General features: G+C 63.4%; 103 protein-coding genes and 2 pseudogenes (2 of these 105 cut by a window edge). 44 read left to right on the plus strand and 61 right to left on the minus strand.

What is annotated here, in order from left to right; genetic code table 11:
• The 5 genes in view from A9K68_RS02975 to A9K68_RS02995 are tightly spaced (at most 35 nt apart) and all read right to left on the minus strand, a layout consistent with a single transcriptional unit that may run on beyond the window.
• On the minus strand, positions 1-572 hold the 5' portion of the coding sequence (locus A9K68_RS02975) for an AIPR family protein (RefSeq protein WP_065009982.1). Its footprint begins 1,474 nt before the window's first position; 572 of the gene's 2,046 nt are visible here — the first part of the coding sequence; its start codon is at positions 570-572; its stop codon lies off the left edge, out of view.
• Positions 565-1,578 carry a PD-(D/E)XK motif protein gene (locus tag A9K68_RS02980; protein ID WP_065009981.1) on the minus strand — a complete coding sequence of 338 codons (1,014 nt, stop codon included), beginning with the start codon at positions 1,576-1,578 and terminating at the stop codon, positions 565-567. Before A9K68_RS02980 ends, A9K68_RS02975 begins: the two co-directional genes overlap by 8 nt.
• Positions 1,575-4,286 carry a Z1 domain-containing protein gene (locus A9K68_RS02985; protein WP_065009980.1) on the minus strand — a complete coding sequence of 904 codons (2,712 nt, stop codon included), beginning with the start codon at positions 4,284-4,286 and terminating at the stop codon, positions 1,575-1,577. Before A9K68_RS02985 ends, A9K68_RS02980 begins: the two co-directional genes overlap by 4 nt.
• Before the next feature lie 35 nt (positions 4,287-4,321).
• Positions 4,322-5,833 carry an ATP-binding protein gene (locus tag A9K68_RS02990; protein ID WP_065009979.1) on the minus strand — a complete coding sequence of 504 codons (1,512 nt, stop codon included), beginning with the start codon at positions 5,831-5,833 and terminating at the stop codon, positions 4,322-4,324.
• The gene (locus A9K68_RS02995; protein ID WP_246811286.1) at positions 5,823-7,418 is read right to left on the minus strand and encodes a DNA cytosine methyltransferase; all 1,596 of its coding nucleotides are present in this window, start codon (positions 7,416-7,418) and stop codon (positions 5,823-5,825) included. Before A9K68_RS02995 ends, A9K68_RS02990 begins: the two co-directional genes overlap by 11 nt.
• A gap of 132 nt (positions 7,419-7,550) precedes the next feature.
• On the opposite strand from A9K68_RS02995, the gene A9K68_RS03000 reads away from it, so the two are divergent.
• Positions 7,551-8,021, plus strand: a complete 471-nt coding sequence (locus tag A9K68_RS03000; protein ID WP_348640722.1) for a very short patch repair endonuclease — start codon at positions 7,551-7,553, stop codon at positions 8,019-8,021.
• Positions 8,022-8,101: 80 nt separating this feature from the next.
• Here A9K68_RS03000 and A9K68_RS03005 read toward each other — a convergent pair whose 3' ends face one another.
• Complete coding sequence (locus A9K68_RS03005) at positions 8,102-8,620, minus strand: DUF4405 domain-containing protein (RefSeq protein ID WP_246811287.1); 519 nt, start codon at positions 8,618-8,620, stop codon at positions 8,102-8,104.
• Positions 8,621-9,609: 989 nt separating this feature from the next.
• Positions 9,610-9,906: pseudogene (locus A9K68_RS03010) on the minus strand (MBL fold metallo-hydrolase); the annotation flags it as partial.
• A gap of 66 nt (positions 9,907-9,972) precedes the next feature.
• On the opposite strand from A9K68_RS03010, the gene A9K68_RS03015 reads away from it, so the two are divergent.
• Positions 9,973-10,206 (plus strand): hypothetical protein, encoded by a 234-nt coding sequence (locus A9K68_RS03015; protein WP_065009975.1) that lies wholly within the window; start codon positions 9,973-9,975, stop codon positions 10,204-10,206.
• A 73-nt stretch (positions 10,207-10,279) separates the two neighbouring features.
• On the opposite strand, the gene A9K68_RS03020 is transcribed toward A9K68_RS03015, so the two are convergent.
• The gene (locus A9K68_RS03020; protein ID WP_065009974.1) at positions 10,280-10,585 is read right to left on the minus strand and encodes a hypothetical protein; all 306 of its coding nucleotides are present in this window, start codon (positions 10,583-10,585) and stop codon (positions 10,280-10,282) included.
• A gap of 204 nt (positions 10,586-10,789) precedes the next feature.
• Complete coding sequence (locus tag A9K68_RS03025; RefSeq protein WP_082982544.1) at positions 10,790-11,293, minus strand: MarR family transcriptional regulator; 504 nt, start codon at positions 11,291-11,293, stop codon at positions 10,790-10,792.
• Positions 11,294-11,430: 137 nt separating this feature from the next.
• Between A9K68_RS03025 and A9K68_RS03030 the strand changes: the two genes are divergently transcribed.
• The 7 genes from A9K68_RS03030 to A9K68_RS03060 all read left to right on the plus strand — a co-directional run bounded on the left by A9K68_RS03030 (position 11,431) and on the right by A9K68_RS03060 (position 17,498).
• Positions 11,431-11,907, plus strand: a complete 477-nt coding sequence (locus tag A9K68_RS03030; RefSeq protein ID WP_065009991.1) for an isoprenylcysteine carboxylmethyltransferase family protein — start codon at positions 11,431-11,433, stop codon at positions 11,905-11,907.
• A 104-nt stretch (positions 11,908-12,011) separates the two neighbouring features.
• Positions 12,012-12,809, plus strand: coding sequence for a pyrroline-5-carboxylate reductase (locus tag A9K68_RS03035; protein ID WP_065009973.1), 798 nt, complete (start codon positions 12,012-12,014; stop codon positions 12,807-12,809).
• A gap of 2 nt (positions 12,810-12,811) precedes the next feature.
• Positions 12,812-13,780 (plus strand): D-2-hydroxyacid dehydrogenase, encoded by a 969-nt coding sequence (locus tag A9K68_RS03040; protein ID WP_065009972.1) that lies wholly within the window; start codon positions 12,812-12,814, stop codon positions 13,778-13,780.
• 634 nt (positions 13,781-14,414) lie between these two features.
• Positions 14,415-15,593: an FAD-binding oxidoreductase gene (locus tag A9K68_RS03045; protein WP_065009990.1), complete on the plus strand. Its 1,179-nt coding sequence runs from the start codon at positions 14,415-14,417 to the stop codon at positions 15,591-15,593.
• Positions 15,594-15,608: 15 nt separating this feature from the next.
• Positions 15,609-15,956 (plus strand): RidA family protein, encoded by a 348-nt coding sequence (locus A9K68_RS03050; RefSeq protein ID WP_065009971.1) that lies wholly within the window; start codon positions 15,609-15,611, stop codon positions 15,954-15,956.
• Positions 15,957-15,984: 28 nt separating this feature from the next.
• Positions 15,985-16,893, plus strand: a complete 909-nt coding sequence (locus A9K68_RS03055; RefSeq protein WP_065009970.1) for a nitrilase-related carbon-nitrogen hydrolase — start codon at positions 15,985-15,987, stop codon at positions 16,891-16,893.
• A gap of 317 nt (positions 16,894-17,210) precedes the next feature.
• The gene (locus A9K68_RS03060) at positions 17,211-17,498 is read left to right on the plus strand and encodes a GIY-YIG nuclease family protein (protein ID WP_065009969.1); all 288 of its coding nucleotides are present in this window, start codon (positions 17,211-17,213) and stop codon (positions 17,496-17,498) included.
• A gap of 195 nt (positions 17,499-17,693) precedes the next feature.
• Here the strand turns inward: A9K68_RS03060 and A9K68_RS03065 are convergent, their stop codons facing one another.
• The 8 genes from A9K68_RS03065 to A9K68_RS03100 form a co-directional block, all read right to left on the minus strand.
• A complete protein-coding gene (locus tag A9K68_RS03065; protein ID WP_246811288.1) occupies positions 17,694-18,338 on the minus strand; it encodes a hypothetical protein in 645 nt (214 codons plus the stop codon).
• 55 nt (positions 18,339-18,393) lie between these two features.
• Entirely contained in the window at positions 18,394-20,211 is a 1,818-nt protein-coding gene (locus tag A9K68_RS03070; RefSeq protein ID WP_082982541.1) for an ABC transporter ATP-binding protein, read from the minus strand.
• A complete protein-coding gene (locus A9K68_RS03075; protein WP_065009968.1) occupies positions 20,208-21,152 on the minus strand; it encodes an acetamidase/formamidase family protein in 945 nt (314 codons plus the stop codon). The genes A9K68_RS03070 and A9K68_RS03075 overlap by 4 nt, the downstream gene beginning before the upstream one ends.
• The gene (locus A9K68_RS03080) at positions 21,142-22,737 is read right to left on the minus strand and encodes an ABC transporter substrate-binding protein (RefSeq protein ID WP_246811391.1); all 1,596 of its coding nucleotides are present in this window, start codon (positions 22,735-22,737) and stop codon (positions 21,142-21,144) included. The genes A9K68_RS03075 and A9K68_RS03080 overlap by 11 nt, the downstream gene beginning before the upstream one ends.
• Positions 22,738-22,827: 90 nt before the next feature.
• A complete protein-coding gene (locus A9K68_RS03085) occupies positions 22,828-23,748 on the minus strand; it encodes an ABC transporter permease (protein ID WP_065009966.1) in 921 nt (306 codons plus the stop codon).
• Positions 23,745-24,611 (minus strand): ABC transporter permease, encoded by an 867-nt coding sequence (locus A9K68_RS03090; RefSeq protein WP_203546917.1) that lies wholly within the window; start codon positions 24,609-24,611, stop codon positions 23,745-23,747. The genes A9K68_RS03085 and A9K68_RS03090 overlap by 4 nt, the downstream gene beginning before the upstream one ends.
• A 19-nt stretch (positions 24,612-24,630) precedes the next feature.
• Entirely contained in the window at positions 24,631-25,230 is a 600-nt protein-coding gene (locus tag A9K68_RS03095) for a transcriptional antiterminator (RefSeq protein ID WP_065009964.1), read from the minus strand.
• Positions 25,227-26,354, minus strand: a complete 1,128-nt coding sequence (locus tag A9K68_RS03100; protein ID WP_065009963.1) for a transporter substrate-binding protein — start codon at positions 26,352-26,354, stop codon at positions 25,227-25,229. Before A9K68_RS03100 ends, A9K68_RS03095 begins: the two co-directional genes overlap by 4 nt.
• Positions 26,355-26,844: 490 nt before the next feature.
• On the opposite strand from A9K68_RS03100, the gene A9K68_RS03105 reads away from it, so the two are divergent.
• Entirely contained in the window at positions 26,845-27,132 is a 288-nt protein-coding gene (locus A9K68_RS03105; protein ID WP_065009988.1) for a GIY-YIG nuclease family protein, read from the plus strand.
• A 259-nt stretch (positions 27,133-27,391) separates the two neighbouring features.
• Here the strand turns inward: A9K68_RS03105 and A9K68_RS03110 are convergent, their stop codons facing one another.
• The 4 genes from A9K68_RS03110 to A9K68_RS03125 form a co-directional block, all read right to left on the minus strand.
• Complete coding sequence (locus A9K68_RS03110; RefSeq protein WP_065009987.1) at positions 27,392-28,168, minus strand: ABC transporter substrate-binding protein; 777 nt, start codon at positions 28,166-28,168, stop codon at positions 27,392-27,394.
• Positions 28,169-28,272: 104 nt separating this feature from the next.
• A complete protein-coding gene (locus A9K68_RS03115) occupies positions 28,273-29,016 on the minus strand; it encodes a hypothetical protein (protein WP_156768433.1) in 744 nt (247 codons plus the stop codon).
• Positions 28,988-30,703 carry a hydantoinase B/oxoprolinase family protein gene (locus tag A9K68_RS03120; protein ID WP_065009961.1) on the minus strand — a complete coding sequence of 572 codons (1,716 nt, stop codon included), beginning with the start codon at positions 30,701-30,703 and terminating at the stop codon, positions 28,988-28,990. Before A9K68_RS03120 ends, A9K68_RS03115 begins: the two co-directional genes overlap by 29 nt.
• Before the next feature lies 1 nt (position 30,704).
• Positions 30,705-32,789 carry a hydantoinase/oxoprolinase family protein gene (locus A9K68_RS03125; RefSeq protein WP_065009960.1) on the minus strand — a complete coding sequence of 695 codons (2,085 nt, stop codon included), beginning with the start codon at positions 32,787-32,789 and terminating at the stop codon, positions 30,705-30,707.
• Positions 32,790-33,000: 211 nt separating this feature from the next.
• On the opposite strand from A9K68_RS03125, the gene A9K68_RS03130 reads away from it, so the two are divergent.
• The 5 genes from A9K68_RS03130 to A9K68_RS03150 all read left to right on the plus strand — a co-directional run bounded on the left by A9K68_RS03130 (position 33,001) and on the right by A9K68_RS03150 (position 39,433).
• Entirely contained in the window at positions 33,001-33,828 is an 828-nt protein-coding gene (locus tag A9K68_RS03130) for a ferredoxin--NADP reductase (RefSeq protein WP_065009959.1), read from the plus strand.
• A 160-nt stretch (positions 33,829-33,988) separates the two neighbouring features.
• Positions 33,989-35,053 carry a deoxyribose-phosphate aldolase gene (deoC, locus tag A9K68_RS03135; RefSeq protein ID WP_065009958.1) on the plus strand — a complete coding sequence of 355 codons (1,065 nt, stop codon included), beginning with the start codon at positions 33,989-33,991 and terminating at the stop codon, positions 35,051-35,053.
• A gap of 216 nt (positions 35,054-35,269) precedes the next feature.
• Entirely contained in the window at positions 35,270-37,642 is a 2,373-nt protein-coding gene (locus tag A9K68_RS03140) for an aldehyde dehydrogenase family protein (protein WP_065009957.1), read from the plus strand.
• 186 nt (positions 37,643-37,828) lie between these two features.
• Positions 37,829-38,560, plus strand: a complete 732-nt coding sequence (locus tag A9K68_RS03145; RefSeq protein ID WP_065009956.1) for an SDR family oxidoreductase — start codon at positions 37,829-37,831, stop codon at positions 38,558-38,560.
• A 27-nt stretch (positions 38,561-38,587) separates the two neighbouring features.
• The gene (locus A9K68_RS03150) at positions 38,588-39,433 is read left to right on the plus strand and encodes a fumarylacetoacetate hydrolase family protein (protein ID WP_065009955.1); all 846 of its coding nucleotides are present in this window, start codon (positions 38,588-38,590) and stop codon (positions 39,431-39,433) included.
• Positions 39,434-39,476: 43 nt separating this feature from the next.
• On the opposite strand, the gene A9K68_RS03155 is transcribed toward A9K68_RS03150, so the two are convergent.
• The 7 genes from A9K68_RS03155 to A9K68_RS03185 form a co-directional block, all read right to left on the minus strand.
• Entirely contained in the window at positions 39,477-40,475 is a 999-nt protein-coding gene (locus A9K68_RS03155) for an ABC transporter ATP-binding protein (protein ID WP_065009954.1), read from the minus strand.
• Between the two features lie 31 nt (positions 40,476-40,506).
• Entirely contained in the window at positions 40,507-41,562 is a 1,056-nt protein-coding gene (locus A9K68_RS03160) for a Gfo/Idh/MocA family oxidoreductase (RefSeq protein ID WP_065009953.1), read from the minus strand.
• A gap of 2 nt (positions 41,563-41,564) precedes the next feature.
• Positions 41,565-42,032: a DUF4304 domain-containing protein gene (locus A9K68_RS03165; protein ID WP_065009952.1), complete on the minus strand. Its 468-nt coding sequence runs from the start codon at positions 42,030-42,032 to the stop codon at positions 41,565-41,567.
• Positions 42,029-42,868, minus strand: a complete 840-nt coding sequence (locus tag A9K68_RS03170) for a carbohydrate ABC transporter permease (protein ID WP_065009951.1) — start codon at positions 42,866-42,868, stop codon at positions 42,029-42,031. Before A9K68_RS03170 ends, A9K68_RS03165 begins: the two co-directional genes overlap by 4 nt.
• A 10-nt stretch (positions 42,869-42,878) precedes the next feature.
• Positions 42,879-43,802, minus strand: a complete 924-nt coding sequence (locus tag A9K68_RS03175; protein ID WP_065009950.1) for a sugar ABC transporter permease — start codon at positions 43,800-43,802, stop codon at positions 42,879-42,881.
• Positions 43,803-44,046: 244 nt separating this feature from the next.
• Positions 44,047-45,306 carry an ABC transporter substrate-binding protein gene (locus A9K68_RS03180; RefSeq protein WP_065009949.1) on the minus strand — a complete coding sequence of 420 codons (1,260 nt, stop codon included), beginning with the start codon at positions 45,304-45,306 and terminating at the stop codon, positions 44,047-44,049.
• A 2-nt stretch (positions 45,307-45,308) separates the two neighbouring features.
• Positions 45,309-46,265 (minus strand): N-acetylmuramic acid 6-phosphate etherase, encoded by a 957-nt coding sequence (locus tag A9K68_RS03185; RefSeq protein WP_065009986.1) that lies wholly within the window; start codon positions 46,263-46,265, stop codon positions 45,309-45,311.
• 198 nt (positions 46,266-46,463) lie between these two features.
• Between A9K68_RS03185 and A9K68_RS03190 the strand changes: the two genes are divergently transcribed.
• From A9K68_RS03190 to nagA, 4 genes are read left to right on the plus strand one after another with little or no spacing between them, the layout of a single operon-like run.
• Positions 46,464-47,345: an N-acetylglucosamine kinase gene (locus A9K68_RS03190; protein ID WP_065009948.1), complete on the plus strand. Its 882-nt coding sequence runs from the start codon at positions 46,464-46,466 to the stop codon at positions 47,343-47,345.
• Complete coding sequence (locus A9K68_RS03195; RefSeq protein WP_065009947.1) at positions 47,342-48,124, plus strand: GntR family transcriptional regulator; 783 nt, start codon at positions 47,342-47,344, stop codon at positions 48,122-48,124. Before A9K68_RS03190 ends, A9K68_RS03195 begins: the two co-directional genes overlap by 4 nt.
• Positions 48,121-49,167 (plus strand): SIS domain-containing protein, encoded by a 1,047-nt coding sequence (locus tag A9K68_RS03200; RefSeq protein WP_065009946.1) that lies wholly within the window; start codon positions 48,121-48,123, stop codon positions 49,165-49,167. The genes A9K68_RS03195 and A9K68_RS03200 overlap by 4 nt, the downstream gene beginning before the upstream one ends.
• On the plus strand, positions 49,164-50,339 hold the full coding sequence (gene nagA, locus A9K68_RS03205; protein ID WP_065009945.1) for an N-acetylglucosamine-6-phosphate deacetylase: 1,176 nt from the start codon (positions 49,164-49,166) through the stop codon (positions 50,337-50,339). Before A9K68_RS03200 ends, nagA begins: the two co-directional genes overlap by 4 nt.
• Positions 50,340-50,347: 8 nt before the next feature.
• On the opposite strand, the gene A9K68_RS03210 is transcribed toward nagA, so the two are convergent.
• The 4 genes and pseudogenes from A9K68_RS03210 to A9K68_RS03225 all read right to left on the minus strand — a co-directional run.
• Complete coding sequence (locus tag A9K68_RS03210) at positions 50,348-51,874, minus strand: malonyl-CoA synthase (RefSeq protein WP_065009944.1); 1,527 nt, start codon at positions 51,872-51,874, stop codon at positions 50,348-50,350.
• Positions 51,871-53,241: a malonyl-CoA decarboxylase gene (locus A9K68_RS03215; protein ID WP_065009985.1), complete on the minus strand. Its 1,371-nt coding sequence runs from the start codon at positions 53,239-53,241 to the stop codon at positions 51,871-51,873. Before A9K68_RS03215 ends, A9K68_RS03210 begins: the two co-directional genes overlap by 4 nt.
• Positions 53,242-53,466: 225 nt before the next feature.
• Positions 53,467-54,144 (minus strand): ribulose-phosphate 3-epimerase, encoded by a 678-nt coding sequence (gene rpe / locus A9K68_RS03220; protein ID WP_065009943.1) that lies wholly within the window; start codon positions 54,142-54,144, stop codon positions 53,467-53,469.
• 239 nt (positions 54,145-54,383) lie between these two features.
• Positions 54,384-54,649 (minus strand): annotated as a pseudogene (locus A9K68_RS03225) (hypothetical protein); the annotation flags it as partial.
• Positions 54,650-55,167: 518 nt separating this feature from the next.
• Here A9K68_RS03225 and dnaK point away from each other — a divergent pair.
• The 6 genes from dnaK (at position 55,168) to A9K68_RS03255 (ending at position 60,839) form a co-directional block, all read left to right on the plus strand.
• A complete protein-coding gene (gene dnaK / locus A9K68_RS03230; RefSeq protein WP_065006542.1) occupies positions 55,168-57,084 on the plus strand; it encodes a molecular chaperone DnaK in 1,917 nt (638 codons plus the stop codon).
• 210 nt (positions 57,085-57,294) lie between these two features.
• A complete protein-coding gene (gene dnaJ / locus A9K68_RS03235) occupies positions 57,295-58,425 on the plus strand; it encodes a molecular chaperone DnaJ (protein WP_065006409.1) in 1,131 nt (376 codons plus the stop codon).
• 143 nt (positions 58,426-58,568) lie between these two features.
• Entirely contained in the window at positions 58,569-59,174 is a 606-nt protein-coding gene (pmtA, locus tag A9K68_RS03240; RefSeq protein ID WP_029347837.1) for a phospholipid N-methyltransferase PmtA, read from the plus strand.
• Between the two features lie 59 nt (positions 59,175-59,233).
• On the plus strand, positions 59,234-59,830 hold the full coding sequence (locus A9K68_RS03245) for an NADPH-dependent FMN reductase (protein WP_065006410.1): 597 nt from the start codon (positions 59,234-59,236) through the stop codon (positions 59,828-59,830).
• Between the two features lie 20 nt (positions 59,831-59,850).
• Entirely contained in the window at positions 59,851-60,534 is a 684-nt protein-coding gene (pyrF, locus tag A9K68_RS03250; RefSeq protein ID WP_082982158.1) for an orotidine-5'-phosphate decarboxylase, read from the plus strand.
• 17 nt (positions 60,535-60,551) lie between these two features.
• Entirely contained in the window at positions 60,552-60,839 is a 288-nt protein-coding gene (locus A9K68_RS03255; protein WP_029347841.1) for a DUF1330 domain-containing protein, read from the plus strand.
• Positions 60,840-60,901: 62 nt separating this feature from the next.
• On the opposite strand, the gene A9K68_RS03260 is transcribed toward A9K68_RS03255, so the two are convergent.
• From A9K68_RS03260 to A9K68_RS03315, 12 genes are all read right to left on the minus strand, one after another.
• Entirely contained in the window at positions 60,902-61,255 is a 354-nt protein-coding gene (locus A9K68_RS03260; RefSeq protein WP_065006411.1) for a cupin domain-containing protein, read from the minus strand.
• Positions 61,256-61,281: 26 nt separating this feature from the next.
• Entirely contained in the window at positions 61,282-62,667 is a 1,386-nt protein-coding gene (locus A9K68_RS03265; RefSeq protein ID WP_065006412.1) for an FAD-binding oxidoreductase, read from the minus strand.
• Positions 62,668-62,690: 23 nt separating this feature from the next.
• Complete coding sequence (locus A9K68_RS03270) at positions 62,691-63,800, minus strand: ABC transporter ATP-binding protein (protein WP_065006413.1); 1,110 nt, start codon at positions 63,798-63,800, stop codon at positions 62,691-62,693.
• Between the two features lies 1 nt (position 63,801).
• Positions 63,802-64,587, minus strand: a complete 786-nt coding sequence (locus tag A9K68_RS03275) for an ABC transporter permease (RefSeq protein WP_029347847.1) — start codon at positions 64,585-64,587, stop codon at positions 63,802-63,804.
• Complete coding sequence (locus tag A9K68_RS03280; RefSeq protein ID WP_065006414.1) at positions 64,587-65,477, minus strand: ABC transporter permease; 891 nt, start codon at positions 65,475-65,477, stop codon at positions 64,587-64,589. Before A9K68_RS03280 ends, A9K68_RS03275 begins: the two co-directional genes overlap by 1 nt.
• A gap of 10 nt (positions 65,478-65,487) precedes the next feature.
• Complete coding sequence (locus tag A9K68_RS03285; RefSeq protein WP_029347850.1) at positions 65,488-66,558, minus strand: extracellular solute-binding protein; 1,071 nt, start codon at positions 66,556-66,558, stop codon at positions 65,488-65,490.
• Positions 66,559-66,588: 30 nt separating this feature from the next.
• A complete protein-coding gene (locus A9K68_RS03290; protein ID WP_065006415.1) occupies positions 66,589-67,257 on the minus strand; it encodes an XRE family transcriptional regulator in 669 nt (222 codons plus the stop codon).
• A 114-nt stretch (positions 67,258-67,371) separates the two neighbouring features.
• Positions 67,372-68,442: a D-alanine:D-lactate ligase-like protein gene (locus A9K68_RS03295; protein WP_065006416.1), complete on the minus strand. Its 1,071-nt coding sequence runs from the start codon at positions 68,440-68,442 to the stop codon at positions 67,372-67,374.
• Positions 68,443-68,617: 175 nt separating this feature from the next.
• On the minus strand, positions 68,618-69,499 hold the full coding sequence (locus A9K68_RS03300) for an SMP-30/gluconolactonase/LRE family protein (protein WP_065006417.1): 882 nt from the start codon (positions 69,497-69,499) through the stop codon (positions 68,618-68,620).
• Positions 69,496-70,137, minus strand: a complete 642-nt coding sequence (locus A9K68_RS03305; RefSeq protein ID WP_065006418.1) for a 2-dehydro-3-deoxy-6-phosphogalactonate aldolase — start codon at positions 70,135-70,137, stop codon at positions 69,496-69,498. Before A9K68_RS03305 ends, A9K68_RS03300 begins: the two co-directional genes overlap by 4 nt.
• A complete protein-coding gene (locus tag A9K68_RS03310; protein WP_065006419.1) occupies positions 70,134-71,090 on the minus strand; it encodes a 2-dehydro-3-deoxygalactonokinase in 957 nt (318 codons plus the stop codon). The genes A9K68_RS03305 and A9K68_RS03310 overlap by 4 nt, the downstream gene beginning before the upstream one ends.
• Positions 71,087-71,854, minus strand: coding sequence for an SDR family oxidoreductase (locus tag A9K68_RS03315; protein WP_065006544.1), 768 nt, complete (start codon positions 71,852-71,854; stop codon positions 71,087-71,089). Before A9K68_RS03315 ends, A9K68_RS03310 begins: the two co-directional genes overlap by 4 nt.
• 400 nt (positions 71,855-72,254) lie before the next feature.
• Here A9K68_RS03315 and gshB point away from each other — a divergent pair, with 400 nt between their 5' ends.
• A complete protein-coding gene (gene gshB / locus A9K68_RS03320; RefSeq protein WP_065006421.1) occupies positions 72,255-73,196 on the plus strand; it encodes a glutathione synthase in 942 nt (313 codons plus the stop codon).
• A 180-nt stretch (positions 73,197-73,376) separates the two neighbouring features.
• Positions 73,377-74,909 carry a YifB family Mg chelatase-like AAA ATPase gene (locus A9K68_RS03325; RefSeq protein ID WP_065006422.1) on the plus strand — a complete coding sequence of 511 codons (1,533 nt, stop codon included), beginning with the start codon at positions 73,377-73,379 and terminating at the stop codon, positions 74,907-74,909.
• A gap of 360 nt (positions 74,910-75,269) precedes the next feature.
• On the opposite strand, the gene A9K68_RS03330 is transcribed toward A9K68_RS03325, so the two are convergent.
• The 8 genes from A9K68_RS03330 to lepA form a co-directional block, all read right to left on the minus strand.
• Positions 75,270-75,812 (minus strand): hypothetical protein, encoded by a 543-nt coding sequence (locus tag A9K68_RS03330; protein WP_082982159.1) that lies wholly within the window; start codon positions 75,810-75,812, stop codon positions 75,270-75,272.
• A gap of 304 nt (positions 75,813-76,116) precedes the next feature.
• A complete protein-coding gene (locus A9K68_RS03335) occupies positions 76,117-78,291 on the minus strand; it encodes a malate synthase G (RefSeq protein WP_065006424.1) in 2,175 nt (724 codons plus the stop codon).
• Between the two features lie 289 nt (positions 78,292-78,580).
• Positions 78,581-80,602, minus strand: a complete 2,022-nt coding sequence (locus A9K68_RS03340; RefSeq protein WP_065006425.1) for a hydantoinase/oxoprolinase family protein — start codon at positions 80,600-80,602, stop codon at positions 78,581-78,583.
• Positions 80,603-80,791: 189 nt separating this feature from the next.
• A complete protein-coding gene (locus A9K68_RS03345; protein ID WP_065006426.1) occupies positions 80,792-81,109 on the minus strand; it encodes an endonuclease domain-containing protein in 318 nt (105 codons plus the stop codon).
• A 256-nt stretch (positions 81,110-81,365) separates the two neighbouring features.
• Entirely contained in the window at positions 81,366-81,989 is a 624-nt protein-coding gene (locus A9K68_RS03350; RefSeq protein WP_065006427.1) for a CDGSH iron-sulfur domain-containing protein, read from the minus strand.
• Between the two features lie 240 nt (positions 81,990-82,229).
• Positions 82,230-82,742, minus strand: a complete 513-nt coding sequence (locus A9K68_RS03355; protein ID WP_065006428.1) for a hypothetical protein — start codon at positions 82,740-82,742, stop codon at positions 82,230-82,232.
• A 10-nt stretch (positions 82,743-82,752) separates the two neighbouring features.
• A complete protein-coding gene (locus A9K68_RS03360) occupies positions 82,753-83,247 on the minus strand; it encodes a hypothetical protein (RefSeq protein ID WP_065006429.1) in 495 nt (164 codons plus the stop codon).
• Between the two features lie 351 nt (positions 83,248-83,598).
• Positions 83,599-85,404, minus strand: a complete 1,806-nt coding sequence (lepA, locus tag A9K68_RS03365; RefSeq protein WP_065006430.1) for a translation elongation factor 4 — start codon at positions 85,402-85,404, stop codon at positions 83,599-83,601.
• A 183-nt stretch (positions 85,405-85,587) separates the two neighbouring features.
• Between lepA and A9K68_RS03370 the strand changes: the two genes are divergently transcribed.
• From A9K68_RS03370 to msrA, 3 genes are all read left to right on the plus strand, one after another.
• Positions 85,588-86,637: a TadE/TadG family type IV pilus assembly protein gene (locus A9K68_RS03370; protein ID WP_065006431.1), complete on the plus strand. Its 1,050-nt coding sequence runs from the start codon at positions 85,588-85,590 to the stop codon at positions 86,635-86,637.
• A gap of 254 nt (positions 86,638-86,891) precedes the next feature.
• A complete protein-coding gene (locus A9K68_RS03375; RefSeq protein WP_065006545.1) occupies positions 86,892-87,164 on the plus strand; it encodes a hypothetical protein in 273 nt (90 codons plus the stop codon).
• 107 nt (positions 87,165-87,271) lie between these two features.
• Positions 87,272-88,012 carry a peptide-methionine (S)-S-oxide reductase MsrA gene (gene msrA, locus A9K68_RS03380; protein WP_065006432.1) on the plus strand — a complete coding sequence of 247 codons (741 nt, stop codon included), beginning with the start codon at positions 87,272-87,274 and terminating at the stop codon, positions 88,010-88,012.
• A 169-nt stretch (positions 88,013-88,181) separates the two neighbouring features.
• Here msrA and A9K68_RS03385 read toward each other — a convergent pair whose 3' ends face one another.
• Together A9K68_RS03385 and A9K68_RS03390 are read right to left on the minus strand one after the other, a co-directional pair.
• Positions 88,182-89,186 carry a cytochrome d ubiquinol oxidase subunit II gene (locus A9K68_RS03385; RefSeq protein WP_065006433.1) on the minus strand — a complete coding sequence of 335 codons (1,005 nt, stop codon included), beginning with the start codon at positions 89,184-89,186 and terminating at the stop codon, positions 88,182-88,184.
• Positions 89,187-89,197: 11 nt separating this feature from the next.
• A complete protein-coding gene (locus A9K68_RS03390) occupies positions 89,198-90,556 on the minus strand; it encodes a cytochrome ubiquinol oxidase subunit I (RefSeq protein WP_065006546.1) in 1,359 nt (452 codons plus the stop codon).
• Between the two features lie 232 nt (positions 90,557-90,788).
• Here A9K68_RS03390 and A9K68_RS03395 point away from each other — a divergent pair, with 232 nt between their 5' ends.
• Positions 90,789-91,715: an ABC transporter ATP-binding protein gene (locus A9K68_RS03395; protein ID WP_065006434.1), complete on the plus strand. Its 927-nt coding sequence runs from the start codon at positions 90,789-90,791 to the stop codon at positions 91,713-91,715.
• Positions 91,712-92,473: an ABC transporter permease gene (locus A9K68_RS03400; protein WP_065006435.1), complete on the plus strand. Its 762-nt coding sequence runs from the start codon at positions 91,712-91,714 to the stop codon at positions 92,471-92,473. Before A9K68_RS03395 ends, A9K68_RS03400 begins: the two co-directional genes overlap by 4 nt.
• Here A9K68_RS03400 and A9K68_RS03405 read toward each other — a convergent pair.
• Both A9K68_RS03405 and A9K68_RS03410 read right to left on the minus strand, forming a co-directional pair.
• Complete coding sequence (locus tag A9K68_RS03405; protein ID WP_065006436.1) at positions 92,445-92,672, minus strand: hypothetical protein; 228 nt, start codon at positions 92,670-92,672, stop codon at positions 92,445-92,447. The genes A9K68_RS03400 and A9K68_RS03405 overlap by 29 nt on opposite strands.
• Positions 92,673-92,871: 199 nt before the next feature.
• Complete coding sequence (locus A9K68_RS03410; RefSeq protein WP_065006437.1) at positions 92,872-94,863, minus strand: PhoX family phosphatase; 1,992 nt, start codon at positions 94,861-94,863, stop codon at positions 92,872-92,874.
• Positions 94,864-95,067: 204 nt separating this feature from the next.
• Here A9K68_RS03410 and A9K68_RS03415 point away from each other — a divergent pair, with 204 nt between their 5' ends.
• The 5 genes from A9K68_RS03415 to A9K68_RS03435 all read left to right on the plus strand — a co-directional run bounded on the left by A9K68_RS03415 (position 95,068) and on the right by A9K68_RS03435 (position 100,676).
• Positions 95,068-95,406 (plus strand): hypothetical protein, encoded by a 339-nt coding sequence (locus tag A9K68_RS03415; protein WP_029347892.1) that lies wholly within the window; start codon positions 95,068-95,070, stop codon positions 95,404-95,406.
• A 12-nt stretch (positions 95,407-95,418) separates the two neighbouring features.
• On the plus strand, positions 95,419-96,120 hold the full coding sequence (locus A9K68_RS03420) for a phosphatase PAP2 family protein (protein WP_065006438.1): 702 nt from the start codon (positions 95,419-95,421) through the stop codon (positions 96,118-96,120).
• Between the two features lie 195 nt (positions 96,121-96,315).
• Entirely contained in the window at positions 96,316-96,585 is a 270-nt protein-coding gene (locus A9K68_RS03425; protein WP_029347895.1) for a helix-turn-helix transcriptional regulator, read from the plus strand.
• Between the two features lie 134 nt (positions 96,586-96,719).
• The gene (locus tag A9K68_RS03430) at positions 96,720-98,429 is read left to right on the plus strand and encodes a SulP family inorganic anion transporter (protein ID WP_065006439.1); all 1,710 of its coding nucleotides are present in this window, start codon (positions 96,720-96,722) and stop codon (positions 98,427-98,429) included.
• A gap of 228 nt (positions 98,430-98,657) precedes the next feature.
• Entirely contained in the window at positions 98,658-100,676 is a 2,019-nt protein-coding gene (locus A9K68_RS03435; protein WP_065006547.1) for an ABC transporter ATP-binding protein/permease, read from the plus strand.
• A gap of 307 nt (positions 100,677-100,983) precedes the next feature.
• Here A9K68_RS03435 and A9K68_RS03440 read toward each other — a convergent pair whose 3' ends face one another.
• Positions 100,984-101,952, minus strand: a complete 969-nt coding sequence (locus A9K68_RS03440; RefSeq protein ID WP_163602983.1) for a CHAD domain-containing protein — start codon at positions 101,950-101,952, stop codon at positions 100,984-100,986.
• The gene (locus tag A9K68_RS03445) at positions 101,949-102,422 is read right to left on the minus strand and encodes a CYTH domain-containing protein (protein WP_065006441.1); all 474 of its coding nucleotides are present in this window, start codon (positions 102,420-102,422) and stop codon (positions 101,949-101,951) included. Before A9K68_RS03445 ends, A9K68_RS03440 begins: the two co-directional genes overlap by 4 nt.
• A gap of 91 nt (positions 102,423-102,513) precedes the next feature.
• On the opposite strand from A9K68_RS03445, the gene A9K68_RS03450 reads away from it, so the two are divergent.
• From A9K68_RS03450 to A9K68_RS03465, 4 genes are read left to right on the plus strand one after another with little or no spacing between them, the layout of a single operon-like run.
• Positions 102,514-103,212 carry a CerR family C-terminal domain-containing protein gene (locus tag A9K68_RS03450; protein WP_065006549.1) on the plus strand — a complete coding sequence of 233 codons (699 nt, stop codon included), beginning with the start codon at positions 102,514-102,516 and terminating at the stop codon, positions 103,210-103,212.
• The gene (locus A9K68_RS03455; protein WP_065006442.1) at positions 103,209-104,162 is read left to right on the plus strand and encodes an HlyD family efflux transporter periplasmic adaptor subunit; all 954 of its coding nucleotides are present in this window, start codon (positions 103,209-103,211) and stop codon (positions 104,160-104,162) included. The genes A9K68_RS03450 and A9K68_RS03455 overlap by 4 nt, the downstream gene beginning before the upstream one ends.
• Positions 104,159-105,079: an ABC transporter ATP-binding protein gene (locus A9K68_RS03460; RefSeq protein ID WP_065006443.1), complete on the plus strand. Its 921-nt coding sequence runs from the start codon at positions 104,159-104,161 to the stop codon at positions 105,077-105,079. Before A9K68_RS03455 ends, A9K68_RS03460 begins: the two co-directional genes overlap by 4 nt.
• Positions 105,080-105,087: 8 nt before the next feature.
• Positions 105,088-106,224 carry an ABC transporter permease gene (locus A9K68_RS03465; protein WP_065006548.1) on the plus strand — a complete coding sequence of 379 codons (1,137 nt, stop codon included), beginning with the start codon at positions 105,088-105,090 and terminating at the stop codon, positions 106,222-106,224.
• 121 nt (positions 106,225-106,345) lie between these two features.
• Here A9K68_RS03465 and A9K68_RS03470 read toward each other — a convergent pair whose 3' ends face one another.
• Positions 106,346-106,984, minus strand: coding sequence for a glutathione S-transferase family protein (locus A9K68_RS03470; protein WP_065006444.1), 639 nt, complete (start codon positions 106,982-106,984; stop codon positions 106,346-106,348).
• Between the two features lie 87 nt (positions 106,985-107,071).
• Positions 107,072-108,049: a threonine/serine dehydratase gene (locus A9K68_RS03475; protein WP_065006550.1), complete on the minus strand. Its 978-nt coding sequence runs from the start codon at positions 108,047-108,049 to the stop codon at positions 107,072-107,074.
• A 490-nt stretch (positions 108,050-108,539) separates the two neighbouring features.
• Here A9K68_RS03475 and A9K68_RS03480 point away from each other — a divergent pair, with 490 nt between their 5' ends.
• Both A9K68_RS03480 and A9K68_RS03485 read left to right on the plus strand, forming a co-directional pair.
• Complete coding sequence (locus A9K68_RS03480) at positions 108,540-110,645, plus strand: S8 family serine peptidase (RefSeq protein ID WP_065006445.1); 2,106 nt, start codon at positions 108,540-108,542, stop codon at positions 110,643-110,645.
• Complete coding sequence (locus A9K68_RS03485) at positions 110,645-111,994, plus strand: MBL fold metallo-hydrolase (RefSeq protein ID WP_065006446.1); 1,350 nt, start codon at positions 110,645-110,647, stop codon at positions 111,992-111,994. Before A9K68_RS03480 ends, A9K68_RS03485 begins: the two co-directional genes overlap by 1 nt.
• A gap of 303 nt (positions 111,995-112,297) precedes the next feature.
• Here A9K68_RS03485 and A9K68_RS03490 read toward each other — a convergent pair whose 3' ends face one another.
• Complete coding sequence (locus tag A9K68_RS03490) at positions 112,298-112,621, minus strand: hypothetical protein (protein ID WP_065006447.1); 324 nt, start codon at positions 112,619-112,621, stop codon at positions 112,298-112,300.
• Between the two features lie 177 nt (positions 112,622-112,798).
• Here A9K68_RS03490 and mbfA point away from each other — a divergent pair, with 177 nt between their 5' ends.
• Positions 112,799-113,307: the 5' portion of an iron exporter MbfA gene (gene mbfA / locus A9K68_RS03495; RefSeq protein WP_065006448.1), read on the plus strand. Its footprint extends 475 nt past the window's final position; 509 of the gene's 984 nt are visible here — the first part of the coding sequence; the start codon lies at positions 112,799-112,801; the stop codon falls past the right edge of the window.

Consider the following 113,307-nt stretch of genomic DNA (forward strand, 5'->3'; position numbering starts at 1 on the left):
TGAATGGGCTCTCGATTTACCCCCGAGGACACGGCCCGATGCAGCCGACGCAGATCCCACAGATGGCTGGAAACCTCGATCGAGCCGAACATCGTGCTCTCGATCTGCTCCACGGTGGCGAGCCCGTCGGTCACGAGGAACAGCCGGACATGACTGATGTCATCCCGTGCTTCCCAGATGGCTCGTGACATGTCGTATCCCGTCAGCGCCTCTTCTCGCTCCCTGTGGAGACCCGCCAACGCCTTCTCAAGATAGGCGCTCAGTCGGCGAAGTCCCGTGTCAACGTCCGCCTTCGGCACGCTGGAGGCAGCTCCGTCGAGGCGCGGGATCACGAGGAACAGATCCAGGCTATCGTTGTCCTCCGAAAGAAAGTATCCCGAGCAGCGGATGCCGCGACCCTCGACCGCACAGGGAATACCATCGTCGATCTCGCCGGCATCGACCAGGTGCTCGAACATAAGTTCGGCGAAGGCCTCGGCTCGAAGTGCCCCGTCCTCTGCCGCGTCGGCGCGCGCGATTACATCCTGCAGGATGTTGAGTGCGAACGCCTGGAGTTCCTCTGCTTCAGACATGATTGATCTCCAGAAGCGCGGCGGCCTGCTCGAACGTGATTTCATGCTGACCGAGATCGTCAGCAATGATCGAGTAGTGGATATCTCCCACCCCGGTCGGAAGGTTGGCTTCTGTCAGACGCGGAAACTCCCCCTCTACCCGATAGTAGTGCGACGATGAAAGACGCCACCGATTTGAAGTGTAGAGGGGAGAGTGAACGTCTAGATAGCCGCCGAGCATCAATCGGTCGTCGAACTCCAGAGCGGCAGCCGGATCACCGGATAGCGTCTGCCGCAGCCGGGCAATGACCATCGGAAGAGACTGGCCGAGACCGGCGCTTTCGTCCATTCGCAGGTGCGCAAGCACAAGCGCATCGTGCGGTCTCTCATCAAGCTGCTTCTCGTTGGCGATGACGATGCGCGTGTGGCGCTTCGCCAGGCTCGTCTTCACCTCTATCGCCGTTCCGAGATGGATGAAATCCTGGTGGGCTGGATCCGGCCCAACCCACGCTTTCACAGCAATGAGGGGATCGAGCCTCTCGAGCAGCAGCGTTTCGAGCACGAGCAGTTCGCCAAGCAGACCGCGCTGACTCTCTTCCGAAAGTCCCTCCGCGGGAACGCGCTCGAAGAGCCCCTGCCACATGCAGAGTCTGTCAATGCACCGTTTGAGTGCTCCGGATGCAGTCGGCTGAGCAATGGCGGTTCCAATAAGGTCTGCCGACAGAACAGCGAAGATGGCGAGAAGCCGGTCATCTTCCAGCACGATCCGCAGGATCGTTCGCTGTTCAGGCATTGCAACGACTTCATGGACCGTACGCACGCCGCGACAGCTCGGGATCCTGCCACCAGTCGGCCGCTGTTCTCCTGCTCCTTCAATCAAGATGCCGGGTCGGCGGCTCGGCCAGAAAATGCACGCGAAGACGTCGATGGCCGAGTCCGTGTCGAGTCGGACGCGCTGCATCCCGGTCGGACTGGGGGGTTCTTCCCCAAGCCCCCGCCAGATCTCGAGCAGGCGGTCCGGCGTCATTCGAAGATGCTCTCGAGCTGTTTGACGCTGTTTTCCGCATAGTCGATCAACGGCGCCTCTTCGTCGAACGGGAAGCTGATGGCAAATCCCATGAGCGGCAGGGCATCCGGCAGATTTGCAGCGAGCGGATAGATCAGCAGCAGTCCGCGATCAGGACTGCGCTGCCTTCTGATGAACGGTCCACTTGCCGTCTTCGGCCTGTCTTGCTTCGGCTCGGGCTTCTTTTCCCAAGCAGCGAGAGTCTGCGTCATTGCCAGATCGTGCTGCGTCTTGTCGAGGTCACTGACCTCATCGGCCGGACTGACCAGACGACCGATTGTGATGCGGGCGCCTCCATCATGTATTTGAGGGGCTCGCTCGGTCAGCGTGACATCATAGGGTCCGATCGACCTGGAAATGCCCGATGCGCCCTGTCCTGCCAGCACAACCGTCCATTCGCGAAGTCGACCGTTCGCGACCCGGTTGGAAACGTAGTCGGCAAGCGCTTTGGAGTTGGCTTTCCAGGATTCCCGCGACGTTTCGAGCCGCTGCAGGAGACTCACAATCTGAGTTCCACCGATTTCGTCCCACCGTTGCCTGCCCTTGCCTGGTCTCAGCGGCAGGCCCGCCAGAAACTCGGCGAATGCGTCGAAATTCTTCCTCGCGCTTGCGAAGTCGAACGCGACAGTTTCCGAGATTGTGCCGGAGAAGCCCGCCCGCACCTGTGTGCCCGCGCGCATCTTGTTGGCGGCAGTGATGAGCATGCCGTCGGGATGCGTGCGCACCCGATGGCCGAACTGGAGTGGTGTTTCACCGTTGTCGAAGGTGAGATCGAATTCTTCGCGCAGCTCGGCAGTCGCGGTTGCGATGTGGCGATACCAGCGGACAAGGATCGGCGACGTGTAGAGGCGACAGAGATCCGCGTAGCGAGGACGATACCCGAACCACCTGCCCATCTGCATCAGAGTGTCGTACATCCGCGACGTGCGGATGAAGTAGCTGACCGACAGTCCCTCCAAGGTCAGGCCTCGGGACAGCTTGTCTCCGCCGACGGCGATGACTGACATTCCTTCGGGATGATCGACGTAGTCGAGCGCATCCTTCGCAGACCCGTTGATCCGGCGAACACCGATACGCTTCGCGGCATCAAAGAGCTGGGACCTGACCTGATCCCACGTGACGGGTGGAAGATCGTAGTCGGCAAGTCGCTGCCGCAGGTCGTCGGCCTTCGCCTCGAACTCCTTCGTCCAGAGAGCCTCAAGGTCGGCCATTGCGGAGCCGCCCGTTCCCGGGAACTCGAGCTGGCGAACGATATCGACGAGATGGTCGTCAATCAGCGCTGCAACCTTCTCCTGGACGGCTGTAAACCGCGTGACGTGGACCAGCATCGAGTTGTCCACGTCGACGTCTCCGCGCACGCGGCGCGCTGCGCAAACAAGGATGAAGGCGAGCATGGCTTCCTTCAGGCTGGCCGGAAGGTCTGTAACCGGAAGCTCCTTCTTGTGGCGTGGAGGGAAGATCACTTCAGCGTCTCGAACGTCGCAGATGATCGGTAGGCCCTTGGCCTCACCATCCGCGCCTGGTCGGTTCAGGCCAAAGACCTTTTCGGGACCGATGTAGTTCGAGGGCGCAGGCAGGTTGATTATGAAGCTGCGGGGAAAGAGATCCTCGCCGGCTATCTTGTGTTTCGCCTCATGGTGCATGAAGACGTTGGCGAAGGGCGTTGCCGTGTATCCGACATACGCGCTCTTTTCGAACGAAGTGAGCAACCGCCTGATCAGGAAGTTCGTCTTTGTCGGATCTGCGTCCTCGTCAATGTTGCCATCCTCGTCACGATACTCGTTGGTGTTTGCCGAGGCGTTGTCCGCCTCGTCGTCTATCACCAGTATCGGCACATCGCGGACGATCTTCCCGCCGGGCGTCGCTGCGTCGTCGACAGCTCGAACGGACAGCACCCATGCCAGCAGGTTCTTCAGAATGCTGACACGCTTCTTCACGACCAGAATTATCGGGTCCCGGCCGCCGGGGACCAGTCGGGTGCCGTTGGCGGTAGCTGCCTTGAAGTCGCCACCGTCGGAACTGCTCGTCAGCGAGTGCGCCACGAGGAACGGCGCACTTGGCATCTTTCCAGCGCCAACACGCTGATTTTCCTGCTCGTCGGCCAACAGGCTGAGGCGTGTGTCAAAGCCGAGAAAGCCTTCGTCCAATCGGAGCTGAGTCTGGCTCCTGAGGCTGTTGTGGACGCCGGCAAGGACAATCACGAGTGGGAATCCCGCGTCGACCGCCTTGCAGATCAGCGCGGTATAGTTCGAGGTCTTGCCTGACTGGACGTCACCCACGATAAGACCGCGCCGATCCCAGGCTCCGGTCGTCTCCGGATTGCGGAGACGGTCCAGAATGTCGTCGGTCAGGCGATCCATCTGCCTGAGCGGTCCGTCCGCCCACCGCTTTCCTCGATCCATCCAGTGTCGATAGCGCTCCCAGAACGCGAATTTGCGCTGCTCGCGAGCCTTCGCCACCCAGGCGCTGAAATCCTTGTCGTCGATGACCGAATAGCCGCCGACCAGGGTGTTGTTCCTCGCCTCCAGTTCGCGCAGCAACCTTGTGCGGTCGACCTCCTTGTAGGTGGGCATCGCGACTACCGTGTCCACCGCCCGTTCAAGCGCCTCCTGAGTCGTCCGGGGCTCGAGTTCGAGCAGTGAATTCGCGACGCCATATGCGCTTCGCATAAGTGCCTCTGACAATCCAATCGCCATGTTTCCCCCTACTGTTTTTGAGCCGCTACCTTGCGGGCGATTTCGTCCAGAAACGCCGAGACGAGCTCCGGATGATTGTTGAACGGCTCCATCAGGAGCAGCGCGCGTGCGGCCTCGGCACGGTCGCGACCGTCCTCGACCATTGCGTGGAACACTGCCTCCATCGCCTTCCGAAGCTCGGCTGGAGAGTCCTCGAATGGCTGACCGAAGGTGTCCGGCTTCTCGGCATTGTTGATCACGATCAACGGCGCCGGGATCGTCTGCTCGATCAGATTGAACAGCGCGCGCACCGGCGCGCGATCATCCGCCGTCGCCAGCACCTTCCGGACGAGCGGGTGATCGCGATTGATCCGGTAGAAGGACTTCCCGTGCTTCATGAGATGCGTCCACAGGAATGTCTCCTTGTCACTCAGCTGTCGCTGAATGACCTTCCCGCGATGCCTGTAGATGCTGGATGCGCGATTTCGCGTTGCCCGCGCGATGCGCAACAGATCCTGCCGGAGGGCGGCCGGGGGTCGCGCGCGGGATTTCTTGACGTCGATCTGCCAGAGGAGGTCGGCCGAGTTCGCGAGATCGATGCGGATGCGGGCGAGCTTGAAATGCTCCTCCTTCTGCATTCCGAGACCCAGCCAGTCGCCTGCTACCAGCAGGCGGCGATTGCGGTAGATGTAAAATCCCTGGTGGGCGTTCCATCCCTTCGGACCGGCTGCGGCACTGTGCTGCTCGGCACTGATCCGACTGTGGTGTGGCAGGATGAACGCCTTGATCTCCGCCTGCTCGCCATCACAGGCCAGATTCTCGGTGACCAGGGGCTCCGTAAAGTCGCAGTCCTCCAGGAAAGGGTCCCATGGTTCGATCTTCCTCCCATTGATATGCAGGTTGATCGCGTTCCTCCCTTTCAGGAACCGGTGAAACACCATGGAAAGATGCTGTTTGACTGCATCTGCTCGCTCCCTGAAATGCTTCTGCGCGACGTCGTCATCATGGTCCACGTCGCCGACAAGCGCATCAAGCCGATCCCAGAAGAGGATGGTTCCGCTCTTCTGATGCTCGAGCAGCGAGTGGTCGGCTGCCGAGAGCAGATCCATTCGCTTGAGCAGCCGCCACTCGCCCGTCTTTGTTGACGCGATGTAGTCGAGATCCCAGCGCCGGAGAGCGGGAGCTGACCGTGTTGTCTTCGACAGAACCGTCAAGCACCGACACTGCGAGATCGAGGCAGTCTTCATGCCAAGGCCGAAGCGCCCGAGATCGTTGGCCGCGCGATCCGCGAGGGGACTGAGGCTCCCCGGTTTCATCGCCTGCCGCAGGTCGTCTTCGGCCATGCCTCTGCCATCGTCGCGGACGAGAATTCGGGAGTCGCGCCCCGCCCACTGCAGGTCGATCCATACGTTTCGAGCTCCCGCGGTGATGCTGTTGTCAATGACATCCGCGAGGGCGGTTGGAAGGTCGTAACCAAACGCCCGAAGGGACTCGAAAAGCTCGCCGGCTCCAGGACTGGCGATGTCGTAGTCAGGCGACATGCGGCAGCCTGACGTGTTCGGCCGTTTTGTCCGACTGCCTTTCGCGTGCAGTCAGAATGGTGAAAAGGGCCTCGCCGATCCAATGCGCAAGCAGGGGCGGCACGGCATTGCCTACCTGAATGTACTGCTCGGTGCGATTGCCCTCGAAGACGTAGTTGTCGGGGAAGGTCTGGAGGCGAGCGGCCTCCCGTACCGAGAGACTCCGGCACTGCATGGGATCAGGATGGATGAAATAGTGCCCATCCTTCGAGATGTGGCTCGTTACAGTCGTCGATGGTCCGTCGGCAAGCTGTACCCGAAAGCGGTCAGCAAACTTGCCCGAGTCCCAGTTCTTGTGGTCGGGCGCAAGCTCCTTGGGAAAGTCCGATGCCTTCGGGGACCGGCCCACCACTTCTGCGAACACAGCGGCGAAGAAATAGCGCGCCAAGTCGCTTGCCATGTGAGCCCGCGTTGCGTGGTTCGGCAGAGTGTCAAGGCGTGGATCGGTCAGCCAGCTGGAGAGATCGTCGGGACAATCGGACGCGATACCGACGCCGTCCGCCTCACGGCCGAGGATTTCCCTATGGCGACGGAAACGCGCCTGGTATCGGCTCACCTTCTCTGTGAAGGCCGTCCGCACATCTTCCGGCAGACCCGTATCGACGCCAGCAACGAATGCCATGGCATCGCTCACGACGCGCTTCCAGTCCTCGTATGTATCGGGGCCGCGGCTCAGCCCGCTACGGAGCGGCGGCATGCCGCCAAGCACGTTGCCGACCGTCGCCTTCAGATTGTGCCGCACCATCAGATCGGCGAGTGCCCGGTCCGGCAGATCGGCGGCCAGGTCTGATCGCAACCCAACCACGATCACGCGATGTCGCGCCTGCGGGACGCCAAAATCCTCGGCGCGTACGATGAAGTCTCCGGCACGCGGGTCGATCTTGCCCAGTTCGAGCTGTCGCCTGCGGCGCGGATCGAGTGCAATGAGCCGGTAGCCTTCGCCACCGCTCCGTTGGCCACGCAAGTCTCTGAGCACCTGGTCAAAGATGCGATTCTCGCCGTCGACCGACGAAGAGAGCATGCCCTTGACATTCTCCATCACGAATGCCGCCGGACGAAGTCTGTCGAGGATGCGGATGTACTCCTCATAGAGAAAGTGGCGATGATCGTTCTTCGCCACATAGCCTTCCTTGCCTTGGTTGCGGGCACGGCCGACAAGGGAGTAGGCTTGACAGGGTGGCCCACCGATCAGAATGACGTTGCCATAACTCTCGTCGCGAATCTGATCGAGGCGTCGGTTCAGGCGCCTTTCAGGCGGTTCCTTGCCCAGCTCGAGTTGCCAGGCCTCCTGTTCCGCCATCGACCACTGCGCCGGGTACAGGTTTGACCAATCGGGCTCAGTGATCGCACAATTGATGAAGTCATAGTAGCTGTCGGGCAGGGTATCGCCGAACTGACGCAGGAAACTCCGCAGCCGAAGGGTTGAATGGGCGGCCGGCTCCTTCTCGACAGAGAGAGCAATGCGGAACGCACGCTCGCCGTGACTGTCCCGAACGCTTGAGAACCCCTCCGCGAGCCCCCCTGGGCCTGCAAAAATGTCGACCACGGAATATATTGGCAAGAATCACGTTTCCCCGAACCCACCCGACAAGCGACGCATGAATATCAAGTATTCCCTCGAGATGGTAGGCCGGTGTCCATGGCCGACGTAGTTGATCCGGCGACACGCTCGCGAATGATGTCGGGCATTCGCGGAAAGAATACGAAGCCGGAAATCGCGCTCCGACGATCACTTCACCGGTCCGGTCTGCGATATCGCCTGCATTCGACACATCTTCCGGGGCGACCGGACATCGTATTCCCGTCTCGGAAAATCGCCATCTTCGTTCACGGCTGCTTCTGGCATCGCCACCACGGCTGTTATTGGTGCAGCACTCCGTCATCGAACTCGGAATTCTGGAATGCCAAGTTCGAGGGCAATGTCCAGCGGGACCGGGAGGCGGCCGAGGCGCTTCGAGGAGCGGGCTGGCGTGTCGCTGTTGTCTGGGAGTGCGGTCTGCGCGCGTCAAGCACGGATGACACGGTCGCTCGTCTGCTCGCCTGGATCAGGTCAGGTACAGGCGATTTCGAAAGTCCGCTGGTTCGGCGTCTCAGCTCTGACTGTTACGGGAATTCTGACAGCACGTCAGGCCGCACACGGGGGCATTAGATGGATTCCGTCAGCGACGAGGACTATCAGAAGCACATGGCGTCCATCGTCGCGGAAGGATTCGCGCTCGACCCTTCCGGCTACGAGCGGCTGAGCCAGTGGACACACATACTGCTCCACATCGTCAGCGCCCTGAAACCAGCCAGCAGAACGGCAGCGACACGAAGCACCAGCGTCCTGCTCGTGCCTTTAGCCGAAACCCCTGGGATCGAACGGGTCAACGCCATCACACGCGCCCAGTGCAGGCCGAGATGGATGCCGACGATCATCATCACCCAATAGGCCGAGAACCAATGGACTTCCCGCAGATAGATGCTGTCGGGGATCGGGAGCGCGCCGAACAGCGATTTCGAGATCACGATGCTGGAAAACAGCAGAATGACCATGTTGACGATCAGCAGCAGATGAACGGCGGCGACAAAGGCGCGGCGCCCATCATATCGGCCCCTGAGGAGATTTTTGAACCAGAGCCGGTTCACGACGTTGTGCCGCGCCAGCAACGCGAACATCGCCGTCCCGACTATCTCGTGCGGCACGTTTTCGAGCCACCAATAGGCCAGCGAAAGCAGAAGGAAGATCGCCATGGCGCCGGGCAGCAAAGCGACCGCCGGTGATTTCTGTCAGCCGCCCGATGGCAAATCGCAACTTTGGTGATTGGCCATCCTGGGATTCATGCCGTGACATCAGCGGAAGTATGCCACGGCTTAGGATAACAACCGATCTGTGGCGATCCTTCGCGCCCCCCTCTGTCCTGCCGGACATCTCCCCCACTTGGGGGGAGATCGGCAGCTTCGCGGACAGCGGCCTTTTTGCACGGTTGGTGGTTGGCGAAATCAGTGATGAAGGCCAATCTCCCCCACACGGAGGGAGATTGGCAGCTTCAGCGCTCCGCTCGCGCCTGCGACGGTGGGCGATTGGCGAAAGCGGTGGTGACGGCCGATCTCCCCCCAAAGTGGGGGAGATGTCCGGCAGGACAGAGGGGGGCGCGAAGGATCGCTACGGAGTGCTTTTTTCTGCACCGTGGCAGCGCTCTCACGTCACGGCATGGATCCCAGGGTCTGCGCGCGTCGCTTCGCTCCTTGCTTCGCCCTGGAATGACGAAGGCGCAGGGGCTTGCGCTAATCACAAATCTTGGAGATTGCCGGCTGGAGGCCGGTCATAGCCGGTCATGACGAAGGGTAGCTGGCACATCGCGGATGCAAGCGCCGTTCTGAACCGCTGCATTCTTCGGCTGAGGTCACGGAATGGATCCCAGGGTCTGCGCCGCGTCGCTTCGCTCCTTGCTTCGCCCTGGGATGACGAAGGCGCAGGGGCTAGCGCGTGGTTTTCCTGTGACGCTGGTGCAGCTCCGTGCTAGATGCACCAAAAAGCCAACGGCTGGCGCGGCAAACCGGGCGCGGTTTGAAAATATGTCAGTTGGCGTCGCTGTGGTTGGTAAACTTGCTGCCATTCAAACTGAGCGCTTCCTGCTCTGGTCGCGCCGGCGCGAGGATCGGACACCCTGGCGACTAAGCCAACGGGCATCAGCCGTCAGCTGTGCGAAGGTGCTTAGGGCCGCCATCGCCGGCAGCCCTCATGCGTTTGCGCGTCAGACGTCGAACTGATAGGTCGCCGGAAGGTAGGTGTAGCCACTTCCTGTCCTTTCCAGGAACCCGACGGACGGATGGGGCACCCGTTCTGTCGCGATCATGTCCAGAACGCGCTTGCGGCTGACAGAAGCAGCGGCCTTGTCCATATCGAACCTCATCTCCCAATCGGGCCTTTGGAGATTTACGGCGTAATGAACCGCCGTATCGGCCATTGCGATCGCCCGCTTTCCATCAGATTCGATGTTGAGGACAGTATGGCCCGGAGAATGCCCCGGCGCGGCGATGGCCGTTATGCCCGAGGTGGCGGGAACCCATCCGCCTCAAATGGCTTGTCCATGGGTAGATCTTGAAGGGAGAGGCCATTGTCCGCACCTGAGGAAATGGATGTCGTCCTCGAAAAGCTGCCTTTGAGGATCGGCGCCTACGTGCCCGACGACTTGCTGGAGGACTGGTTCGCGCCGGGAACGGGCATGAACCCGGTCAGCAAGGAAGCGCTGGCGGCCGCCAAGACGTACGGATGGCGCTTCGAATGCGAGTTCAAGCATTATCCCGAACGGATGGAGGGCGTGTTCTGGAAATGGGTGCCGGCGATCTGATCCGCACAATTTGCATCGGCCCCTTGGCGCTTCAGGGATCGAAATTGCCGGGGGATCGCTCCTCCTGATCGCCTTAGCCGCCGCCTATCGGCGTCGTCACCTTTCCGGTTCCGCCGCATTCGGGGCAGGTGCGGCCGTCGATCATGCCTGTCCCGGCGCAGCGGTGACACATATGCTCGCCGGCGCCAGCAAAGCCTGCCGCGTCGGCATTGACTTGGTCTTCCGCAGGTTGCGCAGGTTTGCCTTGCAGCTTGCCTCGCAACCGGGCGGCGGTCTCGTCCACTTCAAGCGACGTGCTGCTGTCGTCCGGTTCGCCGGATTGGCCTATGGTTTGGTTGCGCGGCCGGTCGTTGGTGCGTGTCGTTATCTTCTGAGCCATTGCAGTTCTCTTTTGCGGTGGCGCAGCTCTCAGCTCCTGCGGTTCGAACGCGTCAGCTCCGCAGAGGTTCCGGCTGGCAAATGTTCGCCGGCGGGCCGGACGGAAGCGGCGACAGCCAAGCGCATCCAGGCTGAAACGGCACGCGATCGGGAAGTCGCTCAAGCAGGATTCCCATCAATGGCGCGGCGCCGCTTTGCATCAGCGCTACGACAGCCGCTCGGAGCGCACTTTCACGTCATCGCTCAGCTGCCGCACGATCTCGGTGGTCTTGCGGATATCGGCTTCGTCGAGAGCGACGCCCATGGTCGAGGCGATTGCCAGGAGCTGGGCGTTCAGCTCACTGTGGCGCGCGGCGCCTGTGCGCGTCAGCTGCACAAGCTTCGAGCGCCGGTGTTTTGGATTGTCGATGAATTCGACCAGCCCCTCGGCCGCAAGCTCATCCGCCAGCCGCTGCATGCGCTGACGGCTGGTGGGTCGCATCTGGGCGATCTGCGGCACGGTGAGCGGGCCAAGCAGGGCCAGGCTTCGCATGAAGCCGAACGCACCGCCGCCCCAACTGGTGATGAGCCCGGTCTTCTGGCCGAGAGCCCGTATTCTGAAGAAGCACCGGGCCACTTCGAGCATCAGCTCGGTGATCGCCCCGGCCTTGCCGTCAGCGATGGGGTCAGCTCCTTTCGTTCGGTCGGTCCCGTGTCGTGCCGACGCCATCGCTTCCGTTCCTCCTGTCTGTGCCAACTTCTGCGATTGACACCGCTGTTGTCAACTTCTAGAATGACAACTTGATTGTCATCTCTAGGGGCTATGGGCTTCATAGCCCTCCAGCATCTGCGGGAGCAGACATGGAAATGGCTGGGCAAACCGACAGCGGAACGGCGGGCGTCATCGCGAGACCGCCGCTGCTCTTTCTCGCTGCTTTCCTGATTGGCTTCGTCCTCGATCGCCTGCTGCGCTTGCCGTTCCCGGTTCCCGGGCTGGTCACCTGGATCACCGGCGGCTCGCTGATCCTGTTCGGTTTTGCGCTTTTCGCCGCGGGCATTCGCAACTTCTCCCGCGCTGCGACGCCGGTGCCGACGAATGAGCCGACGCGCGTGCTGGTGACGACCGGCATCCATGGCTGGACGCGCAATCCGATCTACCTCGGCATGTTCCTCGTCTATGGCGGCATCGGCCTCGCCGCGCAGAATATTTGGATCCTTGTCCTCACGCTGCCGCTTGCGATCCTGATCCGCTACGGCGTCGTCGCCCGCGAGGAGGCCTACCTCGAGCGGCGTTTCGGCGACGCGTATCTCGACTACAGGCAAAGCGTGCGGCGGTGGCTCTGAGAGTCGCAGGAATCCTGATGTGTGACGCCTGATCCCAAAGTCCTGCCGAGCTGGTACTATTTTGTCGGCTGACGACGATCCAGAACCAACGCTTAGGGATTCAAATGAAACTCGGCTTCATCGGCACAGGCGCGCTCACGTCAGCGATTGTCACCGGGCTTAAATCCGCCGCGGACAATTCCGTATCGGTTGTCCTGTCGCCCCGTAATGAAGAAATCGCTGCCGGCCTGGCGCTTCGCTACCCCGATGTACGCGTGGCAGCCGATAATCAGGCCGTCCTCGACAGTTGCGATACGATCATGCTGGCGGTTCGGCCGCAGATTGCGCGTGACGTGCTTGCAGGATTGCAGTTTCGTCGGGACCATCACGTCGTCAGCCTGATCGCCACCCTGTCGCGCGAGGAGATAGCCGGGTTGGTCGCCCCCGTGGAGCAGGTGACAAAAGCACTTCCCATGCCGATGATCGCTCACAGGCAGGGAGCGACAATCATCTGCCCGCCCGATCGGCGCATGGCGGCATTATTCGGCAGGCTGGGAAAGGTGATCGAGGTCGATGATCCGAGCGAGTTCGACGCGCTGAGCGTCGTTACCGCGACATTTGCCAGCTATTTCAAATATCTCGACACCATCCATGGCTGGCTGAAACAGCATGGCGTCGCGGACGCGCGGGCGCATGACTATATCGCCACCATTTTCAAAGCGCTGGCCAACGCACCGGAAACAGCGCCGGATATGGGCTTCATGGATCTGGCGCAAGACTATGCAACACGCGGCGGAATCAACGAACAGGTTGTGCGCGAGCTCACGGCAGGGAATGTCTTCGATGCCTTCGCAGAAAGCCTGGATGGCGTGCATCGGCGTATCTCGGCAGGAGCAGCGCCGCGCACCGGCCCTCGATCGTGACGATGACAGTCGACCCTGCCGTAATCCTCCACACCAACGCGCCGGCGGTGGCGATGAAGGTGTTGCGGGACAGGCATCCGGGGCTTTCGGTTTACCCTTGTGACAGCTATGCCGGTCTGGCCGCCCTGATCGAAGAGACAAAGGCCGAGATCGTCTATTCGGTGCGCTTCGACGGCACAGCGCGCTTTCCGCGCTCCGCTCTCCTGGAAAGCCCGACGGTGAAATGGGTGTCGGTCGGCGGGTCGGGGACGGATCATCTGGGTCGCTGGAACCCCGAAGAGGTGACGGTGACGAACGCCGCCGGTGTCGCGGCCGACATGATGGCCGAGTACGCGCTGGGGGCGATGCTGTCCTTCTCGCTGGGCCTTCGAAATTTCGCCTGGCATCAGCGCGCCCGGACATGGATCACCGGCACGGTCGAGCCGATCCAGGGCAAGACCTTGCTGCTGCTCGGCCTCGGCAGGACCGGGCAGGCATTGGCCCGGCGCGCCAAGGCCCTGGGGCTGACGACGCTCGGCGTGCGTGCGCATCCGAGGCCAACCGCCGAGGTCGACGAGGTTCACGGCATCGAGTCCTTGCCGGGGCTTTGGGGCCGGGCCGACTTCATCGCCTGTTGCGTGCCGCTGCTGGAGGCGACGCGCGGGCTGATCGGCGCTGCGGCGTTTGCCGCGATGAAGCCGTCGGCGGTGCTCATCGACGTTTCGCGTGGCGGCGTCGTCGACGAGGCAGCACTGCTGTCGGCGCTCGACGGCGGCCGCATCAAAGGCGCCGCGCTCGATGTGTTTTCGACCGAGCCGCTGCCGGCGGATCATCCACTTTGGAGCTATGAGAATGTGATCGTCACGCCGCATTGCTCGTCGGTTTATGAAGGCTGGGAGGAGAAAGCCCTCGATATGTTCGCAGACAATCTCAGCCGCTATCGGCGCGGCGAAAAGCTGCTCGGCGTTGTCGATCCAATGCGCGGTTACTAGTTCCTCTGCACAGAGGATTTGGTTCTTTGACTGAGCCTGAAGGAGGCTGTGATGGTTGCCGCCGACCGATCTCCTCCTGCCAATCTCGAGGGTTTGCGATTAGCCATAAGCCACCACACCTTCGTCATCCCAGGGCGGAGCAAGGAGCGCAGCGATGCGGCGCAGACCCTGGGATCATGCCTTTCCTCGGAGCGCTGCTGCGGTGGAGAACCTTTGATCGCGGCGGGACAGCGCCCCCCTCTGTCCTGCCGGACATCTCCCCCACAAGGAGGGAGATTGGCCTTCATCACTGATTTCGCCAACCACCAACCTTGCAAAAAGGGCGCTGTCGGCGAAGCTGCCGATCTCCCCCCAAGTGGGGGAGATGTCCGGCAGGACAGAGGGGGGCGCGAAGGATCGCTACAGGTCAGCATTTATCCGGAGCCGCTGCATTCTTCGGCTGAGGGAACGGCATGGATCCCAGGGTCTGCGCCGCGTCGCTTCGCTCCTTGCTCCGCCCTGGGATGACGAAGGGAGGGATGTTTCAGCCAATCCTAGAGGTTTGCGATTTGCCACTGAAATTGGCTGAGAGGAATTGTCGACGGTCGCTGCCGATCGGCCCAACCTGTCAAATGACTGTGCAGAGGAACTAGCGATGAAGTCTCCCGACGGCGCCTCGATACAAGAAGCCGATATCGCGATCATCGGCGGCGGCATTGCCGGAGCGAGTGCGGCCTATGAACTAGCGGCCATCTCGTCGGTCATCCTGCTCGAGCGCGAAAGCCATTGCGGTTACCATTCCACCGGCCGGTCGGCCGCGAGTTTTACGGAGAATTACGGCAACGCCATCATCCGACGGCTGGCGATCGCCAGCCGGTCTTTTCTCGAAGCGCCGCCCGAGGGCTTTTGCGACCATCCCTTGATGCTTCCGCGTGGGATGCTGACCATCGCGCACCAGGATCAGCTGGGCCGGCTTGAAGAGCAGCTCGAAAGGGCCCGGCAATTCGTGCCGTCGATCCATCGGGTCAGCCCCGGAGAGGCGTTGGCGCGCGTGCCGGTGCTGCGATCCGATTATGTCGCCGGTGCGATCGTCGAACCGGGTTGTCGCGAGATCGACGTCAACGAGCTTCATCAGGGTTTCCTGCGCACTGCGCGCAAGCGCGGCGGCCGGATCGTCACCAATGCAGGCGTCGACGCGATAGAGCGGCACAAGGATCGCTGGATCCTGCAGACGAGCCAGGGACTGTTCGCCGCGTCGATCCTCGTCAACGCTGCCGGCGCCTGGGCGGACAGGATCGCTGCGTTGGCTGGCGTTGCCCCGATCGGCCTGGTGCCGAAGCGACGCACCGCATTCCATGTCGCGGCACCGGATGGCGTCTCCATTGCCGGCTGGCCGCTGGTCAACGATGTCGGCGAGGAATTCTACTTCAAGCCGGACGCCGGCCGGATTTTCGTCTCGCCGGCGGATGCGACCCCGAGCGAGCCGATGGACGTCTATCCCGACGATTTCGACGTCGCCGTCGGCGTCGATCGCCTGCAGCGCGCGACGACGATCGACGTGCGCCGGATAGAGCATCAGTGGGCGGGGCTGCGCAGCTTTGTCAGCGACGCCTCGCCGGTGGTCGGCTTCGACGCCAAGGCCGAGGGCTTTTTCTGGCTGGCGGGCCAGGGCGGCTACGGCATCAAGACATCGCCGGGGCTGGCCAGGGCATGTCGCGATCTAATCGGCACCGGACGCTTGCCGGATGATCTGTTGCGTCAAGGCATCGAGCCGGGCGATCTTGCGCCTGGCCGGATCGGGGCGACACCCGCGCCTAGGGAAAAAGCATCGTGAGCAAGGGATGACCGCATGACAATCGAACGCTTCGAGAATGGCCCACGCTTCTGCCGCGTGCTCAGCCACAATGGTATTGTCTATCTGGCCGGCATGACGGCCGACGATCTGTCCGGCGACACCACAAAGCAGACGCGCGACGTGCTCGCCAAGATCGATGCCTATCTGGCGAAGGCCGGCAGCGACAAGTCCAGGATCCTGAGCGCCACGGTATGGCTGCGCGACATTGCCGATTTCGACAAGATGAACGCCGCCTGGGACGCCTGGATCGACAAAAGCGCCATGCCGGTGCGGGCAACGGTCGAGGCCCGGCTCGCCGGCGACGGCTATCGCGTCGAGATCATGGTCACCGCTGCCGCATGAACTGCGATCTATTGGGGGAGACGACGCCATGGCGCGAGACCTGACCATCGCGGTCTGCCAGACCGGCCCGATACAGAAAAGCGCGCAACGGGCCGAAACGGTGGACCGGCTGGTCGCGCTTCTGGAAAGAGCGGCGGCCGCCGGGGCTGAAATCGCAGTGTTTCCCGAACTGGCGCTGACAACCTTCTTTCCGCGCTGGCGGATCGACGACCAGGCCGAGATCGAGGCGTTCTTCGAGCCTGCCATGCCGGGCCCGCAGACGCAGCGCCTTTACGACGCCGCGGCGCGGCTCAAGATAGGCTTCGCGCTCGGCTATGCCGAGCTGACGCGCGTCGACGGGGGCCGCTTCAACACGATGGATCTGGTCGGGCAGGACGGCAAGCTTGTCGGGCGCTATCGCAAGATCCATGTGCCGGGATCAAGCGAGCCGGAACCGGGCACGACCGTCCATCTCGAGCGACGTTATTTCGAGCCGGGCAATCTCGGCTTTCCGGTCTTCGTCTATCGCGGCGTGCGCGTCGGCATGGCCATCTGCAACGACCGGCGCTGGCCGGAGACCTACCGCATGCTCTGCCTCAACGGCGCCGAAATTGTCCTGATCGGCTACAACACGCCGCTGCTGCTCGATGAGGCGCCGGCGCTGGCGCATCTGCGCATGTTCCACAATCACCTGCCGATGCAGGCCGGCGCCTATCAGAACACGGTCTGGGTCGCGGCAGCGGCCAAGGCCGGCCTCGAGGACGGCCAGGCCTTGATCGGCGGCTCCTGCATCATCGCTCCGACCGGCGAAATCGCGGCGCAGGCGATGTCGCTCGATGACGAGGTGATCGTCCATCGCGCTGATCTCGACCTGATCGCCGTCTGCCGCAAGGTGAATTTCGACTTCGCCAGATATCGCCGGCCCGACCAGTATCGACTGATCGCGGATCAGGTTTGAGGTGACTCGCTGGCGTTGCGGCTCGCGTTCCGTTATTGCGTTACGATCACAGGCTTCGAAACTAGGCCCTCTGCACAGAGGACTTGGTTCTTTGGCTGAGCTTGAAAGCGGCTGTGGATGGTCGTCGGCCGGCCTCCAGCCGCCATCTCTGACGCTGGCGATTGGCAAAATCCCATCACACCTTCGTCATCCTAGGGCAAAGCAAGGAGCGAAGCGACGCGGCGCAGACCCTAGGATCCATGCCGTTACCCAAGCCGAAGAATGCTGCGGCTCAGAACGGCACTTGTATCCGCAACGGTGCCAGCTACCCTTCTACCATGACCGGCTATGCCTATATGACCGCGAGCCAGAAGCGCGGCACGATCTACATCGGCGTCACCAACGACCTCGGCCGCCGCATGCCGGAGCACAAATCCGGCCAGGGATCGCGCTTCACCAGCCGCTACGGCGTGCAGCGTCTGGTCTGGTACGAGGAACATTTCGACATTCGAGACGCCATCCAGCGTGAGAAGTCGCTGAAGCGTTGGCCGCGCCAATGGAAGATCGAGCTGATCGAGAAGACCAATCCGGAGTGGTTCGAGCTTTTTCGCGGAACGGGCTGGTAGCGTCCGGTTCTGGTCCGCTGCATTCTTCGGCTGATGTCACGAAATGGATCCCAGGGTCTGCGCCGCGTCGCTTCGCTCCTTGCTCCGCCCTGGGATGACGAAGTGGAGGGATGCTTCGGCTAATCCTAGATGGTTGCGACCTGCCACTGACAGGAATCATCGACGTTCGCTGCCGATCGGCTCGACCTGCCAAAACTACTGTGTCGAGGATGCCCTCAGCCTCACCCCGTCAGGATCGAAGAACGGCATCGCCGACACCACCGCGCGTGTCGGCGCGCCATCGATGTCGATGCTGAGCACCGTCCCGATCTGCGTGAACGGCAGCCGCAGATGCGCGGTCGCCAGCACCTTGCCCGAGGAATAGCCGTGGTCGCTATAGTGACGACGCCGGCATCCTCGCCGTCGGCCAGAACCCGCGCATTCGCCGCGGCCGGCATGCCGCCTTCGACGATCAGCCCGGTCCAGCGGCTCGTCGACGCCTGTGTCGCGGATCTTGAGCAGCGCCTCGCGGCCGACGAAATCGCCCTTGTCGGAGCTGATCCAGCGATCGAGGCCGACATGAAACGGCGTGCGGGTCTCGTCCATGTCGATGCCGTGCGCCGGATAGGCCTTCTCCAGTCCAAGCGTGAATATCGCCAGCACGCCATAGGGTTTCAGGCCGAAATCCTGGCCGGCCCGCATCAACGCGTCCCAGACGGTGGCGGCCTCGTCGGCCGGCACGAAAAGCTCGAAGCCGAGCTCGCCGGTCACGCCGGTGCGCGAGATCAGCAGCTTCGTCTCGCCGATGCGCGCTGTGGTGAACCACCAGCGTTTCAGCCCATCCAGATCAGCGTCCTGCACCAGCACCTTCAAAAACTCGCGCGAGCGCGGCCCGCCAACCTAAATTCATCCCGCTCTAGGAAACAGCAACGAGATGACCGTTGCCAAGATCCTTCAGGGCCAGTTTCGGCGGGTTCTCGCCGATTTTTCGAGTCGGGCTCGGGATCTCCTGATCGAGACGCGCGAAACGCGGCCGGCGCTTTGCCGGATCGGGCACCGGCACGGCCTCGATCAAGCGCTTCGTGTAGGGATGGCGCGGGTTCGAAAAGACCTGGTCGCGGGTGCCCATTTCGACGATCTGGCCGAGATACATGACGGCGACACGATCGGAAATGTTCTCGACCACCGCCATGTCGTGCGAGATGAACAGATAGGCGATGGCGAATTCGCGCTGCAGTTCCTTCAGCAGGTCGAGCACGCGGGCCTGCACCGACACGTCGAGCGCCGAAACGCTTTCGTCGGCGATGATGAGCTTGGGCCTCAGCGCCAGCGCGCGGGCGATGCAGATGCGCTGGCGCTGGCCACCCGAGAATTCGTGCGGATAAAGCTCCATCTGGTCGGCCGACAGGCCGACGCGTTCGAACAATGCCGCCACAAGCTGGCTGCGCTCTTCCTTCGAGGCGATGTCATGGATCAACAGCGGCTCGGCAACGAGGTCGCCGACGCGCATGCGCGGGTCGAGCGAGGCGTAGGGATCCTGGAAAATCATCTGCACGTCGCGGCGAACCGCCTTGCGCTGGTCACGGCCAAGGCCTGCCAGATTGCGCCCGCCGATCACGATGTCGCCGTGGTAGGGCACAAGCCCGGCCAGCGCCTTGGCGGTGGTCGACTTGCCGCAGCCGGATTCGCCGACCAGCGCCAGCGTCTCGTGCGGCGCGATCGAAAAGCTGACGCCTTCGACGGCGTGGACACGGCGGTTCACTTGGCCGAAGAAGCCACCGCGCAGGTCGAAATGGACATGCAGATCGTTGACCACCGCCACGCTTCCGGGCATTTCCGCTTCGACGGATTTTCGGCGGCCGACGCCGGTACCAATGCGCGGCACGGCCGCGAGCAGTTCACGCGTATAGTCGGCTTGCGGGCGGGAAAAGATATCGGCGGCTGTTCCCTGCTCGACCATGCGGCCGTGCCGCATGATGACGACGCGATCGGCCATTTCGGCGACCACGCCCATGTCGTGGGTGATGAGGATGACGCTGGTGCCGTGTTCGCGCTGCAGATCGCGCAGCAGTTCCAGCACCTCGCCTTGCACGGTGACGTCGAGCGCCGTCGTCGGCTCGTCGGCGATCAGCACATCCGGTTTCAGCGCCAGCGCCATGGCGATCATCACGCGCTGGCGCATACCGCCGGACAGTTCGTGCGGAAACTGTTTTAGCCGGCTTTCGGCTTCCGGGATGCGGACAGCCTTCAGCGCCTCGATGGCGCGCCGGCGCGCCTCGGCGCGGGACAGGCCGGTATGGGCCTCGATGGACTCGACCAACTGCCGGCCGATCGACAGCACCGGATTGAGCGATGTCATCGGCTCCTGGAAGATCATCGCGATGCGGTCGCCGCGAATGCGGCGCATCCGACGCTCATCGAGCCCAGCCAGATCGATGTCGCCCCGATCGATATCGCGAAGCCGGATCGTGCCGGATTCTATCCGGGCGGCCGGCTGCGGCAGCAACTGCATGATCGCCAGCGCCGTCATCGATTTGCCGGAGCCGGATTCACCGGCAATGCAAAGCGTCTCGCCGCGCGCAAGCGTCAGCGACAAATTGGAGACAACTTCCCGCTCGCCATCTTCGCCACGCACGCTGACGGTCAGGCCGGAGATTTCCAGCACCGGTCCGGCCGCGACCGAAACAGCCGGGGCAAAAGCCCCGGTCCGCTTGCTGGTTGCGCCTTTGCTCATTCGAAGACGCAGCGCGGGAAGTAGAACGACACCACCCAGTTCGGCATGTCGACGATCTCGCTGATCCGGAGATCGCCACAGACCGAAACCAGCATGTAGGCCTCGACCGGGTCCATTCCGTAGCGGCCGGCAAGCAGGTCGATCATCTGGGAGACCGCTTCCCTGGCGCCCGTCATCAGGTCCGGTCCGATGCCGGTCGTCACCTCATAGCCCTTGGCATCGAGATGGCGCGTCACCGGGCCAGGCGTGGTGAAGCGCGGTGTCTTCAGCCGCGCATCCTTAATCAGGTCGAGCTTGAGCACGACATCCATCGGGCTTTCGATCGCCGTGCCGCACACTTCGCCGTCGCCCTGCGCGGCATGCGTGTCGCCAACCGAAAACAGCGCACCGGCCACCTCCACCGGCAGATAGAGCGTGGTGCCGGCCGCGAGATCGCGGATGTCGAGATTGCCGCCGACGCGCCTTGGCGGCACCACCGAGTGAAGGCCCATTTCAGCCGGCGCGTTGCCGATGGTGCCGGCAAACGGTTTTAGCGGCACGCGGGCTTGCCTGCCGAACAGCGCCGGCTCGAGCGAGACGGCGTCGTATGTCCAGATGTTCAGCGCCGGTTCCGGGAAGTCGTCGGCGAGCAGGCCGAACCCCGGAATGTTCCCCGTCCAGCCGAAGCCGGACGGCTTGAACATCTCGATCGTCACCTTCAGCGCATCGCCCGACTCGGCACCTTCGACATAGATGGGCCCGGTGACGGGGTTCACCTTGGCGAAGTCGAGCAAAGCGACGTCGGCAACGGTGCTGTCGGCCTGAAGCTGGCCACCCGACGAATCGAGGCACTGGAACTCGATCGTTGAACCGGGCGCCACCCGCTCAGTCGGGACAAAGGAATTGTCCCAGCCGAAATGGTGATGGCGCCCATGGATGGTGTAGTCGCAGTTATTGCACATCGGTCACATACACATTGTCATAGTTGATCGGGATATGGACGGGATCGACATAGAGATTGTCGGCGCCGCCCATCCGGGCCGATTTCATGGTGAAACGCTGCTCGTTGAAGACCGGCGCCCAGGGTGCGTCTTCCATGATCTTGCCGTAGATCGCGCTCCACATCTTGGCACGTTCGCCTGATTTGGCCGGATCGACGATCGAGTCGGCCTCCGCCGCCTTGGCGTCGAGATCCTTGTTGCAGTACCACGACCAGTTCCAGCCGCCCGGAACCGCGCCGGCGCAGCCCAGGATCGGCCCGTAGAAGTTCGACGGATCGGGGAAATCGGCGATCCAGGCCATGCCGCCGGACCAGATCATCGGCGCGCCGGCCTTGTCGCCGCCGGCGGCGATGACATTGGCCTGCGCGAGCGACTGGATGCTGGCCTTGATGCCGATCGCCGCCAGATCCTGCTGGATCGCCTGGGCGATGCGCGGGTTGGGATCGGTGTTCATGGCGAACAGCTGCGTGTCGAAACCATCGGGATGACCGGCCTCGGCAAGCAATGCCTTGGCCTTGGCCACGTCATAGGGATAGCCCTTGAATTCCTTGTCGTAGCCGGGCATCGACGGCGGCAGCGGCTGGTTGGCCGGCACCGCACGGTTGTTGATCAGCTGGACGATACGGTCCTTGTTGATCGCCATGTTGACCGCTTGCCGTACCTTCACATTGTCGAAGGGCGCCATGGTGGTATTCATGGTGATGTAGCCGGTGTGCAGCTGGCCGCCCTCGACGACACGGGCCTTCTGCTCGGGATCGGCCATCACCTCCTGGAACTTGGCCGGCGGAATGCCGTCGCCGGGAATGTCGATCTCGCCCTTCTGCAGCCGCAGCAGCGCCACGATCGGCTCCTGCCCGATCTCGAAGCTGACCTTGTCGAGATGCGGCAGGCCCTTGTGCCAGTAATCCGGGTTGCGCTCGAAGACGACGCGCTGGCCGAGCGTCCATTCGGCGAGCTTGAACGCCCCGGTGCCGACCGGATGCTTGCCGAAGTCCGCGCCGTATTTCTCGACCTCCTCCTTCGGCACGACATGCGAGAAGTTGATGGCCATGACATGCAGGAAGGTGGCGTCGGGCCGGGTCAGTTCGAACTTGACCGTGTAGGGATCGACGACGGTGACGCCCGCCAGGCTTTCCGCCTTGCCTGCAGCGACATCCTCATGACCCTTGATCGAGCCGAAGAAGCCGGCGCCCGGGCTCTGCGTCTTCGGATTGGCGACGCGATCGAGCGAATATTTCACGTCGTCGGCGGTCATCTCGCGGCCATTGTGGAACTTCACCCCTTGGCGCAGCTTGAAGGTGAAGCTCTTGCCGTCGGGCGCTATCTCATAGCTTTCGGCGAGGTCGGGCCGCAGGTTGGTGGTGCCCGGCTCGTAGTCCATCAGCCCGTCGAACAGGCTCTTGATCATCGACCAGTTCTGCCAGTCATAGCCGATGGCCGGATCGAGCGTGGCGACGTCGTCCTTGTAGGTGATGGTGATCGCGCCGCCCGGCTTGGCGTTCGGATCGACGGCGTCCTCGGCGCGGGCGCTTGCCATGCCGAGCATCAGCGCGAGCGCCGATACCGCAAGGGTGGATGTCAAGAATTTCTTCATCTCATGTTCCCTTTCTCTGGTTGTTACCGGTCTTTTTGGTTTTCATCTGAGCTTGATGCGCGGATCGATGAACGGTGCGACGGTGTCGGCCAGGAGATTGCCGAGCACGATGGCGAAGGCCGAAACCAGGGTGACACCCATGATGATCGGAATGTCGACGCGCTGGATGGCCTGCCAGGCAAGCTGGCCGATGCCGGGCCAGCCGAACACGCTTTCGACCACCACGATCCCGCCCATGAAGATGCCGATGTCGATGCCGATCATGGCGATGACCGGCAGGATGGCGTTGGGCAGTGCGTGGCGGAAGATGATGGCGCCGCGCGCAAGGCCCTTGGCGCGGGCGGTCCGCATATAGTCCTGGCGCAGCACGTCGATCATCGACGAGCGCATCATGCGGGCGTACCAGCCGGCGCCGAGGATGCCCATGGTCAGCGAGGGCAACACCAGATGGCGCCAGGTGCCGTAGCCGCCGATCGGAAACCAGCCGAGCCGCACGGCGAATACATAAAGGAGCAGCAGGCCGACGACGAATTGCGGCGCCGAGACGCCGACGAAGGACGCGACCATCAGCGTCTGGTCGGTGGCGGTGCCGCGCCTGACGGCGGCAAGCAGACCCATCGTCAGGCCGATCACCAGCTCGCAAAGGATGGCGCCGACCATCAAAAGCAGGCTTGCCGGCAGCCGCGAGACGATGAGCTCAGTGACCTCGGAACGTTGGATGTAGGAGCGGCCGAGATCGCCGCTGAGCAGGCTGGTCAGATAGTGCCAGTACTGGATGAAGAAGGGCTGATCGAGGCCGAGCTGCCGGCGGATGTTCTCGACCGTCGCGGGCGTGGCGCTTCGGCCGGCGATCTGGCGGACGGGGTCGGCGGGCAGCAGGTAGAGCAGCGCAAAGGTGATCAGCGAGACGCCGAGCAGGATGAGCACGGACTGGATGACGCGGCGGCCGAGATAGGCGATCATGCCCGGCCCCTTTGCGTCGGATCGAGGATGTCGCGCAGCGCATCGCCGATGAGGTTGAAGGCCAGCGCCAGCGCCAGGATCGCCGCACCAGGAAAGAAGACCAGCCAGGGCGCTGCCTGGAAATAGGTCTGGTTCTCGAAAATGATGTTGCCCCAGGATGCGGTCGGCGGCTGCACGCCGATGCCGAGATAGCTGAGCGTTGCCTCGAGCAGCACCGTGGTCGAGATGCCGAGCGTGCCCCAGACGATGATCGTCGGCAGCAGATGCGGCAGGATATGGCGAAACAGGATGCGTGGTGCGCTTGCACCGATCGTACGCTCGGCGTCGATGAACTCGCGCTCGGCGAGCGAGCTGGTCTCAGTGTAGATGACCCGCGCGGTCTGCACCCAGTTCACCAGTGCGATCACCATGGCAACGATCCACAGGCTCGGCTGGAGCACCGCCGCCAGGCAGATGGCGAGCAGCAGCGCCGGAAACGCCATCATCAGATCGGTGAAGCGCATCAGCGCGCTGCCGATCCAGCCGCGGAAATAACCCGCGGTGACGCCGACCAGCGTGCCGATCAAAAGCGCCACGCCGTTGGCGACGATGCCGATGATCAGCGAGGTGCGCGCGCCGAAAAGGATGCGGGTCAGCAGATCGCGGCCGAGCAGATCCGTGCCCAGCCAGAAGCTGGCGTTCGGCGGCAAGGGCGCACCTTCAAGCGTCAGCCCGTCAAACATCTGCTCGTTCGGATCGTAGCCCGTCAGCCACGGCGCCAGGATGGCGCCAGCCACGACGATGGCAACGATCACCAGGCCGAGCAGCGCCAGAGGGCGTTTTATCAGCCGCCGCCAGACGCCGGCGCGTGGCTTGACCGGCATTCGCCCGGTTGCCGGAAGATCAGGCGCGATGGGACTGGTCATCGCCGCCTTCTTCGGTCATCGCCACGATCCGGCGCGCGGCCTCCTCGACGCTGATCTGCCAGCTCATCGCCAGCGACCGCAGCTGCGCATAGGCGCGGCCGTCCTCGGCGCCTTTTGACAAGGCCTCCACCGCGCGCACGATTGTCTGGCGCTCCGCGACGCGCAGGCGAAGCGACGATATCTCGCTTGCCAAAAGCTTGCGCGCCTCGAAACTCTGCCGGGCGATCAACAGGGCGCTGTAGACGCCGGCATTGCCGACCGGCTTCAGCAACTGGGCGTCGGCCTTGTGCGACAGCGCCCACTCGATGCGGCCCGGCGCTTCGGAGCCGATCAGCGCCACCAGCGGCATCGGCGCCTCACCCGGCGCCCATGGGAATTGTTCGTCGAAGCCGAGATCGGCATCGAAGAAGACGAAGTCCGCCGCCAGCGCCTCGGCCGGCAGTTCCGGCCAGCAGCCGACCGTCTCGAGGCCGATGGCCGACAATTGCCGCGTGATCGCCTGCACCGTCGGATGCGGACGATGCAGGACAAAGGCCCTGGCGCCGCCGAGATTCGGGATGCGCGGGACCTTGCTCACGACACCACCCTCAGGCGTGGGCGGCCGAACGTCTCGGTCCGGTCATAGCGGGACAGATAGGGATCGGGCGCGACACCCTTGGTCAGCGTGACGGTCTTGAATGCGGTGCCCTCGATGCGCCCGATCTGCACCGGCAAGGTGGCGTGCTGGGTTTGCGGATCGATGGAGATGTCGCCGAGCGGGGTTCGAAACGAGGTTCCGGCAAAGGCCTTGGGAAGATCCGGCCATTGTGCGCCGGGATTGCGGGCGAGGATTTCGGCAAGCGTCCGCACCGAGGCATAGGCCGCCGCCTCGAAGGACGAGGCAGGCATGATGGAGGGCGCCGAACCGCCCTGGCGATCCGCTGCCGAGATATCGTGAAAATACGGCCCGACGGAAAGATGGCCATTGCCTGCATCATTGAGCGCCGGCAACTCGCATTCGGTCAGATTGCAGGACAGGATCGGGCAGCGCTCCGGCCTGAAATGCGGGTCGCGTTCGGCGAGCTCGGCATAGGCCGCGATGAAGGCATAGGACGACGAGCCGATCAGGTTGTTCAGGATGAAATCCGGCCGGGTCGCCTGGATCTCGGCGATCAGCCTGGAGACATCGACCTCGCCGAGCGGCAGATAGCGCTCGCCCAAAACCTTGCCGCCGGCGTCGGCGATCAGGTCGCGGGCGACACGGTTGGTCTCCCAGCCCCAGATGTAGTTCGAGCCGAGCAGGAAACCGTTGGCGCCGAAGCGCGGCACGACATGGGCCAGCAGCGGGACGAGATGCTGGTTTGGGCAAGCGTGCATGTAGACGACATGCTCGTTCGCTTCGAACCCCTCATAGGGACAGGCATACCAGAGCGTGCCGCCGGCGCGCTCGAGGATCGGGATGACCTCCTTGCGGCTCCATGACGTGATGCAGCCAATGATGTGGCGCGCACCGCTGTTGGCGAGAATGTCGGCGCAGCCCGTCGCGTAGCCATCGATGTTGCCTTGCGGGTCGCGCTCCACCGGAACGAATTCGATCGGGATGGCCGGATCGGCGTTGATGTCGGCGATGGCCGTCATCGCACCCGAACGGCAGGATTCGGACAGCAGGCGGTAGTTGCCCGACCGCGAGTAAAGGATGCCGATTTCGATACGCCGTCCCAAGCAAATCCCCAAAAATAACAAATGCCCCGCAGCCGCCGCCGCGGAAGGCGAGGCATACGAGGCATTTTTGCCGCCCGGCGGTCGGAGCCGGTATTTTCCCCATTAGCGTATTCGGTACGGCGGGTCAGTCAAGCGGGAAAATGGCGGCGCGAGGCTAAAGCGCGTCGCGTTTGACCGGCCTCACGCGACGCGCTTTAAGTTGTTGTTTTTGCGCATGTCGTTATCGCGTCACGATCGCAGGGCTTCGAACCTAGGCCCTCTGCACAGAGGATTTAGGCTGAGCCTGAAAGCGGCGGTGGACGGTCGTCATGCCTGCAGCCGTCATCTCTGACGTTAGCCACCGGCCACCATGCCTTCGTCATCCCAGGGCGGAGCAAGGAGCGAAGCGACGCGGCGTAGACCCTGGGATCCATTCCGTGAAATCAGCCGAAGAATGCAGCGGACCAGAACGGCGCTTGCATCCGCGACGGTGCTCGTTACTTTTTCCACCATGACCGGCTATGCCTATATGACCGCCAGCCAGAAGCGCGGCACGATCTACATCGGCGTCACCAACGACCTCGGTCGCCGCATGCCGGAGCATAAATCCGGTCAAGGCTCGCGCTTCACCAGCCGCTACGGCGTGCAGCGTCTGGTCTGGTACGAGGAATATTTTGACATTCGTGATGCCATCCAGCGCGAGAAGTCGCTGAAGCGCTGGCCGCGCCAGTGGAAAATCGAGCTGATCGAGAGGACCAATCCAGAGTGGTTCGAGCTTTTTCGCGGAACCGGGTGTTAGCGTTCGGTTCTGGGCCGCTGCACGCTTTGGCTGGCGTAACGGAATGGATCCCAGGGTCTGCGCCGCGTCGCTTCGCTCCTTGCTCCGCCCTGGGATGACGGAGCGAGGCGTGTGGGGCGAAGCTCCGTCGCGGCGGCCCTGGGATCGACGAAGTAGGCTTCGGTCAATCGCGAATGTCCGTGGCCAGCGCAAACCTGAAGCGATTGGCCCTGTCGTTTGACCAAGGTACGCCGCTCGGAGCGCCTCGCTACGTCCCCGCCTACTTGCCGTAGACGTCGAAGGCAAAATACTTGTCGTTGATTTCCTTGTATTTGCCGTTGGCGCGCAGCGCGTCGATCGCCGTGTCGAGCTTGTCGGCCAGTTCCTTGTTGCCCTTCTGCAGCGCGATGCCGACGCCTGGACCATGAATGGCCGGGTCGGGGGCCAGGGTGCCGAGCAGTTTGCAGCAGGCGCCTTCGGGCTTCTTCAGCCATTCGGTCAGCAGGATCGAGCCGTCCATCACCGCGTCGAGGCGACCGTTGACCATGTCGGTGCGGGCATCGTCGCCGGTCGGATAGGGCTTGATGGTCGAGCCTGCGTATTTCTGCTCGGCGAAATTCTGGTGGATCGTCGCGCTCTGCACGCCAAGCGCCTTGCCTTTCAGGTCCTCGGGCGAGGTGCCCGTTACAGTCGAATCCTTCAGCACCGCGATAGCCGGCGGCGTCTGGTAGTATTTGTGGGTGAAGTCGACCTTCTCGGCCCGCTCCGGCGTGATGGTGATGTTGATGATGGCATCGAACTTGCCGGCCTGCAGTGCCGGGATCGAGCCGTCGAAATCCTGTACGACGAACTCGCATTCGGTCTTCATCTCGGTGCACAGCGCTCTGCCGAGGTCGATGTCGAAACCGCCCAGCGTGCCGTCGGCATTGGCATAATTGAAAGGCGGATAGGCGCCCTCGGTGCCGAGCCTGAGTTTCTTGTCCTGGGCAGAGGCGGCGCCGGTGGCGACAGTTATGGCGATGGACGCAGCAAGCACGAAACGACCGAAAGGACGCATGATCCAGATCTCCATTGACGGGAGAAGTCTACGGAGTTTTGTGTGCGCGGCGGAGACGGAAACGACATGCCCCGCGGCGATCACGGCGTGGCCGAGCATAGCCGTTAGTTTCCGGGGAGCTTCAGATTGTTCTCGATGGTCTCGCTCGCCCAAGCGAGCCTTTCGCGATCGTCTGGGCGCAACGGAGCCTCAACCGCGACGGTGAACAAATGCAGGGCGAGGCTTTCGGACAAAAGCCATGCGGTGACCTGTTCGCTGACGATCATGCGCCCCTTGTCGAGTTTCTTGAGGTTTCCGGTGATCAGGTCCGCACAGTGCAGCATGGCCTCGGGATAAGCGCTTTCACGCCAGGCGGCCAGTGCAGCTGCCACATCCATTCCGGCAAGCACCATGCCCTCCAGCCAGGGAACTGCATTCCCTTTATCGGGGTGCTTGGTCAATGTTTTTCGCCAGGCAGCCTGAAACAGGGCTTCGACGGCCTGCTGTTCTTCCGATGGCCAATCGCGCCAAGAGGTCCTTTCAAGTTTTGCGGCAATCACGTTCGGCTCAAACCCCATACAAGGTTCGCCTTGGATAGCAAGTTCAAGCACCCTCGGCAGAAAGTGCCGGTAGTCATCGACGTCGCCGACTGTCCATATGGCCGATCCGGCATAGGTGCCGAGTTTTTCTCCGCTGAGTTGCCGTAGCTTATCACTGGATACGGCCCGAAAGATTGCCTCCGCATCTTCGATCGGCGAGCTATGGAGGAGACGGGGCAGCGGATAAGACGCGAAGACGTCATAGACGCGCTCGACCGCGCCGGCCAGATCAGATTCAGGCTCAGCCCCCAAGGGATTTGGACTGGTCATCCAACACAACCCCGAACATTTCCTTGGCTTGTTCAGTCGTATAATATCCAAGCCTGACATCCTCAGCGACCAATTCCGGGTCGCGCTGCAACGGATCGCCATAGCCGCCGCCGCCCGGCGTGCCGACGCGCACGCGGTCGCCGGCCTTCAGCGCTATGTCCTGCTCCTTCGAGAGGTGCGGCGGCACATGTTCCTTGCCGTCGCGGAACACGGTCACCGTGTTGACCGCGCCGTCCTTGCCGCCGAGCGCGCCTTGCGGGCCGAAGCGGCCGTGGTCCATGACGAAGGAGGCGCGGGCGTCGCCGCGCAGGATCTCGACCTCATAGGCGAGGCCGAAACCGCCGCGATGCTTGCCGGCGCCGCCCGAGCCTTCGCGCAGGGCATAATGGCGGTAGAGCACCGGAAAAGCCTGCTCCATGATTTCGACCGGCGGCGATTTTGAAATGCCGATGGTCGAGCAGCCATTGGTCAGGCCATCATGGCCGGCATTGCCGCCATAGCCGCCGCCGGAGATCTGGTACATGACGTAATCGCGGCCGCGGGCCGGATCGTTGCCGCCGAGCGCGAAATTGCCGCTGGAGCCGGCCGGGGCCGCCGTCACCTTGTCCGGCAGCGCCTGCACCATCGCCGCGAACACCGCCTCGGCGATGCGCTGCGAAACCTCGGCCGCACAGCCCGATACCGGGCGCGGATATTTTGCGTCGAGGAAGGTGCCTTCCGGCCGCTTGACGATCAGCGGCTCGAAGGCGCCGGCGCTGATCGGCACGTCGGGGAAAATATGGCGCATGGCGAGATAGACCGAGGACAAGGTCGTCGCCAGCACGCTGTTCATCGGCCCGGCGCAAGGCTTTGATGAGCCTGAGAAATCGAAGCTCAGCGTGTCGCCGTGTTTCTCCACGGCAAGCGCGATGGTCAGCGGCTCGTTCACCACCCCGTCGGAATCGACGAAGGCTTTCGAGCGATAAATGCCATTGGGAATGGCTGATATGTTGGCGCGCATCTGTTCGGCGGCGCGGCGGCGCAGTTCGGCGATCGCCTCGACCACTGTTTCGCTGCCGTAACGATCTAGGATTTCATTTAGTCGATCCTGACCGATCAGCAGTGCCGCCGCCTGCGCACGGATGTCGCCGATGCGCTGGTCGGCAACCCTGATGTTAGAGCAGATGATGGCGTAGATCTCGCGATCGAGCACGCCCTTCTTGAACAGTTTGACCGGCGGCAGCCGCAGACCTTCCTGCTCGACCGCCGTTGCCGAGGCGGAAAAGCCGCCCGGCACCGAACCGCCAATGTCGGGCCAGTGGCCGGTGTTCGACAGCCAGCAGAAAATCGTTCCGTCCCGGTAAACCGGCATGGCGAAGCGCACGTCCATCAGGTGGGTGCCACCGAGATAGGGGTCGTTGACGATGTAGATGTCGCCGGGCTCGGGCTGCAGGCAGCTTCCGTCGGCGATCATTTCGATCACGGTTTTGGTCGAATACTGCATCACGCCGACGAACACCGGCAGGCCTTGGCTGCCCTGCGCGATCAGCGACCCATCGACGGCCGAATAGATGCCGTCGGAGCGGTCGTTGGCCTCGGCGATAACGGGCGAAAAAGCGGCGCGCGAAAAGGTCAGGTCCATCTCGTCGCAGACCTGCTGCAGCGCCGCCTGGATGACCGAAAGCGTAATGGTGTCGAGTTTTGCCATCTCAGGCCTCACCGATGTCGATGATGATGTTGCCGTCGGCGTCCGAGCGCGCCCGGTCGCCGGGCTCGAGCACGGTGGTCGCGTCCATCTGTTCGAGGATCGCTGGCCCCTCGATGACCGCGTCGAGCGGCAGCTTCTCCCTGCTGTAGACAGGCGTGTCGTGCCAGCGCCCGCCATACCAGACCGGCCGGATTTCGCGCCGCGCTTCGGCCAACGTTTCGGCGCGCTCTGCCGGGTCGATCAATCGCGACAGATCGATCGCCGGCCGCACGCCGGTCACCGAGGTGTTGAGGTTGACCAGATTAGCGCGGATTTCCGGCAGCTCGACCTTGAAGCGGGCGAAATAGGCCTTTTCAAACAGTTGCTGCAATGTCTCACGTGTCACCGCGGACGAAGGCAGCGGCACGTTGATGATGTGGGTCTGGCCGACGAACTGCATGTCGGCGGAATGCGTGACGCGGATCGTCTCCGGCTTTACCGCTTCCTTGCCGATCAGCTCTTCGCCTTCGTTTCGGTGCCGTTCCAATATAGTGTGAAGCTGGGTTTCATCAAGACCGGCCACCGGCTGGTTGACCGTGTTGACGAAATCGTGCCTGAGATCGGCGACGACGCAGCCGAGCGCATTGGTGATGCCCGGCCGCGCCGGCACCAGCACTTTGGGCAGACCGAGCTCGCGCGCCAGCGCCGTCGCATGCAGGGGCCCGGCGCCGCCGAAGGCGAACAGCGCGAAATCGCGAGGGTCGTGGCCGCGCGACACCGAGACCATGCGGATGGCGCCGGCCATCTTGATGTTGCCGAGCCGCAGCACGGCGCCCGCCGCCTCGACGCCGGACAGGCCGGTGGGTCGGCCGATCCTGTCCTCGAATATGCCGGTGACGTGTTCGACGGTGACCGGATTTTCGACGGCGAGCAGCTTTTTCGGCGCCAGCCGGCCGAGCACCAGATTGGCGTCGGTGATGGTCGGCTCGCTGCCGCCGCGCCCGTAGCAGATCGGGCCGGGATTGGCGCCGGCGCTTTCCGGGCCGATCTGGATCAGGCCGGCCGCATCGACGCGGGCGATCGAGCCGCCGCCGGCGCCGACCGTATGCACCGCCACCATCGGCACATGGATCGGCATCGCATATTCGATCTCGATCTCGTTCGACACCGCCGGTTCGGCATTGCGGATCAGCGCCACGTCGGTCGAGGTGCCGCCCATGTCGTAGGTGACCAGGTTTTTGAAGCCGGCGCGTTTTCCCGTATAGGCGGCGGCGATGACACCGGAGGCCGGGCCGGACATGACGGTCTTGGCTGACTCGCGTGTGACAAAGCGGGCCGAGATCATGCCGCCATTGCCGTTCATGATCAGGAAGTCGCGGGCGTAGCCTTTTGATCCCAATTCCTTGCGCAGCCGTTCGACATAGCGTTCGAGGATCGGCTGCACCGAGGCGTTGACCGAAGCGGTGACACCGCGCTCGAATTCGCGCGCTTCCGACAGCAGCGCATGGCCTGTCGTGATGTAGCTATTCGGCCAAAGCTCGGCGGCGACCTCGGCGGCGCGCCGCTCATGCGCCGGGTTGGCGTAGGAATGCAGGAAATGGATGACGAGGGATTCGCAGCCGGCCTCGATCAACTGGGAAATCGCCGCGCGCATCTCGGCTTCGTCGAGCGGGATGCGCACTGCGCCCGAGGCTTCAACGCGCTCCGACACTTCAAGCCGCAGATTGCGCGGAATGATCGGGACGAAGCTGCCTGTCATGCCATAGGGCTGCGGCCGCGTTCGCCGGCCAAGCTCGATGACGTCACGAAAACCACGCGTGGTGATCATGCCGGTCTTGGCCAGGCGGCGTTCGAGCACCGCGTTGGTGGTGGTGGTCGTGCCGTGCACGATGAGGTCGATGCCGCGGATGGGGAAACCGGTGGCGCCGAGCGCCGAAACGACGCCGAAGGCCTGGTTGTCGGTAGTGGTCGGGGTCTTGGCGATATGCACCTTGCCGCCGCCCCGGCCGTCGATCAGAAGCAGGTCGGTAAAGGTTCCGCCGACATCGATGCCGGCGACGACGCTGCCGAGGGAATCCAGCGTCTGCGCCGAAAAATTCTCTTTCATTGTCGAAACCCGAAATATCAGGACTACCGATATGTGTCAGTTTGGAAAGGTGTTTCACGCTGGCGTCTTGACGCAAATATCATTTGTATACTAATAAATTCGCGACACAAGAGCTTACCGTGCAAACGGGCACGCCGGGACCTGATCGGTTCGGACGCGCAGGAGAAGGTTTGGCGTCAGCGTCCTCGGGTTGGCCAGAAGGTTAGGTTTGATGAACACCATATCAACGCTCAACACCGCCGGCGCCCGGCCACTGCAGTTTCCTATACCGGCCAATGTCTATGCCGAAACCGTCGTCTCGGTGAAGCACTACACCGACCGACTGTTTTCGTTCCGCATCACCCGGCCGCAGTCGCTGCGTTTCCGCTCCGGCGAGTTCGTCATGATCGGCCTGCCCAACGCCGAGAAGCCGGTGTTCCGCGCCTATTCGATCGCCAGCCCTGCCTGGGACGACGAGCTGGAATTTTTTTCGATCAAGGTGCCGGACGGCCCGCTGACCTCGCAGCTGCAAAAAATCGCGGCCGGCGACACCGTCATCATGCGGCAAAAATCGACCGGCACGCTGGTGGTCGACGCGCTGACCCCGGCCAAGCGCCTGTTCATGATCTCGACCGGCACCGGCATCGCGCCCTTCGCCAGCCTGCTGCGCGATCCCGACACCTATGAAAAATTCGAGCAGGTGATCCTGACCCACACCTGCCGCGACAATGCCGAACTCACCTACGGCCAGGAGCTGGTTGCAGAGCTGGAGAACGATCCGCTGATCGGCGAGCTGACCGGCGGCCGCGTCACGCTCTACAATTCGACGACGCGTGAAAGCTCCGAGCGCATGGGCCGCATCACCGCGCTGATCGGCTCGGGAAAGTTCTATGCCGATCTCGGCATCGACAAGCTCGATCCGGAGACCGACCGCATCATGATCTGCGGCTCGATGCATATGCTGAGGGATGTCAAGGAGCTGGCCGAAAGCCTCGGCTTCGAGGAAGGCTCGCTGCATCATCCGGCAAGCTTCGTCGTCGAGCGCGCCTTTGTCGGCTGAGACGGCGCGGCGCTTCGGCGCCCGCCTCAAGCGGGTTTGACCATACGGTCAAAAATCTGCTGCTTTCGCGGCCTTTTTCAACTATGACCGCTTGAAGGACTCGTGAAGCGCTGCTTCGCGGGCTATTCTCGGTGGACGTCGCTGAACAAAGGGGCAGGAGATGAGCAGCACAATCCGCGAGGCCGGTCTCGGTGCCGACAGGTTGGGCGCGCCCAAGGTCACGCCGCTGCCGGCGCGCACTGCCGCCAACGCGCCGGTGTCGCAAGCGCACGGCATTGCCCGCAACCCCGGCATGAAGCTCGATCTCGGCTTCATGGAATCGATGCGCAGCGTCAACCGCTCGGCGCTGGAACGGCGTGTCGCCAGTCTGACCAAACGACGCTCGATCAAGGCCGACAACCAGGCCGCCTGGCTGCTGCGCGCCGTCGCCTGCATGGACCTGACCACGCTGAACTCGAACGACACCGAGGAGCGCGTGCGCCGGCTCTGCGCCAAGGCGGTCAATCCGTTCCGCCGCGACATCGTCGAAGGCCTCGGCATTACAGGTGAAAAGATCCGCCCGGCGGCGGTCTGCGTCTATCATCCCTTCGTCGCCACCGCCGTCGATGCGCTGCGCGGCAGCGGTATCCATGTCGCCGCCGTATCTACCGCTTTCCCGCACGGCCTCACCCCGCTGTCGACGCGTCTTCAGGAGATCGAAGCTTCGGTGAGCGATGGCGCCGACGAGATCGACGTCGTCATTCCGCGCGGCCTGGTCTTCGGAGCGAAATGGCAGGAACTCTATAACGAGATCGTCTCGATGCGCGCCGCCTGCGGCGAGGCGCATCTCAAGGTCATTCTCGGCACCGGCGACCTCGCCACGCTGCGCAACGTCATGCTCGCCTCGATGGTGGCGATGATGGCGGGCGCCGATTTCATCAAAACCTCGACCGGCAAGGAAAGCGTCAACGCGACATTGCCCGTCGGCCTTGCCATGGTGCGCGCCATCCGCGCCTATTTCGAGGAGACCGGCTATCTCATCGGCTTCAAGCCGGCCGGCGGCATCTCCACGGCAAAGGCGTCGCTCGATTGGCTGGTGCTGATGAAGGAAGAACTGGGACGGCGATGGCTGGAGCCGGACCTGTTCCGCTTCGGCGCGTCGAGCCTTTTGACCGACATCGAGCGCCAGCTCGAACACCATCTGACCGGTCACTATTCGGCCAATCATCGCCACGCGATGGCGTAGGGCGGACGTAGCTTTGAACGTAGAGTTCCGTCGCGCCCAGCTCTGTCCTCCCCACTCGTGGGGAGATTGGCTGTCATCGGCGATTTCGCCAACTGCTGACGTTGCAGAATGGCCGCAGCCGAACATGAAGTCCGATCTCCCCCCTTGTGGGGGAGATGTCCGGCAGGACAGAGGGGGGCGCGAAGGATCGCCTGCCTCGCTGAAGAGGAGCGCTCCGTGAACATTCTCGAACGCTATCACGCCATGGACTACGGCCCGGCGCCAGAAGCCCGCAACGAGGCCGACGCGTGGCTTGCTGCGCGCGATTTCTCCAAAGCGCTGTTCATAGGCGGCGACTGGAAAGCAGCCAGCGGCGGCAAGACCTTCGACACCAGCGATCCCGCCTCCGGCAAACTGCTGGCCAAGGTCTCGGATGCCGGTGCTGCCGATATCGATGCGGCGGTTTCGGCCGCCACAAAAGCGCTGCCTAGATGGAGTGCCAGTTCCGGCTACAGCCGAGCCAAAGCGCTCTACGCCATCGGTCGCGCCATGCAGCGCCACCAGCGGCTGTTCGCGGTGCTGGAATCGATCGACAACGGCAAACCGATCCGCGAAAGCCGCGACATCGACGTGCCGCTGGCCATCCGCCATTTCATCCACCATGCCGGCTGGGCGCAGGCTCTGGACAAGGATTTTCCGGATCAGAAGGGCGTCGGCGTCGTCGGCCAGATCATCCCGTGGAATTTCCCGCTCTTGATGCTGGCCTGGAAGATCGCGCCGGCGCTGGCCGCCGGCTGCACCGTGGTGCTCAAGCCGGCCGAGTTCACGCCGCTCACCGCCATCCTGTTCGCCGAGATCTGCGAACGATCAGGCGTGCCGAAGGGCGTCGTCAACATCGTCCACGGCGGGCCGGAGGCGGGTGCGGCAATCGTCAATCATCCCGGCATCCAGAAGATCGCCTTCACCGGCTCGTCCGAGGTCGGCAAGATCATCCGCAAAGCCTCTGCCGGATCGGGCAAGAAATTGTCGCTGGAACTTGGCGGCAAGTCGGCCTTCGTCGTCTTCGAGGACGCCGATCTCGACAGCGCCGTCGAGGGACTGGTCGACGGCATCTGGTTCAACCAGGGCCAGGTCTGCTGTGCCGGCTCGCGCCTTTTGGTGCAGGAAGGCGTCGCCGAAGCCTTCATCGCCAAGGTCAAGACGCGGATGAGCCGGCTGCGCGTCGGCAGCCCGCTCGACAAGAACACGGATATCGGGCCGCTGGTCGACTTGACCCAGCTCGACCGCGTCAAGGGGCTGGTCGCCGCAGGGGCCAAGCAGGGCGCCGTCTGCTGGCAGCCGGATGTGGCGCTGCCGGCTTCCGGCTATTACCATCTGCCGACGTTGGCGACAGGCGTTTCGCCGGCTAACATCCTGGCGCAGGAGGAGGTGTTCGGGCCGGTGCTGGCGACCATGACCTTCCGCAACACAGAGGAAGCGATCGAGCTCGCCAACAACACGCGCTACGGCCTGGCCGCCTCGGTGTGGAGCGAGAATGTCAACCTTGCGCTGCACGTCGCGCCGCAATTGAAGGCCGGCGTCATCTGGGTCAACGGCACCAACATGTTCGACGCCGCCTGCGGCTTCGGCGGCTACCGCGAGAGCGGTTTTGGCCGCGAAGGCGGGCGCGAGGGCATGTTCGAATATCTCTCGGCAAAACTGCCGCTCGGCCCGGCCATCAAGCCGGCAATGGCTACGACACAGCCTGTCGAGCAGGCGGAAGGCGACACTATCGATCGCACGGCAAAGCTGTTCATCGGCGGCAAGCAGGTCAGGCCGGACGGCAATTATTCGCTTGCCGTCGCCAGCGCCAAGGGCAAGCTTGCCGGCGAGGTCGGTCTCGGCAGCCGCAAGGATGTCCGTGATGCCGTCGCGGCTGCACGTGGCTGCAAGGGCTGGCCGGAGGCGACCGCCTACAACCGCAGCCAGGTGCTTTACTATCTGGCCGAAAACCTGTCCGGCCGTGCCGACGAGTTTGCGGCGCGTCTCACCGAGCTGACCGGCGCCACCGCGAAGGCGGCGCGCGAAGAAGTCGAGCTGTCGATCGAGCGGCTGTTCCTCTATGCCGGCTTGGCCGACAAGTTCGAGGGCCGCGTCCACCAGCCGCCGGCCCGCGCCGTCACGTTGGCACTGCATGAGCCGGTCGGCGTCGTCGGCATGGTGGCACCCGACAATGCGCCCCTGCTCGGCCTGATCTCGCTGGCGGCGCCGGCGCTCGCCATGGGCAACACCGTCGTCGCGGTGCCATCGGAAAAGTATCCGCTGCTTGCCACCGATCTCTATCAGATCATCGAATATTCCGACGTTCCGGCCGGCGCCATCAACATCGTCACCGGCCGCACCGCCGAGCTCACCGGCGTGCTGGCCAGGCACGACGATGTCGACGGACTCTGGGTGTTCGCCGATGCCGAGACCTGCGCCAAGGCCGAAGCCGAGTCCATCGGCAATCTCAAGCGCGTCTGGACCGGCAACGGCCGCAGCCTCGACTGGGCGTCGACCGAGGCCGCCGGCGATGCCTTCCTGCGCCGTGCCGTCGAGGTTAAAAACGTCTGGGTGCCTTACGGCGACTGAACGGTCGCCATTCGCGCGGCGTCGGACGAGAAGCGTTCGGGCTTGACGGCAGAAAAGATGTTCTTTACCGAGAAAAAACATTTGCCCCTAAGCGAACAGCAATACAGGCGGCATGATAGTGCCTATCTGGCACATTGCGCCTTGGCCGCGTGCCGGTAAGAACCGGCGGCCACAGAGGAGAAAAGCATGGCGGGTCTGGCCGGCAAGATCGTTGTCGTCACAGCGGCGGCACAAGGCATCGGCCGTGCGAGCGCGCTGGCTTTCGCCAGGGCGGGCGCTGTCGTCCATGCCACCGACATCAATGAGGTGATGCTAGCCGAACTTGGCAAGACGGCTGGCATCAAGACCCGCAAGCTCGACGTGCTGAACGACGAGGCCGTGACGTCGGCCTTCGCCGAGATCGGCGCCGTCGATGTGCTGTTCAACTGCGCCGGCTTCGTCCATTCGGGCTCGATCCTCGAGATGAAGGACGCCGATCTCGACTTTGCTTTGGATCTCAATGTCCGCTCGATGATCCGCACCATCCGCGCCGTGCTGCCCGGCATGCTGGAGCGCGGCGACGGCTCGATCATCAACATGGCGTCGTTGGCGGGCTCGACCAAGGGCGTGCCCAACCGCTTCGTCTACGGCCTGACCAAGGCGGCCGTCATCGGCCTGACCAAATCGATTGCCGCCGATTATGTCGGCAAGGGCATACGCTGCAACGCCATCTGCCCGGGCACGGTCGAAAGCCCGTCGCTGCAGGACCGCATGCACGCGCAGGGCGACTACGAGGCGGCCCGCGCTGCCTTCATCGCCCGCCAGCCCATGGGCCGCCTCGGCACGCCCGAGGAAATCGCCGATCTCGCCGTCTATCTGGCGGGCGCCACCTATACGTCGGGGCAGGCTTATAATATCGACGGTGGCTGGTCGATTTAAGCTCACCTCAATCAAGGAGAGAATTCTATGAAACTGCTGCGCTATGGCGAGGCGGGGAGCGAACGCCCCGGCCTGCTCGATGCGGATGGGACGATCCGTGACCTCTCCGCCCATGTCACCGACATTGCCGGCAAGGCGCTCGACCCGGCATCGCTTGAGACATTGTCGAAGCTCGATCCGAAATCGCTGCCGGCGGTTCCCGGCAAGCCGCGCATCGGCGCCTGCGTCGCCGGGACCGGCAAGTTCATCTGCATCGGCCTGAACTATTCCGACCATGCCGCCGAGACCGGCGCCACGGTGCCGCCGGAGCCGATCATCTTCATGAAGGCGAGCTCGGCCATCGTTGGACCGGACGACGACGTGCTGATCCCGCGCGGCTCTGTGAAGACCGATTGGGAAGTCGAGCTAGGCGTGGTTATCGGCAAGACCGCGAAATATGTCACCGAGGCCGAGGCGCTGGACTATGTCGCCGGCTACTGCGTCGCGCACGACGTTTCCGAACGCGCCTTCCAGGCCGAGCGTCAGGGCCAATGGACTAAGGGCAAGTCCTGCGACACCTTCGGGCCGATCGGCCCGTGGCTGGTGACCAAGGACGAAGTGAAAGACCCGCAGAACATCCCGATGTGGCTGAAGGTCAACGGCAAGACGATGCAGAACGGCTCGACCAAGACCATGGTCTATGGCGTCGCCTACCTGGTTTCCTATCTCAGCCAGTTCATGTCGCTGCATCCGGGCGACATCATCTCGACCGGCACGCCGCCCGGCGTCGGCCTCGGCATGAAGCCACCGGTCTTCCTGAAGGCCGGCGACGTTGTCGAGCTCGGCATCGAAGGGCTGGGCATGCAGAGGCAGACGTTCAAGGCGGATTTATAGGGGCTCTTCCTTCTCCCCTTGGGAGAAGGGGAGTCGGCACCAGCTACTTCAACACCTTCCCATCCGCCCCGAACCGGTAGGTCTTTGCCGGATCCGGCGTCGCATAAAGCGTGGCTCCCGGTTCGGCGTTGTAGACGCCGAAGATGCGCACGGTGATCAGCCCGGCCTTCTCGCAGTCGAGATAGAGGTTGGTGTCGGCGCCAAGATGCTCGGCATGGACGACCGTACCTTTCCAGGCGCCGGATCTCGCATCGACGGTCAAATGCTCGGGACGGACGCCGATGGTCTTGGCCGTTTCGGCAAGCCTAGCGCCGTCGACGAAATTCATCTTCGGTGAGCCGATGAAGCCGGCGACAAACTCATTCGCCGGCGAATTATAAAGCTCCATCGGTCCGCCGATCTGCTCGATCTTTCCGGCGTTGAGCACGACGATCTTGTCGGCCAGCGTCATCGCCTCGACCTGGTCGTGGGTGACATAGATCATCGTCGCCTTCAGCCGGCGGTGCAGTTGCGCGATCTCCAGCCTGGTGTTGACGCGCAGTGCTGCATCGAGGTTCGACAAAGGCTCGTCGAACAGGAAAAGCTTGGGCTCGCGCACCACGGCGCGGCCGATGGCGACGCGCTGGCGCTGGCCGCCTGACAGCTCGGCCGGCCGCCTTGCGAGATAGGGCTCCAGCGACAGCATCGAGGAAGCGATGCCGATGCGGCGGTCGATCTCGGCCGCCGGCGTGCCCGCCTGCTTGAGGCCAAGTCCCATATTGTTCTTCACCGTCAGATGCGGGTAGAGCGCGTAGGTCTGGAACACCATGGCGATGCCGCGTTTGGCCGGCGGGGTTGCGGAGACGTCCGCCCCGTCGATGACCACGCGGCCCGAGGTCGAATCCTCCAGCCCGGCGATGACCCTGAGCAGAGTCGACTTGCCACAGCCGGAGGGCCCGACGAAGACGACGAATTCGCCATCGGTCACTTCGAGGTTGACGCCCTTCAGCACCTCGACCGGCCCAAAAGCCTTCTTCACATTCTCGATGTTCAGCGAGCCCACGGCTTCGTTCCTGTTCTAGAGTTTGACTGGTCTAGAGTCTGATTGGGGCGCCGCTGCGAACGCTCTCGTCGGCGGCAAGGCAGACGGCGAGCGACTTCACCGCGTCGTCCATGTGGCGGGTGAGGTCCAGATCCTCGCGGACCGCTCTGAGCAGAAAAGCCTGTTCGAGGTCGCAGAGATCCTGATGGCCGGGTTCGCCTTCCATCGACAGTATCTCATCCGGCTTGGCGAACTTGCCGCCCGCGCCGGTCGCCGCACTGTGCAGGCGGATGGTCGAGGTCTTGGTATGGGTGTCGATGTCGTCGGATTTGACGCCCTCCTTCATGACGATCGACACGCAGCCATTTGGCGAGATCACGTCCTTCACGAAGAAGGCTGTCTCCGAGATCATCGGCCCCCAGCCGGCCTCGTACCAGCCGACCGAGCCGTCGTCGAACAGCACCTGCAGGTGACCGTAATTGTACATCGTGGGCCCTATCTCGTCGGTCAGCCTCAGCCCCATGCCGCGCACCTCGACCGGCCGGGCGTCGGTGATCTGCAGCATCACGTCGAGATAATGCACGCCGCAATCGACGATCGGCGACGTCGTGCGCATCAACTGCTTGTGCGTCTCCCAGCTATGGCTTGAGGATTGCTGGTTGAGGTTCATGCGGAACACGTAAGGGCCGCCGAGCTTCCGCGCCTCGGCGATCAGCCTGATCCAGGAAGGGTGATGGCGCAGGATGTAGCCGATCACCAGTTTTTTGCCGTTGGCCCTGGCTGCCGCAACGACACGTTTGGCATCCGCCACCGTCGTCGCCAGCGGCTTTTCGACAAAGACATGGCAGCCGGCCTCGAACGCCTTGACCGCATAGTCGGCATGGCTGTCGGAATAGGTGGCGATGCAGGCGACATCGGGCCTTTCGTCGCGCAGCGCCTCGTCGAAGGAGCGCCTGATGCCATAGAAGGAAAGCCCGGCCGGCAGCGGCACATCCGAACGGTTGACCAGTGCGGCGATCTCGAAGCCGGGATTGGTGTGATAGGCCAGCGCATGGCTGCGGCCCATGTTGCCAAGCCCGGCGACGACGACGCGAAGGGGTTGATCCATTTTCAATTTGCCTGTTCTTGCCTGCGCGCTACGAGAGCCACCATCACGTGTGGCTCGCATTCATGTGCGACCCGCAAAGCCGCTTCTTCGCTGTCACAGCGAGACAAAAGTCGGAAGCCATAGGCATCGACCCCATCCTTGATCAGTGAAAGCCTCTGATCGTCAGGCAAGGGATGCTCAAGATTGAGCGCCAGGGTGAACGCCTTCGACTGCTCGTCTTCCATCTGGGAATTGACGCGCCAACGAATGTGACAGTTGTATTCTTTCGGCCGGCGTTCCTTCCCAAGCCGCGTAAACCAGACTGCGGCGTTCATATAGAACTGCGGCCCCCAGGAAGACTTCTGAAGGTTTAGCAAGCAGATGGTCTCCGGCCATTCGCGGTAGAAATTCGTGGCGCGAACGCCTCGAAATCCATAGCGGCTCGCTGTCTCGACAAGGGCCTGTACGATAATCTCTCGACCATCACTCATTTGACCGCTCCCGAGGTGATGCCGCGGATCAGTTGCCGCGAGAAGATGACGTAGAGGATCAGCACCGGCATGATCGCCAGCGACAACGCGGCCAGGATAGCGTTCCAGTTGGTGACGAACTGGCCGAGGAACAGCTGGGCGCCGAGCGTCACCGTCTTGGTCTCCTCCGACGGCGCCAGGATCAGCGGGAACCACAGATCGTTCCAGATCGGGATCATGGTGAAGACCGCGACCGTTGCCATCGATGGCCTCACCAGCGGCAGCACCAGCCGGAAGAAGATGGTGTATTCGGAAAGGCCGTCGATGCGCCCGGCATTCTTCAGATCGTCGGACACCTGCTTCATGAATTCCGACAGGATGAAGACGGCGAGCGGCAGGCCTTGCGCCGTATAAACCAGGATCAGCGCCGTCAGCGTGTTGACCAGCCCGCTCGCCACCATCAGCTGCAGGATGGCGACCGTGCCGAGGCGGATCGGGATCATGATGCCGAGCGCCAGGTAGAGTCCCATCAGCGAATTGCCGCGGAAGCGGTATTCCGACAGCGCGAACGCGGCCATCGCGCCGAACAGCAGCACGAAGAACAGCGAAGCGACGGTGACGACAAGGCTGTTCTGGAAATAGTGAATGAAATCGCCCTGGCCGATCACGGTGGTGTAGCCGATGAGGTCGAAGGTTTTCGGGGTCGGCGGCGCCAGCGGCGCGCCGAAGATCGCCGCGCGCGACTTGAACGAATTGACGATGACGATGATCACCGGAAACAGCGCGATTACCGTGTAGGTCAACAGCACCGCATGGGCGCCGATGGTGCGGGGCAGGGAGCTGGTTGCCGTGCTCATGTCTGGCGCCTCAGAACTGGTAGCGACGCAGGCGCGTCTGGACGAGGAACAGGTAGACGCAGACGCCGCCAAGGATGATCAGGAACATCATCGTGGCGATCGCCGCGCCCATATTGGGATCGCCGATCTGCAGCTGGAAACCGAAGAAGGCGCGGTAGAGGAAGGTGCCGAGGATATCGGTCGAATAGTTCGGCCCGGCCAGCGCGCCCTGCGCGGTGTAGATCAGGTCGAAGGCGTTGAAATTGCCGACGAAGGTCAGGATCGAGATGATGCCGATCGACGGCAGGATCAGCGGCAGCTTGATCTTCCAGAACTGAGACATGCCGGTGACCCCGTCGCATTCGGCCGCTTCGATCACCTCGTCGGGAATGGACAGCAATGCTGCATAGATCAGCATCATCGGGATGCCGACGAACTGCCACACGGAGATCAGGCTGAGCGTGGTCAGCGCAAATTGCTCCTTGCCCAGCCACGGCGTGAACAGGCTTTTCAGGCCGACAAGATCCATCAGATTCGGCGCCACGCCCCAGAGCGGCGACAGGATCAGCTTCCAGGCGAAGCCAACGATGACGAAGGACAGGATCGTGGGGACGAAGATCGCCGTACGGTAGAACGCCGAGAATCTCAGCCTCGGGCTGGACAGCAGCGCCGCCAGAAGCACACCGATCGGGTTCTGCACCACCATGTGGATGATGAAGAACCAGACATTGTTCCTCAGCGCATTCCAGAAGCCCACGGACCAGTTAGGGTCGCCGAACAGCGTGCGGAAGTTGTCCAGCCCCACGAAAACCTGGGACTGGTTGATGTTGCGGAACAGCGCGAGCTGCAGCGTGCCGGCCAGCGGCAGGATCATGATCGCCGTATAGACCAGCACCGCCGGCGCCAGGAAGACGACGATATGCCAGCGGAACGGTCGTTTCGGTGCTGCGGCCATGCGTTCGGTCCCCGCCGATCAGGTTCTTGCAATTGCCGCCAAGGGGCGCGGCGCATCCCCCCTTGAGGGGAGGGTGCCTCGCGGAGCGAGGCGGGTGAGGTCGGCCAAGGCAGTGCGCCATCGTGGTATCGACCGTGCTTTCCAGCAACGATCAGGTCGCAGCCTGCCTCCACCAATCCCCTCCTGTCGCCTTCGGCGACATCTCCCCCTCAAGGGGGGAGATCGCAGCGCTCTGCCTTGGCTCTTACTTCGCCGGCTTGTACCAGCTGTCGAGGCCGTCCTGCAGCTTCTTGGCGGCAGCTTCCGGCGTGACCGTGCCGTTGATGACGTTGGCCGATTCAACCCACGTCTCGTTCTCGAGGTTCGGCGTGCCGCGCCCCAGGATCTGGTAGGTCGAACGGATCGTCGGCTTGCACTTGTCGCGCCAGGAAACGAATTCCTGGGCCAGTGGGTCTTCCATCTTCACCGGGGTGTTGTTCAGGCTGAAGAAGCCCGGCAGCGCGTTGGCGTAGATGGTGGCGAAATCCGGCGAGGCGACCCATGTCAGGAAGGTCTTGGCCGCATCCGCGTTCTTCGAGGCCGCATTGAGGCCCATGCCGATGTCGGTATGGTCGGAGATGTAGCAGGTGTCGCCGGCCTTCTGCACCGGCGGCGGGAATGCGCCCATCTTGAACTGAGCCTGGGTGTTGAACAGCGCGATCTCCCAAGAGCCGGCCGGGTAGATGGCGGCACGGCCGAGCGTGAATAGGTTCTGGCTGTCAGGATAGGTCTGCGCCTCGAAGCCGTCGCCGAGATAGGGCTTCCACTTGGCGAGTTCGGCAAACGGCGCTACCCACTGCGGGTCGGTCAGCTTCTGCTCGCCCTTGATCAAGGCCAAACGGCCTTCTTCGCCCTTCCAGTAGTTCGGGCCGATGTTCTGGTAGCCCATGGTCGCGGCTTCCCAGAGATCCTTGGTGCCCATCGCCATCGGGATGTAGGTGCCGTCGGCCTTGATCTTGTCGAGCGCGGCGTAGAACTCCTCGTTCGTCGTCGGCACCTTGATGCCGAGCTGGTCGAAGGCGTCCTTGTTGTAGATGAAGCCGTGGATGACGGAAGCCATCGGCACGCAGAAGCTGGCCTTGCCGTCGTCGGTCTGCCAGGCGGCCTTGGCGACGTCGGAAAAATTTTCCATGCCGGGCAGCGTCGAAATATCGGCGAGGTTGCCCTTCTTGAAGAGTTCCAGCGACTTGTCGAACGGTCGGCAGGTGATCAGGTCGCCCGCCGAGCCGGCGGCGAGCTTGGCGCCGAGCGCGGCGTCATATTCGGTCGGCGCCGACGGCGCGAACACCACCTTGATGCCGGGGTTCTTGGCCTCAAAAGCCGGGATCAACTTGTCCTTCCAGATGGCGAGGTCATCGCCGCGCCAGCTCTCGATGTTGAGCGTTACATCCTGGGCATAAGCCATTCCGGCGGAGCCGAGAATGCTGGTGCCAAGAAGAAGTGCCGTCAGTAGTTTCTTTGTCATGCTCAGTCTCCCTGTTGACCTTTTTCAGGTTCGGTTTTGAGAACAGAGGCTTTCTGCCCCATGCTCCCCTCGATCGCGGAAAGCGCCGGGCGCAGCTTCTGGCCGGTCCCTTCCAGTATCTTCTCGGCCGCATCGGCGCTGGCGGCGCCGGCGGCGAGCAAAATGGCGGTCTTGACGCCGCCGCCGCTCTTCTCGAGCAGGCGCGCCGCATCCTCCCTGTCGCGCCCGCTGATGGCGGCGACGATGCGTGCGGCGCGGTCGCGCAGCTTGATGTTGTCGGCCATGAGGTTGACCATGTAGCCGTCATGCACATGGCCAAGATGGATGGCGGCCAGCGTCGACAGCATGTTGAGCGCGATCTTCTGGGCGGTGCCGGCGCCCATGCGCGTCGAGCCGGCGATCAGCTCCGGCGGAGTCTCGAGCAATATGGCGATATCGGCCAGCCGAAGCAGCGGCGCATCCTTGTTATTGGCGATGGCGATGGTTGCCGCGCCGCGGCGCCTGGCATCCTCGATCGCTCTGACCGCATAAGGTGTCGAGCCGCTGGCCGAGACCGCGATCAGGCAGTCGCCCTCGCCGATGCCGGCAGCGGCAACCGCTGCCGAGGCGTCGTCGGTGTCGTCCTCCGGTCCGCCGGCCAGTGTCTTGAAGGCATCGTCGCCACCGGCAATCAGGATGGCGATACGGTCGCGCTGAATGCCGAAGGTACCCGGCAGCTCCAGCGCATCGGCCAGCGCCATCAGGCCCGAGCTGCCGGCTGCCGCGTAAGCGAGCTTGCCGCCGTTGTTCAGCCGGCTGGCGATGATTTCGGCTGCTTTGGCGATGGCAGAAATGGCGCCGTGCACCGCCTTGGCGGCCTCGATCTGCGCATTGGCCAAAGAGGAAAGGATGGCGTCCGGGGCCTGGATGTCCAGCCCCTCGGCATTCTGGTGAAGCGCTTCGGTGCGCGTTTCGGCCATCCGCTTTCCTCCAATCCAGAAAACCATACCAAAAAAATACCACTTGTCCACACGCATTAGCGATTTCCCTGCTCGGAATTGGCTTTCGGGCAAAATACGCACGTTTTTCAAGCAGATGCGGCTTAATCTTTTTGAAACGGAAATTAATCCTTGGCTATTGGTATTTTATTGGTATTATCCGCCCGGAGGAGAAATCGCGTGAATTTCGTGCTTGGCATCGATGGCGGCGGCACCAGCTGCAGGGCGGCCCTTGCAACAGTGGACGGCACCGTCGTCGGCCGCGCCAAGAGTGGCGCGGCCAACATCCGCACCGATCTAACCGGCGCCAGGGCCAACATCGTCGAGGCGGCAAAACAGGCCTTTGTCGCCGCCGGACAAGACCCCGAAATGATCCCGCAAACCCCGGCCATCCTCGGCCTCGCCGGCGCCAATGTCGGCACCTACAGGCAGCAGCTCGAAGCAATCCTGCCGTTCAGCATCAGCCGTGTCGAGACCGACGCCGAGATCGCCCTGGAAGGCGCGGTCGGCTCCGGTGACGGCGCCATGGCCATCCTCGGCACCGGCACCGCCTACATGGCGCGCAGACAAGGCAAGTCGCGCGCCATCGGCGGGTGGGGATTCCAGGTCGGCGACCAGGGCAGCGGCGCCCGCATCGGCCGCGACCTGCTCGAACAGACGCTGCTCGCCTATGACGGCATTCGCCAGGGATCGCGGCTGACACAGGCCATGCTCGCCATCTTCCGCAACAATCCCGAGGATTTGGTCGAGTTCACCACCAACGCCAAGCCGGGTGATTTCGGCGGCTTCGCGCCCAAGGTCTTCGAGCATGCCGAAAAGGGCGATGTCGTCGCCAACTGGATCCTCGACAAGGCGGTCGCCGATGTCGAGGCCGCACTTGGCGTGCTCGATCTCGGCAGCAACGATCCGCTCTGCTTGCTCGGCGGACTGGCGCCGCTCTATGCACCACGCCTGTCGGCGCGCTACCGGGCGCTGCTGAAGCCGCCGCTCGACGATGCGCTGGGCGGCGCGGTGCAGATGGCGGTTCGTGTCTTCTCGATGACTGCGGAGGGGGCACGATGAGCGAAGCCGCCGACCAGATCTTCGCGACCCTGAAACACTCGGCGCAAAGCGGCGCACCGCTTTATCTGCAGCTCAGGAAGAGCATCGAGGACGCGGTCAATCGCGGCCTGATCGGACCGGGCGACGCGCTGCCTTCCGAGCGCGACATCGCCAGCATGGCGGACATTTCGCGCGTCACCGTGCGCAAGGCGGTTCAGGACCTAGTCAAGGGCGGCATCCTCGTCCAGCGCCACGGCTCCGGCACCTTCGTCGCGCCGCGTATGGAGCGCGTCGAGCAGTCGCTGTCGCGGCTGACGTCCTTCACCGAGGACATGGCGCGGCGCGGCATGGCTGTCAGTTCAGCCTGGCTCGATCGCGGCCTCTATGCGCCCTCGCCGGACGAGATGATGGTGCTTGGCCTGTCGTCGAACGAGCTGGTGGCACGCGTAGCGCGCCTGCGCATCGCCAACGATACGCCGTTGGCGATCGAACGAGCCGCACTGTCGGCCAGCGTGCTGCCGGACCCGGCAGCAATTGGGTCGTCGCTCTATGCGGCGCTGGAAACGACCGGCTTCCGGCCGGTGCGGGCGGTGCAGCGCATCTCCGCGGCCAATCTCGGCGACGACGACGCGCGCCTGCTCGAAGTGCCGCCAGGCATTGCCGGGCTGCACATCGAGCGTATTTCCTATCTGGCGAGCGGCAAGGTTATCGAATTCACCCGCTCCATCTACAGAGGCGACGCCTATGATTTCGTCGCCGAACTCCGGCTGAGCGGGCCGGGCGAAGAGGGCCGGCCATGAGCGCGACGAGCAGCCAAAAGGGTGACACCCATATGCGGCGCGAGATCGAGGAGATCCCGGAGGCCACCGCGCGCCTGCTCGACGGCTCGGCAGCGGTGCTGACGGAGGCCGGGCGCGGCATTCGCGAGCGCGATCCGCAGTTCGTCGTCACCGTGGCGCGCGGCTCCTCCGACCATGCCGCCACCTTCATGAAGTATGCGGTGGAGCTGACCGCCAGCCTCGCCGTCGCTTCGGTCGGCCCATCGATCGCCTCGATCTATGGCGCCGAGCTCAAGCTCGGCGGCTCGGCTTGCCTGGCGATCTCGCAGTCGGGCAAGAGCCCGGACATCGTCGCCATGGCGCAGGCCGCGAGAGCCGGCGGTTCGCTGACCGTCGCAATCACCAACACCGCCGATTCGCCGCTGGCGCGGGCCTCCGATTATGCGATCGACATTCTGGCCGGCCCGGAACGCAGCGTCGCCGCGACGAAGACTTTCGTCAATTCGGCCGTCGCCGGCCTCGCTTTGATGGCGCATAGCACCGGCGACGACAAGTTGCTGGCGGCGCTCGCCCATTTGCCGGAACATTTCCGCAAGGCGATCGCCTGCGACTGGATGGCGCTGGCCAGTGCCCTTGAGACGCCGAAATCGCTGTTCATCCTAGGTCGCGGTCCGTCCGCTGCGATCGCCAATGAAGCAGCGCTTAAGTTCAAGGAAACCTGTGCCATGCACGCCGAGGCCTATAGTGCTGCCGAAGTGATGCATGGCCCGCTGGCACTGGTCGGGCCTGATTTCCCGGTGCTGGCGCTCGCCGCCCGCGACGCTTCCGAGCCGTCGGTTGCCGAGGCCGCCGACAGCATGGCGGCCAAGGGCGCGGCCGTCTTTGTGACCTCGGGCAAGGCGAAAAGCGCTCAGCACCTGCCGCATGTCGCCACCGGCCATCCGCTGACCGACCCGCTGGCGCTGATCGTGTCCTTCTATGGATTCGTCGAGGCCTTTGCCCGACATCGCGGCCTCGATCCGGACACGCCGCCCAATCTGCGCAAGGTGACGGAAACCATATGAGCGACCGTTTTGCCCTGACGGGGGCCCGGATCTTCGACGGCGACGACTGGCACGACGATGCCGCGCTTGTCGTGCGTGACGGCCTCGTGGAAGCCATCGTTGCCGTCGGCGCCGTTCCATCCGGTGTCGAGCGTATCGAAACCGGCGGCGGCATGCTTGCGCCGGGCTTCGTCGACCTGCAGGTTAATGGCGGCGGCGGGGTCATGCTCAACGACCATCCTGATGTCGCGTCGATCGAAACCATCTGCCGGGCGCACGCGCCGTTCGGTACGACCGCGCTGTTGCCGACGCTGATCACCGACACGCCTGAGATCACCGCCGCGGCGGTTGCCGCCGGAGCGGAGGCCGCAAAGCAAAAGGTGGCTGGCTTTTTGGGCCTGCATCTCGAAGGCCCGCATCTGTCGATCGCCCGCAAGGGCGCGCATGACCCAGCGCTGATCCGACCGATGCTGGATGCCGACCAGGCGATGCTGATTGCGACGCGAAAAACCCTGCCGGTGCTGCTGACCACGATCGCGCCGGAATCCGTCGAAACCGTGCGCGTTTCGGCGCTCGCCGAGGCCGGCATCGTCGTCAGCCTCGGCCATTCCGACACCGGCTATGCCAAGGCGCGCGCGTTCGCCGATGCCGGCGCAACAATGGTCACCCATCTGTTCAACGCCATGAGCCAGATCGGCAATCGTGAGCCGGGGTTGGCGGGTGCCGCCATCGATACGGACACGTTGTTCGCCGGCATCATCGCCGACGGCATCCATGTCGATCCCGCCACCATGGCCATCGCGCTGCGCGCCAAGCAGGGTCCGGCAAAAATTTTCCTGGTCACCGACGCCATGGCGACGATCGGCACCGACATGACCTCGTTCACGCTGAACGGCCGCACCATCTACCGCAAGGACGGTAGCCTGCGGCTAGCCGACGGGACCCTGGCCGGCGCCGATCTCGACATGATCTCCGCCGTGCGCTTCGTCCACCGCGTCGTCGGACTGAACCTTTCGGAAGCGCTGCGCATGGCTTCGTTCTATCCGGCGCAGGCTATCGGCCAGTCGCACCGGCTCGGACGTTTTGCCAAAGGCACCGCCGCCGATATCGTTGCGCTGTCGGGCGAATTGGACGTCAGGGGCGTCTGGATAGAAGGCGACAGGGTTTTCGGGGTCGGCGCCAACTGGGTGTAACCTTAAAGTCAGCCGGCTTTGGCCGGAGCGTAGAGGTCCTTGTAGGTTTCGCGTAGCAGGTTCTTCTGCACCTTGCCCATCGTGTTGCGCGGCAGTTCGTCGACGAAGATCACCTGCTTCGGATGCTTGTATTTCGCCAGCCGCCCGGCGATGGCGCCGACGATCTCGGCAGCGGTGATGGTCGAGGCCGGCGTCCGCACCACGATCGCGGTGACGCCCTCGCCGAAATCCGGATGGGCAACGCCGATGACAGCGCTTTCGGCGACGCCGGGCAGCGCGTCGAGCTCGCTCTCGACCTCCTTCGGATAGATGTTGTAGCCGCCGGAAATGATCAGATCCTTGCCGCGCCCGACGATGTGGACATAGCCGCCGGCGTCGATCAGGCCGAGATCCCCGGTGATGAAGAAGCCGTCATCACGGAATTCCGCCTTGGTCTTTTCCGGCATGCGCCAATAGCCGGAAAAGACATTGGGACCCTTCACCTCGATCATGCCGACCTCGCCCTGCGCAAGTGTTTCGCCGCTCTCGGGGTCGGCGATGCGCAGCGCGACGCCGGGCAGGGGAAAACCGACCGTGCCGGCGCGCCGCTCGCCATGATAGGGGTTCGACGTGTTCATGTTGGTCTCGGTCATGCCGTAGCGCTCGATGATCGAATGGCCGGTGCGCTCGCGCCAGGCCTTGTGCGTCTCGGCCAGCAGCGGCGCCGATCCGGAAACGAACAGGCGGATGTTTTTCGCCGCTTGCCGGTTCAAGCCGTCCTGCTGCAACAGGCGCACATAAAAGGTCGGCACGCCCATCAGCGCCGTGGCCCGCGGCAGCAGCGAGACGATGCGGGCCGGGTCGAACCTGGTTTCGAACAGCATCGAGGCGCCGGCCATCAGGATGACGTTGGTGGCGACGAAGAGGCCATGCGTGTGGAAGATCGGCAGCGCGTGGATCAAGACGTCTGCGGCAGTGAAGCGCCACTGGTCGACCAGAACCCGCGCATTTGAGGCGAGGTTCTCATGGCTGAGCATGGCGCCTTTCGAGCGGCCGGTGGTCCCCGACGTGTACAGGATCGCCGCAAGATCGTCCGGCCCGCGCACCACGTCGCGGAAGTCCGAAGACCGCCGCGAGGCCTGATCCATCAACGAGCCTTCGCCATTGCCGCCGAGCGTGACTGCGATAGCGCCCGATCTCTCCGCCAAGGCCCCGATATCGGCTGCCCGTGCCGGATCGCAGACGACCAGCCGCGGCTCGGCATCGCCGAAGAAGTAGTCGAGCTCGGTCAGCGTGTAGGCGGTGTTGAGCGGCAGGAAGACCGCGCCGGCGCGCAGGCAAGCGAGATAGAGGAAAATGGCCTCGGCGCTCTTCTCGACCTGGACGGCGACGCGGTCGCCGGGTTCGACGCCCAATTGCAGAAGCGCATGTGCCAGTTGCGCGGACTGCGCCAGCATATCGCCATAGGATATCGAGCGCCCGTCATCCCTCTCCATCAACAGACGCTCGGGCGCCGGCATCCCGGCGCGGAAAGCGTCGAACAAATGGTTGCTCATGCATCCCTCCGAGTCTGGGCAGCCGCCGGAAGCGGTGGTGCGGCCGGTCTCGCTGGTTTCGGCAGCAGGCGGCGCACAGCGGGCGCGGCCGCCACATCGTTCCTGGCGGCGAACAGCTCGTGGTTCTCCTCGATATCGTCGAGCTTGTAGCGATAATTGACCATCAGGCCATGCGCCTGACGTAAGGCGCGGGGCGACAGGTCGCCGAAAAGGTCGATGCGCTCCAGCCGGGCGCCATTGCCGAGATGGAACCGGGCGACCGGATCGATCACCTTGCCGGAGGCGGTGCGGGCTTCGAGGAAATACTGTGCCGCAAGAGGAAGCAGGGCCTGGCCCACGCGGTCGCGCATCGCAGCATCCGCGTGCCAACCCTGGTTGGCGACGAGGTCCAGCACTTCGGCGGCGGAGGGGATGGTTTCGGCCTGCTCGGCCAGCCAGCGGGCAAAGCCCGGCACCGGGGACAGTGTGACGAAATCCGTCAGGCCGGGAAGGTCGCGGCGCAGGTCCTCGACCACCTGCTTGATCAGGAAGTTGCCGAACGAGATGCCGCGCAAGCCCTCCTGGCAGTTGGAGATGGAATAGAACACTGCCGTCGTGGCCAGCCGTGGCTGCACCAGCGGCCGCTCGTCGGCAAGCAGCTCGGCGATTGTCGTCGGCATCGCCCGGGTGAGCGCGACCTCGACGAAGATCAGCGGCTCGTCACCGAGCTGTGGATGAAAGAACGCATAGCAGAGCCGGTCGTCGGGTTCGATCCGGCGGCGCAGATCGTCCCAGGTGTGGATGGCGTGCACCGCCTCGTAGCGGATGATTTTTTCCAGAATGTTGGCTGGCGTCGACCAGTCGATCCGCCGCAGCACCAGGAAGCCGCGGTTGAACCATGACGACAGGAGGTGCGTGAAGTCGGCATCGACGATGGCGAGATCGGGCGATGTGGGCAGCCGGGCAAGCAGATCCTGGCGCATGCGCACCAGCGTCTCGATGCCGCCGGGCGCCAGGTTCAGGCGGCGCAGAAGCTCCTGTCTTGCCGGTTCGGCGGCATCATGCAGGGTAAGTGCCGAGCGATCGTCGGGCGCGGCGCGATAGGCATCCACCGCGGCGGCAAGCTTGGCATGATCGGTGCCGAAGCGATCGCGCAGCACATGCAGGAAAGCCAGCCTTCCGTCGGCGCCGAGGGTGCGCCAGCGCTCAAGAATTTCCCGGGCATAGGCGACGCCCGATGCCTCGCCCTGGCTGGAAAGTAGACGGGCGCACAGACGCCCCAGGCTGTCGGCCGAGACCGGCTCGTCACCGCGAACGAGGTTCAGCATCATCCGGCCGCGATCGGCGATGGTGTTCAGCAGGTCAGCGAAGAAAGGGCTGCGGTTCATCGATCCGACCGTCGAAGAGGAGCCCTGCGGGAAGGTCCGAAGAGGCATCAGCGTGAGAAAGAGAATATGGATGTAGTTTCTGTTATGCCAATAAAATTGCCCAAAAATGGACAAAGACATTTTTGGCTGGGGGACCGTATGTCACGAGCACAACCGCACCGGCGTCGGCCAACGAATTCCTGACCGGCTGACGAGACGGCGCGTTTGGTAACGACGCCGGCAGCGTCAGCCGGCCGCCCGGTCGGCCGCTGTCCTGATCGCCTCGATGTTCCCCCGATAGGCTTCAACGCTGCCGCCCTTGAAGATGGCTGCACCGGCGACCAGCACGCTGGCGCCGGCGGCGGTGACCAAAGGTGCCGTTTGCGGCGAGATGCCGCCGTCGATCTCGATCCGGATCGGCCGATTGCCGATCAGCGCCTTCACCCGCTTCACCTTCTCGACGACTCCCGGAATGAAGGCTTGGCCGCCAAAACCCGGATTGACGGTCATGATCAGGATCAGATCGAGCCGGTCGAGCACATATTCGACCGCCGATTCCGGCGTCGCCGGATTGAGCGACACGCCGGCCTTCTTGCCGAGGTTCCTGATCGTCTGCAGCGAACGGTCGAGATGCGGCCCGGCCTCGGCATGCACTGTCATGCCGTCGCAGCCGGCTTCGGCGAAAGCCCCCAGATAGGGGTCGGCCGGCGCGATCATCAGATGGCAGTCGAAGAAGGCCTTGGTGCGGTTGCGAATCGCCTTGATCACCGGTGGGCCGAAAGTGATGTTGGGCACGAAATGCCCGTCCATGACGTCGAGATGGATCCAGTCGGCGCCGGCCGCCGCCACCGCCTCGACCTCGTCGCCGAGCTTCGAAAAATCCGACGCAAGCACCGATGGCGCGATCAGGGTTTTTTTGCTCATGATCCGGCCTTTCCAGGCGCCCGTGGTTGCGGGCGCATCGTCTGGGTCGACTGCTAGACCATGATCCCAAAAAGGGGAAGCCGGTTGTTCCTGGCGCGATGGCGTCAGATGTCGGCACCAAGACCCCGCCGGATTGCTCCGGCGGGGTCTTGTGGTTGCGAATGGTTAGTTAACTATGCTGTCGCGCGCCGGATTCTGCTGTCGTGGAATCCGTTGCTTTTGCTCGGCAGGCGCGCCACCGGGGGCGGAAAGTCGCGCGGATAGAAAGGCGGCAGGTAACCGCCGCCCGGTATCTGCTCGTAATAGCCGGCACGGCCCTCGCTGGGGTGCAAGACCTCGACGTCGCCGACATGAGCTTCAACCTTGGGGTCTTCGAAATAGCCATCGAAGTCGACGAACCATGAGCCGAACGGCGGGACGTTGGCCGGCCTGACCAGCGCCGTCGCGTGATCTGCACGCCGTGCATGGCGAGCGGCCCGCCGCCGGCAAGCTGTTCGGCAAGTGTCCGGGGGGCGACGGGAGAAACATCCGGCGTTTCCGCGCAAATCAGGGCAAGGCGCGACGTTCCGGCACGTTTTTCCCTGATCGAATTGTCTGCTTTCCTCATAATCACGATACGTCGGCTCTTGTGGTGGGTCAACGGAATCAGCGGAAGCCCAGCGCGTCGAGCCGATCCCGGAAGCGGTGATCGCACCGAGTTCCCGCAAACCGCGGAGCCTCTGGATTTCCAGTCATGGGCCTTTCCTTTTCCGGGCCGCACCACGCGGCGCATCTGGGTGTCAGTCGCGAACCGACGCGGAAAGGTTCATGGGAGCCATGGCCGGAGAACCCGGCCGGCCCAAGAAAAGGATGTTGGATGCCTTGCGCAGAATGCTTGCGCGCCGCGCAGCCTGTTCTTATATACGCGCCAAGCCGTTCGGCGCCGGAATGCCGGTTGCCGAAGCGGAATTTCTTGTGAACAGGGGCTTTCGTCGGAACGCCTGTACGGGTCCTGAGAGCCTGCTTAGCGGAGAGATTAGAAAAATGGCAAAAGTAATCGGTATCGATCTGGGGACTACCAACTCCTGCGTCGCCATCATGGACGGCAAGGAATCGAAGGTCATCGAGAATGCGGAAGGCGCGCGCACGACCCCTTCCATCGTCGCCATCAACAGCGACGGCGAGCGCCTCGTCGGCCAGCCGGCCAAGCGCCAGGCGGTCACCAATCCCGAAAACACCATCTTCGCGGTCAAACGCCTGATTGGCCGTCGCTATGACGATCCGGTGACGGAAAAGGACAAGAAGCTTGTCCCCTACAAGATCGTCAAGGGCGACAATGGCGACGCCTGGGTCGAGGCCGGCGGCAAGAAGCAGTCGCCCAGCCAGATCTCGGCAATGATCCTGCAGAAGATGAAGGAAACGGCGGAAGCCTATCTCGGCGAGAAGGTCGAGAAGGCGGTCATCACCGTTCCGGCCTATTTCAACGATGCCCAGCGCCAGGCCACCAAGGATGCCGGCAAGATCGCCGGCCTGGAAGTGCTGCGCATCATCAACGAGCCAACCGCGGCCGCACTTGCCTACGGCCTCGACAAGAAGGAAGGCAAGACTATTGCCGTCTATGACCTTGGCGGCGGTACGTTCGACATTTCGGTGCTCGAAATCGGCGACGGCGTCTTCGAGGTGAAGTCGACCAATGGCGACACCTTCCTCGGCGGCGAGGATTTCGACATGCGTCTGGTCGAATATCTGGCGGCCGAATTCAAGAAGGAACAGGGCATCGATCTGCGGAGCGACAAGCTCGCCCTTCAGCGCCTCAAGGAAGCAGCCGAAAAGGCCAAGATCGAGCTGTCGTCGACGACGCAGACCGAGATCAACCTGCCCTTCATCACTGCCGATGCCACCGGTCCCAAGCACCTGACGCTGAAGCTGACGCGTGCGAAGTTCGAGAGCCTGGTCGAGGATCTCGTCCAGCGCACGATCGATCCCTGCAAGGCGGCGCTCAAGGATGCCGGCCTCAAGGCCGGCGAAATCGACGAGGTCGTCCTGGTCGGCGGCATGACCCGCATGCCCAAGATCCAGGAGATCGTAAAGCAGTTCTTCGGCAAGGAGCCGCACAAGGGCGTCAATCCGGATGAGGTCGTCGCATTGGGCGCCGCCATCCAGGCCGGCGTGCTGCAGGGCGACGTCAAGGACGTGCTGCTGCTCGACGTGACGCCGCTGTCGCTTGGCATCGAGACGCTGGGTGGCGTGTTCACGCGGCTGATCGAACGCAACACGACGATCCCGACGAAGAAAAGCCAGGTGTTCTCGACGGCCGAGGATTCACAGTCGGCCGTGACCATCCGCGTCTTCCAGGGCGAGCGTGAAATGGCCGCCGACAACAAGGCGCTCGGCCAGTTCGACCTGGTCGGCATTCCGCCGGCGCCGCGTGGCGTGCCGCAGATCGAGGTCACTTTCGACATCGACGCCAACGGCATCGTCAATGTCTCGGCCAAGGACAAGGGCACCGGCAAGGAGCACCAGATCCGCATCCAGGCGTCTGGCGGCCTTTCGGACGCCGATATCGAGAAGATGGTGAAGGACGCCGAAGCCAATGCCGAGGCCGATAAGAAGCGGCGCGCGCTGGTCGAGGCCCGCAACCAGGCCGAGGCGCTGGTGCATTCCTCGGAGAAGTCGCTGAAGGAGTATGGCGAGAAGGTTTCCGAGGCGGACCGCACGGCGATCGCCGATGCGATCGCGGCGCTGAAGACCGCTGCCGAAGGCGACGACGCGACCGAGATCGAAGCCAAGACGCAGGCGCTCGCCGAAACCTCGATGAAGCTCGGCCAAGCCATGTACGAAGCTTCGCAGAAGGAAGCCGCGGAGGCTGACGCCAAGGCGGATGCCGCCAAGGACAGCGACGTGGTGGATGCCGATTTCGAGGAAATCAACGAGGACGACGACAAGAAGAAGTCGGCCTGAGCGGCCTGACGGCAGATTATCGCAGAAGGCCCGGCGCAAAGCCGGGCTTTTTTGCAACTCTGGCCGAAAAAGTGCGGGCTTGATCGGAAAAATGCGAGCAAGCCCGCGTCGACACTGGCATCCAGGCGCCATCGCACCTAAATCGGAACAGCGTGCCGGCAACGACGCAACAAGGCTTCAAGACGTTGAATATCCGGACTGCAGGAAAAGATGAAAGCTGATTTCTACGAAACGTTGGGTGTGCAAAAGGGGGCCGACGAGAAGGAGCTCAAGAGCGCTTTCCGCAAGCTCGCCATGCAGTTCCATCCCGATCGCAATCCCGGCGACCATTCCTGCGAGCACAAGTTCAAGGAAATCAACGAAGCCTACGAGACGCTGAAGGACCCGCAGAAACGCGCGGCCTACGACCGTTTCGGCCACGCCGCCTTTGAACAGGGCGGCATGAACGGCGGCGCACACGGCTTCGGCGCCGGCGGCTTCGCCGACATCTTCGAGGATATTTTCGGCGACATGATGGGCGGGCGCCAGCGCCGCTCCTCAGGTGGCCGCGAGCGCGGCGCCGACCTGCGCTACAATATGGAAATCACGCTGGAGGAGGCGTTTACCGGCAAGACCGCACAGATTCACGTGCCGGCCTCGATCTCCTGCACGGAATGCTCCGGCAGCGGCGCCAAGCCCGGCACCCAGCCCGTCACCTGCTCGATGTGCAATGGCCACGGCAAGGTACGCGCCACGCAAGGGTTCTTCTCGATCGAGCGCACCTGCCCGCAATGTCAGGGGCGTGGCCAGACCATCAAGGAGCCGTGCCCGAAATGCGCCGGCCAGGGCCGCGTCACCGAGGAGCGCTCGCTGTCTGTCAACATCCCGGCCGGTATCGAGGACGGCACCCGCATCCGCCTTGCCAATGAGGGCGAGGCCGGCCTGCGCGGCGGCCCGTCGGGCGACCTCTATATTTTCCTGGCGGTCAAGCCGCACGAATTCTTCCAGCGCGACGGCGCCGATCTCTACTGCAAGGTGCCGATCTCGATGACGACGGCAGCACTTGGCGGCTCCTTCGAGGTGGCGACGCTGGACGGCACCCAGACGAAAGTGAAAGTGCCGGAAGGCACCCAGAACGGCCGCCAGTTCCGCCTCAAGGGCAAAGGCATGCCGGTGCTGCGCCAGCACAATGTCGGCGACCTCTATATCCAGACCGCGGTCGAGACGCCGCAAAACCTTTCCCGCCGCCAGCGCGAGTTGCTGGAGGAGTTCGAGCAGGTTTCCTCGAAGGATAATTCGCCGCAGTCGAGCGGCTTTTTCGCCCGCATGAAGGACTTTTTCGAAACCTTCGGCGAGCGCTGATGCCTATTCTCGGCAATCCGGTGTAGAGTGCAATCAAGGCGAGGCTTCCCTAGCGTCATCAACATCTTATACCGGAGTCCGCCTTGCCTTGAACCCCGTAGCTGCTAAGTAGCCTCTCGGGGGGAGCGTTCAGGAGAACTTGCATGGCACATGGTCCCGGACTGCGAAAGGCGCTGGCGGAAAAGTTTGACGACGAACTGAAGTTCTTCAAGGGCTGGATCGACAAGCCGAAGGCGGTCGGTTCGATCGTGCCGACCAGTTCCACCACGGCTCGAAAGATGGCCTCCGTCGTCAACCCGAACTCGGGCCTGCCGGTGCTCGAAGTCGGGCCTGGCACCGGCGTCATCACCCGAGCCATCCTCGCCCAGGGCGTAAAGCCTGAAAATCTCTACGCAGTCGAATACTCGCCCGATTTCGTGCGCCATCTGCGCCAGCTCTATCCCGGCGTCAACGTCATCGAGGGCGACGCCTTCAATCTCGATGCGACACTCGGTGACAAGAGCGGCCTGACCTTCGATTCGGTCGTCTCCGGCGTGCCATTGCTCAATTTCCCGGTCGCCCAGCGCATCGCCTATGTCGAAAGCCTTCTCGACCGCATCCCGACAGGCCGCCCGATCGTGCAGCTGACCTACGGCCCGCTGTCGCCGATCCCGCCCGGCCGCGGCGACTACACGGTCGAGCATTTTCATTTCGTCATCCGCAACATCCCGCCAACGCAGCTGTGGATCTACCGACGCGCGGCGCATTGATCAGTATTTGGTATTTGAGACGTGCTTGGCCTATACCTGTCGGCTGACAATGATGGCCAATGGCAGTGATCCCGAAAATTCTCGTCTTCGCAGGTTCGATTCGCGCTGGCGCCTACAGCGGCAGGACCGCCGATGTGGCGCAGAAGGAACTCGCTCTGCAGGGTGCCGAGGTAACCCGCATCTCGCTTGCCGACTATCCGCTGCCGATTCTCGACGAGGATCTGGAAAAGGAGAAAGGCATTCCTGAAAACGCCATCAAGCTTGCCCGGCAGATCGCCGCCCATGACGGGCTGCTGATCGCGACGCCCGAATATAACGGCTCGATCCCGCCGCTGCTCAAGAACGCCATCGATTGGGTGAGCCGCGTGCGAATGGATGGCGGGCGGTCGTTCAGGCCGTTCACCGGCAAGCCCGCCGGCCTTTGTTCGTCTTCCAAAGGACATTTCGCCGGGGTACGCTGCATCAACCATCTGCGCTCCGTGCTGGTGCGCTGCAAGATGGAGGTGGTGACGCCGGAATGCTCGGTGCCGGAGGGCGGCAACGCCTTCGACGAGGACGGAAATTTCAGGGACGAGAGACTGCACAGATCGATGGAGCACCTATGCCGCACGCTGATCGAAACCTCGCGCATGCTGTCGACGCGGATCGAGGCGTGATCCAGGAGCGCGCCAGCACCATGCAAGACAGGCTGATCGTCGGCCTCGACGTGCCGACGCTGGAGGACGCCGAGAAGGCGGTGCGTGAGCTCGACGGGATCGTCTCCTTCTACAAGATCGGCTACCAGCTCGCCTTCGCCGGTGGCCTCGATTTCGCCCGCGAGCTCGCCAGCGGCGGCACCAGGATCTTCCTCGACATGAAGCTGCTCGACATCGACAACACGATAGCCAAGGGTGTCGAGGCCATTGCCAGGATGGGCATGACCATGCTGACGCTGCACGCCTATCCGAAGACGATGAAGGCAGCGGTCGAGGCCGCCAGGGGCAGCGATCTTTGCCTGCTTGGCGTCACCGTGCTGACCTCGATGGACGAGCAGGACGTGATCGACGCCGGCTATGAACATGACCCGCATACGCTGGTGCTGAGGCGCTCCGAACAGGCGCTGCATGCCGGCATGGGCGGCATCGTCTGCTCGGCCGAGGAAGCGGAAGCGGTGCGCCGGATCGTCGGGCCCAACATGGCCGTCGTCACGCCGGGAATACGGCCCAAGGGCAGCGACCATGGCGACCAGAAGCGCGTGGTGACGCCGGCGCAGGCGATCCGCAACGGCTCCAGCCATCTCGTCGTCGGCCGGCCGATCGTCGGCGCCGCCGACAGGCGAGCGGTCGCGGAAGCGATCCTTGACGAAATGCGCTCGGCCTAACAATTCGGAGGAGAAGCATGCCCAAGGGATACTGGATCGCCCGCGTCGATGTGCGCGATGCGGAAGGCTACAAGGACTATGTCACTGCCGCCAAACCGGCTTTCGATCGCTTCGGCGCCGTTTTCCTGGCACGAGGCGGTGCGCATGAAAAGGCGGAAGGGCCGGGCCGCGACCGCAACGTAATCATCGAGTTTCCGTCTTTGGCTGCGGCGCACGATTGCTATCACTCGCCGGAGTATCAACGCGCCGTGACGATCCGCCAGAAAGTAGCCGACGGCGAGATCGTGCTGGTCGAAGGGGTTTAGTTCGACCGCCGTGGCGCGCGTGGTCTCATCGGAAATTGCAGGCGAGCATGCAGCTGCAGCGATCAAACCGAATGCAGGATGTAAAGCTTGCGCGTTTTCTCGTGGATGGTCCATTCGCCCTGCCAGCCAAGCGGCAGAACAAGCAATTCGCCGGGTCCGACATTTTTAACCGCGCCCTCGGGACCGTGCAGCGTCACGCGGCCTGAGACGATGTGGCAGATCTCGGAATTCGTGTCGCGGCGCGCGGTGAACCGGCCCTGCGAACATTCCCAGACACCGACTTCGATCTTGCCATCGTCCGAAGCCCAGAGGGTGTTGACTGCTTCCAGCTGATCGCCTTCCACCGAGGTGGGTTTCGGCTGGGGCTCACCGAGGTCGATATGCGCAAGGTGGGCGAAGGTCTTGAAGTCGATCATGCTATATATCCTCGAGGTGATGCGGTTCAATGCCCGGTGATGCGGTCTGCCAGGGCCGCTAGCCGCGATGTGCGCGGCAGCCCCTTTGCTTCCCTCTCGTCGGCAATCCGATAGAGCTGATACATCGAATGGACGCCCAGCCAGCGCAGCGGCTCTGGCTCCCACTTGCGCACGGTTCGATTGACCCAGGGAAGCCGGGTCAGCTCGGTGTCGTTGTCCAGCAGAAGATCCCTCAATGTGCGTCCCGAGAGGTTCGAGGTGGAAACGCCGAGGCCGACATAGCCGCCTGCCCAGCCTATTCCGGTCTGCTTGTCAAAGCCCACTGTCGTGCACCAGTCCCGCGGCACGCCGAGCGTTCCACACCACGCATGGTCGAGCTTGAGCCCCTCGGTCTGCGGCAGAAGCGTCGTCAGGATCTTGTGCAGCTTGTCGATCGTCGCCTGCTGGGTGACGCCTCGAAGGTCGGTTTTCGAGCCGAAGCGATAAGGCACCCCGCGCCCGCCCATTGCAATGCGTCCTTCCCGGGTGCGCTGCGCGTAGCAGTATGTGTGTGCGGCGTCGCCGAGAACCTCGTAGCCATCCCAGCCGATTTCGCTCCACAGCTTGTCGGACAACGGCTCGGTGACCACGATAGCGCTGTTGAGCGCCAACCAAAGTCTCTCGTGGCCGGCAATTCCCGCAGTGAAACCCTCGGTCGCCCGCACGATCTTTTCCGCGCGCACCACGCCTCGGCTGGTTGTGACCTTGCCTTTTTCGATCGACAGCACGGTTGTCTGTTCATAGATCGGCACACCGAGGCGCTCCACTGCCTTGGCGAGCCCCTGCACCAGCTTTGCGGGCTGAACCCGCGCAACCTTCTTGATGACGAAGGCGCCGCGCGCGTTGTGCACCGCTATGCGCCGACGCATCTCGGCTGCATCGATATACCCCACGCGTTCGTCAGTCAGCTCCCAGGATCTGGCATGGGCATACATCGCCTTGGCGCGCTGCTCCTGCGCCTCGTTGGTAGCGACCAGCAGTTCGTCGGTACGGCGAATGTCGGCGTCGATGCCTTCGGCTTCCGCAACCGATATGACCTCGTTCACCGTACCCGTCATTGCCGCCTGCATGGCGACGACTCCGGCGCGCGACGATGCCTTCTCATATTTTTCGCGCGACCATGAGAACCCGCCGGACAGCCAGCCGCCATTGCGTCCCGAAGCACCGAAGCCGGCGAACTCCTTCTCGACGATGACAATGTTGAGGTGGGGGGCTGCCTGCTTCAGGTAATAGGCGGTCCAAAGGCCGGTGTAGCCGGCCCCGACGATGCAGACGTCGGCCATGATATCGCCCTGCAGCGGCGGCCGATAGTCGGGCACGCCGCCGATGTCGGCATACCAGAATGAAACGTCGCCGTTCTTCTTCACGTCCATTGTCGAGATTTCCCAGATAGGATTCAGGTCAGCGTGAAATCGACGTTTTCGTCGTCCGCCAACAGCTTCACGTCGCTGCCCGCGAATACGAGATCAACCTCGTCGCCGATGGCGAAGGTCTCGGCGTCCAGCGTAGAGCGCACGATCGCCTTGGAGGTGTCGGCCAGCACGACCTCGTATTTGGAGCCCGATCCGAGGTAGATGGCCTCGCCGATGCGCCCGGGCAGGGTGTTTCGACCCTGTCCGCCCTTCCCCCGTCTGGCGAGGCTCAGCTTCTCCGGCCGCAGCAGCATCACGGGTTTGGCGCCGTCGGCAAGGCGTTTGGCGGCAGCCACTTTCCGCCCTTCTATGTCAATGGCGGTCTCGTTCCCGGAGGTGGAGGCTGCGCCGCGCAGTATCGTCGAGTCGCCGACGAATTTTCCGACGAACAAGGTCTCGGGCTCGTCGTAGAGCTGGCGACCGGTGCCGATCTGCTCGATGCGTCCCTGGTTGAACACGGCGATGCGGTCCGAGAGGACCAGGGCCTCCTCCTGGTCGTGCGTGACATAAACGAAGGTGGTGCCCAATTCGCGGTGGATCCGTTTGATTTCGAGCTGCAGCCATTCACGGAGCTTCTTGTCGAGCGCGCCGAGCGGCTCGTCCATCAGAAGCAGCGGTGGGTCGAATACGATGGCACGCGCCAGTGCGACGCGCTGCTGCTGACCGCCGGAGAGCTCGCTGGGGAAGCGGTGGCCGAAATCCGCCATCTTCACCATGTCCAGCGCCTTGCGCACCCGGGCCTCGCGATCGGGATTGGCGATGCCGCGCAAGGTCAGGGGATATGCGACATTCCTGCTGACCGTCATATGCGGGAACAGCGCGTAGTGCTGGAAAACCACGCCGATGTTGCGTTTATGCGCCGGTACGCCGATGACGCTCCTGCCGCCGACATCAAGCGAACCCGAGCTGACCTCGGTGAAGCCGGCGATGACGTTGAGCGTGGTCGTCTTGCCCGAACCGCTGGGTCCGAGCAGCGTCATGAACTCCCCCGGCTCGATGTGCAGAGAGACCTTATCGAGAGCGATGAAGCTGCCATAGTGTTTGCTGACTGATTTGAGATCGATGGCTGCGCCGCGAGTCGATGGTGAGGCCATGTCAACGTCTTCCCTGTCTCGAACCGATCAACAGCCCCGCCCCGATCACCAGCGACGTCGTGATGAAGAGCAGCGTGCCCACCGCCGCGACGGTGGGATCGGCGTCCCGGGTAATGCTCGAGAATATCTGGACCGGCAGTGTCTTCAGATAAGGGCTGGTGATGAACAGCGCGACGATGATCTCGTCGAATGAGGTGACGAACGCAAACAGCAGGCCCGACAGGATGCCCGGCGCGATCAGCGGCAACGTCACCGTCCTGAACGCCGTCAGCCGGGTTGCGCCGAGGCTGGCCGCAGCAGTTTCCAGCCGTTTGTCGAAGACTTCCAGGCTGGCGGAGACGGCGATGATGACGAAAGGAACGGCGAGCATGGTGTGCGCAAGCACGAAGCCGGTCATGGTGCCGACCAACCGCGTATCGAGATAGACCGCATAGATTCCAACGGCGAGCACCACCCCCGGCACGACCATTGGCGTGATCAGCAGCGCGCGCAGCACGCCGCTGACGCGGCTTTTCATGCGATCGAGGCCGAATGCCGCCAGCGTGCCGATGACGGTGGCGAACACCGCCGTGACAACGGCGACCTTGAGCGAACCGACCAGGCTCGCCGACCATTCCGGGTTGGTGAAAAAGTTCTGGTACCACTGCCAGGAAAAGCCGGATGGCGGAAAGGCCAGCGACTTCTTGTCGTTGAACGACATCGGCACGACGACGATTGTCGGTGCGACCAGCCAGACCGCGACGAGCAGGCAGAACAGACCGAGCAGGATTCGACCGGGCTGTTTCATCAGCGTCTCGAGCCCGTCTTGTGCGGTTGCCGCGACAGCGGTGCTGCGAGCGCGAGTAGGACGAAGGTCGCGATCAACAACACGACGCCCATCGCACCGCCGCGGCCCCAGTTGAGCAGGCTGAGCACCTGGTTCTGGATCAGGGTCGAGAGCATGGTCGAACGCGGACCGCCGAGCAGAGCGGGGGTGATGTAGAACCCGAGCGCAAGAATGAACACGATGATGGCGCCTGCGTAGACGCCCGGAAGCGAGAGCGGCAGATAAACCTGGGAAAAGGCGCGCGCCGGGCTCGCGCCGAGGCTCCGTGCCGCCTGCATGAGCCGCAGGTCGATCGTTTTCATCACCGAATAGAGCGGCAGGATCATGAACGGCAGCAGCACCTGCGCCATGCCGATCACCACGCCCGTCTGCGTGCGGATCAGCTTGACCGGGCTGAGGCCGACTGCCCGGATGACGGAGTTGATCACGCCGGAATCCTGCAAAAGGATGACCCATGCCAGGGTGCGCACCACACCGCTCACCCAGAACGGCACCAGCACGCACAGGATGAGGACGAGCCGCATCTTGGGTCCGACTGCGGTCATCACATAGGCATAGGGATAGCCGGCAATGAGACATACCAGCGTCACCCAGGCGGAGATCGCGAAGGTCCGCTGAAGTACAGTCAGATTGACCGGTGTGCCGAAGAACCAGGCATAGTTCTGCCATCCCCATTGCGGCTCGGAAAAGCTGCGCAAGGTAACGATGGCAAGAGGCAGACCCAGGCAGATGACGAGCAGCAGCAGCGCCGGCGCGACGAGCCAGAAAGCCTGTCCACGAAACCAGCGCCGCCGGTCGTCTGCGGCGACAGCCGGAACAGTGTTCCGGCTGTCGATTGCTCTCGTTGCCACGGTGGCGGACCTAGTTGCCCGCCATCAACGCGTTCCACTTTTCGTTCGCCACCTCGAAGTTCTCCACCCAGAACTTGATGTTCTGCTGGTAACCGAGCTTCAGCTTGTCCGGCGTGTTGGTCATGAACGCCGCTGTGATCTCGTCCACTTCGGGCTTCGCGTCCTTGTGGATCGGGGTATACGAGGTCGTTTTTGCAAGCGTCTCCTGCGCGCTCTTGCCGACATAGGCGTTGATCAGCGCATGCGCCGCGTCGGGGTCCTTGACGCCCATCGGAATGGTCATCTGGTCCATCACGACCAGCCAGTCCTGCCACGCCGGCGTGTACTTCGCGCCGTTCTTCACCGCAGTCATGGCACGTCCGGTCCACATCGCGATCATGTCGGCTTCGCCGGATTCGGCGAGTTGCTGGGAATCAGCTCCGGTCTTCCAGAAGATCGTGTCCGGACCGAGCGACCTCACCTTCTCGATCGCCTTGTCGATATCGGCAACCGTCATGTTTTCCACCGATCCGCCGGCGGCGAGCAATGCCTGCTCGATCATGCCGCCGGAGAGATCGCCGCTGCCCTCCAGAGCGCGCGATCCCGGGAACTTCTCGATGTCGAAGAAATCCTTCCAGCTCTTGGGCGGGTTATCCTTGTACTTTTCGGTGTTGTACATCAGCACCACGCCATAGTTCATGGCCGGCACACTGCATTCGCTGATCTGGCCCTCCGGAATGTTAGACGTATCGATCTTCGAGAAGTCCAGCTTCTGGAACAGCTTGCCGCAATAGACGTAGGGCGGGAAATCGCCGGTATCGACAACGTCCCAGGTGACATTGCCGGACTCGACCTGCGCCTGCAGTTTCGAGATTTCGGTTGGCCCGTCGCTGAGCAGCGTCACTCCGGACTTGTCGACGAACTCCTTCAGCGCGGCGATCTGACCATCCTGGTAAATGCCTCCATACGAGACGAAGGTCAGCGTCTTGCCCTTCAGCGAGCCCTCGGCCACCTCGCCCGCCACGGGCTTGCTCTGTGCAAGCGCTGCGGTGGTGATCATCAACAGCCCGAGTGCGGCGACCTGTCCGATCTTGGTCTTCATAGTTTTATCTCCCATTTATGTGCACCCGCATTAGTTCGGTTCGCCCGGCTGCGAGCCTTGTCCGGGCGTGTATCGATTGAGTTCCGCCGCGCCGCTGGTTGGGGGCGCGATGATCCAGAGCACCTGCGCCGGCGTCTTGCCGATGTTTGCCGTGCGATGGGGCGTCGAGGTTGCGTATTCGATGCTGTCGCCCTCGTTCATGACGAAGCGCTCGTCTGCCAGCGTCAGCTCGACTGTTCCCTTCAGAACGACGAACATCTCGTGCTTGCCGCCATGCGTGTAAGCATCGTTACCGGTCGAACCGCCGACGTCGAAATCCCCCGAATAAACCTCGAATTCATGGATCGGCCGCCGCGACAGCAACGTCTTTCGACAACCGTGGCTGATCGGCAGCAGGGGGCGGTCGCCTCTGGTGAGCACCTTGTGGAACCCACCTTCGGTCTGCTCGAACAGGTCGTTGATGCCGAGATCCAACGCAGCCGCGATCCGCATCAGGGTGCTGGCGCTGGCGCCGCTCAGATTGCGCTCGAGCTGGCTGATGAAGCTCGCCGTCGTGCCGACCATGTCGGCCAGCTGGCGAAGCGAAATGCGTCGGGCCGTGCGAATGGCCTTGATCCGCCCACCGACATGCTTCGCCTTGTCCGCGTCCGCCCCTGCCTGCGCGGCCACGCCCGGGGACGTAGCAAGGTCGACTTTCACCGAGTGCCTCCTTCACTTAACACCCTATTAAGTGAAGTGCCGGAACGCAAGCGATTTGTCAAGATACGATACGATCCTGGGTCGCCCGGGGGCAGCTTCACGCAGAATTTCTGCTCAGGACGCGGCCATTCGGTTAAAACGGCTCGCCGCGGTCTCGGCCATCGCATCGGCGAGGCCCATCTCCCATTGCGTGCGGCAATAGGCGCGGAAATCGAAGCAGGGCAGGCCGGGGCAGACCTCGAATTCGATGAGATGGACGCTGTCGTCGGATTCGACCCGGAAATCGATGGAAAATACATCTCGCAGGCCGAGCCCGGTCATCAGGCTTTGCGCGATCCGTCGGATCTTTGCATCGGCTCGCGGCTGGCTGGCGGCGACCGGCAGCAGCTCGGGCTCGGCGTATGTCCCCGCCTCCCTGGCAGCCTCGCCGGTGCCGCCATAGAGCGCCAGGCTGTCTGCCATGGTCTGGAAATCACCGCCCGAATCGACAAAGGCGACGCCGAGCGCCTCGACGCCGGTGTCCGGCTTCAGGCCGAGATAGCTCGCGCGCACATTGCGCCCGGCTACATAGGGCTGCACGACGACGTCGTCGCGATAGGCGGCGAACACGCGCCGGCTAAGTTCCAGCGCAGGGCCGAGATCGGCACAGCGCGAGTCCGGCCAGATGCCGATCTTGGCGCCGAGCCGGTTCGGCTTGACAAACCAGCCTGCCGGCGAAGCCGGTGGCTCGACCAGCCAATGACCGTCGCGGGCCAAACCGGATTGCGGCACCGGCAGGCCGAGTGCACCGAGCACGGCGCCGGAGCGGAACTTGTCCTGGCACAGCGCAAACAGCGCGTCATCGGCACCGATCACCTTCAGGCCATTCAGCCGTGCCAAAGCAGGTGCGGCGCCACCGCGGAAATAGGCGATGCCGTCGGTCAGCGTCCAGACAAGCGTGGACTTTGGGCCCTCGCCGGCGAGAGCGCTCGCGGCATCGTCGAGCGCCACTGGAACAAAGGACAGGCCGCGTGTCAGGCAGGCTGCGGCCAGCGCATCGAACTCAGAGGCGATGTCGGTCGATTGCGCCAGATAGGAGGCGATTTCGGCCGCGCGCGCCGCCACGTGGCCATCGGCGACCAGCCGGTCGAAGCAAGCCTTTTCCGGCTCGTAGGCAAGGATCAGCTTCGGCTTGCGGCTTGACATGGGATGAACGATTCCCGGGGATGAACGGGTCCTGGCAGCGCGATTGCCTACCATCGCACGGCGGATGTATCAGGCTTTCGCGGAAAACCGACGTCAGCCGGACGCCTGCACGACAGTGCTGGTCGATCTTCTTGTTTGACCATGATCTTCCGAACCAAAGGTTCGGGATCATGGTCTAGGCGATCGCCACGCGCGGCTCGAAGCGGCCGTTGACTGGAATGTCGAGCAGAAATGTCATGCCGGCTTGCGGGTCCAGCAGGCGCTGCTTCTCATTCTTGCCCGACCAGGCTGAAGTCACCGCCAGCCGGTCGGCATTCCTGCCGACAAAGGCCGGGCAAGACGGTTGCGTCACCGGCATCGCGACCGAACGGATGAGCTTGCCGTCAGGCCCGTAGGCTTCGATGACGCTGCCGCCCCAGCAGGCGTTCCAAAGAACACCGTCGCGATCGAGCACCGAACCGTCAATATAGCCCTTGGCCTTGCGATGATCGACGAAGATCTTCGGTTCGCCGACCGGCAGGCCGGTCGCTGCATTGCAGGCGACGCGCATCAACAGGCCGGTGCTGGTATCGGTGTAACAGGCGAGCGTTCCGTCCTCGGAAAAGCAGATCGAGTTCGACACGGTGATGTCCGAATAGAGCCGACGCAGCTCTCCCTTGAAGAACCAGTAGATCGAGCCGGTGGCCTTTTCCTCGCCCTTGCCCATCGTGCCGACCCAGAAGGCGCCGCAGGGATGGACGCGCGAATCATTCGAGCGCGTCATCGGATTGTCGGCCTCGATCGCCGTGTGCAGCGTCATCTTGCCGGTCGCGACGTCGCGGATATGCAGGCCGGTTTCGGTAGCGATCAATTGTCTGTTGTCATCGATCACGGCGATGGCGCTGGCCATCTGGCCAAGCTCGTGGATTTTGACCGCACCGCCGGAAAGGCGCTTCTCCAGAAGCTGGCCGTTGACGATGTCGAACCAGTAGAGCGTATCGGTGGCGGGGTCATAGCTCGGGCCTTCGCCGAGCTGGCAGACATGGTCGGAAAGAACAGAAACGATGGCTTCGTTCATCGCACTGCTCCAAACGCCGCATCCCAGGCGACGACTGCGGCCTGTGCTCGCGTTGCCACCTCATCCACGTTCATACCAGGCTTGAACAGGCTTGAGCCGAGGCCGAAGACACTGACGCCAGCGGCTTTGTAGCCGGCAAAGTCCTTTTCTGACACACCGCCGACCGCGCCGACCAGCATATCGGAAGGCAAAACCGCGCGCATCGCCGCGATACCGGCGGCGCCAATCACGCTGGCCGGGAAGAATTTCAGCGCCGAAGCGCCGAGCCGGATCGCCTGGAAGGCTTCGGTCGGCGTGAACACGCCGGGCATCGTCACCATGCCGTAATTCATCGCGCGACCCATGACCTCGGCATCGATGTTGGGGCTGACCAGCAGCCGCCCGCCGGCCTTTTGCAATCCGTCGACATCGGCCAGGGTCAGCACAGTCCCGGCGCCGACCAGTGCCGTCGCCGGCAGCGCCTCCGCGATCCTTGCGATCGAGGCGAAGGGCTCCGGCGAATTGAGTGGAACTTCGATCGCTTCGATGCCGGCCTCGAAGATCGCCCGGCCAATGGCCACCGCCTCGTCCGGCTTGAGGCCGCGCAAGATGGCGACAAGGCCGCGCTCGAGCTTCGGAAATGGTGCGGTCTCGGTCATGCGGCAACTCCGCTTCCAGCAATCATGCCATTTTCGCGCGCCGCCTCGATCAGGCCCGCACGCACCGCCTCGTCGGCATCGACGGTCCGAACCGCGAGTCCAGCGAGGCCGAGCGCCTCCGTGTACAGCGCGCCGAGCGCGCCGGAAGCGACCAGCACGACCGACCCGCCTTTCCCATAGCGCCGGCTGGCCGAGGCGATCTCGCCGCCGATCAGCAGGCCGGACAGGCAAGCAGCGGCATCGTCGGGCTTCAGGTCCTGAAGCAGGCCAGCCGCGCGGATCGAGAACAGTCTCGACGTGACATCGCCGCCGTCGGCAAGCGCTTGCTCGCACCAGCGCCGGAAAAACGGATTGCCTGGTGCAACCGGCTGGGGCTGCTCGCCCAGCGAATGGCGCAGGATCGAGTGCGCCGCCAGCACCGAAAACAGCTCGCCGGTCGGCCACGTGCCGAAACCGGCAACAGCGCCGTCCTCGACCAAAACCCATTTCGAATGGGTCCCGGGCATGCAGACGAGATGACGGCCCTTTGCCGGCAAACCAGCGCCGGCCAGCTGCGTTTCCTCGCCGCGCATGACGTCGGGCGCATCGGCCTGGCGCTGGGCAAGCCCCGGCACGATACGGATGTCGCGGCGCTGGCCGGGGATGCGCGCAGCGCCGGCAAGGATGGCGCCGATCGGCGCCGGCACGGTGACATAGGGCGCCTCCAGCCAGCCCTGGCGCGAGCCGGCCATGCCGCAGATGATGACGGGCATCGCTTCCGGCGCGCCCATCGCCACCAGATGTCCTTCGAGGATGGTCGAAAACCCGGCGGCCTGCGCAGTGATCAGCCCGTCGTCGCCGCGGCGCTCGGCAAGGACGTTTCCGGCCTCATCGATCAGCCAGACCCGGAGACGGGTTGTGCCCCAATCGACGGCGGCAACGGCCGGCACCTTGTTCGGAAATCCTGGGCTCACAGGAAGCCCCCATCGACGATCAACATCTGTGCGGTCAGCATCCGCGAGGCGTCCGACGCCAGGAACAGCACTGTGCCGACAATGTCTTCCGGCTGCATCACCTGCTTGATGCATTGCTTGGCAACGTGGGCGGCGAGCGCCTGTTCGGTGACCCAGAGTTCCTTCTGCCGCTCGGTGATCACCCAGCCGGGTGCGATCGCATTGACACGAATGCCGTCGGCGCCGAGCTTGCCGGCAAGCCCCTTGGTCAGGCCGACGATGCCGGCCTTGGCGGCGGTATAGGCCGGCATGTCGGGGTGGTTGATCAGAAACGACGTCGACGTGAAGTTGATGATCGAGCCGCCGCCGGCGCGCTTCATGCCCGGCGCTACCGCCTGTGCGGAGAAGAAATGCGGACGCAGGTTGACCGCCTGGTTGTTGTCCCAGAATTCCACGGTGACATCTTCCACCGCGTGGCGATCATCAAGTGCTGCATTGTTGACCAGCACGGTGACGTCGCCATGCGCTTCGGCCGCCTTGGCGGCTGAAGCCCGCAGCGCCTCGACATCGCGTATGTCTGTCTTGAGATAGAGAGGCCGGCGGCCGAGATCCTTCTCGATGCGGTCGGCCAGCGCAAGGCTCGGGCCATCGGCGATGTCGATGAAGGCGACCTTCGCTCCCTGGCGGGCAAAGCCCTCGGTCAGCGCCGCGCCGATGCCGGAGCCGCCGCCGGTGATCAGCACCGAGGCACCTTGAAGGTCGGCAAAGCGTGCCGATGGCATCATTTTTTTCTCCCTGCGCATGACCCCGGAATCGGTTTCGATTTTCGGAAAGGATCATGCGCAAAATCAAAGTGCTACAGCGTCCTTTGCGCGTCCAAAAGGACGCGCGGCGCTGTAGGCTCAGTCGGCGCGCATCCTAGCCAGCTCGGTCGGGGGAGCAAGGGAGAAAAACCGATTCCCGAGGCTTATGTCAGACAAAAAGACGATCACGTCCCACTACGCATCCTTGCAGCGGCGGCCAACCCCACGGGCATCGAGCGCACGCACAGCCTCGCTTTGTCTGCAACTGGCCGACAGACGCCCCGCATGCAGCAGGCAATCCTCAAAATGTCGCGATTGGCAGATCACCGGCGAGGTTGTAAGGGCAAGCACAAATGCCCATCCGATCCGCCGGAGATCCGCCATGCCTTTGAAAATCGCCGTCCAGATGGACCACATCTCCACCGTTTCGATTGCCGGCGACACGTCTTTTGCGCTGTCGCTGGAAGCGCAGCGGCGCGGCCATCAGTTGTTCCACTACACGCCCGACCGGTTGTCGCTGCGCGGCGGCAAGGTGTTTGCCCGCATCGAGGAAATGCAGGTCCGCGATGAGAAGGGCAATCACTATTCGCTCGGTGAAGAAGTCCGCACCGACCTGTCCGAGATGGACGTCGTCCTGCTCAGGCAAGATCCGCCGTTCGACATGAACTACATCACCACGACGCACATACTCGAGCGCATCCATCCCAAGACACTGGTGGTCAACGACCCGGCGTGGGTGCGCAACAGCCCGGAAAAGATCTTCGTCACCGAATTTCCCGACCTGATGCCGGAAACGCTGATCACCAAGGACCCGCTGGAGGTCGCCGCCTTCCGCAAGGAGTTCGGCGACATCATCGTCAAGCCGCTCTACGGCAATGGCGGCGCCGGCATCTTCCACCTGCACGAGGCCGACCGCAACCTTGCTTCACTGCTCGAAATGTTCGGCCAGTTGTTCCGCGAGCCCTACATCGTGCAGCGTTATCTGAAGGAGGTGCGCGCCGGCGACAAACGCATCATCCTGATCGACGGTGAGCCGGTCGGCGCCATCAACCGGGTGCCGGCCGAGCATGATTCACGCTCCAACATGCATGTCGGCGGCCGCGCCGAAAAAACCGAACTGACGGCGCGCGAACGCGAGATCTGCGCCCGCATCGGCCCATCGCTGAAAGAGCGCGGCTTTATCCTTGTCGGCATCGACGTTATCGGCGACTACATGACCGAGATCAACGTGACGTCGCCGACCGGCGTGCGCGAGGTGCAGCGTTTTGGTGGCGCCGATATTGCGAGCCTGTTCTGGGATGCGGTCGAGGACAAACGCAAGTAGCGCACGCTTGGCGGAACAGCGTTTTTCCAACCCAGAGCGCCGCGACGCCCTCAGATTGTAGCGTTCAATTGTTCCCGTAATGTTCTTGCCTTTGCCCGAAATCTGTGGTTGTCTCCAGTAACGCCGTTCGCGGCATGATCGCATGGGCTTCGGGCGAGCCCATGTCCGGGGGCTGAAAAAATGGTTGCGCGGGTCCGTACGGTCGCTTTCCAGGGCATCGAGGCCGTGCCGGTCGACGTGCAGGTGATGATCGCACCGGGCAAGGTCAACATGCACATCGTCGGTCTCGGCGACAAGGCGGTGGCCGAGAGCCGGGAGCGGGTGCAGGCGGCGCTGCATTCGTCGGGCCTGTCAATGCCGTCGAAGAAGGTCACGGTCAATCTGGCGCCGGCCGACCTGCCCAAGGAAGGCAGCCATTACGATTTGCCGATCGCGCTCGGCCTGATGGCGGCACTGGGGGCCATTCCGGGCGACATGCTGGCCGGCTATGTCGTGCTTGGCGAGCTGTCGCTCGACGGCACCATCGCCGCGGTGGCCGGCGCGCTGCCGGCGGCGATCGGCGCCAATGCCGAAGGCAAGGGCTTGATCTGTCCTTTCGCCTGCGGGCCGGAAGCGGCGTGGGCCGGCAAGGATTTCGACATTCTGGCGCCGCGCAGCCTGATCGCCATCGCCAATCATTTTCGCGGCACGCAGGTACTGTCACGGCCGGAGGCCGGCATCCATGCCGCGGCGCGTGACCTGCCGGATCTGGCCGACATCAAGGGCCAGGAGACCGCCAAGCGGGCACTCGAAGTGGCGGCGGCCGGCGGTCACAATCTGCTGATGGTCGGACCGCCGGGTTCGGGAAAATCGATGCTGGCGCAGCGGCTGCCGTCGATCCTGCCGCCGCTGGCGCCGAGGGAATTGCTCGAAGTCTCGATGATCGCGTCGGTGGCCGGCGAACTCGGCGAAGGCAAGCTGACCGACCGGCGGCCGTTCCGCGCCCCGCACCATTCGGCCTCGATGGCGGCGATGGTCGGCGGCGGCCTGCGGGTGCGGCCGGGCGAGGCGTCGCTTGCCCATCACGGCGTGCTGTTCCTCGACGAGTTTCCCGAATTCTCGCCGCAGGCGCTCGACGCGCTGCGCCAGCCGCTGGAGACCGGCGACTGCATGATCGCCCGCGCCAACCATCGGGTCACCTATCCGGCGCGCATCCAGCTGGTTGCGGCGATGAACCCGTGCCGCTGCGGCATGGCCGGCGAGCCGGGCTATCGCTGCCTGCGCGGCGACCGTTGCCGCACCGACTATCAGGCGCGCATTTCCGGCCCGCTGCTCGACCGCATCGATCTCCGGATCGAGGTGCCGGCGGTCTCGGCCAGCGATCTGATCCGACCGGACCGGGCAGAGAAGAGTGCCGCTGTGGCGCTGCGCGTCGCACGCGCCCGGACAATCCAGCGCGAGCGTTTCGAGCGGCTCGGCGCGACCACTGCCACCACCAACGCGCATTGCTCGCCCTCGGTCATCGAGGAGATCGCGATGCCGGATGCATCAGGCCTGTCGCTGCTCAGGGACGCCAGCGAAAAACTCGGCTTTTCCGCGCGCGCCTACCACCGGGTGCTGAAAGTGGCGCGAACGCTGGCCGATCTCGAGGCCAGCGAGACGGTCGGCCGCATCCATCTGGCTGAGGCGATTTCCTACCGCATGAGCTCGGAGCGAATGGCGCAGGCGGCGTAGAGTGCAATGTTCGGCGCCGGAAAGCTTGCCCGCCGAGCAGCCAGCAAGCCTATACATCGGTTCTGGGCTGCCGGGTCATCTCAAGGAGCTCGACGCGGAGTTGCTACCTGTCGGGAAGAACCATCGTCGCCAGGTCGGCCAACCAGACGCCGTCGGCCGCCAGCCTGACGATTTGCGTGGCGCATGTCGCCATCGGTTGCGAGGTGCCGCCGCTCGAAGCGGGCCGGGAACCAGCTGACCCACAATACGCGCGGATCGGCGTCGGTCAGCCTGCGGGCCGGAAGCGGCCCGGGCCGGCAAGGTATTCCACATTCCGGTGCTATGCAGCCTGACCGCAATCGCCAGTCATTTCCGCGACAACTACTTAACCGGGATCATGAGATGTGCGTAGGGAGTGCCCGCCCACATCACATATGGCCTGGACGTGTCAGGTTTGGGGTCAGCCGGATAGCCCTGCATCATGTCCGTTGCGTTGACGATCATCACGTGCGGTCCAGTCTCCACCCAATTGTTGCCTTCCTCAGGCTTCGTCGCATAAGGATCGGTGTTGCTGCCGTCGGTGCCACCGGCCAGCATATACATGAAGCCGACTTTGCCCTTGGGCGGTTCCTTTTTTCCCATCCACGCCATCGCCCATTCCATCGAGTTGGCGTCGCCACACATTGGATCCGGGCCAGGCGTGGCCGGATTGTCCGGCATGCACCAGAAGCCGTTTGTGCCCTCGCGCAGCTTGCGCATTACGCCCTTCTCATCCATGGCGTGGATCGTAGCGCTGCTTGCTACAGCCGGGGGTGCGGCGGATTCAGCGCTCTTGATCATCGCAGCGTCGTCGGCGGCTGCGCCTTGCATCGCAAACAAACTGCCCGCCGCCAAAAGGGCGGCGACCGTCAGAAGCCGTTTCATGGCCATTCTCCGGTTTTTTGAGTTGATCTTGTGCATGATGTCGGACGCACGGCCTCCCAGTGCCGTTTGTCGGTGGTTAAATCGTAGCAGATCGCAGGCACCGGGACAACGGCGCCTTAGCGTCTACTAATATATGCCTACAACGTGCCTTCGGCCTGAGCACGGATAGGCGCACAATTTCTGCCCCACCTGGAAACATCCGAATGAGGTTAACCGTCAGTGGCGCATCTCAAACATGCAGCACGGGACGATCTTCTATTTCGCGCCTCGTATCTTGAGACTGCGCCTTTGCACCGGCGGCCTGCTATCCAGCCCTTTCCTTCGCCTTCAGCTCCAGCCGCCGTGCATGCAGCACCGGCTCGGTGTAGCCGTTGGGCTGGACTCGGCCCTTGAAGACAAGGTCGCAGGCGGCGAGGAAGGCGATGGACCTGTCGAAGTCGGGCGCCATCGGCCGGTAGAGCGGATCGCCTGCGTTCTGGTGGTCGACGACGCCAGCCATGCGCTTCATCGTCTCCATCACCTGGTCTGAGGTGCACACGCCATGGTGCAGCCAGTTGGCGATATGCTGCGAGGAGATACGCAGCGTGGCGCGATCCTCCATCAGGCCAACGTCATTGATGTCAGGCACTTTCGAGCAGCCGACGCCTTGGTCGATCCAACGAACGACATAGCCCAGAATGCCTTGCGCGTTGTTGTCGATCTCCTTCTGGATTTCTTCTTGAGACCAGTTCGGCCGCGCCGCGACCGGCACGGACAGGATGTCGTCGAGCTTTGCCTTGGGCCGACTTTTCAGCGCCACTTGGACGGCAGGGACATCGACCTTGTGGTAGTGGGTGGCGTGCAGCGTCGCAGCCGTCGGCGACGGCACCCAGGCGGTGCTGGCGCCGGCCTTGGGGTGGGCGATCTTTTCCGCCAGCATCGCCGCCATAAGATCGGGCATCGCCCACATGCCTTTACCGATCTGGGCGTGGCCGGCCAGCCCACATTCCAGCCCGGTATCGACGTTCCAGGCTTCATAGGCGGCAATCCAGGCGGCCTGCTTCATGTCGCCCTTGCGGATCATTGGGCCGGCTTCCATCGAGGTGTGGATCTCGTCGCCGGTGCGGTCGAGGAAGCCGGTGTTGATGAAGACGACGCGGTCTTTGGCGGCGCGGATCGCCTCCTTGAGGTTGACCGTGGTGCGGCGCTCCTCGTCCATGATGCCCATCTTGATGGTATTTTCGGCCATGCCGAGCAGGGCTTCGACGCGGCCAAAGATCTCGACGGCGAAGGCGACTTCCTCCGGCCCGTGCATCTTGGGCTTTACGATATACATCGAGCCCGCGCGGGAATTGGCGCGGCGGCCGTTCGGCCCGACATCGTGCAGCGCGATCAGCGCCGTCATGGCCGCATCCATGATGCCTTCCGGCACCTCGTTGCCGTCGCGGTCAGAGATCGCCGGATTGGTCATGAGATGACCGACATTCCTGACCAGCATCAGCGAGCGGCCGGGCAGGGTCAGCGTGGCGCCATCAGGCGCGGTATACGAGCGGTCGGGATTGAGTTTTCGCGTAAAGGTCTTGCCGACCTTGGTGATCTCCTCGGCAAGGTCGCCCTTCATCAGGCCGAGCCAGTTGCGGTAGACCACGACCTTGTCCTGCGCATCGACCGCGGCGACCGAATCCTCGCAGTCCTGGATGGTGGTCAGCGCCGATTCCAGCACGACGTCGGCAATGCCGGCCGGATCAGTCTTGCCGATCTGGTTGCTGCGGTCGATTGATATCTCGATATGCAAGCCATTCCTGGTGAGCAGGACGGCCTCGGGATTGGCGGCGTCGCCGCGATAGCCGGCAAACTGTTTGGGGTCGGCGAGCGTGGTGGCGCCGGCGCCCTCGCCCAGCCGCAACATGCCGTTGGCAACCGAAAGCCCGTTCACCCCAGCCCATTTGCCTGTCGTCAGCGGCACCGACTCATCGAGGAAACTTTTCGCCCAGGCGATGACTTTTGCGCCCCGGGCGGGATTAAACCGCCCGCCCTTCTCGGCGCCACCGGTCTCGGGAATGGCATCGGTGCCGTAGAGCGCATCGTAGAGCGAGCCCCAGCGCGCATTGGCGGCATTCAGCGCGTAGCGCGCATTCATCACCGGGACCACCAATTGCGGCCCGGCGACCACCGAAATCTCCGGGTCGACATTTTCGGTCGCGACGGAGAAGGCCGGCCCTTCCGGCACGAGATAGCCGATCTCCTTGAGGAAATCCTTGTAGGCTTCCATGTCGCTGGGCGCGCCATTGTCGCGATACCAGCGGTCGATCTGGTCCTGCAGGGCGTCGCGCTTTTCGAGCAGCGCCCGGTTCTTCGGCGAAAGATCGTGCACGATGGCCGCAAAGCCGGTCCAGAACGCGTTGGCTGCAATGCCGGTGCCCCGCAGCGCCTCGTTCACGACGAAATCATAAAGCTCGCGGGCAATCCTCAATCCGGCGATTTCGACGCGATCGGTCATCGGAGGTTCTCCAGACGAAAGGCTTTGCGCGCTTTGGCATGTCAGGGTGGCAGGGTCAATTCAGCTTAGGGTGAAGGAGGATATTTTACGCTGTTTCAAGACCTGGGTTCCTCGCCCCCGCAGGGCGGGGGAGAGGTGGCCGCGAAGCGGCCGGAGAGGGGGCTTTCGTAAGGCGCAGTCCCCCTCTCCGTCTCGGCTTCGCCGAGCCACCTCTCCCCCATTTTGTGGGGGCGAGGAACCCAAGCTGGAGTGATGCCGCGATTCACAGCTCGCCTCTGGCCTGTCGCGCTCAAACCGCAATCCTTGGCCTGCCGGACGCCACCGCCACGACAAGCGCCTCGATGAACATGCGCTGACCCTCGACGGTGGAGACGCAGAATTCGCTGGCGATTTCGATCTCGGCGCTATCGGTGCCGGCGTCCCTGGCCCGCCCGGCGGCTATCGCCCGCACATCGGTCTCCGCGGCGGCGATTGCCGCCGCCTCGTCGACAAAATCGCGCACGGTTTCGCCTGACGCGACGCGAAACAGCCCCTCCTTGGGCTGGCTGACCCGCGCTTCCGCCGAAACCCTGACCTGGCCGACTACGGCGCCGAGCGCGTTGGCGACGTCGGTATCCTCGGGTACCACGCAGCCATTGCCGACCAGCTCGGCCAGGCCGGCATAGTGCAGCGGCGCCGAGGCGCCGAGGCCGATCACCGGACGGTCGAGCGCGACGCTGAGCCGTGCGATGCCGGGATGCGCGTCGACGGCGCGCTGCACCAGCGCGTGCGCCACGGTCGCGGCGCCGTCCAGCCCGTCCTCGGCAAAGGCGGTTTCGAGGATGTATTCCGCCGACCAGCGCGTCAGCGTCAGCAGCACCCGCTCGGAGATCGCCTCTGGCGTCGCGGCGACGAACTGCCCGCGGCCGTCGCGCTTGCGGGTGAACAGTTCGGCGCCGAGCCTCGCGGTGGCGGCATCCCAGTTGGCCTGCTTGCCCAGCACATGGGCGGCGTCCGACGGCGTGAAGCCCGAAATATGCACCAGGCCGCGCGACACCAGCCGGTTCAAGGTGGCGTTCTGGGCGTTCGAGGTGAGCAGCCTGTCGAGGGCGAGCGGCACGCTGCCGATCGCCTCGTACAGCCTCGCTTCCGGAGCGGTGAGGCCGGCTGCGAGCCGCTCCGGCACGCCGGTGCGCACGGCGAAGCGGCCATCCATGCGGCCGGGGTTCGGCGCCCGCAGTTGGCGCTCCAATTCTGAGGTGACGGCTTCGCCATGCACCATGCCGGCCAGCGCTAGCGGCACCAGGCGGCGCGGGCCGAGCAGGATTCTTGGGCTGAGCACGCCATCCTCTAGCGCCACTTCGGAATCGCCACCGAGCCCAAAAGTGCGCATGGCGACCGCCTCGACCATGGTGCGGAAACCGCCGACGGTGGCGCCTTCCGGATCGAGCCTGGGACGGCCCTGGTCGAGCACGGCGACATCAGAGGTTGTGCCGCCGATGTCGGAGACGACAGCATTGTCGAGGCCGGTCATGTGGCGGGCGCCGACCAGGCTGGCGGCCGGGCCTGAAAGAATCGTCTCGATCGGCCGCTGGCGGGCAAAGGCGGCCGAGACCAGGGCGCCGTCGCCGCGCACCACCATCAAGGGGGCGGCGATGCCGCGCGCGGCAAGAAAACCTTCGGTCGCCGCGACCAGCCGGTCGATCATCGAGATCAGCCGGGCGTTGAGCAGCGTCGTCAGCGCCCGGCGCGGGCCGCCGAGCTTGGCCGACAACTCGTGGCTGGCGGTGACCGGCAGGCCGGTTTTTTCGCGGATGAGGTCGCGAGCGGCGAGCTCATGCGCCGGATTGCGGGTGGCGAAATAGGCGCAGACGGCAAAGCCGGACACCGAGGCAGCGAGTTCCGGCAGTGCCGCCTCCAGCCCGGACAGGTCGAGCTTTGCCGCATTGCCGTGGACATCATGGCCACCGGGGCAGAACACCACCGGGTCGCTGCCGAGTGCCGCCTTCAGCCCGTCGCGGGCAAGATCGCCTTCGGAAAAGCCGATCATCACCAGCGCCACGCGGCCGCCCTGGCCCTCGACCAGCGCGTTGGTGGCAAGCGTCGTCGACATCGACACCAGTTTTATCGCTGCAGGGTCGGTGCCGGCTTTCTGCAGCACCGCGTCGACCGCGCCTGATATGCCGACGGCCAGATCATGGCGGGTGGTCAGCGCCTTGGCCTTGGCCAGCACTTTGCCGTTAGGGCCACCGGCTTCCGACCACAGCACGGCATCGGTATAGGTGCCGCCGGTGTCGATGCCGAGGAACAGGGGTTTGGTCTTGGCGGTCATTGGCGGGTCCGGAGATTTTGCGTTCCCGCCCCTTAGCCGATACGGGCCGGCGGATAAAGGCGGGAGAGGTGGGCCAACAGGAGATGACCGTGGTGACGGCCAATCTCCCCCAAGTGGGGGAGATGTCCGGCAGGACAGAGGGGGGCGCTGTCCCGCCGGCCTCGCCGTGGTCACATCCGCTCCGGCCGTTCATTCAGACGCACGCCCTAGGCCAGCCGCAATCACAATATGCTGGCAGACATTGTCGATGTCGGGGATGATGTCGTCATTCCAGAAGCGCAGGACAGTCCAGCCATCCTGTTCCAGACGCAATGTCCTTGCCGCGTCGCCGGCAACAGCATCGCCTTGCCCATGCTGGGAGCCGTCAACCTCGACGATCAGTTTCTTCTCCGAACAAGCGAAGTCGACAATGTAACCGGCAATCGGAAATTGTCGGCGGAAGCCAAGCCCCATCAACCGGTGCGCACGAAGCTCGTTCCAGAGCTTCACCTCGGCTGATGTGCGCATCGATCTGGCGTTCGCGCGATGTTTGGAGGCAGTGGCGTGTGAGGCATTGTGCTGCTGAAATTAGCGCTCTACGGCGCCCCCCTCTGTCCTGCCGGACATCTCCCCCACGAGGGGGGAGATCGAATGTCACGCATGCTTTCGCAAATTTTCAACGCTGCAAAAGAGAACGCCAACGGCGAAACCGCCAATCTCCCCCCTCGTGGGGGAGATGCCCGGCAGGGCAGAGGGGGGCGCGAAGGAACGCCAACCTCGGCGACTACCCCACGAACCCGACCCTTTTATGCGAGCCATCGCAGAACGGCTTGTTGGCCGAGTGGCCGCAGCGGCAGAGGAAGGTGCGTGTCGTGCGGTCGACCGTGTGGCCGGTGCCGGTGACGATCTCGACATTGCCCTCGAGCTTGAGCGGGCCGTTGGTGGTCGGCGTCACCGTCAGCGGCCCGTCTCTCGCCTCCAGCGCCGGCGTGTCCTTCAGCGCCGGCTCGCCGGTGGCGGCGAAGCCCGATTTCAGATGGCTATTATCGCAGAACGGCTTGTTCTCCGACGCGCCACAGCGGCAGAGCGTGGCGCGGAAGAACGTCTCCGCACCGAACACGATCTCGGCATGCAGCGCCAGCGGGCCGTTTTCCCTGAGCCGCACGGTGTTGACCACCGGCGGCTGTTCCTGTGGGCCGCCATCCTTCCTGACATAGGTGATGGCGCCCGACGGGCAGCTCTCGGCAATTGCGACGATCTTCTCGACGCTGGCCGCCTCGGGGTGGATCCACTGGCCGGGTGCATTGGGCACGAAGACATGCGGGTCGCCCAGCACGCAGTTGCGCGAATGGATGCAGCGCCGGCCGGAAAAGCCGACATCGATCTTCTCGCCCTCGACCACTGCCATGCGGTGTCTCCTGTTCGTGTCAGGCTAGGGCGGCCGTGCGGACCGCGTCAAGCCGTGAAGGGTGCGCCCTATCTCCCCTTTTTGGGTGCAGGCGGCCGAGCGAATAATCTCCCCCCTTGAGGGGGAGATGGCCGGCAGGCCAGAGGGGGTTGGTCCGACCGGGTTCCGCTTGATACGTGCTTCACGCGAGGCCCTGTCGCCTCCGGCGACATCTTCCCCTCAAGGGGGGATAAAGGCGCGTCAACCGTCGATCGCCACATGCGGCGCCAGCCGCCGGATCGCCGCGATCATGTCCTGCCCCTGGACGTCGAGCGAGGAGATTTCCATGTGCACGATGTTTTTGCCGAAGGGCAGCATCCGGCTGAGCGCATTGACGGCCGAGTATTTGATTTCGTCGGGCGGTTCCCCGGTCAGCTCGAAATTGAGCATCGCCGCACCCTTGCCGCCGGAGGCGAGCCGCACGCTCAGCACGTTCTGCCAGGGCACCAGCACGTCGCCGGCGCGAGCATCGCGGAAGCCGCGCTGATCCAGGGTGACCTTGACCGATGTGTCGAAGGCGCCGCGCGCGATGAAGAAGCCGAGCGCCAGGCAACCGAGCGCCAGAAGCACGATCACCAGCACCCACCCGCCAGCCGCGCCCGCCGCCAGCCCCTGCAGCGCGCCGAAAGCGAAGATCGCGCCGATCAGGAACGGCCCGATGGCCGGGAAGATCTTGCCCGTCGCGCTGTTGCGGATTTCGAGCGGCGTAGACATTTTTTCCCGCTCACCGTTCGGGCTTCAGCAAGGTCCAGATCCAGCCGATGAAGGTGAGGACCAGGAAGGGATAGCCGGCGGCGGGCAAAGGCGACGAGGTCGGCAGCAAAGGCGCACCCCAGAGGATCATTCCGGCCGACACGATGAACAGAATGGCGGCCACAATAGCGGTGAGCCGCATCCACAGGGCAAAAGTGCTCGGCGCGCTGATCATGACGAGCGCTGCCGCCCAGAGCGAGATGCCGCCGACATAGGAGGGAACGCTGGCCTCAAGGCTCGCCGCATTGCCGGCCAGCAGCAGGCTCTCGCCGGCGAGGAATGTCAGGAACCCGGCCGCGACGCAGTCATTGCCCAGCCGCTGATATTTCATCGTCAAAAGCGCCGGCGTCACGACGAGCGCGACGCCGTCGATCGTCCACAGTGTTTCGCGGAGCTCGGCGCTCGCCACGAAGGTGCCGGCAAGGCCGAATGCGCCGCCGATGGCGAAATCCGGAGTGGAGCGCATGTCATGTCTCCCCAAGCCGAGAGGATAGCGCAGGGCGGGGCGTCCTCCAACGGATAAGCAATGGCCGCTACGCAGTTAAATGCTTCCGATGGCGCCATTGCGAATTTTAAGCGACGGAGCCCGACGGCAGCACAAATTTTATTCAGAATGGCTACAGCGGCTTTGCCAGGGGCGGCGATGGGCCTGTGTTTTTCAGCATGGAAAGCGTCTAATGGGCCCCGAAGACCAAGCAGCTCCAACGTGCGAATATGCTATTGTATGTTCCCGGGGAATCCGCGACACCGAGGCCATCCAGTCAGCGTCATCGGATGAGTTCCAAGGCTCTGGTGATGTCGGTTAGGTAGCGCCCTCTCAATCCCCCATCTTCAGCGCCTGGATAAACGCTTCCTGGGGGATATCGACCTTGCCGAACTGGCGCATCCGCTTCTTGCCCTCTTTCTGCTTGTCGAGCAGCTTGCGCTTGCGCGAGACGTCGCCGCCGTAGCATTTGGCGGTGACGTCCTTGCGCAGCGCCGAAATCGTTTCGCGGGCGATGACCTTGCCGCCGATGGCCGCCTGGATCGGGATCTTGAACAGATGGTGCGGGATCAGCTCCTTCAGCTTCTCGCACATCTGCCGGCCGCGCTTTTCCGCCGCCGTGCGGTGTACCAGCATCGACAGCGCGTCGACCGGCTCCTCATTGACCAAGATCGACATTTTCACCAGGTCGCCCTCGCGGTAGTCGGTCAGGTGATAGTCGAAGGAGGCGTAGCCCTTGGAAATCGATTTTAGGCGATCATAAAAGTCGAAGACGACCTCGTTGAGCGGCAGGTCGTAGGTCAGCATGGCGCGCTTGCCGACATAGGACAGGTCGGCCTGGATGCCGCGCCGGTCCTGGCAGAGTTTCAGGATCCCGCCGAGATACTCGTCCGGCGTCAGGATCGTGGCGCGGATCCACGGCTCCTCGATGGCCTGGATTTTGACCACGTCGGGCATGTCGGCCGGGTTGTGCAATTCTTTCGTCGTGCCGTCGTTCAACAGCAGCCTGTAGACGACCGACGGCGCGGTGGCGATGAGGTCGAGGTTGAACTCGCGCTCCAGCCGCTCCTGGATGATTTCGAGGTGCAAAAGGCCAAGGAAGCCGCAGCGATAGCCGAAGCCGAGCGCGGCGCTGGTTTCCATTTCGTATGAGAAAGACGCATCGTTGAGGCGCAGTTTGCCAACCGCGGCGCGCAGGTCCTCGAAATCGGCGGCGTCGACCGGGAACAGGCCGCAGAACACCACCGGCTGCGCCGGCTTGAAGCCGGGCAAAGCGTGCGCCGTCTGGCGCTTGTCCTCGGTGATGGTGTCGCCGACGCGAGTGTCGGCGACTTCCTTGATCGAGCCGGTGAAGAAGCCGAACTCGCCGGGGCCGAGCTCGTCGACGTTGATGCGGGCAGGGGTGAAGACGCCGGTGCGCTCGACCAGGTACTTGGCGCCGGTGCCCATCATGCGGATGGTCTGGCCCTTCTTCAGCACGCCGTCGATGACGCGGACCAGCACGATGACGCCGAGATACGCGTCGTACCAGCTGTCGACCAGCATCGCCTTCAGCGGTGCCGCGATGTCGCCCTCGCGCGGTGGCGGCAAATCGTTGACGATCGCCTCCAGCACGTCGGGAATGCCGAGCCCGGTCTTGGCCGAGATCAGCACGGCGTTGGAGGCGTCGATGCCGATCACCTCCTCGACCTGCTCGCGGATACGCTCGGGCTCGGCCGCCGGCAGGTCGACCTTGTTCAGCACCACGACGATCTCGTGGTTGTTGTCGATGGCCTGGTAGACATTGGCCAGCGTCTGCGCCTCGACCCCTTGAGAGGCGTCGACGACCAGCAGCGAGCCCTCGCAGGCGGCGAGCGACCGCGACACTTCGTAGGCGAAGTCGACATGGCCGGGCGTGTCGATCAAATTGAGGATATAGTCCTCGCCATTGTTGGCGCGGTATTTCAACCGCACGGTCTGCGCCTTGATGGTGATGCCGCGCTCACGCTCGATATCCATCGAGTCCAGCACCTGCTCCTTCATGTCGCGCAGCTCCAGCCCGCCGGTCAGCTGGATCAGCCGGTCGGCAAGCGTGGATTTGCCATGGTCGATATGGGCGACGATGGAGAAATTGCGGATGTTCTTGATCGGCGTGGTCATGATGGGGCGGCTTTAGCAGGGGCAGCTTGCCCGGGCAAGCGGCCGGGCGTGCGGCCAAAGCAATCACTGAGGTTTGCGCGCTGCGGGGGGCGCAACACCGTTAAGCTTTGATCCACCGGATTAGTGCATAGTTCGCGCCCTGCGTGACAGGCAACGACCTGTCACCGTTTGGGGGGCCAAGCAATGCCACAATCTGGACATCATTTTCTCAATTCCGAGAGCGGCTCCCTCGCGCCGATACTCGCCATCATGCTTATCCCGATGTGTGCCGCTCTGGGCTTTTCAATCGACTACAACTCAGCCGTTGCGACCAAGGGATCGATGCAGAATGCGCTCGATGCCGCGACCCTGTCGATCACTACGCTGCCAACCAGCACGTCACTGGCGGACCGTCAGGTGAAACTGCAGGAGTCATTTACGGCCAATAGCGGGCAAGGCACCGCCAAGCTCGACAGCTTCGTCGTCGCTGCCGACGGCACCGCCAGCATCAATGCTTCGGCCAGCTTTGCCATGCCGACGAACTTCATGCAGATCGCCCACGTCGACACGGTGCAGATCGGCGTCGCGTCGGCGGTGCGCAAGAGGCCGGCGCTGGTGCAGACCACGTTCAAGGTCAACAAGGTATCGGGCCATTGGAACAAGACGATGACGCTCTACGGCACGAAATTCGGCGAGACGGCGGTCAACCCGTTGATGAAGATCAGCTATGTCTACAACAACTTTGGTGATCCGAAAGGCTACGGCACGTCGACAGTGTATACGGTGAATGGATCGACGAGCACGAAGGTCCAGGAACAAAAATGCACGACCAAGACGGTGCTCAACTTCAACAACCTGCCTACCGGGGCGATCACCCAGACGAGCGGCACCAAAAAATACCTGACCACCTGCACCAACACCATGTACCCCTCGAACGGCGCCGGCGCGGTGATCGACGTCAGCCTGATGGATGTGCTGTATCTGCAGATGGATGTGCCATCGGCCCAATTAACCAAGCTCAAGTCGAACGACGCAAACACATCGAACCGGTTGTACATCGACGGCGTTGAAGTCGCGAACGGCAAACTGGTTGACATCTTCACCGCCGTGCCGTGCGGCCAACCCAGCCAGCAGGCCTGGGAAGATGGCGGCAATCCCGTACCGGCTCCGGTGTCCAACGCCGACTTCTTCTACACCGTGACAGGCAAATGCGACTTCAACCAGCGGCCTTCGCAAACAGTGCTTACGCAATAGGCTGGACAGGTCGCGTCCAGAGAGGACGCGCATTCGCATACATCTCATTTCAACGCCGTCCGGTCGCCACGGGCGGCGTTTTTGTTGCGGGCGACGGTGGCGAGTTCGAAGCGCGCGGAGGTGACACTGCCTTCTCCCTTGTGGGTGAAGGCAAGAACGATCACGAAGCGGTGATGGCTGTAACGAAGGCCCAGGCGGCGGCGAAGAACCGATGTGATCGCCAGTCCGGCGCGCCACCACCCTGGGAGACGACCATGACCAACCGCCTGACCTTGCCGGCACTTGCCTTCGCGCTTTGCTCGACGGCGCTTTTTGCCGCCGGCATTGCCCGCGCCGAAGATGCGATGAAGCCGGCCGATGCGATGGCGACTGACGCCATGAAACCAGCGACCGAAGCGATGAAGCCCGCGGATCCGATGGCGGCCGAAAAGATGAAGGACTGCATGGACAAGGCTGCCGTGGAAACCGACGCGATGAAAAAGGACCCGGCGACCAAGACCTGCAACGAAATGGGGACGGCCAAGTAAGCCGCGTCCGGAACGGAGCGCGGCCGATGCACGCGCCGCACGGCAATGTGAAACCGCGACGGACCTATCTGTCGTATAGTCTTAAACTCATGCATGGGAGATCAGAGATGACCGGCATTGAAAAACCCGCCGCGAAACGATTGACGAACTTCGCCAGGGGCGCGCTCGCGGCGCTGATGCTTGCGGCGGCCGGCGCCACCTTGTGGCAGACGCCGGCAATCTCGGCCGAGAAGGCGGTGGTGATCCCACCGCCGGCGATGGACGAAAAACCCGCCGCCGGCACCGCCAAGGCGATCTTCGCCGGCGGCTGTTTCTGGGGTGTGCAGGGCGTGTTCCAGCACGTCAAGGGCGTGACCAGCGCCGTGTCCGGCTATGCCGGAGGCGACAAGGACACCGCCGTCTACGAGACGGTCGGCACCGGCCGCACCGGGCACGCCGAAGCCGTCGAGATCACCTACGAGCCGTCAGAAGTGACCTACGGCCAGTTGCTGCAAGTGTATTTCTCGGTCGCGCACAACCCGACGCAGCTGAACTATCAGGGTCCGGACCGCGGCCCACAATACCGTTCTACGATCTTTGCCGAAAGCGACGCCCAGAAGAAGATCGCCGAGAGCTACATCGCCCAGCTCGACAAGGCCAAGGTGTTTCCGGGGCCGATCGTGACCACGCTGGAGACCGGGAAACCCTTCTATCCGGCCGAGGACTATCACCAGGATTTTTTGACGCTGAACCCGACCTACCCCTATATCGTCTACAACGACCTGCCCAAAATCGAGAATTTGAAGACGCTATTCCCAGACCTTTACAGCGAAAAACCGGTGCTGGTGCTGGCCGCCAACAAGAGCTGATCTTTTGAGCAAAACCAATTGGTCGCCAGGGCAAGGCAACAGGCATGCCAAACCATCGAAATCGGCTTGAATCGGGCTTTCTCAATGGGATCGGGGAAGGCTTTCTTCACGACCCAATGCCGCTCGACTGGCAGGCCGCCTAAATATTGTGCAGTGCGGCGGTCGCCTGTCAGTCGTAGGTCAGATCCGTCGCCTTGCCGCCGAACACGCGGTAGGCATAAAACGAATAGAAAATGATGACCGGCAGCACGACCACCGTGCCGGCCAGGATTATGGCGAGGCTTTCAGGCGCGGACGCCGCCTGCCAGATGGTCAGCCTGTCGGGCACGACGAAGGGATAGAACGACCAGGCGAGCCCGGCAAAGCCCAGCGTGAAGATGGCGGCCAGTGTCAAGAACGGCGTCAGCGCGTGGCGGTCGTCTGCTTTAGGCAGGTGGAAGGTCTGCCGCCACAGCCAGGCGAACAGCACCGCCGACAGGATCGGCAGCGGCGACAAATAGAGCATGGCGGGCCAGACGAACCATTTGTCGAAGATGCGTGGACTGGCGAGCGGCGTGGCCAGCGAGACGGCGACCATGCCGAGCGCGGTCAGCACCAGCGCCCGGCGCAGCCATAGCACCGCCTTCTTCTGCAATTCGCCTTCCGTCTTGTAGATAACCCAGGCCGCGCCCATCGCCGCATAGGCGGCGGCAAGGCAGAACGCCACCAGAGCGCCGAAGGCCATGCCGCTGAGGCCGACATCCAGTCCCAGAACATAAATCCCCAGCATGTAGCCCTGCGCCAGCGAGGCGATGACCGAGCCCAGGAAGAAGATGCGGTTCCAGCGATGCTTCCGGCCGGCCGGTACCTTGGCACGGAAATCGAAGGCAACGCCGCGCAGGATCAGGCCGACAAGGAGCAGGAAGACCGGAATGTAGAGCGCGGTGAGGATGGTGCCGTGCGCCAGCGGGAAGGCAACCAGCAGCAGGCCGACCGCCAGCACCAGCCAGGTCTCGTTGGCGTCCCAGAACGGGCCTATTGCCGCAATCATCGTGTCCTGCTCGGCGTCTTCAGCGGCCGCGAACAGGATGCCGATGCCGAGATCGAAGCCGTCGAGGATAACGTAGATCAGGATGGCAAGGCCCATCAGGCCGGCGAAGATGAGGGGGAGCAATGTCGGCCAGTCGAGGGTCATCACCGTTCTCCCTATTTTGCCGCCGGTTGCGACAGCGCCGCATCGAGAACGCCCGGCAGCGGCGAGGTATCGCCGTCCTTCGCCGCCTTCAGCGCCAGATAGACCAGCACGCCGAGATAGGCGATCAGAAGCAGCGCGTAGAGGATGAGATAGACCGCAAGCGAGAGCGCGACCTGGCTGCCGGCGACCGGGCCGACCGCATCGAGGGTCTTGAGCACACCGGTGACCAGCCAGGGCTGGCGGCCGATCTCGGTGGTGTACCAGCCGGCCAGCGTCGCCAGCCAGCCGGACAGCGCCATCGGCACCATAACCAGGGCCAGCGGTTTCGGCAGGGTGTGGCGGCGCTTAAGGAAAAAGGCGGCCGACCAGGAGACGACGAGCATCAGGACTCCAGTGCCGACCATGATGCGAAAAGCCCAGAACACCGGGAAGACCGGCGGATGGTTGCCGGCATAGTCGTTCAGCCCCGGCACGACGCCACTGGCGCTGTGCCTGAGGATGAGGCTGGCGCCGTCGGGGATGGCGACTTCGAATTTGTTCTCCCTTGCCGCCTCGTCGGGAAGCGCGAAAAGGACCAGCGGCACATTGGGGCCGGTGTTCCAGTTGGCCTCCATGGCGGCGATCTTCTGCGGCTGATGCTCGAGCGTGTTGAGGCCATGCTGGTCGCCGGCGAAGATCTGGATGGGGATCAGGATCGCCGCGGTGAAGACACCGGTGCGCAAGGCCTTCCACATCGATTCCGAGCGGTCGCCATAGAGATAACGCAGCGCCGACAGGCCAGCGATCAGGAACGAAACCGTCAGGCCGGAGGCAAGCAGCATGTGGACGAGCCGGTAGGGCATCGACGGGTTGAAGACGATCGCCCACCAGTCGGTTGCGTGCGCTACGCCGTTGCGCATCTCAAAGCCGACCGGCGTCTGCATCCAGGAATTGAGCGCGATGATCCAGAAGGCCGACAGGGTGGTGCCGCCGGCCACCAGCACGGTTGCCAGCGTGTGGGTGCGGTTGGAGACGCGGCGGAAGCCGAATAGCATGATGCCGAGGAACGCCGCCTCGAGGAAGAAGGCGGTGAGTATCTCATAGGCGAGCAGCGGGCCGGCTATGTTGCCGACGGTCTCCATGTAACCCGGCCAGTTGGTGCCGAACTGGAAGCTCATGGTGACGCCCGAAACCACGCCCATGGCAAAGGACAGCGCGAACACCTTCACCCAGGTGAAATAGGCGCGCATCCAGGCGGTATCGCCTGTGGCGTTGTAGCGAAGCTTGAAGAACAGCAGCATCCAGCCAAGCGCGATGGTGATAGCCGGAAACAGGATATGGAACGAGATGTTCGCGCCGAATTGAATGCGCGAAAGGATGAGCGGGTCCATGGTGGGCTCCGGCTGCTGCTTGTGTCGCAGAAGATAGGCCGGATGCGCTAAACGGTCAAAGCGGCGTGGCGTCACGCGAGGCGGAACGCCGCAGGACTGCGGCAGCGGTGGATGCGTCTTCGCATGCCGATGTCCAGAACTGTCAGGAGTGCCATTGACTTCCGGCTGCGCGCACCGACATTCAGCGGATTGAACCAACAGTTCTCCTTTCAAGCAGCCGTTTTTTTCAGCCATGCCATCGATCATTTCCATTTCCGGGGTCACCAAGACCTACGCCACCGGTTTCAAGGCGCTGAAGGAGATCAACCTCGACATCGAGCGTGGCGAGATCTTTGCGCTGCTCGGGCCGAACGGCGCCGGCAAGACGACGCTGATCTCGATCGTCTGCGGTATCGTCAACCGCTCGTCGGGCACGGTCACCGTCGACGGCTACGATATCGGCCGGGATTATCGCGCCGCGCGCAGCCTCATCGGGCTGGTGCCGCAGGAACTGACCATCGACGCGTTCGAGACCGTATGGGCGACTGTCAGTTACAGCCGCGGCCTATTCGGCAAGCCAGCCAACCCCGCCTTCGTCGAGAAAGTGCTGCGCGACCTGTCGTTGTGGGACAAGAAGGACGCCAAGGCGATCACCCTGTCCGGCGGCATGAAGCGGCGGCTGATGATCGCCAAGGCGTTGTCGCACGAACCGAGAGTGCTGTTCCTCGACGAGCCGACAGCCGGGGTCGACGTCGAGCTGCGCCAGGACATGTGGGCGATGGTGCGCCGGCTGCGCGAGGATGGCGTCACCATCATCCTGACCACACACTATATCGAGGAGGCCGAAGCGATGGCCGACCGCGTCGGCGTCATCAATCGCGGCGAAATCGTGCTGGTCGAGGACAAGGCCGAACTGATGCGCACGCTCGGCCGCAAAAGGCTGTTGCTGGAATTGCGCAGTCCGCTCGCCACCATACCCGAGACGTTTTCGCGCTACGCGCTGGAGCTTGCGCCGGACGGCAATCAACTGACTTACACCTATGACAACCAGAGCGAACGGCCGGGCGTCGCCTCGCTGCTCCGCGACCTTGAGAAGGCCGGCATCCAGTTCCGCGATATCGACACGCAAAACAGCTCGCTCGAGGAGATCTTCGTCAATCTGGTGAGGAGGGACGCATGAACCTGCGAGCAGTCTGGGCGATCTACAAGATGGAGATGGCGCGCGCCTTTCGGACCGTGCTGCAGAGCATCGTGTCGCCTGTCATCTCGACATCGCTCTATTTCGTCGTCTTCGGCTCGGCCATCGGCTCGCGCATCACCGAGATCGACGGTATCAGCTACGGCGCCTTCATTGTGCCGGGGCTGATCATGCTGTCGCTACTGACGCAGTCGATCTCCAACGCCTCCTTCGCCATCTATTTCCCGAAATTCGTCGGCTCGATCTACGAATTGCTGTCGGCGCCAGTGTCCTATCTGGAGATCATCATTGCCTACGTAGGCGGTGCGGCGACCAAGTCGATCATACTCGGCCTGATCATCCTGGCGACCGCGTCGCTGTTCGTGCCGCTGACCATCGAGCATCCGTTCTGGATGCTCTCCTTCCTGGTGCTGACGTCGGTGACCTTCAGCCTGTTCGGGTTCATCATCGGCATCTGGGCGAAGAGCTTCGAGCAGCTGCAGCTGGTGCCGCTGCTGATCATCACGCCGCTGACCTTCCTTGGCGGCAGCTTCTATTCGATCGACATGCTGCCCGGCATCTGGCGCACGGTGACGCTGTTCAACCCCGTCCTCTATCTGGTCAGCGGTTTTCGCTGGAGTTTCTACGGCAAATCCGACGTCTCGATCGGCATCAGCCTCGGCATGACCGTCGTTTTCCTGCTTATCTGCATAGCGATCGTCGCGTGGATCTTCAGGACCGGCTACCGGCTGCGGAACTGACCGGCTTACAGCACGCTGAGCCGTGGGCTAGGCCGGCATCCCTTGAAAGATTGCCCTGGACGGCGGTCGAATAGGCGAGCGAGAAATCGCCATGCCGGCGGACCAGCGCCAGGCGCTCGACATGGGTCAGCTCCTGCCGGGTGACCTTGGGCGCGGCGCCCTGGAGCAGGCGGTCGAAACAATTGCGCAAGGAGGGCATGGTCGAGATTCCGCGTGCCGCGCTTCGGGATAACCCGCAAGCCCGCGGGCTTCGAATCATTGGTGGCAGCGAGAATTGAACGGAAGCCGTTGGCAATTGGGAATAAATTGGCAAGTGGGCATGAAAAAGGAGGGGCTTCGGTCGAGCCAAAACCCCTCCTTCACGATTTACCAGCGTGGACCTGGGAGCGCGATGATCTTTAGACCGCGATCTTGCCACCGCCCTGTTTGGTGATGGCGACGACCGACGGCCGCACCGGCATATCGGGCTTGAAGTCGGGCCAGCGGGTCGACGGGTCCTCGTAGTAAGAGGGACGGCCAAAAGCCTCCCAGTCTTCGCCGCCATCGGCCGGATGCTGAACCGCGACGAAGGCGGTCTGGTCGTCGGGCGTGAATAGCGGGCCGCACATTTCGGCGCCGATCGGCACGCGGAAGAACAGCTTTGATGTCGCCCGCGCCTCGCCTTCGGTGTCGACCGCCCACAGGCCATCGGTGCGGCCGGTCGCCTTCGGGCCCTGGCCATCGGTAGCGACCCAAAGCCGGCCGGCTGAATCGAAGGCGCAATTATCCGGCATGCCGAACCAGCCATTGGCGGTGGTTGCGGTCGAGAAGGTGGCGCCGACTTCTGCCACCGAGGGATCGCCGCATTTCAACAGCACTTCCCATTTGCCCTTGCTGGCAGTGAAATCGCCACCGTCCTCGACGATCTCGATCATGTGGCCGAAAGCGTTTTCGGCGCGTGGGTTGGCGGCATCGACCTGGTCCGTCTTGCGTTTAGAATTGTTGGTCAACATGACGTAGACTTTGCCAGTCGTCGGATTCGGCTGGATATCCTCGGGGCGGTCCATCTTGGTGGCCCCGAGCAGATCGGCGGCACGGCGCGTCTCGATGAGCACGTCGGCCTGGCTGGCAAAGCCGTTCTCCGCCGTCAGCGGGCCCTGGCCGAAGACGATGGGCAGCCATTCGATCGAGCCGTCCTCGGCGAATTTGGCGACATAGAGCGTGCCGTCGTCGAGGAGATCCATGTTGGCGGCGCGGTCCTCGGCGTTGAATTTGCCGGCCGTGACGAATTTGTAGACATAGTCGAAGCGTTCGTCGTCGCCGAGATAGAAGACGACGCGGCCGTCCTTGGCGACGATCGATTCAGCGCCCTCATGTTTGAAGCGGCCCATGGCGGTGCGCTTCCTTGGCACCGAGATCGGATCGTTGACGTCGACCTCGACAATCCAGCCGAAGCGATTCGGCTCGTTCGGCTCCTTGCCGATGTCGAAGCGGTCGTAATGCGCCGCCCACTCATAGGCGCCTTCGGGAATTCCCAGGCGCTTGTAGTTGGCGGCTTCCTTGTGGCCTTCCTGCAGCTCGCCCGAGAAATAGCCGTGTATGTTTTCCTCGGCCATGACGTAGGTGCCCCAGGGCGTGACGCCGCCGGCGCAGTTGTTGACGGTGCCGAAGACCCTCGTGCCGGTCGGGTCGGCACTGGTCTTGACCCGGTCGTGGCCGGCGACCGGGCCGGACAGTGCCATCTCGGTGTTGGAGGTGATGCGGCGATTGAGCTTGCCGTCGCGCACCACCTGCCATTTGCCTGATGCCTTGCGGATTTCGACTATGGTGCCGCCATGCGCGGCCATCTCGATATCGACCTGTTCCTTGCTCAGCGGCGCCTGCTTGGCCTCGCCCTCGACGATGGTGACGAGGCCCGGAAACATCAGATGCGGGTTGGTGTATTCGTGGTTGACCACCAGCAGGCCATGCTCGGCCGAGCCGTCGAGCGGGATGAAGCCGACATAGTCGTTGTTGTAGCCGAACTGTCTTTCCTGGGCTTGCGCCGACTGTTTTGTCGGATCGAATTCCGGCGAATCGGCAAACAGCGGATCGCCCCAGCGCAACAGCACGTCGGCGTCGTAGCCGGCGGCGACATGGTGCTTGTCGTCGACGCCCGCCTCGACCTCGTCGAAGCTGAAGGCCGATCCGCCGGCGGCGCGGGCATCGTCGGCGAGGATCAGCGCCAGCGGGCTGACGGTGGCGGCGATGGCGGTTGCCGCAAGCGATCCCTGCAGGAAACCACGGCGCGAGAAACGTGCGGCGATGATCTCGCCCATTGTCTGGTTGTCGGTGGGATTGGTTCCTGGCCCATCGTTTTCCTCGAGCAGGCTGGTGCGGAAATGGGTGTCGGGAGAGCGATGTTCTGTCATGGCTTGCCTCTGGCTTTCTTTGGGATGGCTTGAGCGTGCTGCTTGACTGACCGCGTATCGTCGGCAGATCACAGTTTGATGACGTTGCCGGCCAATATCCAGCCCCGATTTCGTGTCCATGATCAGCCTCGCTTGACCGCGACCGGCGCTTCGGAAACAAGATCAGCGGCAGGGCGCGGAAGGACCGCGTCAGAGGGACAAAAAGTGAGTTTCTGGGGACTGGGGCAGCTCGGCATTTCGACGGTGATCTTCCTGCTGGCAGCGACGGCGGCCAAGCAATGGGGACTGGCGCCGAGCTTCGGCAAGATCGTTTTGACTTTGGCGCTGTATTCGGCGGGCAATCTGATCATGCTGAGGCTGATCCGTGAATTCGGCATGTCGGTGTCGTTCAGCCTGTCGGCGGTGATCCAGCTGGTGTCGGTGAACGTGGTGGCACTGGTGTTCTTCGGCGAGCGCGTCAATGCGTTGCAGGCGACCGGCATCGTGCTCGCCATCGCAGCGGTGGCACTGATCACGCTCGGGCCCTATCTGCAAAGGCCGTAACAGCGAGGGCCGATGAAGAATACCGCAAGCAAGCTGCTCAACAGAATCGAATTCCCGGTGCTGCTCGCCGGACTGGTCATCGCCTGCGGACTGTGGGGGTTTGAGGAACTGATGGAGGTGGCGCGAGACACTACGCCGCACGCCTTCGATACGGAAATCCTGCTCGCCTTCCGTGAAGCGGGCCAGCCCGACAATCCGATCGGACCGCTATGGCTGGAAGGGGCGATGCGCGACATCACCAGCCTCGGCAGCGCCAGCGTGCTCGTGTTGATCACGGCCGCCGTGATCGTCTATCTGCTGCTGATCCACAGGCCGGGACCAGCGTTTCTCGTCCTCGTCGCAGTGGCGGGCGGGCAGGCCCTGTCGAGCACGCTGAAGCTCGGAATCGACCGGCCGCGCCCCGATCTGGTTTCGCATCTCGCCGACGTGGCATCGCTTTCGTTTCCGAGCGGCCACGCGATGCTGTCGGCGGTGACATATTTGACGCTGGGCAGCATGGCGTCGCGCTTCCTGCCTGGGCGAACGACGAAGATTTACGTGCTGTCGCTGGCTGTGCTGACGACCCTGCTGGTCGGCATCAGCCGCGTCTATCTCGGCGTTCATTGGCCATCCGACGTGCTGGCCGGCTGGTGCGCCGGCTTCGCCTGGGCGATGCTGTGCTGGCTGGCCGCATGGGCGCTACAGCGATGGCGCGGGCAGAGCGACGGCGGCTGAACCGGCCGTTCAGAACGACGCTGCGCTAATTCTCCTCGAAGTTGCGGCACTGGGGCCTGCTGTCCCAGCTGGCGCGCAGGCTCTGCAGGACGCAAACGGTCTGGTGTGCATGTGTGACATATGCGTCATGATGCTTGAACCATCACAATGATGGTATTATACATGGACCTGCAGACTCAGACGGGGGTTTAGCCGATGATCACTGCCGCGCAGATGCGCGCCGCGAGGGCGCTGGCCGGCATCGATCAGAAGACGCTCGCCGAGCGCGCCGGGGTTTCGCTTCCCACCATTCAGCGTATGGAAGCGAGCGACGGCGTCGTCAGGGGCGTGGTCGACACGCTGATGAAGGTCATCCAGGCTCTCGATGAGGCCGGCGTGGAACTGATCGGCGAGAACCAGGCCAGCGAGCGCGGCGGCAGGGGCGTGCGCCTCAAGCCGATCGTGCCGAAGAACCCGCCAGGCTGAGCCCGCAAAGTCGCGACGGCGACCGCCGACAGTCCTGCCGACGATCCCGCCGCCTCCTTGGTTTTTATGCATGTCGTTGCCCCAAAACCGCTGTGCACTTTTGGGCGACATGCATCAGGAGCGGAAGGCAGTCTATGGATCAAATCCGGCGGACAATTCATCAACCGGCGCGGCCGACATTCTCCGAATTGTTCACGCCGAAGCTGGTGACGGTGCTGCGCGAGGGTTACACATCAGAGCATTTCAGGATCGATGCCATCGCTGGGCTGACCGTGGCCATCGTCGCGCTTCCGCTGTCGATGGCGATCGCGATCGCATCGGGCGTGACGCCGGAGCGCGGGCTCTACACCTCCATCATCGGCGGCTTCCTCATCTCGGCGCTCGGCGGCAGCCGCTTCCAGATCGGCGGGCCGGCCGGCGCCTTCATCGTGCTGGTGGCGGCAACGGTGGCGCGGGTCGGTGTTGACGGGTTGCTGCTGGCGACGATGATGGCCGGCGTCTTCCTGCTCGCCATCGGCTATCTCAGGCTTGGCACCTACATCAAGTTCATTCCCTATCCGGTGACCGTCGGCTTCACCGCCGGCATCGCAATCATCATCTTCTCCGGCCAGATCGTCGAGCTGTTCGGGCTGAAGCTTGCCGGCAAGGAACCTGGACCGCTGGTGCCGAAGCTGATGGCGATCGGCGAGGCGGCCGGCACGATCAATCTCGCCGCCACCTTCGTGGCCGTACTGACCATCCTCGCCATTGCCCTGATGAAGCGGTGGCGACCGAAATGGCCAGCCATGCTGATCGCAATAGGTCTGGCTTCGCTTGTCGTAGCGCTGTTGTCCCTGCCTGCCGAAACGATCGGCACGCGCTTCGGCGGCATCCCGCGCAGCCTGCAAATGCCGGCCTTTCCGCCAATCAGCTTCGCCAGGGTGATCGACGTCCTGCCGGACGCCATAGCCTTTGCGCTGCTCGGCGCGATCGAATCGCTGTTGTCGGCCGTTGTCGCCGACGGCATGACAGGAAGGCGGCACCGCTCCAATTGCGAACTCGTGGCGCAGGGCTTTGCCAACATCGCGTCCGCCCTGTTCGGCGGCATCTGCACCACCGGCACCATCGCCCGCACGGCGACCAATGTGCGGGCCGGCGCGCATGGACCGGTTTCGGGCATGATCCACTCGGCCATCCTGCTTTCTCTGATACTGGTGGCGGCACCGCTGGCCAGCTACATCCCGCTGGCGGCACTGGCCGGCGTGCTGGCAGTGGTGTGCTGGAACATGTTCGAAAAGCAGGCCTTCCTCACATTGCTGCGGGCTTCGCGTGGCGACGCGCTGGTGCTGCTGGCGACCTTCCTGATCGTCATCTTCCGTGACCTCACCGAAGGCATCGTCGTCGGTTTCGCCCTGGGCTCGATCCTGTTCATCGACCGCATGGCCAAGAGCATCGCCGTCGAGGCCGATCCGTCACTTGTGCAGGAGGATGTCGCCGACCAGGCCAGCGCCTACGATGCCAGCGAGGCCAGCGATGCCGACACCGTCGTTTACAGGATTTCGGGCGCCTTCTTCTTCGGCGCCGCCTCGACTGTCGGTGCGGTGCTCGACCGCATCGCCGACCAGCGCCGGAACTTCATCCTCGACTGCTCGGCGGTGCCGTTCTTCGATTCGACGGCGGCCAATGTCATCGAGGGCGCCGCGCACAAGGCCAGGCGCGCCGGCGTGCGCTTCATCATATCAGGCGCTTCGCCGCAGACACGTCGCATGCTGATCAACCACGGCGTCAAGCGGCCGCTGGTGACATACGCCGCCTCGATCAGGGATGCGCGGGCGCAACTGAAGGGCAAACCAGAGACGGATTAGCAACCAGGATTTGCCGGCCCGTGGCCTCCTGTTGGCACAAGCTATCCCATTGCCGAGTGTCACTTTGATCCATGGCCGACACTCGACAGGTCAAAGGCTGTCATTCGAGAACGACCATAGGCGCGACCGTTGCGAGTTATTGGAACACCGGGAGAGCCTTGGCGCTGCTGGCTGCTGGATCGAGCGGGCATCATGAAACCTTTTGATTTTTGGGCCGTTGTCGGCCGTATGTCCGAGGCGAAATCCAAACCGAGATCGGTCGACGGCGCCAGATCGCGCGATGCCCAGACACCGCGTCAGGAGAAATCGAGCGAAGAGAAGGCATCGACTGCCGAAGCCGCGTCCGAGGTCGTCGGCGAAGCTGCGCCGCCGCCGGAAGCCGTCGAACCCGATCCACAGCTGACCCCCGAAGAGGCCGAGCGGGCGCGCAAGAAATATCTGCTAAGGCGTTTCTGGATCAGCGCGCGCGGTTACTGGAGCCGGCGCGGCGACAGTTTCGCCTGGCCGCTCACGATCGGGCTGTTGATCCTGATATGCGTCAATGTCGGTTTCCAGTATGGGATCAATGTCTGGAACCGCGCGATTTTCGACGCCATCGAGCAACGCAACGCCCGCACCATTTATTTCCTGAGCGCCGTGTTCGTGCCGCTCGTACTCGGAAGCGGAAGCCTTGTCGTAGCACAGGTCTATCTTCGCATGACGATCCAGCGCCGCTGGCGTTCGTGGCTCACCACATCAGTCATCGCGCGCTGGCTCGCCAACGGCCGGTATTATCAGCTGAACCTCGTCGCCGGCGACCACACGAACCCCGAAGCCCGCATCTCGGAGGATCTGCGGATTGCTACCGAATCGCCCGTCGATTTCATCGCCGGTGTCCTCAACGCGTTTCTGTCGGCCTCGACCTTCATCGTGGTGCTGTGGACGATCGGCGGCGCGCTGACCCTGCCGATCGGAGGTTCGAGCGTCACCATTCCCGGCTTTCTCGTCATCACCGCGGTGATCTATGCCGCCATCACCTCCACCTCGATGGTGGTCATTGGCCGCCATTTCGTCCATCTCTCCGAGGAGAAAAATCAGGCGGAAGCCGAGTTCCGCTACACGCTAACGCGCGTGCGGGAAAACGGCGAGAGCATCGCATTGCTCGGCGGCGAGGAGGAGGAGCGCAGCGGCATCGACAAAACGTTCGCCTATGTGCTCGGGCAATGGGCGCTGCTTACAGGCCAGCACATGCGCACGGCGCTGGTGTCGCAGGGGTCGAGCCTGTTTGCGCCGGTCGTGCCGATCTTGCTTTGCGCGCCAAAATTTCTCGAAGGCAGCATGACCCTCGGGCAGGTCATGCAGGCTGCCTCCGCCTTCGCCATCGTGCAGGGCGCGTTCGGATGGCTGGTCGACAACTACCCCCGTCTTGCCGGTTGGAACGCCTCCGCGCGGCGCATAGCCTCGCTGATGATGTCGCTCGACGGGCTCGAGCGCGCGGAACAGAGCGACACCCTGGGCCGCATCCAGCACGGCGAAACCGAAGACGGTGCGATGCTCAGCCTGAACAATCTCTCCGTGTCGCTCGACGACGGCACCGGCGTGGTCAAGGAGACCGAGGTCGAGATCGAGCCGGGCGAGCGGGTGCTGGTTTCAGGCGAATCCGGCACAGGCAAGAGCACGCTGGTGCGGGCCGTCGCGGGTCTGTGGCCATGGGGCGGCGGCAGCGTCGATTTCCATGCCGACAGCCGGCTGTTCATGTTGCCGCAACGCCCCTATGTCCCGATAGGGACGCTTCGCCGCGCGGTCGCCTATCCCGCCCCCGCCGACAACTGGACGATTGCCGAGATCAACGTCGCCCTCGACAAGGTGGGCCTCGATTATCTGAAGGGCAAGATCGAGGAAGACGCGCCCTGGGACCAGATCTTGTCGGGCGGCGAAAAGCAGCGGCTCGCCTTCGCACGTCTGCTCTTGCACAGTCCCGATATCATCGTGCTGGACGAAGCGACGTCGGCGCTCGACGAGAAGAGCCAGGACAAGATGATGGAGACGGTGATCCACGAATTGCCTGATGTCACCATCATCAGCGTGGCGCACCGCGCCGAGCTGGAAGCCTACCACAGCCGCAAGATCACCCTGGAGCGGCGCGAGGGCGGCGCGATTCTTGTCAGCGACATCGACCTTGTTTCGCGCAAGGGCAGACGGAACTTGCTCGCGCGAGCCTTGTGGGGCACCGGCGCTCCGATCGAAAAGCCGCATGAGCTGGAGTAAGGCGGCGCCATCCCAAAACTGAAAAACACCCGGTCTCCCCCGGGGGGACGGGTCAAGTATACGCTGTGGGAGTGAAGCCGTCGCGTCGTACGCACCAACTTAAGCAATCAGGCATCGAGCAGGCGTCCTTAAGCCGGCGCCAGCGGCCAGGCAAAACCCCGCTATTCGGCGGCCTTGCCGCCCCAATTCACGGCCAGTGGTCGAACCCGTATTCCAGCGTCGGCTTGACGATGCGGAAAAGGGCGGCAGGTCGGTCTGACTGTCCCGAATTGCCCTTCGCAATTCGGTTGGCAATCCGGGTGAGAGGCTATTCGCTAAATGCAATAGCGCCAATCAGCCGCCGGGCGCGGCAGCGCGTCTCCTGCGACGCAGCGGCCAGATCGTCGCGCGCCTTGCGCGCGAGTTTCCTTGTCGAGCGCCTGGGGCTGTCGCCGAACAGATCGGCGGCGGCGGCGAGACAGGTCTTTTTCAGGCTTTTCTCCGAGCGCTTCAACAGCTTGCTCAGGAGCCGCGTTTCTTGAGGAGAGCCGAGCGGCCGGTCGGCGGCATCGAGAAGCGTACGCATAACGAACACATCATGCAGTTCGCCCAGATTTTCGCCGAGTTCGTCGACCGCCTTGCGCCGGGCCTTGATCGGCGTCGGCCACAGCCTTCCGAGCAACGACAGATGCATGCCGTGGGTCTTTGCTGCCTTGCGCAGATCGTGGAAATCGTCGGCCCCGCCGCGGGAGCTTGCCTTGTCCAGCGCCTTTCTGGCGCGACGCAGAGTGATGCGGGCGCCTTCGGCAAGCACATCGGCGGCCTGTTCGGGCTGGTCCGGCAAGGCCAGCATATCGATCCGGCTGATGCCCTCCTCGCAAGCGGCAATCGCGGCAGTTATTGCAGCGTCGAGGCCGACACCGCCATGCAATTCGTGCTGACGCGCGACGAGCGTCTCGCGCACCGCATCGAGACCGCCGCCGGCACTCTGTTCGGGAAAGGTTGCTGCCAGCCGGTCGATGGTTTCAACCAGGGCGGTCGCCTCGCGCGGACCGGCAAGCAGGGCTGCCACCTGTCGGTAGCATTGGTTCTCGGTCAGGCAGAACGTTTCGTCGCCGGAACGGACCAGGCGCAGCAAGGCGCGCGCGTTCTTCAGCCGCTTGCGGCATTTGTGCAGCGCCTGCTCCGGCCTGTCATGCGCCACGTCCAGGTGGACCAGCGCCTTGCCGATCTCCTCGGCGAGGATGCGCCTGACCTCGCCGGTCAAGGGCAGGCGCGGATCGATGCGATAACTCATGCGGCGATCTCCGGACTCCCCCCGAGGGCGAGCGACGCGTTATAGAACCTCTGCTCGCCGGTAACTTCGCGGCCGAGCCAGTCTGGCAGCATTTCGTCCGGCACGTCCTCGGGCGTCTCGAGCTCGGCAACCACCAGCCCCGCAAGCATCCCGCCGAAGACATCGACTTCATAGAGATGGCCGCGATGCCTAACATGGTGGCGTGTCTTCTCGATGACATGTCCGATCGCGAAGGCCTGCATCTCTTCCGCCTCCGCCAGAGGGATCGGATATTCGAATTCGTCGCGTTCGCGGACCTTGCTGCCGAATTTGAGCGTCAGCTTTGCCGAGGCGCCGTTGCTGACGCGCACGCGCACGGAGCGGTCCGGTGTGGCGGCGAGATAGAACTGGCGAATGCGGATGTCCGCTTCGACCAAATCCCGCCACTCATTGCCGGAGACCAGGAACTTGCGCTCGATTTCCTTGACCATGGCTTCGCACTAAAGCGCCTGCGGCTGGAGATGGCAAGGTGGAGACGGCTTAGGGTTGACTTTAATCATTCGATTGATTAAATTGCTGATCATGGCCAAGCTAACGAACGCCAAAATTCCACGTCGCGAGACGTCTCCCGCCGACATGACGCGCGCGGCACTTGTCCGCGCGGCGCTAAAGCTGTTCGGACGACAAGGCTTCGACGGGACCTCGACGCGAGAGATCGCGGCTGAAGCCAAGGCCAATATCGGCTCGATCGCCTATCATTTCGGCGGCAAGGAAGGGCTTCGCGCGGCAGCGGCCGATTATATCGTCGACACCATCCAGACCATTGCCGGCCAGGCGATCGGCAACCTGCAGGCGCCGAGCGATTCAGAGGCGGGCGGCCCCGAAGCGGCGCGGGCACAACTGTTCACCGCTTTGGAGCGGATGGTGGCCTTCGTCGTGGCTAGGCCGGAGGCCGGTGAGATCGTGCAGTTCGTCCTGCGTGAACTTTCGCATCCGACGGCTGCACTCGACCGCATCTATGACGGCGTGTTCGAGCCGACGCATCGCCGGCTCTGCCTGGTCTGGGAGCAGGCGACGGGCGAGCCGGCCGAAAGCGAGGCTACCCGACTCACCGTGTTCACGCTGATCGGCCAAGTCGTCTATTTCCGCATCGGTCGCGAGGCGGTGATGCGCCGCATGGGCTGGCGCGCGGTCGGCGACGCCGAGGCTGTCAAGATTGCGGCGACGGTGACGGATAACCTTGGGGCCATATTGGCCGCCCGGAAGGATCGTAGGTCATGAGTTTCCTCTGCTCTCTGCCGCTCGCCGCTCTGCTTTTCAGCGCCTGCGCACCAGCGGCACCACTCGCCGTCGGCTATGTCGAGGGCGACTATGTGCTGCTCGCGCCGATCGAGGTGGCGCAGGTGGAGACGATTTCGGTCAAACGCGGCGACCGCGTCGTGCCGGGCACGCCGGTGGTGACGCTGGAAAGCGCCGATGCAAGAATAGCCGTCGTGCAAGCCGAGGCGGCCCTTGCCCAGGCGCAGGCGCAACTTGCCGACCTGCAGGTCGGCAAACGGCCGGAAGAGATTGAGGTGCTCAAGGCGCAGGTCGACATGGCCAAGGCGCAGGCCGCCGACGCCAAACGCAGATACACCCGCGCCAGCGACCTGTTCAAACGCGGCACCGGCACTCAGGCCGATTTTGACACCGCCTCGGCCACTCTGGAGACAGCCAATGCGCAGGTCGGCCAGGCGGAAGCCAATCTCGCCGTCGGCGGCCTGCCGGCACGGCCCGAAACGATCAAGGCGGCCGAGAATCAGGTCAGCCAAGCGCAATCGGCGCTGGAGCAAGCGCGATGGCGGCTGTCGAAGCGCGTGCTGGCGGCGCCGTCGCCCGGCCGCGTCAACGATGTGATCCGCAATCCGGGCGACACGGCCGGCCCGACCGCGCCGGTCATTTCGATGCTGCCGGACGGCGCTGTGAAGCTCAGCGTCTATGTGCCGGAAAGTGCGTTCTCGTCGGTGAAAGTCGGCACGCTGCTTAATGTTCATTGCGACGGCTGCGGGCCGGACGTGAAGGCGCGCATCAGCTATGTGTCGCCGGACCCGGAGTTCACCCCACCGGTGATCTACTCGCTCGAGACCCGGCAGAAGCTGGTCTATCTGGTCGAGGCGCGGCCGGACGGCGACTCCAGCGCGCTGCAACCGGGGCAGATCGTCGATGTCGATCTGGCGGATAACGGCAAATGAACGCCATCGATGTCCATGGCCTGGTCAAGCGTTTTGGTGACAAGACCGTCGTAGACCATGTGACTATGACGGTGGCCGAAGGCGAGATCGTCGGCTTCCTCGGCCCGAACGGCTCGGGCAAGACGACGACCATCCGCATCATGTGCGGCCTGCTGACGCCGGACGAGGGCGAAGGCACGGTGCTCGGCTTCGACATCCGCAGCGACAGTCTGAGAATCAAGCGTGAAGTCGGCTATATGACGCAGAAATTCTCGTTCTACGAGGATCTGACCATCGCCGAGAACCTTGAATTCGTGGCGCGGCTCTATGGGTTGAAGCCGCTTAACGAGCATGTCGGCAGGACGCTGGAAGATCTTGGCCTCACCTCGCGCAAGGACCAGTTGGCCGGTACGCTGTCCGGTGGCTGGAAGCAGCGGCTGGCACTGGCCGCATGCATCATGCACAAGCCCAGATTGCTGTTGCTCGATGAGCCGACGGCGGGCGTCGACCCGAAGGCGCGGCGCGAATTCTGGGACGAGATCCATAGGCTGGCCAGCGGCGGGCTGACCGTTCTGGTCTCCACGCATTACATGGACGAGGCCGAGCGCTGCCACCGCATCAGCTATATCTCCTACGGCAAGATGCTGGCCACCGGCACGGTCGACGAGGTGGTCAGGAATGCCGGCCTGACGACCTTCGTCGTGCAGGGCCCGCAGCTCGATCGGGTTGCTGCCGCACTCAGCGGCCGCTCCGGCGTCGACCAGGTGGCGCCGTTCGGCGCGACGCTGCATGTCGTCGGCTCCGACAGGAAGGCGCTTAAGGCAGCACTTGCCGATGTCGAGAAGCATCACAAAGGCGTCACGGTTTCGCCGGGCGAAACCAGCCTTGAGGATGTGTTCATCCAGTTCATGTCCGACTCGAAGGACAACATGGGATGAGAAACGGGATAAACAGCGTCTTTTCCTTCGCCAGGCTCGGCGCGCTGCTGATCAAGGAGTTCATCCAGATGCGGCGCGACCGCATCACCTTCGCCATGATGCTGGGCGTGCCGCTGATGCAGCTCGTGCTGTTCGGCTACGCCATCAACAACGATCCGAAGAGCCTGCCGGCAGCCTTGGTGGCGATGAGCAGCGATCCCTACACGCGGGCCATGGTCTCGGCGCTGCAGACCACCGGCTATTACAGGTTCGACCATGTCGTGCAAAGTGCCGCCGAGGCCGAATTCCTGATGGCGCGTGGCGACGTCGCCTTCGTCGTCACCATTCCCGCCGATTTTGCCCGGCGAGTCGAGCGCGGCGACCAGCCACAAATCCTGATCGAGGCTGATGCGACCGACCCGGCGGTCGCCAGCGGCGCCATCTCGACGCTCGGCACCGTGGCCAACCAGGCGCTGCTCCGGGCGCGCGGCATGCAGGAAACGGCCGCCGAGACCGCCCGAGGCCAGCTCGAGGTCGTTGTCCACCGACGCTACAATCCGGAAGGCATTTCGCAATACAACATCGTGCCCGGCCTGCTCGGCGTCATCCTGCAGATGACGATGGTGATGATGACCTCGATCGCGCTGACACGCGAGACCGAGCGCGGCACGATGGAGAATCTTCTGGCGATGCCCTCCAGCCCGCTCGAGATCATGCTGGGCAAGGTGCTGCCCTATCTGGTGGTCGGCGCCGTTCAAGTGGTGGTGGTGCTGGCGGCGGCCAAGCTGCTGTTTGGCGTTCCCTTCACCGGGTCGTTGTCACTGCTGCTATCGGCGGTTCTGGTCTTCGTGCTGGCGCTGGTGCTGCTCGGCTACACCATCTCGACGATGGCGCGCACGCAAATGCAGGCACTCCAGCTCACCTTCTTCTTCTTCCTGCCGTCGATTCTGTTGTCGGGCTTCATGTTCCCCTATCGCGGCATGCCTGGCTGGGCGCAGATCTTCGGCGAGATTCTGCCGCTGACGCATTTCCTTCGCATCATCCGCGCGGTGATGCTGAAAGGCGCCGACCTGCCGGCGGTCGCAACCGAAATCGGCTGGCTCGTCGTGTTCGTGGCGCTGTTTGCCGGCGTGGCGCTGGTGCGGTTCCGCCGCACTCTGGACTAGTCCAGCTCAAGCAGCCTACGCAAATGGCCGAGATGGGTGGAGTGCGGAGTTTCCAACGCGAACAGCAGCTCAGCTCACTTGGATGCATGATCCATCGGGTCGAGATTTATGCGGGTCTGGCCTAACCCGGGACCGGCGGCAATTCAGGCGCGTCCAGTCCTTGGAAAGGATTGCGCCAGGCGTCGATTTCTTCAAACTGACGATACCAGCGGCTGACAGAAGGATAATCGTCGAGCGGCAATCTGGCGACATCGTTAAAGGGCAGAAACGTCGCCATTCGAAAGTCGGCATAGGAAACCGAATTTTCGACCAGCCATTCTCGCTCGGAAAGCTCGGCCTCAAGTGTTGCAGCGGCCGTGCGGAAGTCTCTCAGCCCCTCTTCAACCCGGTGCTGATCAATCGGTCCGAGCCCAAACCGCTGTTTGGTCCCGCATTCGAAATGCACGACGTCGCAAGCTCTCGCGAAGTTCTCCTTACCCCAACTGAGCCATCGGATCATCTCGGGTTCATCGTCGCCGGTGCGCCAGAGATCCGAATGCGCGTCGCGTGAAAGCCGGCAGGCAATGGCATCAGCCTCCCAGAGGCTCTTTCCCGAGCCCACAAGTATGGGCAATGAAAGATTTGGATTCAGCGGCCGAAATCGCTCAGCCTGCCCCGGAGCGAAGGGGGAGGCGAATTCAAACTCGACCTTCGCATTGAGATAGCGCGCTACCGCGACCGCAAGGCGGGGATTGGGATTGCGGCTGAAGTACAGCTTCATTGCATGTCAGTCCTTGAATGGTTCGACTGGACGCGCAGGAGCGCTATGACGCTTGGCATCGGAGCGAAGCCGGAACCGCTTGCCACCCTATGCCGCCGCCATGATCTCAGCATAGGTGCTGAAATCGACATTGCCGCCGGACAGCACCACGGCGACGCATTTGCCTGATAGCTCGATCTCGCCCGATGACAACGCGGCCAGCCCGACGCTGCCGCCGGGCTCGACCACCAGCTTGAGATGGGCCATGGCGTCGCGCATGGCCTGTGCCGCGGCACTGTCGGAAACGGCAATGCCGCCGGCGAGATTCCTGCGGTTGATCTCGAAGGTGATCGCGCCCGGCTCGGTGGTGAGGAGCGCGTCGCAGATCGAAGTGTGGCCGGGTTCGATCGAAACCCGGGCACCTTTGGCCAGTGAGCGACAGGTGTCGTCGAAATGCTCGGGCTCCACCGCCCAGATGGCGGTGGCCGGCGATGCGTCCTTGACCGCAATCGAGATGCCGCTGCTCAGGCCGCCGCCGCCGCAGGGAATGACAATGGCGTCGAGGCTCACGCCGAGCGCTTTCACCTGCGCCATCAGTTCGAGGCCGATCGTGCCCTGGCCGGCGATGATGGCGGGATCGTCGAATGGCGGGACCAGGACCATGCCCCTCTCCACGTACGGGCGAACCACCGTCATGCGGTCATCGCGGAAACGATCGAACGGCACCACTACCGCACCCATTTTCCTGACATTGCCGACCTTCATCGCCGGCGCATCGGTGGGCATGGCGATGACCGCCTTGACGCCGAACATCGCCGCCGACGCGGCGACGCCTTGCGCGTGATTGCCCGACGAAAAGGCCACGACGCCACGGCTGCGCTCCTCGTCGCTCAGCGACGACAGTTTGTTATAGGCGCCGCGGAACTTGAAAGAGCCGGTGCGCTGCAGCGTCTCCGGCTTGAACAGGATTCTGGCACCGAAGCGCTTGTTCAGCTCCGGCGATTCGATCAGCGGCGTTTCGACTATCAAGCCGGACAATCGCAATGCTGCGGCGCGGATATCGGCGATGCCGGGAGGGGTGGTCATGGGGAGGTCCTGCAGAATGAGATCGCCCATGGTGCACGGAAAACCAGGCCGCGCACCACTGTAAAAATGTGACCGTTACAATTCGCCTTTGGGCAGGAAAGGGGGGTGTGCCCATCAGCAGCCGGCCACTCTGACAGCTTCGTGGCGGACATGGTTTTGTGGCGGGCAAGAAGCGCTTGGCGCGCAATGTGGTTGAAGCGCTTCATTAGCCCCGGGTCCAGTGCCTACCCGGCCGCACGCCGAACTCGCCAAGGCCGCCGCCTTCGCCACCTCCAATCGCGCACGCGCAGTCAGCGGCGCCATCATGAACCTCACTTGTGGTGCATAATCGATGTAATTGATCGGCGCCTACCAGTAACCCGCTGTTCTGTACGCGATTTGCAACTACAACGATAAATACACGCCACTCTGTTGCTTGTGACAACATTAACTGACATCCTCCGCCTCAGAAGAGTCTGTCGTCCTCAAAATATTCGACAGGGCGGATGCGATGAGTGACAGCTGGCAGAACGTTGTGCTGCGGAACCAGCATCCGAAATTGCGGATGTTCGCAAATTGTGACGCAGACGTCAGTTCCGCCAAATCTGAAGTGCAGCCGGCGCTGCGCGTGACCACCGAGGAGCTTGCGGCCTCCACTCCACCGCTCGCTACCGCTATCGCACCCGAGGACGCCCCGGTCAGCGGCACCGCCAAGAAGCACGGGGTCGACGTGCAGGCGCAGCGGGCGGCCGTCGAGGTCAGCGTTTTCGTCCGCTCCACCGATTCACTGCCACCGGTCGCTGGCCAGCAGACCTTGCGCGGGATGGCGACCCGCCGGATGACCCTCGATGAAGTGTACGATCTCGCGCGCGACGCCGGCACCATCTTTATCGAACCGGCCGATGCCCTGAAGCTGCCGCGTCCGATCAAGGGCAGCGCCGGCGGCACCGCTCCAGCCCGCCGGGTCCCGGGCGTCGCTCCGGCCCAACTCGGCGACGGCAAGGGCATGCTGATCGGCATCATCGATGTCGAAGGCTTCGACTGGGCCCATACCGATTTCCTCGTCGGCGGCAAATCGCGGTTTGTCAGCATCTGGGATCAGGGTGCCAAGGTCGGCCGCAATCGCAAGGGCCTCAAGCGCGGTCGGGTGATCTCCGCCGCCGATATGCAAACCGCACTGACGGATGCCGCCAAGATTCACGTCTCGCCGCACGATCTCGAGCCGCAATCGCAGATGGTGGTGGGCTCGCACGGCACCCATGTCGCCTCCATCGCCGCCGGCAATAGCGGTCTCTGCAGCGCAGCTGAAATCGCCGCGGTCCTGATCGCGCTGCCGGAAGACGAGATCGACCGGCGCACCTCGTTCTACGATTCCACCTGCCTGCTCGACGCCGTCTACTACCTGCTCGATCTCGCCGGTGAGCGCCCCATCTCGATCAACATCAGCCTCGGGACCAACGGCCACGCCCATGACGGTTCAAGCATCCTCGACCGCTGGATCGACGCGTTGCTATCGGAGCCCGGCCGTTCGATCTGCATTGCCGCCGGCAACGCCGGCCAGGAACGACCCGAAGCTCCGGACGATCTCGGCTACATGATGGGCCGCATTCATGCGAGCGGCAAAATCGATGCCCAGGGCCTCGACCACATCCTCGAGTGGCAGGTCGTCGGCGACAAGATCAAGGATGCATCGGAGAACGAGCTCGAGATCTGGTACGAGCCGCAGGATCGCCTCGCCATCAGCATCCGCCCGCCTGATGGCGACTGGATCGGCCCGATCCTACCCGGTGAGTTTCTCGAGAACCACCAGTTGCCCGACCGCACACTGATCAGCGTCTACAACGAGTTGCACCACCCGACCAACGGCGCCAACTACATCGCCACCTACCTGACGCCGTTCTTCGGCAGCAACCTGATCATCGGCATCCCTGCCGGCGTCTGGCAGGTCCGGCTGCACGGCCTCGTCATCCGCGACGGCGCCTTCCATGCTTGGATCGAGCGCGACGACCCGGCCGACTTGGGCGACGGCAGCTACTTCTGGCCGTCGTTCTTCACCGAGGCCTCGCATGTCGACACCTCCTCGGTCAGCGCCCTCGCCTGCGGCCAACGCATCGTCTCCGTCGCCAATCTCGATGAACTGAAGCGCCGCGCTCACATCACCTCGAGCCAGGGTCCGACCCGTGACGGCCGGCTGAAGCCCGACATCACTGCGCCCGGCACCGGCATCGTCGCGGCCAACGGCTTCGGCGGTCCGGATGACCCGTGGATCGAAATGACCGGCACCAGCATGGCGAGCCCCTATGTGGCCGGCGTCATCGGCCTGATGCTGGCGGCCGAGCCGACGCTCACCGCTGCCCAGATCCTCGGCATCATTAAGGCCACCGCCCGGCCCCTCCCCGGCGCCACCTATCAGTGGACGAACGACCTCGGCTTCGGTGTCATCTCTCCTGCCGCCTGCGTCGCCGAAGCCTCCCACGCGCTGACCCGTACCGAGCTGAAGAAAACCACCCCGCCCGCTACCGCTCCCACCGTCACCGCCGCGGCCCCGCCGGGCCGTCCTGCCAGTCGCCGTGCCGCCAGGCCTGCAACCCGGCGCCCGCCGCCCGAGGCCGCATAATGAAAATCACCCTGCTCCCCTCCGACAAGGGCGATTGCCTGCTGATCGAGGCCGGTGCCGTCACCATCCTCGCCGATGGCGGTATGCCCGGCTCCTATGCCTCCGAGGTGCGCGGCTATCTCGGCAAATGGGCCGAGGACACCGGCAAGCAACTAGACCTCGTCTATGTCTCGCACGTCGATCAGGATCACATCGCCGGCGTGCTGCAGCTGCTCGAGGACACAGTGCAATGGCGCGTTTTCGACCACAAGCACGCCAACGGCCAGTCCTCCGGCAAGCCACCGTTCAGGAGACCGCCCAAGGTCAAGCGTATCTGGCACAACGCGTTCAAGCTCATGGTGGATGAGTCCGAGGCGATCGGCACTGTCCTCGCCGCCCGCGCTAACACGCTGTCCAGTTCGGCCAACCCGTCACTGCTTCGGCTCGCCGACGCCTTCCGCAGCATCGCCAACTCGATCCCCGAGGCGATCAAGGTGTCCCGCCGCATCGCCGCCGACCAGTTGAACATCCCTCTTAATGGCGAGTTCGGCAAGCTCCTCGCCATGGTCCGCGGCCACGAGGTGATCAGCCTCGCGGCCAACAGCTCCCTCGCCATCCGCGTCATCGGTCCGTTCGAAAAGGATCTCGAAGTCCTCCGCAAATACTGGAAGAACTGGCTCAACAACCCTAAGAAGGCGGGCTCGCTGCAGGACCTCGAGGAGTGGCTGGAAGAAAACGACAGTCCGATCCCGCCCGGCTTCGGCGTGTCCATCGACGACGAACTGGGGCACCGCAAGGACGTCACCGAGCCCAACCTCGCCTCGCTCATGCTGCTGCTCGAAGAGCCGAAGGCTAGCGGCGGTGTCACCCGCGTCATCATGACCGGCGATGGCCATGCCGACGATATCCTCGCCGGCCTCACCCATCACGGCCGCCTCGCCGATGGCGCCGGGCTGCATGTCGACGTGCTGAAGCTCCAGCACCACGGTTCCGAGCACAATCTGCACCGCGCCTTCGCCAGGCGCATCACCGCCGATCACTACCTGATCTGCGCCAACGGCAAGGACAAAAACCCCGACCTGCGTGTCCTCGAGGTGCTGCTCGATTCCCGGCTGGGCGTTGCCGACAAGCTCTCCCCGAACGCGGAAGCCGGCCAGCCCTTCACCATATGGCTCAACTGCAGCACCCACTATCTCGACAAGCAGCAGGCCGCCTACATTGCGAAGAAGGGCACGCGCTCCACCGAGCTCGACAAGAACATCGCTCATATGAAGGCGGTCGAGGCTCTCCTCGCAGAGGCCAAACAGCACAACCCCGACAGGTTGAAGCTCAAATCCCTCAAAGCCTCGCCGCTCGAACTCAAGGTCTGAACCGATAACGCGTCGAGTCAGTCCGCGCATCACCAGCGCCACCACGCCGTCGCGCCTGCATGGACTGCTTGGGAGGCTCCAAAATATGGCGACGGCCATGGGGCCTGGGGCCTGCGGCGAACTGGCCGCTCCGGCCCTCCGCTATGGCTTCGGGCGTTCTTCAATTGACGAATGGCTGTCGATTGCCCCGGTCTGGTAGCTGATTGCCTCAGCCGGAGGCCGCTGCCGGCGGCAGCTCCCCGGGTTCGAATCCTTTGAAAGGTCCCCTGGACCTTTTCAATTCGCCTGCGACGAACCGGGTTCTCACCCCAAGAGCGTCCTTTTCCGTTTGGCGCCGCCCATCTTGCGCCAAGTGTTGAAGCGATGGGTGGCGGCGGCGAAGGAGATCTTCATCTGCTGGGCAACCGAATAGCGCGATTTGCCCTCGTCGAACATGCGGTAGCAGCACTCGACGCCCTCCTCTGTCAGCTTGCCGTCGGGCGCTTTGTTGTGCGGATTGGCCGGATCGAATTTTTCGACCTGCTGCTCGACCAAGCCTTTAAGGCGCTGCAGGTCCCCCTCGATGCTGGCGATGAGGTCGAGAACGGGTTTCGGGTCAAATGGATGGATGGGCAATTTTGCCGGCATTTACGGTTTCCTTCTCTTGGCTTAAGTTCGGCTATATAGGTGAACATTCGCCAATGAAGAAGAGGTGGTGGAAGAATCCCGGAGGCGCTGATTTTGAACGTCCGGCCGACGGGCGCGATTGACCAAGAGCGCACCAAACCCTAGTTTAGAATTATTCTAAACTGAGGTGAATTTCTCATGCTTTCTAGTGTTTTCGGATTTGGCCGCCGTCCGTTCGAGTCGCTCTCGGAGCAAGAGATCCTGGCGCTCGCCATCTCTTCCGAGGAGGATGACGGGCGCATCTACCGCGCCTATGCCGACGGGCTGGCGGGTAGCTTTCCGCATTCGGCCAAAGTGTTCGAGGAGATGGCCGAGGAAGAGGACGGCCATCGCGACTCGCTAATCGAGCTTCACCGCGAACGTTTCGGCGAACGCATTCCGCTGATCCGGCGCGAGCATGTGAAGGGCTATTACGAGCGCAGGCCCGACTGGCTGGTCAGGCCGCTCGGCATCGAGCATGTGCGCCAACAGGCTGAAACGATGGAGCGGCAAGCCTATCTGTTTTATGTCGAGGCAGCGAAACGCACCAGCGATGCCTCGACGCGAAAGCTGCTCGACGATCTAGCGGTCGCCGAACAGGGCCACGAGACGTTGGCGCAGCGGCTGGAGAAAAAGCATGTGCCGGGTGCGGTGAAGGATGAGGAAGC

It is taken from the genome of Mesorhizobium sp. AA22, assembly GCF_001672375.2.
Lineage (GTDB): Bacteria > Pseudomonadota > Alphaproteobacteria > Rhizobiales > Rhizobiaceae > Mesorhizobium > Mesorhizobium wenxiniae.

Excerpts from the sequence above, each read along its gene's own strand:
- A9K68_RS02980 (WP_065009981.1), bottom strand. The coding sequence starts at position 1,578 with ATGACGCCGGACCGCCTGCTCGAGATCTGGCGGGGGCTTGGGGAAGAA.
- A9K68_RS02985 (WP_065009980.1), bottom strand. The coding sequence starts at position 4,286 with ATGCGAAGCGCATATGGCGTCGCGAATTCACTGCTCGAACTCGAGCCC.
- A9K68_RS02990 (WP_065009979.1), bottom strand. The coding sequence starts at position 5,833 with ATGTCGCCTGACTACGACATCGCCAGTCCTGGAGCCGGCGAGCTTTTC.
- A9K68_RS03000 (WP_348640722.1), top strand. The coding sequence starts at position 7,551 with ATGTCGGGCATTCGCGGAAAGAATACGAAGCCGGAAATCGCGCTCCGA.
- A9K68_RS03020 (WP_065009974.1), bottom strand. The coding sequence starts at position 10,585 with ATGGCTCAGAAGATAACGACACGCACCAACGACCGGCCGCGCAACCAA.
- A9K68_RS03025 (WP_082982544.1), bottom strand. The coding sequence starts at position 11,293 with ATGGCGTCGGCACGACACGGGACCGACCGAACGAAAGGAGCTGACCCC.
- A9K68_RS03030 (WP_065009991.1), top strand. The coding sequence starts at position 11,431 with ATGGCTGGGCAAACCGACAGCGGAACGGCGGGCGTCATCGCGAGACCG.
- A9K68_RS03035 (WP_065009973.1), top strand. The coding sequence starts at position 12,012 with ATGAAACTCGGCTTCATCGGCACAGGCGCGCTCACGTCAGCGATTGTC.
- A9K68_RS03040 (WP_065009972.1), top strand. The coding sequence starts at position 12,812 with ATGACAGTCGACCCTGCCGTAATCCTCCACACCAACGCGCCGGCGGTG.
- A9K68_RS03045 (WP_065009990.1), top strand. The coding sequence starts at position 14,415 with ATGAAGTCTCCCGACGGCGCCTCGATACAAGAAGCCGATATCGCGATC.
- A9K68_RS03050 (WP_065009971.1), top strand. The coding sequence starts at position 15,609 with ATGACAATCGAACGCTTCGAGAATGGCCCACGCTTCTGCCGCGTGCTC.
- A9K68_RS03055 (WP_065009970.1), top strand. The coding sequence starts at position 15,985 with ATGGCGCGAGACCTGACCATCGCGGTCTGCCAGACCGGCCCGATACAG.
- A9K68_RS03060 (WP_065009969.1), top strand. The coding sequence starts at position 17,211 with ATGACCGGCTATGCCTATATGACCGCGAGCCAGAAGCGCGGCACGATC.
- A9K68_RS03070 (WP_082982541.1), bottom strand. The coding sequence starts at position 20,211 with ATGAGCAAAGGCGCAACCAGCAAGCGGACCGGGGCTTTTGCCCCGGCT.
- A9K68_RS03075 (WP_065009968.1), bottom strand. The coding sequence starts at position 21,152 with ATGTGCAATAACTGCGACTACACCATCCATGGGCGCCATCACCATTTC.
- A9K68_RS03080 (WP_246811391.1), bottom strand. The coding sequence starts at position 22,737 with ATGCTCGGCATGGCAAGCGCCCGCGCCGAGGACGCCGTCGATCCGAAC.
- A9K68_RS03085 (WP_065009966.1), bottom strand. The coding sequence starts at position 23,748 with ATGATCGCCTATCTCGGCCGCCGCGTCATCCAGTCCGTGCTCATCCTG.
- A9K68_RS03090 (WP_203546917.1), bottom strand. The coding sequence starts at position 24,611 with ATGCCGGTCAAGCCACGCGCCGGCGTCTGGCGGCGGCTGATAAAACGC.
- A9K68_RS03105 (WP_065009988.1), top strand. The coding sequence starts at position 26,845 with ATGACCGGCTATGCCTATATGACCGCCAGCCAGAAGCGCGGCACGATC.
- A9K68_RS03110 (WP_065009987.1), bottom strand. The coding sequence starts at position 28,168 with ATGCGTCCTTTCGGTCGTTTCGTGCTTGCTGCGTCCATCGCCATAACT.
- A9K68_RS03115 (WP_156768433.1), bottom strand. The coding sequence starts at position 29,016 with ATGACCAGTCCAAATCCCTTGGGGGCTGAGCCTGAATCTGATCTGGCC.
- A9K68_RS03120 (WP_065009961.1), bottom strand. The coding sequence starts at position 30,703 with ATGGCAAAACTCGACACCATTACGCTTTCGGTCATCCAGGCGGCGCTG.
- A9K68_RS03125 (WP_065009960.1), bottom strand. The coding sequence starts at position 32,789 with ATGAAAGAGAATTTTTCGGCGCAGACGCTGGATTCCCTCGGCAGCGTC.
- A9K68_RS03130 (WP_065009959.1), top strand. The coding sequence starts at position 33,001 with ATGAACACCATATCAACGCTCAACACCGCCGGCGCCCGGCCACTGCAG.
- deoC (WP_065009958.1), top strand. The coding sequence starts at position 33,989 with ATGAGCAGCACAATCCGCGAGGCCGGTCTCGGTGCCGACAGGTTGGGC.
- A9K68_RS03145 (WP_065009956.1), top strand. The coding sequence starts at position 37,829 with ATGGCGGGTCTGGCCGGCAAGATCGTTGTCGTCACAGCGGCGGCACAA.
- A9K68_RS03150 (WP_065009955.1), top strand. The coding sequence starts at position 38,588 with ATGAAACTGCTGCGCTATGGCGAGGCGGGGAGCGAACGCCCCGGCCTG.
- A9K68_RS03160 (WP_065009953.1), bottom strand. The coding sequence starts at position 41,562 with ATGGATCAACCCCTTCGCGTCGTCGTCGCCGGGCTTGGCAACATGGGC.
- A9K68_RS03165 (WP_065009952.1), bottom strand. The coding sequence starts at position 42,032 with ATGAGTGATGGTCGAGAGATTATCGTACAGGCCCTTGTCGAGACAGCG.
- A9K68_RS03170 (WP_065009951.1), bottom strand. The coding sequence starts at position 42,868 with ATGAGCACGGCAACCAGCTCCCTGCCCCGCACCATCGGCGCCCATGCG.
- A9K68_RS03175 (WP_065009950.1), bottom strand. The coding sequence starts at position 43,802 with ATGGCCGCAGCACCGAAACGACCGTTCCGCTGGCATATCGTCGTCTTC.
- A9K68_RS03180 (WP_065009949.1), bottom strand. The coding sequence starts at position 45,306 with ATGACAAAGAAACTACTGACGGCACTTCTTCTTGGCACCAGCATTCTC.
- A9K68_RS03185 (WP_065009986.1), bottom strand. The coding sequence starts at position 46,265 with ATGGCCGAAACGCGCACCGAAGCGCTTCACCAGAATGCCGAGGGGCTG.
- A9K68_RS03195 (WP_065009947.1), top strand. The coding sequence starts at position 47,342 with ATGAGCGAAGCCGCCGACCAGATCTTCGCGACCCTGAAACACTCGGCG.
- A9K68_RS03200 (WP_065009946.1), top strand. The coding sequence starts at position 48,121 with ATGAGCGCGACGAGCAGCCAAAAGGGTGACACCCATATGCGGCGCGAG.
- nagA (WP_065009945.1), top strand. The coding sequence starts at position 49,164 with ATGAGCGACCGTTTTGCCCTGACGGGGGCCCGGATCTTCGACGGCGAC.
- A9K68_RS03210 (WP_065009944.1), bottom strand. The coding sequence starts at position 51,874 with ATGAGCAACCATTTGTTCGACGCTTTCCGCGCCGGGATGCCGGCGCCC.
- A9K68_RS03215 (WP_065009985.1), bottom strand. The coding sequence starts at position 53,241 with ATGAACCGCAGCCCTTTCTTCGCTGACCTGCTGAACACCATCGCCGAT.
- rpe (WP_065009943.1), bottom strand. The coding sequence starts at position 54,144 with ATGAGCAAAAAAACCCTGATCGCGCCATCGGTGCTTGCGTCGGATTTT.
- dnaK (WP_065006542.1), top strand. The coding sequence starts at position 55,168 with ATGGCAAAAGTAATCGGTATCGATCTGGGGACTACCAACTCCTGCGTC.
- dnaJ (WP_065006409.1), top strand. The coding sequence starts at position 57,295 with ATGAAAGCTGATTTCTACGAAACGTTGGGTGTGCAAAAGGGGGCCGAC.
- pmtA (WP_029347837.1), top strand. The coding sequence starts at position 58,569 with ATGGCACATGGTCCCGGACTGCGAAAGGCGCTGGCGGAAAAGTTTGAC.
- A9K68_RS03245 (WP_065006410.1), top strand. The coding sequence starts at position 59,234 with ATGGCAGTGATCCCGAAAATTCTCGTCTTCGCAGGTTCGATTCGCGCT.
- pyrF (WP_082982158.1), top strand. The coding sequence starts at position 59,851 with ATGCAAGACAGGCTGATCGTCGGCCTCGACGTGCCGACGCTGGAGGAC.
- A9K68_RS03255 (WP_029347841.1), top strand. The coding sequence starts at position 60,552 with ATGCCCAAGGGATACTGGATCGCCCGCGTCGATGTGCGCGATGCGGAA.
- A9K68_RS03260 (WP_065006411.1), bottom strand. The coding sequence starts at position 61,255 with ATGATCGACTTCAAGACCTTCGCCCACCTTGCGCATATCGACCTCGGT.
- A9K68_RS03265 (WP_065006412.1), bottom strand. The coding sequence starts at position 62,667 with ATGGACGTGAAGAAGAACGGCGACGTTTCATTCTGGTATGCCGACATC.
- A9K68_RS03270 (WP_065006413.1), bottom strand. The coding sequence starts at position 63,800 with ATGGCCTCACCATCGACTCGCGGCGCAGCCATCGATCTCAAATCAGTC.
- A9K68_RS03275 (WP_029347847.1), bottom strand. The coding sequence starts at position 64,587 with ATGAAACAGCCCGGTCGAATCCTGCTCGGTCTGTTCTGCCTGCTCGTC.
- A9K68_RS03285 (WP_029347850.1), bottom strand. The coding sequence starts at position 66,558 with ATGAAGACCAAGATCGGACAGGTCGCCGCACTCGGGCTGTTGATGATC.
- A9K68_RS03295 (WP_065006416.1), bottom strand. The coding sequence starts at position 68,442 with ATGTCAAGCCGCAAGCCGAAGCTGATCCTTGCCTACGAGCCGGAAAAG.
- A9K68_RS03300 (WP_065006417.1), bottom strand. The coding sequence starts at position 69,499 with ATGAACGAAGCCATCGTTTCTGTTCTTTCCGACCATGTCTGCCAGCTC.
- A9K68_RS03305 (WP_065006418.1), bottom strand. The coding sequence starts at position 70,137 with ATGACCGAGACCGCACCATTTCCGAAGCTCGAGCGCGGCCTTGTCGCC.
- A9K68_RS03315 (WP_065006544.1), bottom strand. The coding sequence starts at position 71,854 with ATGATGCCATCGGCACGCTTTGCCGACCTTCAAGGTGCCTCGGTGCTG.
- gshB (WP_065006421.1), top strand. The coding sequence starts at position 72,255 with ATGCCTTTGAAAATCGCCGTCCAGATGGACCACATCTCCACCGTTTCG.
- A9K68_RS03325 (WP_065006422.1), top strand. The coding sequence starts at position 73,377 with ATGGTTGCGCGGGTCCGTACGGTCGCTTTCCAGGGCATCGAGGCCGTG.
- A9K68_RS03330 (WP_082982159.1), bottom strand. The coding sequence starts at position 75,812 with ATGAAACGGCTTCTGACGGTCGCCGCCCTTTTGGCGGCGGGCAGTTTG.
- A9K68_RS03335 (WP_065006424.1), bottom strand. The coding sequence starts at position 78,291 with ATGACCGATCGCGTCGAAATCGCCGGATTGAGGATTGCCCGCGAGCTT.
- A9K68_RS03340 (WP_065006425.1), bottom strand. The coding sequence starts at position 80,602 with ATGACCGCCAAGACCAAACCCCTGTTCCTCGGCATCGACACCGGCGGC.
- A9K68_RS03345 (WP_065006426.1), bottom strand. The coding sequence starts at position 81,109 with ATGCGCACATCAGCCGAGGTGAAGCTCTGGAACGAGCTTCGTGCGCAC.
- A9K68_RS03350 (WP_065006427.1), bottom strand. The coding sequence starts at position 81,989 with ATGGCAGTGGTCGAGGGCGAGAAGATCGATGTCGGCTTTTCCGGCCGG.
- A9K68_RS03355 (WP_065006428.1), bottom strand. The coding sequence starts at position 82,742 with ATGTCTACGCCGCTCGAAATCCGCAACAGCGCGACGGGCAAGATCTTC.
- A9K68_RS03360 (WP_065006429.1), bottom strand. The coding sequence starts at position 83,247 with ATGCGCTCCACTCCGGATTTCGCCATCGGCGGCGCATTCGGCCTTGCC.
- lepA (WP_065006430.1), bottom strand. The coding sequence starts at position 85,404 with ATGACCACGCCGATCAAGAACATCCGCAATTTCTCCATCGTCGCCCAT.
- A9K68_RS03370 (WP_065006431.1), top strand. The coding sequence starts at position 85,588 with ATGCCACAATCTGGACATCATTTTCTCAATTCCGAGAGCGGCTCCCTC.
- A9K68_RS03375 (WP_065006545.1), top strand. The coding sequence starts at position 86,892 with ATGACCAACCGCCTGACCTTGCCGGCACTTGCCTTCGCGCTTTGCTCG.
- msrA (WP_065006432.1), top strand. The coding sequence starts at position 87,272 with ATGACCGGCATTGAAAAACCCGCCGCGAAACGATTGACGAACTTCGCC.
- A9K68_RS03385 (WP_065006433.1), bottom strand. The coding sequence starts at position 89,186 with ATGACCCTCGACTGGCCGACATTGCTCCCCCTCATCTTCGCCGGCCTG.
- A9K68_RS03390 (WP_065006546.1), bottom strand. The coding sequence starts at position 90,556 with ATGGACCCGCTCATCCTTTCGCGCATTCAATTCGGCGCGAACATCTCG.
- A9K68_RS03395 (WP_065006434.1), top strand. The coding sequence starts at position 90,789 with ATGCCATCGATCATTTCCATTTCCGGGGTCACCAAGACCTACGCCACC.
- A9K68_RS03400 (WP_065006435.1), top strand. The coding sequence starts at position 91,712 with ATGAACCTGCGAGCAGTCTGGGCGATCTACAAGATGGAGATGGCGCGC.
- A9K68_RS03405 (WP_065006436.1), bottom strand. The coding sequence starts at position 92,672 with ATGCCCTCCTTGCGCAATTGTTTCGACCGCCTGCTCCAGGGCGCCGCG.
- A9K68_RS03410 (WP_065006437.1), bottom strand. The coding sequence starts at position 94,863 with ATGACAGAACATCGCTCTCCCGACACCCATTTCCGCACCAGCCTGCTC.
- A9K68_RS03420 (WP_065006438.1), top strand. The coding sequence starts at position 95,419 with ATGAAGAATACCGCAAGCAAGCTGCTCAACAGAATCGAATTCCCGGTG.
- A9K68_RS03425 (WP_029347895.1), top strand. The coding sequence starts at position 96,316 with ATGATCACTGCCGCGCAGATGCGCGCCGCGAGGGCGCTGGCCGGCATC.
- A9K68_RS03430 (WP_065006439.1), top strand. The coding sequence starts at position 96,720 with ATGGATCAAATCCGGCGGACAATTCATCAACCGGCGCGGCCGACATTC.
- A9K68_RS03435 (WP_065006547.1), top strand. The coding sequence starts at position 98,658 with ATGTCCGAGGCGAAATCCAAACCGAGATCGGTCGACGGCGCCAGATCG.
- A9K68_RS03440 (WP_163602983.1), bottom strand. The coding sequence starts at position 101,952 with ATGAGTTATCGCATCGATCCGCGCCTGCCCTTGACCGGCGAGGTCAGG.
- A9K68_RS03445 (WP_065006441.1), bottom strand. The coding sequence starts at position 102,422 with ATGGTCAAGGAAATCGAGCGCAAGTTCCTGGTCTCCGGCAATGAGTGG.
- A9K68_RS03450 (WP_065006549.1), top strand. The coding sequence starts at position 102,514 with ATGGCCAAGCTAACGAACGCCAAAATTCCACGTCGCGAGACGTCTCCC.
- A9K68_RS03455 (WP_065006442.1), top strand. The coding sequence starts at position 103,209 with ATGAGTTTCCTCTGCTCTCTGCCGCTCGCCGCTCTGCTTTTCAGCGCC.
- A9K68_RS03460 (WP_065006443.1), top strand. The coding sequence starts at position 104,159 with ATGAACGCCATCGATGTCCATGGCCTGGTCAAGCGTTTTGGTGACAAG.
- A9K68_RS03470 (WP_065006444.1), bottom strand. The coding sequence starts at position 106,984 with ATGAAGCTGTACTTCAGCCGCAATCCCAATCCCCGCCTTGCGGTCGCG.
- A9K68_RS03475 (WP_065006550.1), bottom strand. The coding sequence starts at position 108,049 with ATGACCACCCCTCCCGGCATCGCCGATATCCGCGCCGCAGCATTGCGA.
- A9K68_RS03480 (WP_065006445.1), top strand. The coding sequence starts at position 108,540 with ATGAGTGACAGCTGGCAGAACGTTGTGCTGCGGAACCAGCATCCGAAA.
- A9K68_RS03485 (WP_065006446.1), top strand. The coding sequence starts at position 110,645 with ATGAAAATCACCCTGCTCCCCTCCGACAAGGGCGATTGCCTGCTGATC.
- A9K68_RS03490 (WP_065006447.1), bottom strand. The coding sequence starts at position 112,621 with ATGCCGGCAAAATTGCCCATCCATCCATTTGACCCGAAACCCGTTCTC.